The sequence below is a fragment of the Bradyrhizobium sp. SZCCHNGR1005 genome, from assembly GCF_032489995.1.
Classification (GTDB): Bacteria; Pseudomonadota; Alphaproteobacteria; order Rhizobiales; family Xanthobacteraceae; genus Bradyrhizobium.
The window spans coordinates 57672-170407 of the sequence record NZ_JAUEZC010000010.1; the positions used below are offsets into that span (position 1 = coordinate 57672).

Annotated in this window: 103 protein-coding genes and 1 riboswitch (2 of these 104 cut by a window edge); of the genes, 56 read left to right on the forward strand and 47 right to left on the reverse strand. The window is 63.5% G+C overall.

Annotated elements, in window-relative coordinates; translation table 11 throughout:
- Nucleotides 1–904, forward strand: the 3' portion of a protein-coding gene (locus tag QXZ85_RS29780; RefSeq protein ID WP_316224572.1) for an FAD-dependent monooxygenase. The gene continues 572 nt to the left of window position 1, outside the view; the window shows 904 of its 1476 coding nt (coding positions 573–1476); its start codon lies off the left edge, out of view; the stop codon is at nt 902–904.
- Nucleotides 905–1246: 342 nt separating this feature from the next.
- On the forward strand, nt 1247–1885 hold the full coding sequence (locus QXZ85_RS29785) for a VOC family protein (protein WP_315706169.1): 639 nt from the start codon (nt 1247–1249) through the stop codon (nt 1883–1885).
- Between the two features lie 72 nt (nt 1886–1957).
- Here QXZ85_RS29785 and QXZ85_RS29790 read toward each other — a convergent pair whose 3' ends face one another.
- The 4 genes from QXZ85_RS29790 to QXZ85_RS29805 are packed head-to-tail and all read right to left on the reverse strand — an operon-like array spanning nt 1958 to nt 8696.
- Complete coding sequence (locus QXZ85_RS29790) at nt 1958–4078, reverse strand: tetratricopeptide repeat protein (protein ID WP_315706168.1); 2121 nt, start codon at nt 4076–4078, stop codon at nt 1958–1960.
- On the reverse strand, nt 4071–5312 hold the full coding sequence (locus QXZ85_RS29795) for a hypothetical protein (RefSeq protein ID WP_315706167.1): 1242 nt from the start codon (nt 5310–5312) through the stop codon (nt 4071–4073). The genes QXZ85_RS29790 and QXZ85_RS29795 overlap by 8 nt, the downstream gene beginning before the upstream one ends.
- Before the next feature lie 28 nt (nt 5313–5340).
- Nucleotides 5341–6459, reverse strand: coding sequence for a serine protease (locus QXZ85_RS29800; protein WP_315807328.1), 1119 nt, complete (start codon nt 6457–6459; stop codon nt 5341–5343).
- 47 nt (nt 6460–6506) lie between these two features.
- Entirely contained in the window at nt 6507–8696 is a 2190-nt protein-coding gene (locus tag QXZ85_RS29805; protein WP_315768727.1) for a DNA/RNA non-specific endonuclease, read from the reverse strand.
- A gap of 525 nt (nt 8697–9221) precedes the next feature.
- On the opposite strand from QXZ85_RS29805, the gene QXZ85_RS29810 reads away from it, so the two are divergent.
- The 4 genes from QXZ85_RS29810 (at nt 9222) to QXZ85_RS29825 (ending at nt 16144) form a co-directional block, all read left to right on the forward strand.
- A complete protein-coding gene (locus QXZ85_RS29810) occupies nt 9222–10439 on the forward strand; it encodes an efflux RND transporter periplasmic adaptor subunit (RefSeq protein WP_315768725.1) in 1218 nt (405 codons plus the stop codon).
- Between the two features lie 45 nt (nt 10440–10484).
- Nucleotides 10485–13607 (forward strand): CusA/CzcA family heavy metal efflux RND transporter, encoded by a 3123-nt coding sequence (locus tag QXZ85_RS29815; RefSeq protein WP_316175407.1) that lies wholly within the window; start codon nt 10485–10487, stop codon nt 13605–13607.
- Nucleotides 13608–13790: 183 nt separating this feature from the next.
- Entirely contained in the window at nt 13791–15230 is a 1440-nt protein-coding gene (locus QXZ85_RS29820) for a hypothetical protein (protein ID WP_315706349.1), read from the forward strand.
- An 11-nt stretch (nt 15231–15241) separates the two neighbouring features.
- Nucleotides 15242–16144, forward strand: a complete 903-nt coding sequence (locus QXZ85_RS29825) for a hypothetical protein (RefSeq protein WP_315706162.1) — start codon at nt 15242–15244, stop codon at nt 16142–16144.
- 382 nt (nt 16145–16526) lie between these two features.
- On the opposite strand, the gene QXZ85_RS29830 is transcribed toward QXZ85_RS29825, so the two are convergent.
- Nucleotides 16527–17627 (reverse strand): IS4 family transposase, encoded by a 1101-nt coding sequence (locus tag QXZ85_RS29830; RefSeq protein ID WP_315701243.1) that lies wholly within the window; start codon nt 17625–17627, stop codon nt 16527–16529.
- A gap of 572 nt (nt 17628–18199) precedes the next feature.
- Nucleotides 18200–19165 carry an amidohydrolase family protein gene (locus QXZ85_RS29835; RefSeq protein WP_315706161.1) on the reverse strand — a complete coding sequence of 322 codons (966 nt, stop codon included), beginning with the start codon at nt 19163–19165 and terminating at the stop codon, nt 18200–18202.
- A gap of 378 nt (nt 19166–19543) precedes the next feature.
- On the opposite strand from QXZ85_RS29835, the gene QXZ85_RS29840 reads away from it, so the two are divergent.
- The 3 genes from QXZ85_RS29840 (at nt 19544) to QXZ85_RS29850 (ending at nt 22649) form a co-directional block, all read left to right on the forward strand.
- Entirely contained in the window at nt 19544–19996 is a 453-nt protein-coding gene (locus QXZ85_RS29840) for a (2Fe-2S)-binding protein (protein WP_315706160.1), read from the forward strand.
- 1 nt (nt 19997) lies between these two features.
- On the forward strand, nt 19998–22313 hold the full coding sequence (locus QXZ85_RS29845) for a xanthine dehydrogenase family protein molybdopterin-binding subunit (protein WP_315706159.1): 2316 nt from the start codon (nt 19998–20000) through the stop codon (nt 22311–22313).
- 72 nt (nt 22314–22385) lie between these two features.
- A complete protein-coding gene (locus tag QXZ85_RS29850) occupies nt 22386–22649 on the forward strand; it encodes a hypothetical protein (RefSeq protein ID WP_315706158.1) in 264 nt (87 codons plus the stop codon).
- 52 nt (nt 22650–22701) lie between these two features.
- On the opposite strand, the gene QXZ85_RS29855 is transcribed toward QXZ85_RS29850, so the two are convergent.
- From QXZ85_RS29855 to QXZ85_RS29865, 3 genes are all read right to left on the reverse strand, one after another.
- Nucleotides 22702–24120 carry a TolC family outer membrane protein gene (locus QXZ85_RS29855; protein ID WP_315706157.1) on the reverse strand — a complete coding sequence of 473 codons (1419 nt, stop codon included), beginning with the start codon at nt 24118–24120 and terminating at the stop codon, nt 22702–22704.
- 289 nt (nt 24121–24409) lie between these two features.
- On the reverse strand, nt 24410–25189 hold the full coding sequence (locus QXZ85_RS29860; RefSeq protein WP_315768722.1) for an enoyl-CoA hydratase: 780 nt from the start codon (nt 25187–25189) through the stop codon (nt 24410–24412).
- Nucleotides 25190–25301: 112 nt separating this feature from the next.
- Nucleotides 25302–25706: a hypothetical protein gene (locus QXZ85_RS29865; protein ID WP_315706155.1), complete on the reverse strand. Its 405-nt coding sequence runs from the start codon at nt 25704–25706 to the stop codon at nt 25302–25304.
- Nucleotides 25707–25989: 283 nt separating this feature from the next.
- Between QXZ85_RS29865 and QXZ85_RS29870 the strand changes: the two genes are divergently transcribed.
- On the forward strand, nt 25990–26535 hold the full coding sequence (locus tag QXZ85_RS29870; RefSeq protein WP_316168143.1) for a sigma-70 family RNA polymerase sigma factor: 546 nt from the start codon (nt 25990–25992) through the stop codon (nt 26533–26535).
- A gap of 2 nt (nt 26536–26537) precedes the next feature.
- Entirely contained in the window at nt 26538–27176 is a 639-nt protein-coding gene (locus tag QXZ85_RS29875; protein WP_315741478.1) for a DUF1109 domain-containing protein, read from the forward strand.
- Between the two features lie 8 nt (nt 27177–27184).
- Here QXZ85_RS29875 and QXZ85_RS29880 read toward each other — a convergent pair whose 3' ends face one another.
- The gene (locus QXZ85_RS29880) at nt 27185–28300 is read right to left on the reverse strand and encodes a DUF2336 domain-containing protein (protein ID WP_315706152.1); all 1116 of its coding nucleotides are present in this window, start codon (nt 28298–28300) and stop codon (nt 27185–27187) included.
- A 485-nt stretch (nt 28301–28785) separates the two neighbouring features.
- Between QXZ85_RS29880 and QXZ85_RS29885 the strand changes: the two genes are divergently transcribed.
- The 3 genes from QXZ85_RS29885 (at nt 28786) to QXZ85_RS29895 (ending at nt 31174) form a co-directional block, all read left to right on the forward strand.
- On the forward strand, nt 28786–29355 hold the full coding sequence (locus QXZ85_RS29885; protein WP_315706151.1) for a sigma-70 family RNA polymerase sigma factor: 570 nt from the start codon (nt 28786–28788) through the stop codon (nt 29353–29355).
- Nucleotides 29352–30098 (forward strand): hypothetical protein, encoded by a 747-nt coding sequence (locus QXZ85_RS29890; RefSeq protein ID WP_315706150.1) that lies wholly within the window; start codon nt 29352–29354, stop codon nt 30096–30098. The genes QXZ85_RS29885 and QXZ85_RS29890 overlap by 4 nt, the downstream gene beginning before the upstream one ends.
- A gap of 548 nt (nt 30099–30646) precedes the next feature.
- The gene (locus tag QXZ85_RS29895; protein ID WP_316175410.1) at nt 30647–31174 is read left to right on the forward strand and encodes a TIGR03809 family protein; all 528 of its coding nucleotides are present in this window, start codon (nt 30647–30649) and stop codon (nt 31172–31174) included.
- Between the two features lie 5 nt (nt 31175–31179).
- On the opposite strand, the gene QXZ85_RS29900 is transcribed toward QXZ85_RS29895, so the two are convergent.
- The gene (locus QXZ85_RS29900) at nt 31180–32553 is read right to left on the reverse strand and encodes a TIGR03808 family TAT-translocated repetitive protein (RefSeq protein WP_316168142.1); all 1374 of its coding nucleotides are present in this window, start codon (nt 32551–32553) and stop codon (nt 31180–31182) included.
- Between the two features lie 254 nt (nt 32554–32807).
- Here QXZ85_RS29900 and QXZ85_RS29905 point away from each other — a divergent pair, with 254 nt between their 5' ends.
- Nucleotides 32808–33095: a GlsB/YeaQ/YmgE family stress response membrane protein gene (locus tag QXZ85_RS29905; protein ID WP_315706348.1), complete on the forward strand. Its 288-nt coding sequence runs from the start codon at nt 32808–32810 to the stop codon at nt 33093–33095.
- Between the two features lie 18 nt (nt 33096–33113).
- Here QXZ85_RS29905 and QXZ85_RS29910 read toward each other — a convergent pair whose 3' ends face one another.
- From QXZ85_RS29910 to QXZ85_RS29960, 11 genes are all read right to left on the reverse strand, one after another.
- Nucleotides 33114–33812 carry a pyroglutamyl-peptidase I gene (locus tag QXZ85_RS29910; protein WP_315762149.1) on the reverse strand — a complete coding sequence of 233 codons (699 nt, stop codon included), beginning with the start codon at nt 33810–33812 and terminating at the stop codon, nt 33114–33116.
- On the reverse strand, nt 33809–34804 hold the full coding sequence (gene meaB / locus QXZ85_RS29915) for a methylmalonyl Co-A mutase-associated GTPase MeaB (protein ID WP_315706146.1): 996 nt from the start codon (nt 34802–34804) through the stop codon (nt 33809–33811). The genes QXZ85_RS29910 and meaB overlap by 4 nt, the downstream gene beginning before the upstream one ends.
- Before the next feature lie 31 nt (nt 34805–34835).
- Nucleotides 34836–35612, reverse strand: coding sequence for a DUF3298 and DUF4163 domain-containing protein (locus tag QXZ85_RS29920; RefSeq protein WP_315762147.1), 777 nt, complete (start codon nt 35610–35612; stop codon nt 34836–34838).
- 114 nt (nt 35613–35726) lie between these two features.
- A complete protein-coding gene (gene scpA, locus QXZ85_RS29925) occupies nt 35727–37883 on the reverse strand; it encodes a methylmalonyl-CoA mutase (protein WP_315706144.1) in 2157 nt (718 codons plus the stop codon).
- 18 nt (nt 37884–37901) lie between these two features.
- Nucleotides 37902–38366: a GFA family protein gene (locus QXZ85_RS29930; RefSeq protein ID WP_315762142.1), complete on the reverse strand. Its 465-nt coding sequence runs from the start codon at nt 38364–38366 to the stop codon at nt 37902–37904.
- Between the two features lie 2 nt (nt 38367–38368).
- A complete protein-coding gene (locus QXZ85_RS29935) occupies nt 38369–40237 on the reverse strand; it encodes a methylmalonyl-CoA mutase family protein (RefSeq protein ID WP_315768710.1) in 1869 nt (622 codons plus the stop codon).
- 95 nt (nt 40238–40332) lie between these two features.
- Nucleotides 40333–40827, reverse strand: coding sequence for a 2-amino-4-hydroxy-6-hydroxymethyldihydropteridine diphosphokinase (gene folK / locus QXZ85_RS29940; RefSeq protein WP_315706141.1), 495 nt, complete (start codon nt 40825–40827; stop codon nt 40333–40335).
- The gene (folB, locus tag QXZ85_RS29945) at nt 40827–41192 is read right to left on the reverse strand and encodes a dihydroneopterin aldolase (RefSeq protein ID WP_315706140.1); all 366 of its coding nucleotides are present in this window, start codon (nt 41190–41192) and stop codon (nt 40827–40829) included. The genes folK and folB overlap by 1 nt, the downstream gene beginning before the upstream one ends.
- Nucleotides 41189–42052 carry a dihydropteroate synthase gene (folP, locus tag QXZ85_RS29950; RefSeq protein WP_315706347.1) on the reverse strand — a complete coding sequence of 288 codons (864 nt, stop codon included), beginning with the start codon at nt 42050–42052 and terminating at the stop codon, nt 41189–41191. The genes folB and folP overlap by 4 nt, the downstream gene beginning before the upstream one ends.
- Before the next feature lie 72 nt (nt 42053–42124).
- Nucleotides 42125–42532, reverse strand: coding sequence for a DUF4332 domain-containing protein (locus tag QXZ85_RS29955; protein ID WP_315706139.1), 408 nt, complete (start codon nt 42530–42532; stop codon nt 42125–42127).
- A gap of 39 nt (nt 42533–42571) precedes the next feature.
- Nucleotides 42572–42808 (reverse strand): hypothetical protein, encoded by a 237-nt coding sequence (locus QXZ85_RS29960; protein ID WP_315706138.1) that lies wholly within the window; start codon nt 42806–42808, stop codon nt 42572–42574.
- A 340-nt stretch (nt 42809–43148) separates the two neighbouring features.
- Here QXZ85_RS29960 and QXZ85_RS29965 point away from each other — a divergent pair, with 340 nt between their 5' ends.
- From QXZ85_RS29965 to QXZ85_RS29980, 4 genes are all read left to right on the forward strand, one after another.
- A complete protein-coding gene (locus tag QXZ85_RS29965; protein WP_315768706.1) occupies nt 43149–44759 on the forward strand; it encodes a helicase HerA-like domain-containing protein in 1611 nt (536 codons plus the stop codon).
- A gap of 46 nt (nt 44760–44805) precedes the next feature.
- Nucleotides 44806–46119, forward strand: a complete 1314-nt coding sequence (locus QXZ85_RS29970) for a glycosyltransferase family 87 protein (RefSeq protein ID WP_315764737.1) — start codon at nt 44806–44808, stop codon at nt 46117–46119.
- Between the two features lie 14 nt (nt 46120–46133).
- On the forward strand, nt 46134–47537 hold the full coding sequence (locus QXZ85_RS29975) for a M20/M25/M40 family metallo-hydrolase (protein WP_315706135.1): 1404 nt from the start codon (nt 46134–46136) through the stop codon (nt 47535–47537).
- A 149-nt stretch (nt 47538–47686) separates the two neighbouring features.
- Nucleotides 47687–48433, forward strand: coding sequence for an SDR family oxidoreductase (locus tag QXZ85_RS29980; RefSeq protein ID WP_315764733.1), 747 nt, complete (start codon nt 47687–47689; stop codon nt 48431–48433).
- A gap of 85 nt (nt 48434–48518) precedes the next feature.
- Here the strand turns inward: QXZ85_RS29980 and QXZ85_RS29985 are convergent, their stop codons facing one another.
- Complete coding sequence (locus tag QXZ85_RS29985; protein ID WP_315706133.1) at nt 48519–49736, reverse strand: GGDEF domain-containing protein; 1218 nt, start codon at nt 49734–49736, stop codon at nt 48519–48521.
- 154 nt (nt 49737–49890) lie between these two features.
- Nucleotides 49891–50988: a trypsin-like peptidase domain-containing protein gene (locus QXZ85_RS29990; protein WP_315706132.1), complete on the reverse strand. Its 1098-nt coding sequence runs from the start codon at nt 50986–50988 to the stop codon at nt 49891–49893.
- Nucleotides 50989–51323: 335 nt separating this feature from the next.
- On the opposite strand from QXZ85_RS29990, the gene QXZ85_RS29995 reads away from it, so the two are divergent.
- The 3 genes from QXZ85_RS29995 to QXZ85_RS30005 all read left to right on the forward strand — a co-directional run bounded on the left by QXZ85_RS29995 (nt 51324) and on the right by QXZ85_RS30005 (nt 52972).
- Nucleotides 51324–51773, forward strand: a complete 450-nt coding sequence (locus QXZ85_RS29995) for an Hsp20 family protein (RefSeq protein WP_315741466.1) — start codon at nt 51324–51326, stop codon at nt 51771–51773.
- Nucleotides 51774–51846: 73 nt separating this feature from the next.
- Nucleotides 51847–52341, forward strand: a complete 495-nt coding sequence (locus QXZ85_RS30000; RefSeq protein ID WP_315706130.1) for an Hsp20/alpha crystallin family protein — start codon at nt 51847–51849, stop codon at nt 52339–52341.
- Between the two features lie 85 nt (nt 52342–52426).
- The gene (locus QXZ85_RS30005; RefSeq protein WP_315762126.1) at nt 52427–52972 is read left to right on the forward strand and encodes a hypothetical protein; all 546 of its coding nucleotides are present in this window, start codon (nt 52427–52429) and stop codon (nt 52970–52972) included.
- A 123-nt stretch (nt 52973–53095) separates the two neighbouring features.
- On the opposite strand, the gene QXZ85_RS30010 is transcribed toward QXZ85_RS30005, so the two are convergent.
- On the reverse strand, nt 53096–54091 hold the full coding sequence (locus QXZ85_RS30010) for an NAD(P)-dependent oxidoreductase (RefSeq protein ID WP_315706128.1): 996 nt from the start codon (nt 54089–54091) through the stop codon (nt 53096–53098).
- A 211-nt stretch (nt 54092–54302) separates the two neighbouring features.
- Here QXZ85_RS30010 and QXZ85_RS30015 point away from each other — a divergent pair, with 211 nt between their 5' ends.
- On the forward strand, nt 54303–55694 hold the full coding sequence (locus tag QXZ85_RS30015; protein WP_315768704.1) for an NAD-dependent succinate-semialdehyde dehydrogenase: 1392 nt from the start codon (nt 54303–54305) through the stop codon (nt 55692–55694).
- Nucleotides 55695–55776: 82 nt separating this feature from the next.
- Here the strand turns inward: QXZ85_RS30015 and QXZ85_RS30020 are convergent, their stop codons facing one another.
- Nucleotides 55777–57429 carry a glycosyltransferase family 39 protein gene (locus QXZ85_RS30020; RefSeq protein ID WP_315741462.1) on the reverse strand — a complete coding sequence of 551 codons (1653 nt, stop codon included), beginning with the start codon at nt 57427–57429 and terminating at the stop codon, nt 55777–55779.
- 447 nt (nt 57430–57876) lie between these two features.
- On the opposite strand from QXZ85_RS30020, the gene QXZ85_RS30025 reads away from it, so the two are divergent.
- Nucleotides 57877–58743: a hypothetical protein gene (locus QXZ85_RS30025; RefSeq protein ID WP_315706125.1), complete on the forward strand. Its 867-nt coding sequence runs from the start codon at nt 57877–57879 to the stop codon at nt 58741–58743.
- A gap of 229 nt (nt 58744–58972) precedes the next feature.
- Nucleotides 58973–59389 carry a MucR family transcriptional regulator gene (locus QXZ85_RS30030; RefSeq protein ID WP_315706124.1) on the forward strand — a complete coding sequence of 139 codons (417 nt, stop codon included), beginning with the start codon at nt 58973–58975 and terminating at the stop codon, nt 59387–59389.
- A 4-nt stretch (nt 59390–59393) separates the two neighbouring features.
- Here QXZ85_RS30030 and QXZ85_RS30035 read toward each other — a convergent pair whose 3' ends face one another.
- Both QXZ85_RS30035 and QXZ85_RS30040 read right to left on the reverse strand, forming a co-directional pair.
- The gene (locus QXZ85_RS30035; protein ID WP_315706346.1) at nt 59394–59819 is read right to left on the reverse strand and encodes a SufE family protein; all 426 of its coding nucleotides are present in this window, start codon (nt 59817–59819) and stop codon (nt 59394–59396) included.
- 72 nt (nt 59820–59891) lie between these two features.
- Complete coding sequence (locus tag QXZ85_RS30040; RefSeq protein WP_315706123.1) at nt 59892–60344, reverse strand: DUF5330 domain-containing protein; 453 nt, start codon at nt 60342–60344, stop codon at nt 59892–59894.
- 384 nt (nt 60345–60728) lie between these two features.
- On the opposite strand from QXZ85_RS30040, the gene QXZ85_RS30045 reads away from it, so the two are divergent.
- Genes QXZ85_RS30045 through QXZ85_RS30055 form a run of 3 tightly spaced genes read left to right on the forward strand, consistent with a single transcriptional unit; the run spans nt 60729 to nt 63637 of the window.
- Nucleotides 60729–62558: a PAS domain-containing sensor histidine kinase gene (locus QXZ85_RS30045; RefSeq protein ID WP_315741461.1), complete on the forward strand. Its 1830-nt coding sequence runs from the start codon at nt 60729–60731 to the stop codon at nt 62556–62558.
- A complete protein-coding gene (locus QXZ85_RS30050) occupies nt 62551–63243 on the forward strand; it encodes a peptidoglycan-binding domain-containing protein (protein WP_316168376.1) in 693 nt (230 codons plus the stop codon). Before QXZ85_RS30045 ends, QXZ85_RS30050 begins: the two co-directional genes overlap by 8 nt.
- 52 nt (nt 63244–63295) lie before the next feature.
- Nucleotides 63296–63637 carry a DUF1491 family protein gene (locus QXZ85_RS30055; protein ID WP_316168375.1) on the forward strand — a complete coding sequence of 114 codons (342 nt, stop codon included), beginning with the start codon at nt 63296–63298 and terminating at the stop codon, nt 63635–63637.
- 75 nt (nt 63638–63712) lie between these two features.
- On the opposite strand, the gene QXZ85_RS30060 is transcribed toward QXZ85_RS30055, so the two are convergent.
- From QXZ85_RS30060 to QXZ85_RS30070, 3 genes are all read right to left on the reverse strand, one after another.
- Nucleotides 63713–64009 carry a hypothetical protein gene (locus QXZ85_RS30060; protein ID WP_315706119.1) on the reverse strand — a complete coding sequence of 99 codons (297 nt, stop codon included), beginning with the start codon at nt 64007–64009 and terminating at the stop codon, nt 63713–63715.
- Between the two features lie 129 nt (nt 64010–64138).
- Nucleotides 64139–64690 carry an inner membrane-spanning protein YciB gene (locus tag QXZ85_RS30065; protein ID WP_315706118.1) on the reverse strand — a complete coding sequence of 184 codons (552 nt, stop codon included), beginning with the start codon at nt 64688–64690 and terminating at the stop codon, nt 64139–64141.
- 26 nt (nt 64691–64716) lie between these two features.
- A complete protein-coding gene (locus tag QXZ85_RS30070) occupies nt 64717–65292 on the reverse strand; it encodes a hypothetical protein (RefSeq protein ID WP_315706117.1) in 576 nt (191 codons plus the stop codon).
- 266 nt (nt 65293–65558) lie between these two features.
- On the opposite strand from QXZ85_RS30070, the gene QXZ85_RS30075 reads away from it, so the two are divergent.
- The gene (locus QXZ85_RS30075) at nt 65559–66290 is read left to right on the forward strand and encodes a TetR/AcrR family transcriptional regulator (RefSeq protein ID WP_316175414.1); all 732 of its coding nucleotides are present in this window, start codon (nt 65559–65561) and stop codon (nt 66288–66290) included.
- Nucleotides 66291–66333: 43 nt separating this feature from the next.
- Here QXZ85_RS30075 and QXZ85_RS30080 read toward each other — a convergent pair whose 3' ends face one another.
- The gene (locus QXZ85_RS30080) at nt 66334–66969 is read right to left on the reverse strand and encodes a hypothetical protein (protein ID WP_315741458.1); all 636 of its coding nucleotides are present in this window, start codon (nt 66967–66969) and stop codon (nt 66334–66336) included.
- A 148-nt stretch (nt 66970–67117) separates the two neighbouring features.
- On the opposite strand from QXZ85_RS30080, the gene QXZ85_RS30085 reads away from it, so the two are divergent.
- Complete coding sequence (locus QXZ85_RS30085) at nt 67118–67747, forward strand: SET domain-containing protein (RefSeq protein WP_315706114.1); 630 nt, start codon at nt 67118–67120, stop codon at nt 67745–67747.
- 94 nt (nt 67748–67841) lie between these two features.
- On the opposite strand, the gene QXZ85_RS30090 is transcribed toward QXZ85_RS30085, so the two are convergent.
- Together QXZ85_RS30090 and QXZ85_RS30095 are read right to left on the reverse strand one after the other, a co-directional pair.
- Nucleotides 67842–68459, reverse strand: coding sequence for a class I SAM-dependent methyltransferase (locus QXZ85_RS30090; RefSeq protein WP_316175416.1), 618 nt, complete (start codon nt 68457–68459; stop codon nt 67842–67844).
- A gap of 96 nt (nt 68460–68555) precedes the next feature.
- Nucleotides 68556–68780 carry a hypothetical protein gene (locus QXZ85_RS30095; protein ID WP_315762115.1) on the reverse strand — a complete coding sequence of 75 codons (225 nt, stop codon included), beginning with the start codon at nt 68778–68780 and terminating at the stop codon, nt 68556–68558.
- 100 nt (nt 68781–68880) lie between these two features.
- Here QXZ85_RS30095 and QXZ85_RS30100 point away from each other — a divergent pair, with 100 nt between their 5' ends.
- The gene (locus tag QXZ85_RS30100) at nt 68881–69699 is read left to right on the forward strand and encodes a helix-turn-helix transcriptional regulator (protein WP_315706111.1); all 819 of its coding nucleotides are present in this window, start codon (nt 68881–68883) and stop codon (nt 69697–69699) included.
- A 66-nt stretch (nt 69700–69765) separates the two neighbouring features.
- Entirely contained in the window at nt 69766–70443 is a 678-nt protein-coding gene (locus QXZ85_RS30105) for a DsbA family oxidoreductase (RefSeq protein WP_315741455.1), read from the forward strand.
- A 9-nt stretch (nt 70444–70452) separates the two neighbouring features.
- Here QXZ85_RS30105 and QXZ85_RS30110 read toward each other — a convergent pair whose 3' ends face one another.
- From QXZ85_RS30110 to QXZ85_RS30120, 3 genes are all read right to left on the reverse strand, one after another.
- Nucleotides 70453–71637 (reverse strand): GNAT family N-acetyltransferase, encoded by a 1185-nt coding sequence (locus QXZ85_RS30110; protein ID WP_315741796.1) that lies wholly within the window; start codon nt 71635–71637, stop codon nt 70453–70455.
- A gap of 145 nt (nt 71638–71782) precedes the next feature.
- Entirely contained in the window at nt 71783–72832 is a 1050-nt protein-coding gene (locus QXZ85_RS30115) for an HD-GYP domain-containing protein (RefSeq protein ID WP_315706109.1), read from the reverse strand.
- A gap of 163 nt (nt 72833–72995) precedes the next feature.
- The gene (locus QXZ85_RS30120; protein ID WP_409977698.1) at nt 72996–73430 is read right to left on the reverse strand and encodes a hypothetical protein; all 435 of its coding nucleotides are present in this window, start codon (nt 73428–73430) and stop codon (nt 72996–72998) included.
- 372 nt (nt 73431–73802) lie between these two features.
- On the opposite strand from QXZ85_RS30120, the gene QXZ85_RS30125 reads away from it, so the two are divergent.
- A complete protein-coding gene (locus QXZ85_RS30125) occupies nt 73803–75272 on the forward strand; it encodes a caspase family protein (protein ID WP_315741454.1) in 1470 nt (489 codons plus the stop codon).
- A 122-nt stretch (nt 75273–75394) separates the two neighbouring features.
- The gene (locus QXZ85_RS30130) at nt 75395–75628 is read left to right on the forward strand and encodes a hypothetical protein (RefSeq protein ID WP_315706107.1); all 234 of its coding nucleotides are present in this window, start codon (nt 75395–75397) and stop codon (nt 75626–75628) included.
- 52 nt (nt 75629–75680) lie between these two features.
- Here QXZ85_RS30130 and QXZ85_RS30135 read toward each other — a convergent pair whose 3' ends face one another.
- The 3 genes from QXZ85_RS30135 to QXZ85_RS30145 all read right to left on the reverse strand — a co-directional run bounded on the left by QXZ85_RS30135 (nt 75681) and on the right by QXZ85_RS30145 (nt 77867).
- On the reverse strand, nt 75681–76856 hold the full coding sequence (locus QXZ85_RS30135) for an aminotransferase class V-fold PLP-dependent enzyme (protein ID WP_315706106.1): 1176 nt from the start codon (nt 76854–76856) through the stop codon (nt 75681–75683).
- Nucleotides 76857–76952: 96 nt separating this feature from the next.
- Nucleotides 76953–77207, reverse strand: coding sequence for a PilZ domain-containing protein (locus tag QXZ85_RS30140; protein WP_315706105.1), 255 nt, complete (start codon nt 77205–77207; stop codon nt 76953–76955).
- 219 nt (nt 77208–77426) lie between these two features.
- Nucleotides 77427–77867, reverse strand: coding sequence for a PaaI family thioesterase (locus QXZ85_RS30145; protein WP_315706104.1), 441 nt, complete (start codon nt 77865–77867; stop codon nt 77427–77429).
- Nucleotides 77868–78186: 319 nt separating this feature from the next.
- Between QXZ85_RS30145 and QXZ85_RS30150 the strand changes: the two genes are divergently transcribed.
- Together QXZ85_RS30150 and QXZ85_RS30155 are read left to right on the forward strand one after the other, a co-directional pair.
- Nucleotides 78187–78480, forward strand: a complete 294-nt coding sequence (locus tag QXZ85_RS30150) for a hypothetical protein (RefSeq protein WP_315706103.1) — start codon at nt 78187–78189, stop codon at nt 78478–78480.
- Nucleotides 78481–78615: 135 nt separating this feature from the next.
- The gene (locus QXZ85_RS30155) at nt 78616–78813 is read left to right on the forward strand and encodes a hypothetical protein (RefSeq protein WP_409977536.1); all 198 of its coding nucleotides are present in this window, start codon (nt 78616–78618) and stop codon (nt 78811–78813) included.
- Nucleotides 78814–79223: 410 nt separating this feature from the next.
- Here the strand turns inward: QXZ85_RS30155 and QXZ85_RS30160 are convergent, their stop codons facing one another.
- From QXZ85_RS30160 to QXZ85_RS30170, 3 genes are all read right to left on the reverse strand, one after another.
- Nucleotides 79224–79463: a DUF6894 family protein gene (locus tag QXZ85_RS30160; RefSeq protein ID WP_315706101.1), complete on the reverse strand. Its 240-nt coding sequence runs from the start codon at nt 79461–79463 to the stop codon at nt 79224–79226.
- Between the two features lie 189 nt (nt 79464–79652).
- Nucleotides 79653–79847, reverse strand: coding sequence for a hypothetical protein (locus tag QXZ85_RS30165; RefSeq protein WP_315706100.1), 195 nt, complete (start codon nt 79845–79847; stop codon nt 79653–79655).
- Nucleotides 79848–80703: 856 nt separating this feature from the next.
- A complete protein-coding gene (locus QXZ85_RS30170) occupies nt 80704–81486 on the reverse strand; it encodes an IclR family transcriptional regulator (RefSeq protein WP_315706099.1) in 783 nt (260 codons plus the stop codon).
- Nucleotides 81487–81667: 181 nt separating this feature from the next.
- Between QXZ85_RS30170 and QXZ85_RS30175 the strand changes: the two genes are divergently transcribed.
- The 10 genes from QXZ85_RS30175 (at nt 81668) to QXZ85_RS30220 (ending at nt 93566) form a co-directional block, all read left to right on the forward strand.
- Nucleotides 81668–82495: a transporter substrate-binding domain-containing protein gene (locus QXZ85_RS30175; protein ID WP_315764696.1), complete on the forward strand. Its 828-nt coding sequence runs from the start codon at nt 81668–81670 to the stop codon at nt 82493–82495.
- 17 nt (nt 82496–82512) lie between these two features.
- A complete protein-coding gene (locus tag QXZ85_RS30180; RefSeq protein WP_315706097.1) occupies nt 82513–83229 on the forward strand; it encodes an amino acid ABC transporter permease in 717 nt (238 codons plus the stop codon).
- A 2-nt stretch (nt 83230–83231) separates the two neighbouring features.
- Nucleotides 83232–84044 carry an amino acid ABC transporter permease gene (locus tag QXZ85_RS30185; protein ID WP_316175418.1) on the forward strand — a complete coding sequence of 271 codons (813 nt, stop codon included), beginning with the start codon at nt 83232–83234 and terminating at the stop codon, nt 84042–84044.
- Entirely contained in the window at nt 84041–84787 is a 747-nt protein-coding gene (locus tag QXZ85_RS30190; RefSeq protein ID WP_315706095.1) for an amino acid ABC transporter ATP-binding protein, read from the forward strand. Before QXZ85_RS30185 ends, QXZ85_RS30190 begins: the two co-directional genes overlap by 4 nt.
- A gap of 114 nt (nt 84788–84901) precedes the next feature.
- Nucleotides 84902–86218 (forward strand): FAD-binding oxidoreductase, encoded by a 1317-nt coding sequence (locus tag QXZ85_RS30195; protein WP_316175420.1) that lies wholly within the window; start codon nt 84902–84904, stop codon nt 86216–86218.
- 1 nt (nt 86219) lies between these two features.
- A complete protein-coding gene (locus QXZ85_RS30200; protein WP_316175422.1) occupies nt 86220–87668 on the forward strand; it encodes an aspartate ammonia-lyase in 1449 nt (482 codons plus the stop codon).
- A gap of 34 nt (nt 87669–87702) precedes the next feature.
- Entirely contained in the window at nt 87703–89019 is a 1317-nt protein-coding gene (locus QXZ85_RS30205; protein WP_315706092.1) for an FAD-binding oxidoreductase, read from the forward strand.
- A gap of 1090 nt (nt 89020–90109) precedes the next feature.
- A complete protein-coding gene (recA, locus tag QXZ85_RS30210) occupies nt 90110–91201 on the forward strand; it encodes a recombinase RecA (RefSeq protein ID WP_315706091.1) in 1092 nt (363 codons plus the stop codon).
- A gap of 250 nt (nt 91202–91451) precedes the next feature.
- Nucleotides 91452–92483, forward strand: coding sequence for a hypothetical protein (locus tag QXZ85_RS30215; protein WP_315706090.1), 1032 nt, complete (start codon nt 91452–91454; stop codon nt 92481–92483).
- A gap of 27 nt (nt 92484–92510) precedes the next feature.
- Nucleotides 92511–93566, forward strand: coding sequence for a DUF1835 domain-containing protein (locus tag QXZ85_RS30220; RefSeq protein WP_315729736.1), 1056 nt, complete (start codon nt 92511–92513; stop codon nt 93564–93566).
- Between the two features lie 5 nt (nt 93567–93571).
- On the opposite strand, the gene gcvP is transcribed toward QXZ85_RS30220, so the two are convergent.
- The 3 genes from gcvP to gcvT all read right to left on the reverse strand — a co-directional run bounded on the left by gcvP (nt 93572) and on the right by gcvT (nt 98121).
- Nucleotides 93572–96445, reverse strand: a complete 2874-nt coding sequence (gene gcvP / locus QXZ85_RS30225) for an aminomethyl-transferring glycine dehydrogenase (RefSeq protein WP_316175425.1) — start codon at nt 96443–96445, stop codon at nt 93572–93574.
- A 149-nt stretch (nt 96446–96594) separates the two neighbouring features.
- Complete coding sequence (gcvH, locus tag QXZ85_RS30230; protein WP_315706087.1) at nt 96595–96960, reverse strand: glycine cleavage system protein GcvH; 366 nt, start codon at nt 96958–96960, stop codon at nt 96595–96597.
- A 9-nt stretch (nt 96961–96969) separates the two neighbouring features.
- Nucleotides 96970–98121, reverse strand: coding sequence for a glycine cleavage system aminomethyltransferase GcvT (gene gcvT, locus QXZ85_RS30235; protein WP_315706086.1), 1152 nt, complete (start codon nt 98119–98121; stop codon nt 96970–96972).
- 140 nt (nt 98122–98261) lie between these two features.
- Nucleotides 98262–98373, reverse strand: a riboswitch (glycine riboswitch).
- Nucleotides 98374–98551: 178 nt separating this feature from the next.
- On the opposite strand from gcvT, the gene alaS reads away from it, so the two are divergent.
- The 9 genes from alaS to QXZ85_RS30280 all read left to right on the forward strand — a co-directional run bounded on the left by alaS (nt 98552) and on the right by QXZ85_RS30280 (nt 110324).
- Complete coding sequence (gene alaS / locus QXZ85_RS30240) at nt 98552–101236, forward strand: alanine--tRNA ligase (RefSeq protein WP_316175427.1); 2685 nt, start codon at nt 98552–98554, stop codon at nt 101234–101236.
- 23 nt (nt 101237–101259) lie between these two features.
- Entirely contained in the window at nt 101260–102486 is a 1227-nt protein-coding gene (locus QXZ85_RS30245) for a cyclic nucleotide-gated ion channel (RefSeq protein WP_315768697.1), read from the forward strand.
- 964 nt (nt 102487–103450) lie between these two features.
- Complete coding sequence (locus tag QXZ85_RS30250) at nt 103451–103885, forward strand: hypothetical protein (RefSeq protein ID WP_315741447.1); 435 nt, start codon at nt 103451–103453, stop codon at nt 103883–103885.
- A 210-nt stretch (nt 103886–104095) separates the two neighbouring features.
- Nucleotides 104096–104578, forward strand: a complete 483-nt coding sequence (locus QXZ85_RS30255; RefSeq protein ID WP_315741446.1) for a flavodoxin family protein — start codon at nt 104096–104098, stop codon at nt 104576–104578.
- A gap of 263 nt (nt 104579–104841) precedes the next feature.
- Complete coding sequence (locus QXZ85_RS30260; protein ID WP_315747729.1) at nt 104842–105414, forward strand: DeoR/GlpR family DNA-binding transcription regulator; 573 nt, start codon at nt 104842–104844, stop codon at nt 105412–105414.
- Between the two features lie 419 nt (nt 105415–105833).
- Nucleotides 105834–107177 carry a carbohydrate porin gene (locus QXZ85_RS30265; RefSeq protein WP_315706079.1) on the forward strand — a complete coding sequence of 448 codons (1344 nt, stop codon included), beginning with the start codon at nt 105834–105836 and terminating at the stop codon, nt 107175–107177.
- 142 nt (nt 107178–107319) lie between these two features.
- Nucleotides 107320–108519: an adenylate/guanylate cyclase domain-containing protein gene (locus tag QXZ85_RS30270; RefSeq protein WP_316175429.1), complete on the forward strand. Its 1200-nt coding sequence runs from the start codon at nt 107320–107322 to the stop codon at nt 108517–108519.
- 280 nt (nt 108520–108799) lie between these two features.
- Entirely contained in the window at nt 108800–109009 is a 210-nt protein-coding gene (locus QXZ85_RS30275; protein WP_315706077.1) for a cold-shock protein, read from the forward strand.
- A gap of 211 nt (nt 109010–109220) precedes the next feature.
- Entirely contained in the window at nt 109221–110324 is a 1104-nt protein-coding gene (locus tag QXZ85_RS30280) for a fatty acid desaturase (protein ID WP_315706076.1), read from the forward strand.
- Nucleotides 110325–110407: 83 nt separating this feature from the next.
- Here QXZ85_RS30280 and ilvD read toward each other — a convergent pair whose 3' ends face one another.
- Complete coding sequence (ilvD, locus tag QXZ85_RS30285) at nt 110408–112249, reverse strand: dihydroxy-acid dehydratase (protein WP_315747726.1); 1842 nt, start codon at nt 112247–112249, stop codon at nt 110408–110410.
- A gap of 354 nt (nt 112250–112603) precedes the next feature.
- Between ilvD and QXZ85_RS30290 the strand changes: the two genes are divergently transcribed.
- Nucleotides 112604–112736, forward strand: partial view of a copper resistance protein CopC gene (locus tag QXZ85_RS30290; protein WP_315741442.1) — the 5' portion only. It continues 230 nt past the right edge of the window; the window shows 133 of its 363 coding nt (coding positions 1–133); its start codon is at nt 112604–112606; its stop codon lies beyond the right edge, outside the window.

The following is a 112736-nucleotide window of genomic DNA, read 5'->3' on the forward strand; positions in this document are numbered from 1 at the left end:
CCGCGACGACAAGGGCATTCATTCCTTCTCGCGCCTGGAAGACGGCAAGCGCGTGCGCCTTCTCGTGACCGAGCCGCACGTCGGACAGCGTGGATACGTCAGCGAGCCCGGCTTGCGCGATCTCAGCGAGGCACTCATCGCTGTCTATGGGACAGATTACGGAATCCGCACCCCGACCTGGATCTCCAGGTTCACCGATATGACGAGGCAAGCGGCATCGTACCGGAATCGACGGGTCCTGCTGGCCGGCGACGCCGCCCATGTGCATTTTCCGGTGGGCGGGCAGGGGCTCAACGCCGGTGTGCAGGATGCGGTGAATCTCGGATGGAAGCTGGCCCAGGTGGTCAAGGGCACATCGCCGGACAGCCTGCTCGACAGCTACCACGCCGAGCGTCATCCGGTCGCGGCGCGCGTCCTGCGCAACACGATGGCGCAGACCCCGCTGCTAGGCCACGGCGACCGCATCGATGCATTGCGCGATACCGTGTCCGAATTGTTGACGATGGACGAACCGCGCAAGCGGATCGCCGGCATGATCTCCGGTCTCGACATCCGTTACGATCTCGGCGAGGGACATCCGCTCCTCGGCTGCCGCATGCCCGATCTCGATCTCGTTACCGCCAATGGATCGCTGCGGCTCTACGCTCTGTTGCACGACGCCCGGCCGGTGCTGCTCAATCTCGGTGAGCCCGCGGGTCTCGACATCACAGCCTGGGCTGACCGGGTGCGACAGATCGATGCCGCATATGCCGGTGCGTGGGAGCTTCCGGTCCTCGGCGCCGTCACTGCACCCATGGCTGTTTTGATCCGGCCCGACGGATATATCGCGTGGGTGGGAGATCGGGCCGGGCACGGGCTTGCCGATGCGCTGACCACCTGGTTCGGACCGCCGATCGCTGCATAGCGCAGCTCGCCTCTTACTCGCCAAGCTCTTGCAAGATGCGATATCTCGGCGCGCGCGAGTCCATCCGTAGCAAGCGGGGGAAAGTTTCGAATCGAATTGGGATTGTGGCGAAAATACAATTGGCTCCCGCAGGATATGCCTCATACTCATGAAAATGATTCGGGGGTGAGGCGTCAAATGATGATCCAGTGGGACAAGGTCTCGACGACCGAAATTCTATTCATCGCAGTCATGCTCGTCAGTGTCGTCGCGATCGTCGGTACCGGCCTTGAATGGGCCATGCTGCGTTAGTCGCTCCGCGACAGGCTACTGTCCGTCACCGCTGCTGGCGGTCCGGCAGACATGCTCAAGCTCGACCATCTCACCGTTATTGCTCCGAATTTGGCCGAAGGTGTCCTGCACGTTCGAAACTGCCTCAATCTCGATGTCCCGTTTGGGCAACGCCACGCCTATATGGGCACTCACAATCACCTGCTTCAGCTGGGTGACACGGTCTACCTCGAGATCGTTGCTCTCGACCCGGAGGCGGGGACGCTGAGTCGCCGACGCTGGTTCGGTCTGGATGACCTGGCCAAGGTCGAGTTGGATTGGGACGAGGGCCGGCGTTTGCGAGCCTGGGTCGCGCGAACCGATGCGATCGACGCGATCTTGGCAACCCACGGGCACATCTTTGGAGAGAAGGTCCCGCTTCCGACCGTCGACTCGTCCTTTGATTTCGCCATTCCGGACGACGGCTCTCTTCCCTTGGACGGAGCGGCGCCTTCCATTATCGATAGGCGTGGCAGGCCACGTGCGATGGCGACAATTGCCGATCTCGGTGCGCGCCTGCGATCCTTCGCTCTCGAACATCCGAACCCCGCCGCCATAGAGACGCTGTATCGTGCGCTGAAGGTGGACCGCGCGCCCGACATCGTGAGAGGTTCCAAGCTGCGGTATCGTGCGCAGATCGAAACACCGGCCGGGGTGAGGGAACTCACGTGAGCATAAGGCCGCTCAGGTCAAGAGGTTCAACGGGGCTCGGGTGAGGCCAAAGCCCGCGCACGTCTTGCAGCTTCACTGCGCGATTGATGTCAGAGCATCCATCTTCTTCCGCAGCCGGTCGCGCGCCGGTTCCAGGCGGCTGCCCGGGTCCTTGCGCAGGAATGCTTCAATGACGGTCAGTCCGGCTTGATAGGCATCGCCAGCATCCCGGAGGTCAGATTGACTCTTCTGCGCCTTTCCTCGTGTCGCCAGCGCGTCCCCTTTATGCTCATATGCGGTGGCGAACTGAGATTGGCGACTGCGATCGTCGGGAAACTTCGCCGCGAGGTCTTTCCGCTGCTCAAGAGCCGCGTCGTATTCCTTCAACGCGCTATCAAATTGCTGATCCTGCATAAGAGCGCTGGCCAATCCATCATGGGTGCTGGCAAGATTCGCTTTCCACGCGGCGTTATTGGGATCTTTGACGACCAGTGCCTGCCGAATATCGAGCGCCGTTCGGTACTTTTCCATGGCTCCCGCCAGGTCCTGCTTCCGTAAGAGCGCGTCCGCAATCGCGAGTTCCTCTTGCTGGAGCGAATCCTGCCAGGAGGCATTGCCGGGATCCACGTTCGCACGCGCCTGCCTGATCTTGAGCGCTGCACCATATTGTTGCAGCGCCTTGTCCAGCAGGTCATCATTCTTGGTCGCGCTGTAATAGTTCCGATATACGCCGCCCATGAAATGATAGGCCGCTGCAAGATTGCCTTGATATACGCCTTCCTCCGGATGCTCGTCGGCCAAGGACTTCCGTATGTTGAATGCTTCCTGATATTGCTTGAGGGCCTCGTCATAACGTCCCTGGGCGGCGGAAAGTCCTCCGAGTCTCGCCCACGCGTCGCCTACGATCTTTCGCGCGGCAGGATTTTGCTGCGGCTCCCCTCCCTTCAACGCCTTGCCGATATCGAGTGACTTTTGGTACCGGGACAGCGCAGAATCCCAGTTGCCCTTCATAAGGTCAAGGTCGCCTTCCTTGTTCATCACCAAGGCGACGTCCGCCTGTCGGTCGACGTTGCTGGGATCCTTGTCTGCAAACGTTTCCGCGACCTTGAGCGCAAGGTCATATTTTACTTTCGCTGCTCCAATATCGTAGTTCACGACGATGTCCCCGATACGAAATGCGGTCTTGTAAACCAGGCTCTGCCAGGCGTCGTTGCCGGGATCTTGCCCGGTAAGTTGGCCCGCCAGTTTCTCCGCTTGTTCGGCGAGCGCAAGCGCCGTCCGGGAATCGCCTGCATCCAGGTATACATCCGAAAACTGTATGAGCAGCTTGGCGTGCGCTTCGATCACTTCAGGCCGCTTTCCGTCGGGCTCCTGGTCGCCGGACGAAAGAATACTCTCTGCGCCCTTGAACAATTCCGCTGCGGCCGCAATCGGGATGGCTCGGTCACTGGTTTGCTTGGACAGCACCTTCAGGATGCGTTCGACGGCGTTGATGGACGTGGCCGCGCTCAGTTCTGCTTCACGCGTACGTAACTCCTGAGCGGCTGCTTTCCTATCCGCCTCACGCAGGCGGGACTCTTGAAAGAGCGTGACCCCAAGCATCCCAATGATCATCAGGCCCAGAATTCCGACGATGGCGAGGAAGCGCTGGGTCGTTCGTTTCTTGCTGAGGGCGATCTTGCTCTCCGCGACCAGTTCGAAGACATCCGGGTCCTGGTGTTTGAAGCGCGACGCCTGAGCAATGGATTCCTCGTCGTTCAGCAGATAGCCGGGCTGCCTGTCAGAGTCTCGCCACAGCCGCGCGGTGGCCACAAAGCGGATCAGCTCGCGCGCTTCTTCCTCCGGCAATTTCTCTGAGCGGGTCGGCTCGCCGGCGGCGGGAGGAGTCTGCGAGCTATCGAAGGGCTCCAGCAGCGCCGGAGTGAAGTCCTCTGCCGCCGCAGCCGGAAGGCTGAGCAGTTCGGTCGACCAGTAGTCCAGGATGCCTTGAGCGGTCTGACGTTCGTTCTTGTCCGTAAGAATGGTTCCGGTCGCGCGCGCGTGCACGATGAACGCGCGAATGTCGGATGCCGTCCGAGGTGCCTCCGCAGCACCCCTTTCGGCATTCGAGAGGGTGTATCGCAAGTCGAGATGCGCGCGCCAGAGTTCGGCCATCGATGAAAAGGGTTTGTTCAACGCTGCCGCGCGCGCTGCATCGCCGGGTAGTTCAGACATCGCCGATCTCCTCGACTATCGATTTCAGCGGCTCGTGGAATTTGCCGAGCGAACCGCAATCTTCCTTCAGCTTGGCATCGACCTCGAAGAAATGGAATTTGAGGACACGACAGAAGGCGTCGAACGATGGCTTCATCGTATCGCTGAGTGTCTCCCGGGTCAGCTCCGTGTCGACGCGGTCCGAATAGGTCATCGCCTCCTTCGCCCACGCGGCCCCGGGATCGAGCGAGGCGAGCAACTGGACGTGCGAGTGCAGCCGGTACCAATTCTGCGCGATGAGTTTCTGGGCGCTCGTTGCGGGCGTGCTGAGCACATCCTCGACCAGCGAGAGCTCGTTTTCGGCATCCTGCCAGATTTTGTGCACCAGTGCGCGTGCCATGACCGTGGCCTTCAGGTCACGGATCGCATGCGACAGTTGCTCAAAGGACTCTTCGAGCATGATCACGCTCGGCAAGACGAGAATCAACTCGTCGAGCGACAGCTTGTCAGCGGCATCGAAGATCCGTGCGTTCAGGCGTGAGAGCTGAAGGCGGACGAGGCGTTGCACGCCGCCGAATCCTTCTTGCGTGGCGGACGAATTCGCCGTCTTGATCGCCGGGCCGAGCCCATCCGCCAAGCGGTCGAGCTCGGCAATCCAGACGAGTTCGGCGCTTGCGGCGGCGCCGAGCGGCACTGCTGCGGCGCGCGCGGCCGTACAAGTGTTCCCGATGTTCTTCAGGCCCTCGAGATCGTCGACGGCGACGGACCTGAATGCGAGCTTGAGATGAAGCGCATGCAGGCATTCGTGCAGGTTCTTGAAAGCCGCTAGCGTGCGTATCTGCTCGGATATGGCGGCTATCTTGTCGCGCGACGGCTGGAGTTCGGGCAGGAATTCGGGTTTCAACACCATCGCCGTCACGAGAGTGAGGCTTTGCAGGGCGCGATCGACCCCGTTATCCACCTTCGGCAGCGCCGCGAGCGTCTCCGGCGAGGCCTTGATGATCAGTCGACGCAGTTGCTCGTTGGCGACCGCGGATACGAGCACTTGGATAAGCAGCCAGCGTTCCGTTCCATCCTCGATCAAGCGGTCCAGCGTCCGGCGGACCGCGCGATGGAGAGGATCGGTGGGGCTGGCATATTCCTTGTAAAGTTCGTGGCCGGTCGCGGCCAGCACGATCTCTGCGAATTGCTCCGTGGAAAAGGCCTTGGCAATCTCGTCAGACACGAGATCGAGATATTTTGCCGGTATGGCCATCGCTTGCTCTCCCCGCGATTGCACGTCCTCACTTGCCGAGCGCGTTCCCGAAGCCCTGCGCCTCGATGCGCTGGCGGATCAGGTTGATCGGCACCCCTTGATTGAACAGCGGCCTCTGCCAGTTCGGGTCGCCATAATGATGCATGGCGACGATCTCCCACTCCATCGTGAAGCAGGGGGAACCCGACGAGCCCGGATCGGTGTTCGCTAGGTATTTGATCCGCGTTCCATTGGCGTTCGGACCGATCACGGCCTGTGTATCCATCGCCATCTTCATCGGCCCGCCTTCAGGATGCTGCACGATCAGGAGTGGCGCGTCCCGCGGTAGTGGAGCTGCATCACGCGGCAGCGCGATCCATCCGCGACACGCACCATCGACCTGCTGCTGCCCGGCAGTGGCTTCCAACTGCAGCAGCGCAAAGTCGAGCTCTTCGGGGGTCGGCGAGGGTACCTCGGGATTGGCCGTCGTTTCAGCATTGCTGTAAGGCGAGAACGTGAGGCAGCCGTCCGGGCGTAGCGCCACGAGCTGACCGGGATTCAGCGTGCCGTTCGCAAGCCTGACGTAGTCGAACCGGCAGCCGATCTCCGCCAGCTTGCCCTCGGCCTTGACATCCTTGACGACGTGCCAGTTGGTCAGCACGGTATCCGGGCCGACCAAAAACCCGGTGCCGAGGCCATTTCCGCCGCGCTCGATCCGGCAGACGCGGTGGTAGATTTCAATTGCCCGCTCGAGCCACACGCGCACGTCGGGCTTGGCGAGGTAGGGCCGTATGTTGCGCTGCAGGCCCGGAGCGAGGGCGTTTGCCGGTGCATCGGCCTGCACCTGACCTGCCTTCTGCAATGACAGCGTAATGCTTTGGTCCGGTACTGCGCCGATCGCTTCCGGACAGAGCTGTTCGATCAGGTGCTGCAGATCGGGTTTCCCGGGGCGGCGCGCATGAACGTAGTGAAGGAAAAGCGGGGTCGTGCCGTGCTCTTCGAGCGCGTTGAGCAGATCGCTGATCGTTGGCCTTAGTGGCTTTCCCTTACCGACATATTCCACGTAGAGGCGGTCGCCCGTGCTGGCTTGGACGAAGTCCTCGAGATCGTCGAAATTCAAGGAGCTTGCGAGCGACTTGCTGAGCTTCGTGATGTCCTCGCCGCGCAACTCGGGCATCTGGCTTCCTCCATCGCCTCGGCACGGATCGCCGGCTTTCAACGTCGCTCGAGCCGCCGGCGCTTGGCGCCTGAGCGCATCGACACCTCGGCGCCGCGCAGCGTGTCGTACTGGTCGGCAGCGCGCACGTTGGCTGGAAACCGCACACCCGTCATCGCCTCGATCTCGGAGAGCGGATACATGTGCGGCGCGAACTCGGTGGGCACGACGAATTCGAACTCCACGGAGGACAGGTCCTGCTCGAGCACGAAACCGAACGCCGCCAGCCCGTCGGCCGTCGAGGCCACGATGACTTTCCAGAAGCGCGCCGGAATCTTGGCTCTGATCTTGTTGCGGCCGCCGCCCGCTCCGAGAAACACCTCGTCCGCTGCATCGAGAACCGGCCCGGCAAATTGCGCGAGCTTCTCGCTGGCGGCGGATGCCAGAACATGGTTTTCGAGATCACCCCAATTGTCCACGCCGCTGCCCGACCGGTTGTATTCGGCGGTCTGCGGCGAACAGTTGGTCACGTGATAGCTATCCCCATTGCCGCGCCGCAGATCATCATAGGTCTCGCCCCAGGCGACATCCTCACGGCGGACGATATGCCCCTTGTCGAAGGCGCCGCGATCGCGCGTGAAGAATACGTCCGGAAGTTGGAACTTCTCTTCGAGTCTCGGATCGACGAACCAGCGCTCCTGGTCGCGGTCGCCGAGCCCGGACAATGCCTTGCGGGTGTACTTCTTGCTGGGATCCGGGCGCTTCAGCCGTGGGTCGGCGGTGACGTTGGAGGCCGTGAACAGCGCAAGGCGGCGCGCGGCATGCATTGCTATCGAAAAGTTCTGATAGGGCAGGATGTTTCCGCCGAGACGCGTTGTGGCCAGCACGCTCGGATCGGCCGCTTCCGGCATCGGGATTTCGGCGCCGAGAAAGTCTTTGTCATATCCGGTGCGGGATGCGTAGTTCGTATCCCGGAACGGTTCCACCATGGCCTCGGTGAGGGCCCCGCCGCCGGCCGGGGCAGCCTCAGTGCCGCTCGGCTTGCCGACGATGGATGGCGCGCCGAGCCGTATCGTGATCTGCAGCGGTACTTCCAGCGTGATCCCGTCAGCCGTCGCCCGTACCACGCTCTGACTCACGTCGGCGGATGGGCGCGGTGCGGGCGCCTGAGCAGTCTGATCCGCCGTCACATCTTCATCGGAAAACCCGGCGAGATCGGCCTTGCTCCACCAGTCGGACCAGGCCGGCGTCCCGCCCGGCGCGCCGCTCGCAAAATTGACTCCCAGATCAACCACGCGTCCGTCGCGCGCCAACTCGAACATCGGCACCGCGTAGTTCTTGTCCTGGTAGCGGCCGCCGAAATGCAGCGCGACAATCTCACCACTCGCGAGGTCGATGACGCATGAACCCGAATTGCCGCCGAGGGTGGAACAATCGTGCGTTCCCGCAGAAATAATCTTGCCGAAACTCTCGGTCGGCGACACCCCGTGGAGTTGTCCCGGCTGGAGACGTTTGACCCCATACTCCTTGTCGAACAGTTGGTCCTGCTCCGCCGCATCGTTGCGCGGGTCGAAGGCCGGGTAGCCGATGACGGCGATCTCGTGTCCGTCCATATCGGAAATATCTGCAAGCGACATCTTCAGCGGCTTGCGGCCGGCCGGCAAGTTCTCGACTTCCAGGATTGCCATGTCCCAATAGGGATGGATCATCACTACGCGCCGCACCACCAACGTCGGTCCGGTCGGCCGGCCGCGTTCGTGCAGGAAATCGACCCCAGCCTTGCAGCCCGTCCGGAAGGCGATCGCCCGATTGCCCAAGCCGCGAGCAAAGATCGCGGCAACGTGGCGATTGGTCATGATGAGGTTGGTGCCGACCACGAAACCGGTCCCGCCATAGGGATAATCCGGGTTGTCCGGCAGTTCGATGCGGCCGACCGACGGGATCACATCCTCGATGCGGGTGCGGATCGCCGCGTCGGTCGTGAGCTTCTGCCACAGATGGTGGGAGACCTCGAACTTGCCGTCGATGATATCGATCGCGGGTCGAAGCTTGGGAATGATAATGGCCTCCATGCCGACCAGTTGATCGGGGGAGGGCTCGCGCTTGTTCAGCAGCATCTCGAAGCCGGCTCGCGCATTCCTCGCTTCGGGGGCTTCGGCCATTTCGAGGCCACTCACCGCCGGTTCCGCCGCTTTCAAGAGGCTGTCCGGATCCTTCTTGCGCGAAATCAGCTCCAGATATGACTTCACTCGCTCTGCATTCGAACGCTGCATAGTTCACCTTCGGTGCGAATCCTAAGGTTGAGCCTCCATACTAATGCAATCTTCAATTTGACGTGGATCAATAGTTAGTCGTGAGACAATGCGAGTTGGAAGCAAACGACTTGGTCGTTGCGCCTTTGAGTTCGAGGCAACGGACTTTCGGATGCAAACTCGCTCCGCGCGGCACCTGCGGGTCGACGCTGATGCTGATGGAGGGAGAGACGTTCGAATCCGCCGCCTATACCGCCGGCGACGTGGCCGCCCCGAGGCGTTCGCGTGATGCGTCGCAACGGCGGCCCAGGGGGCAAGCCAAATGAGCTGAACGGTGGATGAACGCCTGTCATTGAAGTTTCAAATTTTTAACCCAGAACGGAGGTGATTTTGGCGATTTTTAGGTTGTTTAGAACAACGGTTCCGCACTATTAGCGCAGAAAGAACGGTCATCGCCGGCGTCCCCGTAAGGCGAATGTAAGGTGGATGGGCCATAGTGCCGACATGAACCAATCTCCGCAGATGCTGAGTAAAAAAGGGCTGATCATCGGCTTGGCGGCCTTTGCGCTCGCCGCTGCGGGCGCCTATGGCTTCACGCAATTCGGTCAAACACCGAAAAAAGACAGCCTCGAGCTGTCCAGCCAGTCGCGCAAGGGAGGCCAGACGTTCACGCCGTCGCCCTCCGAATGGGCCACGCTGACCGTCGAGCCGGTGTGTGACAAGATCTTTCGGGCGGAACACGTGACCGAGGGCAAGGTCGCGGTCGATGAGGATCGCTCGACCCCCGTATTTTCCCCGTATGCGGGCCGCGTGACCAAGCTGCTGGTCAAGCCGGGCGACACCGTCAAGCAGGGCCAGCCGCTGTTCGTGATCGAAGCCGCCGATACCGTGCAGGCGCAGAACGATTTCATCACTGCGATCACGGCGATGAACAAGGCCAAGTCGGCGCAGGACCTGGCGGAGATTCAGTACAAGCGCGCCAAGGACCTGTTCGAGGGCAGGGCAGTTCCGCTCAAGGATTTCCAGCAGGCGGAAGCGACCTTCGTCCAGGCGCAGAACGACATGCGCTCGGCCCAGACCGCGCTCGATGCCGCCCGCAACAAGCTCCGCATCCTCGGCTACTCCGATGCGGCGGTCGCCAATTTCCAAGCCAAAGGCACAATCGACCGCGAGATCACGGTCAACTCGCCGATCACGGGCACCGTCGTGCAGCGCAAGGTCGGCCCCGGCCAATATGTCCAGGCCGGCGCAAGCGATCCGGTCTTTGTGATCGGCGATCTTTCGACGGTCTGGCTGATCGCCTTTGTCCGCGAAAGCGATGCGGCAGTCGTCAATGTGGGGGAGGAGATTTCGGTCAGCGTGCTGGCGCTGCCGGGCCATCCGCTCAAGGCCAATATCGACTATGTGGCGGCAGCGATCGATCCGACCACCCGCCGGCTCCTGGTTCGCGCCACCATCGACAACAAGGACGGCCTGCTCAAGCCGGAAATGTTCGCCAATGTGACGATCTATTCGCCGGGCGATCGACCCGCCGCGGCGGTGCCTCGGCAGGCCTTGATTTACGAAGGTAACCAGGTGCGTGTCTGGGTCGCGCGTCCGGATAAGTCGCTTGAGCTGCGCAAGATCAAGACCGGCCTCGTCAATGGCGATCTCGTCGCCGTCGAAGGCAATCTGAAGGCCGGCGAGCAGATCGTCACCAAGGGCAGCCTGTTCATCGACCGTGCCGCGTCCGGTAGCTGACGTGCGGGTCCAACTCTTCCCAACGCGGTGAAAGCCTGAACCTGAATGGATCGCCTGGTCGCCATCGCCGTGCAGCGGCGCTTCCTCATGGTGGGGATGTTCATCGCGATCCTGGCCGGCGGCCTGATCGCGTTCAAGCAGCTCAACATCGAGGCCTATCCCGATCCGACGCCGCCGATGGTCGACGTCGTGACGCAAAGCCCGGGCCTGTCGGCCGAGGAAATCGAGCGCTACATCACGATCCCGATCGAGACCCAGGTCGCCGGCATCAAGAACCTGCGCACCATCCGCACGATTTCGCTGTACGGCCTGTCCGACGTCAAGCTGCAGTTCTCGTTCGATTATACCTATGACGAGGCGTTGCAGCAGGTCCTGAACCGGCTCTCGCAGCTGTCGCCGTTGCCGGGCAACGTGACGCCGCAGATTTCGCCGTTGAGCGCGATCGGCGAGATCTATCGCTATCGGCTGAAAGGCCCGCCTGGTTACAGCGTGCTGGATCTGAAGACCCTGCAGGACTGGGTGCTGCAGCGGCGTTTTCGCGCCGTGCCCGGCGTGATCGACGTCACCGGATGGGGCGGCAAGACCAAGACCTATGAGATCCAGGTCGACAACAACAAGCTGGTCGCCAACGGGCTGACCCTGCCGCAGCTGTTGCAGGCGGTGAGCAATTCCAACATCAATGTCGGCGGCAACACGGTCGAGATCGGCACGCAATCGGCTGTGGTGCGCGGCGTCGGCCTGATCCGCTCGATGGACGATCTCGCCAACACGATGGTGTCGCAGACGAGCGGCAATCCGGTGCTGGTCAAGGATGTCGCGACCGTCACCGTTGGCGAGAAGCCGCGGCTTGGCATTGCCGGCCTCAATGACAATGACGACATCGTCCAGGGTATCGTGCTGATGCGGCGCGGCGAGCAGAGCTCGCCGACGATTGCCCGGGTCGAGGCACTGGTCGACCAGATCAACCACTCCACCATTCTGCCGCCGGGTGTCCGGATCGAACGGATCTACGACCGCAAGGACCTGATCGACACCACGACCCACACCGTGCTGCACAACATGGTGGTCGGCATTCTCCTGATCGTGCTGTTGCAGTGGATATTCCTGGGCGATCTCAGGAGCGCACTGATCGTCGGCGCCACCATTCCGTTTGCGCTGTTCTTTGCCGTGATCATCCTGGTGCTGCGCGGGGAGTCCGCGAACCTGTTGTCGGTCGGCGCAATCGATTTCGGCCTGATCGTGGACGCCACCGTGATCATGGTGGAGGCGATCTTCCGAAGACTGACGCAGACCACGCCGCTGTCGGAGGTCGAGGAAAGTCACATCTCGCCCGAGACGATGATGGGCATGAAGAGCCACGCGATCCTCTCCGCGGCGGCCGACGTCTCGCGCTCGATCTTCTTTGCCGCCGCCATCATCATTGCCGCCTTCCTGCCGCTGTTCACCTTGAGCGGCGTCGAAGGCAACATCTTCGGCCCGATGGCGCGCACCTATGCCTATGCGCTGGCCGGAGGCCTGCTGGCGACCTTCACGGTGACGCCGGCCTTGAGCGCCATCATCCTGCCTGCTCATGTCCAGGAGACCGAGACGCGCCTGATGCATCTGTTGCATCGGCTCTACGGGCCGGTGCTGCGTTGGGCGGTCGGCAACCGCAAGCTGGTGATGATGGGCGCCGTCGGGCTCGTGGTCATGACGGGTGTGTTCGGCCGGCTGCTCGGCCTCGAATTCCTGCCCAAGCTGGAAGAGGGCAATCTCTGGATCCGCGCCACTCTGCCGCCGACCATCTCGCTGCAGGAAGGCAATCAGTACGTCAACGAGATGCGCAAGCTGATCCGCGCGCGGCCCGAGGTCGAGGCCGTGGTCTCGCAGCACGGCCGTCCCGACGACGGCACCGACGCGGCCGGCTTCTTCAACGCCGAGTTCTTCGCGCCGCTCAAGCCGGTCAGCCAGTGGCCGGGCACCAAGGACAAGGACCAGCTCACCGCCGAACTGCTGAAGCAGCTTGATGACCGCTTTCCGGGCGTCGAGTTCAACTTCTCGCAATATCTGCAGGACAACGTCTCCGAGGCAGTGTCGGGCGTGAAGGGCGAGAACTCGATCAAGCTCTATGGCAACGACCTGCAGGCGCTCACCGACACCGCCAACAAGATCAAGCAGGTCTTGTCGACCGTGCAGGGCGTGACCGATCTCGCGGTGTTCACCTCGCTCGGCCAGCCGACCGTACAGATCGACATCGATCGCGCCAAGGCGGCGCGTTATGGGCTCGCCCCCGGCGACATCAACGCCACGATCAAGGTCGCGGTCGGCGGCGACACTGCGGGCGACCTCTACGAGCCCGGCAGCGACCGGCATTTTCCGATCATCGTGCGGCTGGCGCCGGCATATCGCAAGAGCGCCGAGGCGATCGAGAATTTGCGTATCGGCGCGCAGGGGCCGAACGGCGTCACCCAAATTCCGCTCAGCGAAGTCGCCACCACCAAGCTGGTCTCCGGTGCGGCGTATATCTATCGCGAGCAGCAGGAGCGCTATCTGCCAATTAAATTCTCGGTGCGCGAGCGCGACCTCGGCAGCGCCATCCAGGAAGCGCAGCAGAAGGTCGCCGAGCAGGTGCAGCTGCCGCCGGGATCGCATCTCGAATGGGTCGGCGAATTCGGCAATCTGCAGGACGCGATCAAGCGGCTGTCGATCGTGGTGCCGATCAGCCTGGCGCTGATCGCGATCCTGCTGTGGTTCAATTTCGGCTCGATGGTCGACACGCTGCTCGCGATGAGCGTGATCCCGATGGCGATCTTCGGCGGCGTCGTCGGTCTCGTCCTGTCCGGCATCCCGTTCAGCGTCTCGGCGGCGATCGGCTTCATCGCGCTGTTCGGGATCGCCGTGATGGACGGCATCATCATTCTGTCCCAGTTCAACCAGCTGATCGACGAAGGCTACGACCGCGTCGCCGCGGTGATCCGCACCGGCGAGTTGCAGCTCCGCCCGGTGTTGATGACCTGCGTGGTGGCCGGCGTCGGCTTGTTGCCCGCGGCACTGTCGAGCGGCATCGGCTCGCAGGTGCAGAAGCCGCTCGCGATTGTGGTGGTCACCGGCATGATGCTGGCGCCGATAGTGATCCTGATCACCTTGCCGGTGTTGATCTCGTTCTTCTCGCGCCGCGGTGCGCGCTAATTGCCTTGGGCATGTGGGCACATGCCCATAAATCTTGCCCACTCCCTTTGTGGTTGACGACCCCTGGCCGGTGCGCCTTGATTGATGCCAATCAAGAAAACGGCCAAGGAGGTCGCCATGCGCGCCGAACAGCGCCAGCACAGGGTGGATGAGCCGGCGGTCGCGCGCGCCAAGGCGGATCACATGTCGGGCCACAAGCCGGGTCCCAGCGCCGATCATGCACGGCTCGAGATCGGCACCTCGGAGCAGGTGCTTGCCGAGATCAGGGAATTCTGCCGCGCCACCAAGACCTCGGAATCCACCTTCGGCCGGCTGGCGGTGAATGACGGCAAGCTGGTGTCGCGGCTGCGCGATGGGGCCCGGATCACCACCGGCACCCTGGACAAGGTGCGCGGCTATCTCGCGACGCATGGACGGAATGGTCATGACAGCCCGGCCGATCAGGCCCTCGTTCCGATCGCGCCGCGCAGCGAGGTTTCTGCGGATACCGGCGCAGCGCCGTCCGGCTTCCGCTTCTTCGACAACCGGCAGAAATATCTGCTGTTCGTCTCCACCTGCAGCGAGAAGACCGAGGTCGCCAACCGGATTTCGCTCGAGCTTTCCAATCTGCAGCCGGCGCCGCCGGCGCTGCGGCTGTTCGATGCCGGCGTCGGCGATGGCACCGTTCTGTCTCGGGTGATGCGGGCGCTGCATGCGCGCCTGCCCACCATGCCGCTCTATGTCGTCGCCAAGGAGATCTCCTACGAAGACGTGCGGATGATGCTGGAGAAGATGGCCGATCGGCTGTTCGAACATCCGGCGACCGTCGTCGTCGTGACCAACCTCTATTATGGCGAAGCGCCGTGGCTGACGCCGCGTTCGGCCACCGCAGCCCAAAGCCTGTTGTGGAAGGACGTCGCGCTCGCCGGCAACACCGCCCACGGCTTTGCCGAGCAGATCGGCGCGCTGGAGCCGTTCCTGGCCGAGAACTGGCGGGCCGGCATCAGCCCGACCACCGGCAATCCCGTCTACAAGCGGCCGGTGATCCTGACGCTGTCGCGCGAGGATCACTCGTTCCTGCTCGATCCGATCATGCCGCGGCCGGGGCGGGTGAGGGCCGACTATGATCTCGTCATTGCATCGCAGCCCTATCGCGCCCGCGCCAGCGTCGCGTTCAAGGCCTCGAAGGTCGTGACGCCGCTGGTGCGCGCGCTGCGTCCGGGCGGGCGGCTGATCGGCATCCATTCCCACGGCCACGATCCCGGCATGGAGATCATCGATCAGGTCTGGCCGGGCGACAATCCCTTCACCACCGACCGTTACGCCATCCTGCGGCAGGTCAAGCACGAGCTCGGCGCTGCCGCGCGCCATTACAATTTCAACGCATCCTCGGACGCGCGGTCGATCTTCCGCTACCGCATGCACACGCTGCCCGACGAGGTGTCGGGGCCGATCGGCACCTCCACGCTGTTTGCAGCCTGGAACGCGGCGATCTATGTCGCCCAGATCGAGGACAACAGGCTGTCCGAGGTGGTTCGCGACGGCCGCTATCTCGAAGCCACCGACCGCGTGCTCAAGAAGCATGGCGGCCTCTGGTTCAATGACGAGACCTATGTGATCTCGCGCCGCCGCGCGCCAGCCTGAGGGAGCCTCCGATGCTTGCGCAGGACCAGCTCTCATCCCAGCGCCTGATGCGATTGCTCGCTGCGGCGTCCGTCGAGATCTCCTCGCGCGGTCACCAGCTTGCAGAGCTGCGAGACAATTTTGCGCCGGGCACCAGCGTCTCGATCACGTTTCTGCCCGGCGACGACTATCATCATAATGTCGAGACGGCCGCCGCCTTGCGCCGCGCCGGCTTCAATCCGATCCCGCACCTTGCTGCGCGCGAGATCAGTTCCAAAGATGCGCTCGCGGACTTTCTCGCCCGCTTGCGCGGCGAAGCCGACGTGACATCGCTGCTGCTGATTGCGGGCGACGTGCTGGCTGCAAAGGGCCCGTTCAAGGCGAGCCGCGACATCGCCGAGTCCGGCCTGATCGAACAGCACGGTTTTGCGCGCGTCAGCGTGGCCGGCCACCCGGAAGGCCATCCTTACCTCGATCCAACCGGCGTCTTGAAGCTGCTTTTGGATTGGCAGGACTGGAGCGACCGGCGCGGCGTTCCCATCAACATCATCACCCAGTTCTGCTTCGAGAGCGCGCCGATCCTGGACTGGTTGTGGCAGCTCCGCGCCCACGGCGTGCTGCTGCCGGTCACGATCGGGCTGGCCGGTCCTGCCACCCCTGCGACGTTGGTGAAGTTCGCCTTGCGTTGCGGCGTCGGCAATTCCTTGCGCGCGGCGCGCAACCGGATTGGACGCTACGGCCGACTGATGACCGAAACGGGACCAGACGAGGTGGCGTGCGGGCTTGCCGACGCGCCGCCTGCGGATACGCAAGCCATCACAGGCTTCCACCTGTTTCCCTTCGGCGGTCTCCGCAAGGCGGCCCGCTGGCTGCGCGACGACAAGGCCGATGGGACGAGGGCACCTCCTGCCGGGCCAGGGGCTGGAAAGTCGTAGCTCGAAAAGAGAAAGGAGACGACAGCGAGCAGGGCACCGGTTTCGTAGCGCGATGGCCGCAGGCATGCGATTGGGATTCATCAGCATGGTCGTTGTCTCCGACGACTGCGGACGCGTATCGGCAATCCCGCGGCGCTGGTTGCGTCCGGGTGATCCGTGAAGTTCATGCCCTCTTCGAAAGTGATGAGGGCGCAGGGAATGCCGCATAGGCGTTAAGGTAGCGCGAGCATCGATTGATACTTGCGTTTTCGAGGAGGCTCGCGAAGGTGGCGCCCCAACGCGCGTTTTCTGCGGCGCAAGCAACGGATGGTTGGTTGTGGAATGATTGCTTGCAGCAAGGATGCAACGAGCTGCTGCAGGACCCGCCAAGCGCCAGGCGTCGTTAAGCGGCCTGCGTCCAGTGGGGAGAGTCCTCGAAGTCGCTGGCAAGCGGCTCGAGCAACAGGATGATCAGGAGGTGGGCCAGCAGGTAGGGCTTGGCAGAGCGCGGATCGGTTCCTGGCGGCGTCTTGAGGCCAATCAGACTCTTCAGTCGCTTGAACCCAAGCTCGATCCGCCATCGCAATCGATAGAGCGCAAGCACATCTTTGGTGGAGAACTCGTCCCGCGCGAGCGACGTGATCAGAATGACCCAATCCGCAGCCTCCAAAGTTTCTTTGGAGATGATGCGGTTTTCATCTTTTGCGTCTTGCCGGGCTTTACGCCGAGAAGCAGCAGCCGCACCGGTGGGCTTCTTGATTGCGACCAGACGCATAGCCAGAGGCGCGCCGCCCTTGCGCTTGATCCAAATCTCCCGATCGACCAGTCCGCGCGCCTTCGCGGCACGCAATTGGGCCATCAGATCGAACGGAAGGCCTTTGGCGTCAAGCCAACGTGCGTTCTTCCAGCCCGCTCGGATCAAAACGTCGGCCCCGGCTTCGCGGACGGCCGCAATGCGGTCAGGTTGCAGATAAGCGCGGTCAGCAATGCGGATCTCGTTCTTGACCACTGGTATCCGGTCAAACGTTTCGCCCTCTTGCTGATCTGTCAGCTCGAAGTGACCAAAGCGCTCATAGGGCAGATCAAATGCGCTATGAACGCGCCAAAGCTCACTGTTCTTGCGCGCAGCCGGTCCCGCCTGAGGCACTGTCGTCGCATCGATGATGCGGATCAGGCGGCCTTGGCTCGCCTTCGGAGCTGCCGCAGCGAGCAAGCCCTCCACCAGCACCGCAAACCAATCACCACATTGACGCAGCCGATAGAACAACGCCACGCTGGTGAGGTCGGCAAGGCCAACAGAAGCCGCCCATGCGGCTGTCGATCTCAGCCCTCTTTCACCCAAACAATAGGCCAGCATCAGCCGAAGTAACGTCACCGCATCTGGAATCTGCCGCCGACGCGCGAAGGCCTTCGTCTGGCGCGCAGTTTTCTCGAGCTGCGCAGCCCCGCCCAGCTGCGCAACCACTCTCGTCCAGTCCTCGTTCAGGAGCGATTCGTCTGCCATCCCCTGTTCGAATCACGGCGGATTCCAACACTCAAGCATAAACTTAACGCCTATGGGGAATGCCGGGTGTTGGCCTCACCCATGGCCCGCCTGCAGAAGAAAAAGCAGGCGGCAGTCACCACAGGTTCAGCCGGGACATCCGGCATTCCCTGCGCGATGGCTTACGGCTTATACGCGCTCTCCTCGGGGACCGGCTTGATTGCCCCCGTGTCGCGACGACGCTATGCGCGTCGCGCTGGGCGCCAGCACCGGGGCGCCAGGACCACGCGATTTCGCCGTCCATGAAAGCATTGCTCGTCCGCGCAAGATGCGCGCGATGCTCTCACGTCCACCGCATTGCCGGTCCAACGTATCGTGACGACGCGTACGTCCCTCATCCGGACCGGAACGGTGCGTAGCATACGACTGATTTGCTGATTTTCAGAAGCGATTTATTTTTCCTGCGGCCTCTTGAAGCAGGTCTTGTCATTGAAGTCGTTCATGAAATGAGCGCTTCAGCGCCGATGGCCGTCATTGCGAGGAGCGCAGCAACGAAGCAACGACAAAGCAAATCTTGCTGGCTGCATCAAATCTCAAAACCCATAGAGCCGGGCCGGATTGTCGACCAGGATCTTCTTGCGGATCGTAGCATCCGGCGCCCACACCGGCAGCTGGTTCATCAGCCGGCCGTCGTCGATCTGATAGAGCGGGGCGATGTCGGTCGGCTTGCGGTCGGGACGAATGGTGGAGTCCGGATGCGGCCAGTCGGTGCCCCAGACGATGCGATCCGGATTGGCTTCGATCAGTGCCTTGGCGAAGGGAATGACATCCCGATAATCGGGGGCGAGCTTGGAGGCGCGATAGGCGCCGGAGATCTTCACATAGGCCTTGCCGCTCTTCACGAGTTCGATGAGGTCCGGAAAGCCGGGCTGCTCCAGTCCGAGCTCGGCCTGTGCGCCGCCGAAATGATCGAACACGGCCGGCACCGGCGAGGCCGTCACCAGATCCTTGATCGCCGCGATCATCGGCGTGTTGGTGTAGAGCTGGATGTGCCAGCCCCGTGCCTTCATGCGTTCGACCGCGGCGGAGAACCGCGCGCGTCCGACCGAGGGATCGTTGATGCCGCCGGTCGCGAGATTGATGCGGATGCCGCGGAAGCCTTCTTGTTGCATCCGGTCGAGATCGGCTTCTGGCGTCTTGTCATCGATCACAGCGACGCCGCGCGCATTCGCCCCCCGTGCCTTCATGCCGAACAGCGTCGCTGAATTGTCGGTGCCGTAGACGCTCGGTGTCACGATCACCACGCGCTCGATATGCAACGCCTTGTGCAGCGCAGCCATTTCCTCGGGCGAGGCCTGTTCGGGCGTATAGACGCGCCCCGCGAAGAACGGAAATTTCGCGGGATCGCCATGAATATGGGTGTGGCAATCGCAGGCATGCGCCGGCACGTCGAAGTCGACCGGCGTCGACGGCTGCGCCGCCTTCGCCTGCGCGCGTTGTTGAGGCATGGTCATTCCGGCCGCGATGCTTGCGAGCAATAGGGTGCGTCGATTCAGCACGATCAGGTCCTCCCCGCAGGATGCGGCGCATTCGTTGTTGCGGATGATGCGTCATTCTGCGGATAAGCGTGACCGCTTCCACGACAGGAAACAAGGGACAAAGAAGACGATCAGGATTGCAATCAGGTCGGCGCGAAGTTCCATCAGGTCACGGGATGCAAGCATATGCGGTATGGATGATGACCATCACGTGAACATTGTCGTGAGGTCTATGCAACGTCCATGTCTCTGATAGCCTCAGCAGGTGCAGAGACGTCGAGCAGCAATTTTCGACACGACCGACCGTCTGCTGTCGGGCAGGTGTGCCTTACAGGAGCGCAGGCGGGAGGGGACTTTGGATCCTTTTTCCGAGATGCTTAAGAAGAGCGAGGAACGATCATGATCAAGCTGAAAATCAACGGTCAGGAACAGAGCTGGGATGGCGACCCCGATCTTCCGCTGCTTTGGTTCCTTCGCGACGAGGTCGGCCTGACCGGCACCAAATTCGGTTGTGGCCAGGCGCTGTGCGGGGCCTGCACCGTGATGGTCGATAACAACGCAGTGCGCGCCTGCATCACCTCCGTGTCCGACGTGGCCGATCGCCAGGTCACGACGATCGAAGGCTTGCACCCGACCGGGGACCATCCGGTGCAGAAGGCCTGGCGTCAGGTCAACGTTCCGCAATGCGGATTTTGCCAGGCTGGCCAGATCATGCAGGCCGCCGCGCTGCTCGCCAGTAATCCCAAGCCATCGCACGACCAGATCCGCGAGGCGATGTCGGGCAACATCTGTCGCTGCGGTTGCTATCAGCGCATCGAGAACGCCGTCCATCTCGCATCCACGGGAGTGTGACATGAATTTCATCGCCAGTTCGAACAAGCCTCGCGGCTTTGAAAAAGCGATCAGGGTCGAGAACGTATCGCGCCGCAACATTCTGAAGGGCCTCGGCTTGGCCGGCAGCTTCGTGCTCGCCGCTCCGATCCTGTCGCGTCCCGCCTTTGCCTATGAGACCGGCGCCGCGAAGATGCCGCACGGCGTGGTGGTCGATCCGAAAGTGTTCGTCGCCATCGCGCCTGACGGCGCTGTCACCATCCTTGCGCACCGGGCGGAGATGGGCACAGGCGTTCGCACCAGCCTGCCGCTGATCGTCGCCGAGGAAATGGAGGCGGAGTGGACCCGCGTCCATGTTCAGCAGGCCCATGGTGACGAAACCAAGTTCGGCAACCAGGATACCGACGGCTCGCGCAGCACCCGGCACTATCTGCTGCCGATGCGGCAGATCGGCGCAGCGGCCCGCACCATGCTGGAGCAGGCCGCGGCCAAGCGCTGGGGCGTCCCGGCGACTGAGGTGAAGGCGGTCAAGCACGAGGTCGTCCACGACGCGACCGGTCGGCGCCTCGGCTTCGGCGATCTCGCCGCCGACGCAGCCAAGGAGTCCGTGCCCGGCATCGAAGGGCTGAAGCTGAAAGACCCGAAGGACTTCCGCTATCTGGGCAAGGGCGAGATCAGCATCGTCGACCTGCACGACATCACCACGGGCGCGGCGCATTATGGTGGCGACATCCGCCTGCCGGGCATGAAATACGCTGTCATCGCGCGGCCGCCGGTGACCGGGGGCAAGCTCGTCTCGTTCGATGCTGCGGCGGCGCAGAAGATCTCCGGGGTGGAAAAGGTGATGGAGGTCAAGGGCTGGCCCTGGCCCTCCAAATTCCAGCCGCTCGGCGGCGTGGCAGTGATCGCACGCAACACCGGCGCGGCGATCAAGGGACGCGATGCGCTCAAGATCGTCTGGGACGATGGCCCCAATGCGAAATACGACTCCGTCGCCTATCGCGCCGAGCTCGAGCAGGCGGCACGCAAGCCGGGCCTTATCGTCCGCAAGGAGGGCGATGTGGACGGCGCGCTGAAGACGGCCGACAAGGTGGTCGTCGGCGAGTATTACATTCCGCATCTCGCGCATGTCAGCATGGAGCCTCCGGTTGCGGTGGCGAACGTGACGGGCAACAAGGCCGAGATCTGGGCACCGGTGCAAAGTCCCGGCGGCACGCGCGAAGACGTCGCGAAAACGCTCGGCATCCCGCTGGAGAACGTTACCATCAACGTGACGCTGCTCGGCGGCGGCTTCGGCCGCAAGTCCAAGTGCGACTTCGCGCTCGAAGCGGCCCTGCTGTCGAAGGAGCTGGGCACGCCGGTGAAGGTGCAGTGGACGCGCGAGGACGACGTCCAGCATGACTTCCTGCACACCGTCTCGGTGGAGCGCATCGAGGCAGGCCTCGACAAGAACGGCAAGGTGATCGCCTGGCGCCACCGCAGCGTCGCGCCCAGCATCGCCTCGACCTTCGCCGCCGGCGCGGTGCACCAGGCGCCGTTCGAGCTCGGCATGGGGCTGATCGACGTGCCGTTCGAGATCGCCAACATCCAATGCGAGAATCCGGAAGCCGCCGCGCACACGCGGATCGGCTGGTTCCGCTCGGTCTCGAACATCCCGCACGCCTTTGCCGTGCAGTCGATGGTCGGCGAGATCGCGCAGGCGGCGGGCCGCGACCAGAAAGACATGCTGTTGGAGATGATCGGCTCGCCGCGGCACGTCGATCTCTCCTCGGTCAAGGATCCCTGGAATTACGGCGAGCCTTACTCCAGCTATCCGATCGACACCGCGCGGCTGCGCAAGGTGGTCGAGCTGGTCGCGGAGAAGGGCGAGTGGGGCCGCTCGCTGCCGAAAGGACACGGGCTCGGCATTGCCGTGCATCGCAGCTTCGTCAGCTACATCGCGACCGTCGTCGAGGTCGCCATCGACGACAAGGGCAAGCTGACCGTGCCGCGGGTCGATACGGCGATCGATTGCGGCACCTATGTCAATCCCGAGCGCATCCGTTCGCAGATCGAGGGCGCCGCGATCATGGGTCTCAGCCTCGCCAAGTACGGCGAGATCACCTTCAAGAACGGCCGTGTGCAGCAGAAGAACTTCGACGACTTCCCGGTGCTCCGCATCGACGAGGCGCCGCTGGTCACGAACGTGTACATCGTGCCGCCGGCGGCGGACACACCGCCAAGCGGGGTCGGCGAACCCGGCGTGCCGCCGTTCGCGCCGGCGCTCGTCAATGCCATCTTCGCCGCGACCGGCAAGCGCATTCGCGCGCTGCCGATCGGCAAGCAGCTGGAGGCGTAAGAGGGAACGGACCTTCGCAATCCCTGTTCATTGATCTGACCACTGCACTCAGTGCACTTGGAGGGACAGACGATGAGCAGCGCCTTCAAGGCGCTCGCGGCGATATTCATCCTCGCGGGCGCCGTTTGTTTCGTCACGCAGCCGGCCGCGGCAGAGGACAAGACGCCGCCCGCGACGGCCAGCCGGCCTTCGGCCAGCGGCCCGGATCAAAGCTCCGTGCCGAACGCGGCGCCGCCGGCCTCGCGCACCCAGACCACCGGGCAGTCCGGTCAGGATCAGACGGTCAAGGAGATGAACGAGCGCGAGCGCAGCAAGGTCGAGCGCGAGGGCAAGTGAAGCGCCAATCAAGTGAAGCGCCAATGACGGGACGGCGCTCGACGCGCCCTCGTCACTGCCCCGACGGCGTGCGCAAGCCGTGCCAGGCGTCGCGCACCTGGTGGTAGTGCACCTCGGGCAGATAGTCCGGCGTATTGAGGTTGAGGTTCTTGACGTCGAGCCGGCCGACCGCGCTGAGCAGCGTGTAGGAGGCGATCACGCGATCGCGCTGGGCGCCGATCAGCCGCGCCTTGGCCTGGATCAGGTCGGCCTGCGAGTTCAGGACATCGACCGTGGTGCGTTGCCCGCCTTGTGCCTCGCGGGAGACGCCTTGCAGCGCTACAGTGGCGGCACGCACTTCGGCTTCCGAGGCACTGACCGCGATCTTGGCGCCCTCATTGGCAACCCAGGCGCTGACCGCGGCGGTGCGCGCCTGGTTGCGGACCTGATCCAGCACGAGCCGGCTTTGCGCCGCGACCTCCTTGGCCTGCCGGGTCTGCGATGCGGCCATGCCGCCGTCATAGATCGGCGCGTTGATGTTGGCGACGATCGAGGCCTGGTCGGTGCCGCGGGTGCCGAGCGTCGGATCGTTATCGCGGCTCTTGCTCGCGCTGCCCTGCAAGGTGACGGTCGGCAGCAGGCTGCTCTCGGCGACCCGGATCGAGGTGGAGGCCACATCGACATCGAATCCCGCCGCGGTGACGGCCGGGTTTTCCTTGATCGCGAGTGCGATCGAATCTTCGCGGCTGCGCGGCAGCAAGCGGTCGATCGGATCGGCGGTCTTCAATGCCCCGGGCGGCATGCCGATCACCTGCGCATAGGTGGCTTGGCTGACCGCAAGATTGACCTCGGCGCTGTTGAGATCGGCCAGCCCACGCTGCAGCCGCGCTTCAGCCTGCGAGGCGTCGGTCGGCGTGACATCGCCGGCATTGAGTCGCCGCTGCGTGACCGCCAGCGTCTCGCGCAGGAAGGCGACGTTGGAGCGCTGCGCTTCGACCAGCGACTGATTCGCGAGCACGTTGGTGTAGGCGGTCACGGCATCGAGCAGCACGCCCTGGCCGGCATTGCGCAGCGACTCCCGCCCGGATTGCACCTGCAGCTCTGCGACGCGGACGCTGTTGGCCGTCTTGAAGCCGTTGAAGAGTGTCTGCGTCACGGTGACGCCGATCACCCACGGCTTCAAGTTCTCGGATTGGATGGTGTTGGTCGGCAGAAGGTCGCGCACGGCCTGAAGGCCGGCGCTCAGCGTCCCGACGATCTGGGGTCGATAGCCGGACAGCGCTTGCGGTACATTCTCGTCGGTGGCGCGCTGACGCGCCCGCTCAGCATTGAGCTGCGGACTGGTCTGATAGGCCTTGGTCAGCGCCGTGGCGAGATCTTCCGCGCGCGCCGGCACGGTCAGACCGGCAAGGCACACGATCAGCGCGAGAGACAAGCCTGTGCAAGGTACATGTCTCCGGCCGCCGCCAAGTTCTTTGGCTCGCCTCACCATCCCGACTCCGCCGCATCCCGTTTATTGTTCCAATCCTGTTTACATGTTTATGCCGCAGCATCGCCACAGGCAAAGCGTCGCTGTGAAAAACCCCAGATATTTCCGGGATTTGTTGTTGCTGCGACGCCACAGACTCATTGTCGCAGCGCTGCGGCATAGCGGCGCGATTTACGAGGTGTGCGAGTAGGGTGCGATCAACCTGGGGGCGACAGCCTCGCCAGCAAGCTCGCAAAGAAGCTCGCCAAGAAAACCGATTGCGACACAGATCGCGGATTCGCGGCGGGCAGGGCTATTTGTTCTTGTTCACCGGCTTGCGCTTCTCGATGAAGGCGGCCATGCCCTCGGCGCGGTCTTCCAGGGCAAAGGTCGCGTGGAAGAGGTTGCGCTCCACGCTCAATCCTTCCGCCAGCGTGGTCTCGAGCGCGCGGTTGACGGCTTCCTTGGCCATTGCGGCGGTCGGGCGGGACATCGATGCGACCTTTTCCGCTGCCGCCATGACCTCATCCATGAGCTTGTCGGCCGGGACCACGCGACTCACCAGGCCGCTCCGTTCCGCCTCCTGGGCATCCATCATGCGCCCGGTCAGGCACAGATCCATGGCCTTGGCTTTGCCGATCGTGCGGGTCAGGCGCTGGGTGCCGCCAATGCCCGGGATCGTGCCCAAGGTGATTTCCGGCTGGCCGAACTTGGCCGTGTCGGCGGCGATGATGATGTCGCACATCATCGCGAGTTCGCAGCCGCCGCCCAGCGCGTAGCCCGCCACGGCCGCGATCGTCGGCTTGCGGCACTTCGCGACCCGATCGCCGCCGATCGCGGTGAAGTCGCTGGAGAACATGTCAATGAAGCTTTTCGGCTGCATCTCCTTGATGTCGGCGCCGGCCGCGAACGCCTTGTCGCTGCCGGTGATGACGATGCATCCGATCGCGTCGTCGGCCTCGAGGTCGTCGACGGCCGCGGCAATTTCCCGAAACACGCCGAACGACAGCGCATTGAGCATTTTCGGACGGTTGAGGGTGATGATCCCGACCGCACCCTTGCTCTCGACGATGATGTGCTCGAACACGCTCATGCTCCCACCCCCGCAAATCGTTCAGCGGACAATTTGCCCGCTGCCGGCATGCGCATCAAGTGGAAGGTCGCTGAAAGAGCTGCGCGTCCGCCAGACAGGCGGGCGCAGGGTCTCAGAGCATGAACATGCGAGCGGCGGAGCCCAAGGTGAGCAGGGTGCCGCAGGCGATGAAGATCTTGCCGACAATGGACGCCTTGTCCCAGCCGGAGCTGTCGTCGCTACTGACCGTCGCAACGCTGGCCGGTGCATCCTCGGCCGGGGTGGACGCTGCCACGGCGGCGTTGTCAGTCGCTCCGCTGGCGTCGGCGGGCTGAGCCATGGGAGCGGCCTGCATCTCGGTCGCGGGGGTGGCAGGCGCGCTGCCGTCGGAGCTTGCCGCAGCGTTGTCCGATGTCATGGCCGGGGCGGGAATTGTGCCCCAGTCGGTGGCAAATGCAGGGGCAGAGCCGATGACGCCCAGGACGAGCGCGGCTGTAAGAATCAATGCCGAACGTGCACTACTGGCTTGGATTGTCATTTGGTCATCTCCCCATCCCGCCAGTCCCGCCGCAAGTGAGACCCCGACGCGTGTCGGGAACGGGGCGGAAAAAGGGAATTTTTCCGTCCGCGAAGGCCAAAACGGGGCACCGCACGCCGAGGCTGCCCGCGCGCCAATTCGATGCTAAGACCCGACAGGGCCATGCTGACAGGACTCTTGCCGGGATTTGCCATGAAGATATTGCCGTCACGGCTTCGTGATTTTTCCGGCAACCGGCGTAACAACCTGAAACTTGGGGCGAATAGCTCTTGTAGGTGCGCGTGTGCGCGAACGTGACGACGAATGGACCGGCTTGATGCGGCAGGCGATCGCCGGCAACGACGAGGCCTACCATCGTCTGCTGAAAGCGGTCACACCGGTGTTGCGGGCCGCGGCGCGCCGTGGCTTGGCGCGTGCCGGCCAGCCGGCCGACCAGTCCGAGGACATCGTGCAAGAGATTTTGCTGGCAGTGCATTTGAAGCGACATACCTGGGACGCCAGCGCCCCGTTCGGGCCTTGGCTGTTTGCCATCGCCCGCAACAAGCTGATCGACACGCTGCGTCGTCGCGGGCGGCGCATCTTCGTCAATGTCGATGATTTCGCCGAGATCCTGGCGGAGGAGCCGCCGGCGCCCACCGTTTCGGCCGCCGAGCTCGAGGCGCAGCTGAAGACCCTGCCGCAGCGTCAGCGCGAGGTGCTGCAGTCGATCGCGGTCGAGGCCAGCTCGATCAGGCAGACGGCTGCGAAGTTTTCGATGAGCGAGGGCGCCGTCCGGGTGGCGCTGCATCGCGCCCTGACGGGCCTCAGTGCCAAGCTACGGGAACAGTGACCATGGAGACCGATCAACTGATCCGGACCCTGGCCGCCGACAATGCGCAACGCGCGCTGCCGGTCGGCATCGTGCTTGCGCTGGCCTTGCTTGCCGCGACGCCGCTCTCCACCGCGATGTTCCTGCTTGGGCTCGGGATCCGGCCCGACATCATGGTTGCGGTGCGCAACCCGTTTTTCGACCTGAAATTCGCCGTGACCTTGGCGCTTGCGATTCCCGCAACGATCATCAGCCTGCATCTGTCCCGACCAGAGGCCTCGCTGCACGGCTGGGGCTGGCTGTTGCTGGCGCCGGTTCTCGTGCTTGCCGGCGCCATCGTGAGCGAGATGATGCTGCCGCAGCGGCTGCCGATGCTGACGCGTCTCGTCGGGCATAACTGGCTGCTCTGCATGAGCGCGGTCCCCGTGTTGTCGCTGCCGTTGTTGGCCGCCGCCTTGTTCGGCCTGCGTCGTGGCGCGCCGAGCCGCCCTGCAGTGGCAGGGGCGGTTGCGGGACTTTTGTCGGCGGGATTCGCGGCCACGCTCTACGCCGCTCACTGCACCGACGATTCCCCGCTGTTCGTGGCCACCTGGTATACGATCGCGGTCGCCTTCGTTGCCGGCCTCGGGGCGCTGATCGGCAGGAAAGTCTTGCGCTATTGAGGAGAGCCTCAGGCCGTCGGGGCCGAGGCGGAGAACTCCTGCATGCGATGAAAGCGCAGCACCTGCTGCGCGGTCGAGGGGCGCAGCCTCTCATAGGCGGCCTTGGAGACCGACAGATCGACGGGGTTGCTGCCGTTCAGCGCGTCGCGCATGTCGATGAGCAGCGCGACCGTTGACCATGGCAGTCCCGCGACCTTGCCCAGGATCATCACCCCTTCGGCACGACCCTCGACCATAATCGTTTCGGCCACATCCACCGACACATGGGCCAGCGCCGCAATCGCTGCATTGGCCTCGTCGAATTTCTTCTCCTCCGCAAACTGCTCGATGAGCGGACCATCCAGCCGGCCGTCCGCATGGAGCGAACGGACCAGGGCATGGGCGATTTCGGTCTGTTTCGTCTGGGCGACGGATGCTGAGCGGGCCCGCCTTGCGCCCGCGCGCACCGCAACGCAAATCTGGCTGACCTGATCGGGCTGCGCCGCCTCGAGCCGCTGTCGTACCGTCTCGGAGGCCTTGGTCACCAGCTTGAGATAGACGTGCCGCGGCAGGTTCGGCCGGAGCGCAAGGCAGTCCGCAAGCTCCTCGTCCTGCTCGGCCCGGTCGACAAGTTGTTCGAAGCCACCCTCGGAGAACTCTGCGCCTGGATTGGCTGCGGTGCTTCGGACGACCTCATCATTGCCGCGCAGGAGCAGCACGTCGGTCACGGCCCGGCTCAATACGCGGCGGATCGAGATCGCCAACAGATGCGCTTGGCTCTTGGTTCGGGCGGTCTCGATCAGCACGTCGTCGTCGAGCCGTTCGGATTTGGACAGCACGGGTCCTGCGACTTCAATGGCGTCGTCTTTCGCCAGCCTGTGCATGGTCTGGAATGGGGCGGTGTCGACCGCCGCCAGACGTCGCGCGAGGAGAGCCTTGGCCGAGACCTCGATATGTTCGATCAGGCATTGGAAGACGTCGTCGAACAGCACGATCTGTTCGGCGGAGAAATCCAGCGCATTGCGGACGAAGAGGTCCGTCACGCGCTGCAACGTTTCGACCCGCCGTGCGACCGTCCCATGGGTGAGCGTGCTCTCGAGTTCGTCGAGCAGGCTCCGGGTGCGGTGGACGGGCTTCAAATTCATTACTAAGAGACCTGACGCATTCTACGAGCCTCAGAGGCTCGAACTGAAATCGAAATACAAAGTCGCCTTTCAGCGGCCGGCGGCGCCATGCCGCCTCCGGGAGCGAGTGCCCTTGCGCTGGCGAGCCCATGTTCTTGTCAATCGTGGAACTCGGGCCGAAAAGCTAGGTCGTAAGCCTTTCGTTTTAGTATCCAAGGAAACCGCCGGGTATTCGTGCCCGACATGGGTCCATACCCGATACCGCAAGGCGCCCACCGATAGGATGCGCCGTCAGGCGCCGTCGTTTGGGCTGAGTTTTGGGGAGATTTCACCCGAGTGCGGTATGGCCAGCGGCCCGATGCCATCCTGCGGACGAGGGCTGCGGAAAATGCTGTAATGTGCGCTAATTCACAGAGCGGATCGGCGCTTTCCAATACCTTGAAGATTTTTGCACGGCCCATCGAACCGCGTACGGCTTACCCCCGACCAAACATGCGAGACGGCCATTGAGCGTGACCCAGGCGGAATCGGACGAAACCCTGATCGCCCGGATCGCTCGAGGCGACCGGCTCGCCATGCAGGTGCTGTATGGGCGGCACCACGTCAGGGTGTACCGTTTCGGGTTGCGACTCGTGCGGCACGAACAGATCGCTGAGGACCTGATCAGCGAGGTGTTCCTCGACGTGTGGCGTCAGGCTGGCAAGTTCGAAGGCCGATCCGCCGTCTCGACTTGGCTCCTGGCGATTACGAGATTCAAGGCCCTCTCGGCACTGCGGCGCCGCAAGGACGTCGAATTGGAAGACGAGGCTGCCAATGCGATCGAGGATACCTCCGATGATCCGGAAGTGGCGGCGCAGAAGAAGAATACCGGGGAAGCCTTGCGGAAGTGCCTGACGGCACTTTCGCCCGACCACCGGGACATCATCGATCTCGTCTACTACCACGAGAAATCCGTGGAAGAGGTGGCTGAGATCGTCGGAATCCCGGAAAACACCGTCAAGACGCGCCTGTTCTATGCGCGCAAGAAATTGGCCGAACTCTTGAAGGCGGCCGGCGTTGAGCGAGGCTGGCCATGATCGCTTTGAGCAAGAAGATGCTGGACCATGAGCCCAGTGAGATCGAACTCCTGTTGCCCTGGTATGCAGCCGGCACCCTGAATCTGCGCGACAAGCAGCGGGTGGAGGAGGCGCTGGCCCGCGATCCCGAACTCGCCGGGCAATATGCCGTCATCCAGCAGGAATATGCCGAGACCATCGGCCTCAACGAAAGCCTCGGCGCGCCTTCGGTGCGGGCCATGCAGAAATTGTTCGCTGCGATCGATGCCGACCCCACGCAAAGTGCCGTGGTATCGCGCGGCATGTTCGCGCGCGTGCTTGGCTTTTTCGACGGCCTGTCGTCGCGGACGCTGGCCTGGTCGGCGAGTCTCGGCGCGTTGCTTGTGCTGTTGCAGGCCGGCCTGATCGGCGCGCTTCTGGTGAGTGGTCAGACCGCGACCTACCAGACGGCCTCTCTGAGCACGAACGAGAGGGCGGCGGACAACCGCGCCGTAGCGCCCAGCGCGAGCCAGCCCTTGACGCGTTCCCTTGGGACGCAGCCGGCGGCTCCCGTGCATGTATTGGTGCGCTTTGCGCCGGATGCGCGCATCTCCGACATCACGGCGTTGCTCGACCGCTACCAGGCATCGATCATCGGTGGCGCCAAGGGTGGCATGTTCCAGCTGCAATTCGGTGATGGCCCGATGTCGAAGGCCGACGCTGACAATCTGATCGGTCGCCTGCGGCGAGAGAAGATCGTCGGCCTCGCGACGGCCGTGCCGTAACCGTCTGGAATAAGGCGAGGTTCGAGCGCCCGTGATCGGTACCGAACCGACCGCGCGGCGGGGAAAGCCGCTTCGCATCCTTCGGATCATGCTTTTGGCGTAGCGACCAGATTTTTCGCGAATGCTCGAATAATTCGCCGGGTCGCTTGAACGTGGGCCGGACCGGTCGCGACAAAAGAATGTGGGAGCGGTTAACCCTCCCCATAGCTGTATCTGGGCGCGAGCGCCCATCCACCCCAAGCGCCCATATAGCTAGACCCGTCCGGTTGTCCCCCCGGACGGGTCTTTCGTATCGGCTTCAGAAAGCCAGTCAGTCAGTAATATACAATTTATAGTTGTCTTGCTGCGCGCAAATGTGCGCAAAGATTGTAGTTCTGACGGCATTCTCGCCGTCGCATCGGCCAGGGAGCCGGCGCAGCTACGGTCCGGCCGACATAAATTTGGGCGTTAGCTAGACTTTATTAACCTTCTCCACAAAATATTGCCGTCACGTCGTGTTGATTCGTGCCGAGTAAGTTGCGTCCGTCCTCTCTCCTTGCGGGCTCCTTATGACACATCGACTGAACGTGGCGTGCAGCCGCGAGCTGTCTGAGCGCTGGTGTGCGCTCGCCCAGCGGCGTCTGGATCATCTCACCGAGCTGTTCGAGAGCGGCCGCTGGCGCCGCTATCACACCGAGCGATCCCTTCTCGAAAACATCCGGGAAGCGAAAGCGGCGGTGAAGACGTGGCGGGCGCTGGCGCTGGGCGAGAGCGTGGGCCGGGAGACCGGCTCTGCCCAAATGGATGTCGAGACCGTACCGGCGCCACGGCCGCGCTTTCGGCCTCCTGTCGATCGCCGCAAGCCGGTTCTCCAGCCCATCGAAGTCCCGCCGACGATCGAGACCGTTTTGGCGGAATCCGATATCGTGGTCCCGGAGAAGATGGTCGCGCCTGAGCCGGTGCCGAGCACGCCGCGGATCGATATGGCCGCGCTTGAGGAAGCTTTGAGCGTTGGGATGAAGGCCGATGTCGGGCCGCCGCTGCTCGATCTCGACGAGATCGAGCGCCGCTATCCGGCGCTGCGCCACGCGCTCTGAGACGACTATCGCACGACGGCGTTGCCGGTGACGACAAGCTGTGCATGGGCCTTTGTGCCATCCTGACAGAGGTCGTCCGTGACCGGCTTGAGGTGATCGAGCCCGAGCACCGCGCCGCGCGGCGCACCTGAGATCATGTTGTTGCTGATGAGAGCACTGCCGGCGCCGGAAACCACCGACACACCGACGCCAGCCAGCGCATTGCGGATGACGTTGCCGGAGATCACGACGTCGCGCAGATATTGGCCCCAGCCGGCGACGATGCCGAACGACGGCGCGTTCTCGATCACATTGCCGGTGACGGACGTATCAGCCTCGACATAGATGCCGATGCCCGCATCGTCATCGGGGGCGGTCCCGATCGGCCGCTTCGGAAGCAGGTTGCGGATGATGTTGCCCTGGACCACCGCGAGGCGGCCGCCTTCGTTGAAATTGCAGACGGAGACGCCGAACGCGGCGCCGTCCACCGTATTGCCGCTGATGACGGCGCCCTCGAACGCGAATTCGGAATAGAGCGCGACTTCGCGCACGTCGGAGACACTGTTGCCTGTGATCTGAATGTTCGACGCCGAATTGCCGCGCACGGCGGAGTAATCGCAGTTCCTGATGCGGTTGCCGCGCACGATCACATTGCCGGCGCGGAACGCGTTGATGGCATTGCCGTATTGGCCGGAGCCGCCGGGGCCAGCCTTGATGTTCTCGATGCGGTTGTCGAGCACCAGCGAGCCGTCGTCGCCAATGGCGGTCCGCAGGATTTCGATGCCGTTGTCGCTCGTATCTGTAATCGTGTTGCGCGAGACGATCAGTCCATTCGCATCGAAGGAGACGATCGCCGTAGCCGCGATATGGGTGATGATGTTGCCGATGACGTCGCCGGAAACCTGCTCGAACCAGATGCCGCTGCCGCCTGCGTTGGCGATCTCGCAATCGATGATGCGGACATCGCGTCCACCGAGGCCATGCACCAGGCCGCGCCGCGCGGGAAGCGGGATGTTGCCGCCATCGAGCGTGAGCCCGGTCAGGCCGATGCCGTCGGCGCCTTCGCCCGATAGCAGGGAGGGGCCGCCGCCGGCGAAGAGCAGTTTCGTCGCGCCCCTGACGCCGATGAGCTGGCTGCCGCTCGGAAGGTGCAACAGGGAGGTGCGGTAGTTGCCCGGCGGCAGCGCCAGCGGCACTTGCGCACGCGCAGCCTCGTCGATCGCGCGCTGCAGCACACGGGTCTGGTCGTCAGGACTATTGGGCCGCACGCCAAATTGCGTGGCATCGCGGCCGAGCGTCGACGTCAGCGGGGCGGAACGTGCGGCATCGGCCGGCAGGGTTAGAGCACCGGCGGTACCGGCAACGGAGGCGCCCAGAATAGCACGGCGATTGACGTCCATGACCAGCATCTCGCGCGAAAGTGGCGTGCTGCCACCACTTAAGCCGAAACGCTGAACCTGGGCGGTAATGGCTGAGGAAGGTGGAGGTGTTTGTTGCCCGTAGGGTTAAATCTTTACTGGAGGCCACAGCTGCAAGGTCGTCACCTCGACAAGCAACAGGCGGGCGACAATTTGCCGATATGCCGCCATCGTGCGGGAACCAATAACAGGCGCCGAACTTGGTCCAGAAGAATCGCTCGGCGAGGAGAAGGGTTATGCATCTGTCCAGTCAAAGTCTGCTGGTTATTCTTTTTGTCGGCATCATCGCGGGGTGGCTCGCGGGTCGTGTCATGGAAGGCGGCGGTTTCGGCCTGATCGGCGACTTGCTCGTTGGACTCGTCGGCGCATTCATCGGCGACTGGCTGCTGCCGAAACTCGGAATTCATCTCGGTGTCGGCCTTGTCGCCGCGATCCTCAACGCCTTCATCGGCGCGGTGGTGCTGCTGCTGATCCTCCGTTTGATCAATGGTGGATTTGGTTATCGCCGCCGCGGCGCGTGGTAACCGGTCACGGCCATCGTCTCAGCTTGAACCACGGCCATCGATTGCAAAAGAAGCCAGCCCGCGAATGCGCGTGCTGGCGTCCTGCCTCGTCAGCTTCACCAGCTCCATCAGCATGGCTTCGCCGGCGTCGACCAGGTGTTCCACGCTGATGGCGCGATAGCCTTTGCGCAGCATGGCGCCGTCACGGGGTGGCAGCGGGATATGGACGAAGGCGGCAAGCGCCGGCCCATCCGCGGTCCTCGTCGCCTCGATCGCCCGCCAGCTCAAGTAGTTGCAGAGATAGCTGCCGGCGTCGCGCGATGGCCTTGCATCGATGCCGGCCATGCGCGCGGCGCGCAGCAGTTTGGCCGTATGCGGGCCGAACAGCATGGGCGCTGCGCCAGGCACGATCGAGCCTTGGCGCGCGACGTCGCGGTCGGCGTCGGGAAAGGTCGTCGTGATTGCGTTGCGGGCGCGGGTCTCGATCCGGACGTGCGCCGTGCGGCTGGCAAGCCCGAACATCAGCATCGCGTCGGGGCGCCGCTGCGCGATCAGCTCGGGCAGCTTGCGATCGACGGTGCGGTAGGTCACATGGAAGATGTGGCTGGTCAGCTCGACATCGTCCAACGCGGGGCGGCGCAGGGCCGCGAGCCGCTTGACCAGCGGCATGGTCGGATTGAAGGGGGCGCCCGGGAACGGGCCGAAGCCGGTGATGAGGATGCGAAGCCGCTTGCTCATTGGAGCATCTCCGCGAGCTTTTCGGCGGCGACCGCGGGTGCAATGTGGCCTTCCGCCACCTCGGTCTCCAGCTTCCTCACCTTGGCGCGAACAGCGGCATCGCTGCGCAGCCGCGCCATGATGCGGCTTTCCAGCATCGACCACATCCACTTCACCTGCTGCTCGCGGCGGCGTTGCGCGAATTCGCCTGACGCGGTCATCGCCTTGCGGTGATCCAGGACCTTTTGCCAGAGCTCGGCGATCCCAGCGCCGGTCAGCGCCGAATAGGTCGTCACCGGCGGGTGCCAGTGTTCGGAGCGCGGGCTGAGCAGATGCAGCGCGCCGCGATAATCGGCTGCGGTGATATTGGCGCGCTTGAGATTGTCGCCGTCGGCCTTGTTGATCGCGATCATGTCGGCGAGTTCCACCAGGCCCTTTTTGATGCCCTGCAGTTCGTCGCCGCCCCCCGGCAGCATCAGGGCCAGGAAAAAATCGGTCATGTCGCAGACCGCGGTTTCGGATTGCCCGATGCCGACGGTCTCGACCAGGATCACGTCGAAACCGGCGGCCTCGCAGAGCAGCATGGCCTCGCGCGTTTTGGCGGCGACGCCCCCGAGCGTGCCGGAGGAGGGCGAAGGGCGGATGAAGGCGTGCTCGGCGTGCGACAGCCGTGCCATCCGCGTCTTGTCGCCGAGGATGGAGCCGCCGGTGCGCGCTGAAGACGGATCGACCGCGAGCACCGCAACCTTGTGGCCCTGTTCGATCAGATACATGCCGAGCGCGTCGATGGTGGTGGACTTGCCGACCCCTGGCGAGCCGGTGATGCCGACCCGGATCGCGCGCCCCGTCTGCGGCAGCACCGCCTGGACCAGCTCGCGCGCCGCGGCCTGGTGGTCGGCACGGCGGCTCTCGACCAGGGTGATGGCGCGGGCGAGCGCGGCGCGATGGCCGGCGCGAAGGTCGCGGGCGAGGCCAGCAATGTCGGGAGGCTGGACAGTCGAACGTGGGGACATGCCTTCGTTATAGCCGATCGAGGCTCGCCCGCTAGTTCTCTTCCGCATCCCCCTTCGGCCGGCTGCCGCCGAAGATCGCCTGGCCCTCCGCACTGAGATAAGGCTTCAACGTCTCCCACGGAACGAAGGCGACATAGTCCCCCTCGGCATAGGGGCCGACCGCGTAAGGCGGATAGTGGAAGGTGAGTCCTGAACTCTTGCCCGCTTCGGTCGACGGCGCCAGCGTCACGGCGCCGATCTTGAGCAATTTCGGTTCGAGCCCCTTGAACCATTCGTCGGTCGCGGTCTCGGCGGCATCGCGCTTCTTCTTCTCGGCCGTCAACGAGACGATGATCGCTTTCAGCATCGCCTTCATGGTCGGGCCGTTATCGGCGGTCTCCGTGAAGAAGGGGCGGATCGAGATGCGCTTGTTCTCCGCCCTGTCCCACAGGATGGTATCGATCGTCCTGTTGGGATGCGCGCCGTGGGTGTCCATGTAGTCGCCTCGGACCACGCTGACATAGCGATCGGCCACGATCGAGCGCACCGAATAATCGCGCCCAAAGGAGTAGGGGCCGTCGCGGAACAGCTCCTTGTCCTCTTTGAACTCCTTGGCGGCATCCGCAGCCTGTTTGTCGATCCACTTCCGCCCCTCGGCGAGGCAGTTCGCGGCAAGCGCCGGATCGGCCTTGATCTGTGCGTCGAGCGTGACGGTGGCCTCGACGGCCTTGGTCTTGATCGACGCGTCCGGCTTGGGCTCCGCGGCAAAGCCCGGCGCGAGCGCGAGCAGCCCAAGCAGGAGGGCGAAAGAGAATCTGGAACAATGCATGGAAATACGATCCGGTTTCCTGGACATATGTGCGCCCAGTTACCTGAAAGGTTCGACCCTGCCCAGATCGAACGCGCGGCCAGGGGGAGCCGCGCGTGCAGTTGAGCCGAGCGGCTATTCCGCCGCCTCGCTGTGCCCAAGGCGGGCGTTGAGCTTGTGGATCAGCTCTTCCGCGGCTTCAGCGATCACCGTGCCCGGCGGGAAGATCGCCTCGGCGCCAGCCTTGTAGAGCGCATCGTAGTCCTGCGGCGGCACCACGCCACCGACGATGATCATGATGTCCTCGCGTCCCTGTTTCTTCAGCGCGGCCTTCAATTCCGGCACCGCGGTGAGATGGGCTGCGGCGAGCGACGACACGCCGAGAATATGCACGTCGTTCTCGACCGCCTGGCGCGCCGCTTCGTCGGCGGTGGCGAACAGGGGCCCGATATCGACGTCGAAGCCGAGATCGGCGAACGCCGAGGCGATCACCTTCTGGCCGCGGTCGTGGCCATCCTGACCGATCTTGGCGACCAGGATGCGCGGCCGGCGCCCCTCCGCCTCTTCGAAGGCCTCGATCAGCGCCTGCAGCTTCTCGACCTGCTTCGACATGCCTGCAGTCTCCCGCTTGTAGACGCCGGTGATGGACTTGATCTCGGCACGGTGACGGCCGAACACTTTTTCCAGCGCGCCGGAGATCTCGCCGACGGTCGCCTTGGCGCGTGCGGCATCGATTGCGAGCGCCAGGAGGTTGCCATTGCCTTCGCCGGCCGAGCGGGTCAGCGCGGCCAAGGCGGCATCGACCTCGGCCTGCTTGCGCTCGGATCGCAGCCGCGCGAGCTTGTCGATCTGCAGCCGCCGCACGGTCGAATTGTCGACCTTGAGCACATCGAGCGGCGGCTCGTCGGTCGGCTTGTACTTGTTGACGCCGATCACCGACTGGCGCCCGGTGTCGATGCGCGCCTGGGTCTTGGCGGAAGCTTCCTCGATGCGCAGCTTGGGAACGCCAGCTTCGATCGCCTTGGCCATGCCGCCGAGCTCCTCGACCTCCTGGATGTGGCTCCAGGCCTTGGCGGCGAGATCATGAGTCAGCCGCTCGACATAGAACGAGCCGCCCCAGGGATCGATGATCCGCGTGGTCCCGCTCTCCTGCTGCAGGAACAGCTGCGTGTTGCGGGCGATGCGGGCGGAGAAGTCGGTCGGCAGCGCCAACGCCTCGTCCAGCGCATTGGTGTGCAGCGACTGGGTGTGGCCTTGCGTCGCCGCCATCGCCTCGATCGCGGTGCGTGCGACGTTGTTGTAGACGTCCTGCGCAGTCAGCGACCAGCCCGAGGTCTGGCTGTGCGTGCGCAGCGACAGCGAGCGCGGGTCCCTGGGGTTGAACGGCTTCAAGAGCTTCGCCCACAACAGGCGGGCGGCGCGGAGCTTGGCGACCTCCATGAAGAAGTTCATGCCGATCGCCCAGAAGAACGACAGCCGCGGTGCGAAGCGGTCGACGTCGAGGCCGGCGGCGATGCCGGCGCGCAAGTATTCGACGCCGTCGGCCAGCGTATAGGCGAGCTCGAGATCCTGCGTCGCGCCGGCCTCCTGCATGTGATAGCCGGAGATCGAGATGGAGTTGAACTTCGGCATCCGCTGCGAGGTGAAGGCGAAGATGTCGGAGATGATCCGCATCGAAGGCGACGGCGGATAGATGTAGGTGTTGCGCACCATGAACTCTTTCAGAATGTCGTTCTGAATGGTGCCCGCGAGTTTTTCCGGCGGCACGCCCTGTTCCTCGGCGGCGACGACGTAGAGCGCAAGGATCGGCAGCACCGCGCCGTTCATGGTCATCGACACGCTCATCTGGTCGAGCGGGATGCCGGAGAACAGCGTCCGCATGTCGTAGATGGAATCGATCGCAACGCCGGCCATGCCGACGTCGCCGGCGACGCGCGGGTGATCGGAATCATAGCCGCGATGGGTGGCGAGGTCGAAAGCGACAGACAGGCCCTTTTGGCCGGCCGCGAGATTGCGCCGGTAGAAGGCGTTGGAATCCTCGGCCGTCGAGAAGCCGGCATATTGCCTGACAGTCCAGGGCTGGTTGACATACATTGTCGGGTAGGGACCGCGCAGGTAGGGCGCGATGCCCGGCCAAGTCTCCAGGAAATCGATGCCGGTGAGATCCGTCTCGCCATAGGCCGGCTTCACCGGGATGCCTTCCGGTGTCAGCCAAGGCTCGGCGGAGCCTGCGGATGCGGGCACGGCCGTCGGCTCGAAGGCGATGTCGGCGAAGTTCGGAATGCGGGTCATTCCTGGCGTCCTCATCTGTCAGTCATGGTCCGGATGCTGATGGCTGACGATGGTCGCCATCTTCTCCGGTCCGTAATTCTGCATCGTGGTCTGGCTCGGCAGGTTGGCGATCGCGACCACCCAGCCGAGGCGGGATTCGGTGCCATATTGACGCGTCGGGACCACCCGGTCAGGCCGGTCGAAGCTGCCGGTCATGATCTCGATCCGCGGCCCATCAATGCGTCCGAAGCCGAGCGGCGTGCCGCAGGCGGGGCAGAAGAAGCGCTCGGCGATCGTGGATGAGCGGAACGCGGCGGGCCGACCGCGCGTCCAGGCGAAGTGCTCGCGGTCGATCTCGGCAAAAGAGGCGAACGGCGCGCCGGCGGCCTTCTGGCACATCCGGCAATGGCAGATACTGACCTTGCCTGGCGTGGTCTTGAACGCGAAGCGGACCGCGCCGCATTGGCAGCCGCCGGTCAGGAGAGGCTTGGTGTCGTCGGTCATGCTCACTCCAGAAACGTATAGGCGTCCTCGAGCGTCTTGGGCGCGTCACAGCCGGCAAAGATGAACCCATCGACACCGGCCCCGCGGAGCGCCGCTTCTTGTTCGCCGCCGCGCCCCGCCAGATAGATATGCCGGACGCCGGCGCCTTTCAGGGCCTTGGCGGCCGGAACTGCCATTTCCGCATAGACCTTGTCCGAGGAGCACAGGCAGGCCAGCGTTGCGCCGGATGCCTTGCAGGCCGCTGCCAATGCGGACGCATCGGATGCTCCTTCGCCGACGATCGCAGCGATGCCGCCCGCCTCGAAAAAGCTCTTGGTGAAGGTCGCGCGTGCGGTGAAATCGGCAGGCGTGCCGAGATTGGCAAGAAAGATGGACGGACGCTTGCCCTTGCTCTTCAGCAGGCCGTCAGAGCGATCGCGCAGGCGCTCGAACGGTTCGGCCAGCCGGATCGGGGCGAGGGGCTCGAACGTGACCTTCGCCAGATCGTTTGTCGCGGCCGCGATTGGCGTCACCGCCTCGACCGCGACATCGGCTTCGGCGAGATTGGGAAACTCGCTGGCGCCGGTCAGCACGTCGCGTCGCTTGGCAATATTGGCCCCGCGCGCCTGTCGCGTCGCAGCCACCTTGCCCTGGATCAGCCCGGCCTGCAGCGCCGCGAACACGCCGCCGGCCTTCTCGATCTCCTGGAACTGCGCCCAGGCCGTTTCGCACAGCTCCTTCGTCAGCGCCTCGATGCCGCCCGAACCGGCCGCGGGGTCGGCGACCTTGGCGAGGTTGCTTTCCTCCAGCAGGATCAGCTGCGTGTTGCGCGCCACGCGGCGGGCGAACGCATCCGGCAGGCCGAGGGCGAGCGTGTGCGGCAGCACGGTGATCGCGTTGGCGCCGCCGATTCCCGCCGCGAATGTCGCGATGGTGGCACGTAGCATGTTCACGTAAGGATCGCGCTGCGTCAGCATCCGCCAAGCGGTTTCTGCGGCGATGAAGACCGGCTTTGGCGCGAGGCCGCAAGCCGCTTCGATCCGCGCCCATAGCAGCCGAAGCGCGCGGAACTTGGCCGAGGTCAGGAACTGATCGGCATCGGCGCAGAGCCGGAACGAGAGCGCCGCGCGGGCGTCGTCCAGCGCGATGCCGCCGGCTTCGAGCGTGCGCAGATAGGCGAGGCCAGACGCGATCGCAAACGCCAATTCCTGCGCTTCCGATCCGCCGGCGTCATGAATCGGCCGGCCGTCGGCCAGGACCAGATGCCGACTGAAGCCGCGGTCCTTTAGGCCGCGCACCACCTTGGCGAACCCGCCCTCCATCTCGGACCAGGGCGCGGCGGCACTGCCGCGGACGGCCAGGGTGGAAAGGGCCTGATAGTTGATACGAAGATCGACCTTAGCGGGATCGACGTGCTGGGCTTCGATCAACGATGCGACCGCTTCGCCCGCATTGCCGCGGCCGAGCACCGGATTGAGCGCAATCGAGATCCCGGCATCGAACACGACACCGGCGAACAACCGCTGCAGCGTTGCCGGCTCGGCGTCCGGAATGCCGAAGCCGCGCGCGCCGGGGCCGTTCTGGAAGTCGAGTTCGATCCCGGTCGCGCCATTCTCGAGGTCGGTCAGGATCTGGGCATTGGCCTTGGTAACATCGGGATGGTCGACCCGCTGCATGATGAACCAGGGCGCGGCGGCGGCTCGTCCGGTAACCGGGGATGCACCCTTGGCGCGGGTGTAGATCGGCTGGATAGAGAGGCCGTCATAGGTCTTGCCGACCAGCTTCTCGAATGGCGCTCCCTTCAGTACGCCATCGACCAGCTTGCGCCAATCGTCACGACTGGCCGGCGCGAACTCGGCGGCCAACCGCAGGTCCTCGGTCACGGATGTCATTCGGCCTAAGTCTCCCGGGCGCCTGTTTTCACCATTGTTGGCCGCAAAATGCCACGTCGGAACGGCCAAGCCAAACGGTTGTTTCGGCTTTAGACCTATCGTTCGAGAGGGGGCAGACGCTCGATTCCGTCGCACGGGACATGCGCCAACGCCTCCTTGATGCGCCGGCCTGCGATCAGCCGCTCCGGTGCGATCTCGGCCAGCGGCACCAGAACGAAACCGCGCTCGAACAGGCGAGGGTGCGGCAGGGTCAGCTGGGGCGTGTCGATCGCGAGATCGTCATAGGCGATCAGGTCGAGGTCGAGCGTCCGCGGTCCCCAGCGGCTCTCGCGCGCGCGGTCTCGGCCAAACATCCGCTCGACCTCGTGCAAGGCGGCGAGCAGAGCGTGCGGATCGAGCTGCGTCTCGATCGCGATACAGGCATTGATGAAGGGCGGCTGCTGCGTCTCACCCCAGGGCGGCGTCAAGTAATCGGCGGATCGCGCTGCGAGCGTTGACTGAGCAGGGCGGCAGATTTCCGCGATGGCGCGTTCAAACGTGGTGCGGACATCGCCGACATTGCCGCCGAGGGCGATCAGCGCGCTCGCCATCAGTCGCGCGAGCGCGTCAGGACAACGCCCACATCCTCGAAGATCGCGGCGATCGGCGCGTGCGGCTTGTGCACCGTGACCTTCACGGCGCGGATCCGCGGGAAAGCCGCCAGGATCGCATCGGCGACCGCGCCGGCCGCGCGCTCCAGCAGCTTGTAGCTAGTGTCCTTGAAGGCTGATGTCGCGGTGGCCACCACGTTGGAATAGTTCACCGTGTCGGCGAGACGGTCGGAGCGCGAGGATTCGGACAGGTCGGTATCGAGTTCGAGATCGATCACGAAGCGCTGGCCGACCTCGCTTTCGTGCTCCAACATGCCATGGCGGGCATGAATCAGAATTCCCTTGATGAAGATGGTGCCGCTCATCCTTTTTGCGCCTCGATCGCTGCGGCCACGCGCAAGGCTTGCACGGTTTCGGCCACGTCATGGGCCCTGATGATCTTGGCGCCGCGCTCGGCGGCAATCAGATGCGCCGCAATCGAACCGCCCAGCCGTTCGCTCGGCTCCGAGGGCACGACGGAGCCGATGAAGCGCTTGCGCGACGCGCCGACCAGGAGCGGCAGGCCGAAGCACGAAAGCTCGCCGAGTCGCGCCAGCATCGTCATGCTCTGCTCCGTCGTCTTTCCGAAGCCGATGCCGGGATCGAGCACGATGTTGCCGTCGGGAATGCCGGCCTTCGCGGCGATGTCCAGCGAGCGGGCAAAGAAATCCAGCACGTCCTGCACGATGTCAATTGCGGGATCGATCGAGAGGCGGTTGTGCATGACGACCACCGGCGCGTTGTGTGCAGCCACGACCTTGGCCATCTCCGCATCGCGCTGCAGCCCCCAGACATCATTGGCGATCGCTGCGCCTTGCTCCAACGCAAACGCGACGACCTCGGCCTTCATGCTGTCGATCGAGACGGGTACACCGAGCGCCACGACATCAGCAAGAACAGGCCTCAGCCGCGCCAGTTCCTCATCAGCCGACACGGGCGTCGCCCCGGTATAGGGACGGGTGGATTCGGCGCCGATATCGATGATGTCGGCACCCTCGGCGATCATACGCCTGGCCTGTTCGATCGCGCGTTCCGGTGCATTGAAGCGGCCGCCGTCCGAGAACGAGTCGGGTGTGACATTGAGAATGCCCATCACGGCCGGGTAGGGTCTTGCGACCCATTCGCGCAGCAGCGGATGCACAGCCGAAGCTAGGCTCAGGCGGGATTTTGGCGCGGGCGCATTCATGGCGACGCTTTGCGCGGTCGCGGCGACGGAGTCAAGATGATGCACTGCACGCGCGCAAGGGCGCCGATGCCGTCAATAGCTGATCTTCGGTTCCAGCTTGCGTGCCTGCTCGATCATGTGCCCGACCGATTTCTCCGAAGGCAGGATGCGCACCAGCTTGCGCCTGGTGTTCACCTCCTTGATATTTTGGGCGAGGCGAGCCGGGTTGCGGTGAGCGAGTTCGCGCACCGTGGTGACGCCGGCGGCACGCACGAGGCCGACCTTCGCTTTGCCCATGCCCGGAATTCGCATGTAGTCGGCCACATTTGCCCAATCGAGCAACTGCTGCTCGGTGATGCCGGTCTGGGCGGCGAGCGTCTTGCGGCCTTTTGAGGTGCGAGCGGCTTCAAGCAGCGCGTCGGTGGTCCGGATGCCAAGCGCCTTCAGGTTGGACGCGGCAAAGGCCGTCATGCCTTCGATTTCGGAAATTGGGTATGTCATGATCTTCAATGGGTGCGAAAGTGCTTCAGGCGAGATGGGTCAGGCCCGGTGTCTTGCGACGATCGCGCCCATTCGATCGACTTCGATTGTGTCGCTGCAGAGCTTGAAAAGTTCACCTGTGTGGATGCAGATCCCAGCGCGGCAGAGATCTTGGATGTAGAAATCTTGCGCCATCAACCCGGTGCGAAGAAAGTCAAGTATGATGCCGATGGCATTTTCAGCCAAAGCTCTACCGATGCCAGCCTTTGCGGCCAGCAGCTCACTTAATTCGTCCATCTTGCCCCGTCCTCGATCCGGCCCCCCAAGACCGGACTGTCCTTGAGGATTTATCTTGATCGGCCGACCGGTGAAAGACAAGTCATGAGCACACGCCGACGCGCGCAGATTCGCGATCGCGGCAAAAGTGTTGCAGCGATGCAAGACGGCGTGTGAAATTTGCGGATAGGCAGCGTAATATCTGCTCCTATCGCATTTCTGTTGACTGCAACGGGCTGATAGAGCGGATACGAGGCGGCTGCGGTTCCGGCAGAGCCAAGATAGAGCCAAGGTCAAGTATGACGCCGGGCCGATTGCAGACCGCAAACTTAAGACGAAAACGAGCGAAAGACCTGTCGTAATGGCATTCTCCGGAACATCCTCGGCCGATACCGAGGACAAAATTCTCGTCGGCAAAGGGGAACAGCCGGCCTGGTTGACGCTTGCGCTTTCCAATCGCCACGGTCTTGTGACCGGTGCGACCGGCACCGGCAAGACGGTGACGCTGCAGGTGATGGCCGAGGGCTTTGCGCGCGCCGGCGTTCCGGTATTTGCTGCCGACATCAAGGGGGATCTGTCGGGCATTGCCGAGGTCGGTGAGGGCAAGGATTTCATCCTCAAGCGCGCGAGCGAACTGGGCCTGACATATCAGCCCGACCAGTTCGCGACGGTATTTTGGGACGTGTTCGGCGAGCAGGGGCATCCGGTGCGCGCCACCGTCACCGAGATGGGACCGTTACTGCTGGCGCGCATGCTCGACTTGAACGATGTGCAGGAGGGCGTGCTCAACGTCGCCTTCCGCGTCGCCGACGACAATGGGCTGACGCTGATCGATATGAAGGACCTGCGTGCGCTGCTCGATGCCATCATTCCCGAGGTGGCCAAGAAGAGCGCCGATGCCGAGGAGGATCCGTTGGCGCCGATCCGCAAGGCCGCACAGTCGTTCGGCAATGTGACGCGCGCAACCGTCGGAACGATCCAGCGCCAATTGCTCGTGCTGGAAAACCAGGGCGGCACCAAATTTTTTGGCGAACCAGCTCTGTCCCTGCAGGACTTCATGCGCACCGACCGGGACGGGCGCGGCATGATCAACATCCTGGTCGCGGACAAGCTGTTGCAGAACCCGAGGCTCTACGCGACCTTCCTGCTGTGGACGCTCTCGGAATTGTTCGAGGAACTGCCGGAAGTCGGCGATCTCGCCAAGCCGAAACTCGTGTTCTTTTTCGATGAAGCGCATCTGTTGTTCAACGACGCGCCGAAGGCGCTCATGGACAAGATCGAGCAGGTGGTGCGGCTGATCCGCTCCAAAGGCGTCGGCGTCTATTTCGTGACGCAGAACCCGCTCGACGTCCCCGATCGCGTGCTCGGCCAATTGGGCAATCGCGTGCAGCACGCCTTGCGCGCGTTCACGCCGCGCGATCAGAAGGCCGTCGCTGCGGCTGCCGAGACGTTCCGGCCCAATCCGAAGCTCGACACCGCCAAGGTGATCATGGAACTCGGTAAGGGCGAAGCGCTGGTTTCGTTTCTCGAAGGCAACGGCACGCCGGCGATGGTCGAGCGGGTGTTGATCAGGCCGCCGTCGGCGCGGATCGGACCGGTCACGCCGGAGGAGCGCAAAGCGATCATGGATGCGAGCCCGGTGAAGGGCAAATATGACACCGCGATCGATGCGGAGTCGGCCTATGAGATGCTGCAGAAGCGGATTGCGGGCACCGCGGCCACCGCAGAAGGCTCATCCGGCAGTGTGCTCGGCAGGATCGGCGACATCGCCGCTGCGATCTTCGGCACCAACGTCAAGCGCGGCCGGCTTTCGACGGGCCAGTTGATGGCGCGGAATATCACGCGCTCGGTCACCGACAAGGTGGTCGGCGGCGTGGCGGCTGATCTCGGCAAGCAGGTCGGCGGCTCCCTTGGCGGCTCGATCGGCCGCTCCCTGGTACGTGGCGCGCTCGGTGGGTTGTTGCGACGATGATGATGAACATGTTTGCTGATCGCGTGACCTGCTGATGTCCGAACCAATGCCTAGGTTGCGATGGCCGTCGTTGCGCGCGCCGGTCGATATCCTCTTCTTGATCTGCTGTGTGCTGCTGATCGGTGACGTGCTGGTCCCGGAGCTGTGGGGCAACGGCAAAACCAAGGACTATCCGCTCTGGTATTGGGCCGGACAGCAGGTACTCCTGGGCCAGGACCTGTATCCGCATAACCTCGCCGACTATTTCGCCTTCCTCTATCCGCCGTTCCCGGCCGTGCTGCTGGCGATCCCTGCCTGGCTCGGCAAGGTGGTGCTCTACACCTGTCTGGGGCTGCTCAATGTGGTGGCGTGGTGGATCACGGCGCAGCTCTCTCACGCCATGACCGGTTCGGGCAGGGAGCCCAATCAATGGCTCTATTTCCTGCCCGGCTTCGTGACGATCAGCTTCGTGTTCGACATGTTCGATCTCGGGCAGCCCAACCTCATGCTGCTGGCGTTGATGCTCTACGGCTTCTGGCTCCTGCAGCATGCGCGGCCGTGGCTCGGCGGCAGCATGTTTGCGCTTGCAACCGCCATCAAGGTGTTCCCGGTCGCCGTCTTGCCGTACCTCGTCTGGCGCCGGCAATGGTGGGCCGCGGTCAGCATGATCGTGTTCACATTGGTGTTCCTGTTCGTGGTGCCGGCGCCGGTGCGCGGCTTCCAGCACAACGTGGCGGAGCTGAAGACCTGGTATCGAGGCATGGTCGGCACCAGTTCCGAGAAGGGGTTTGGCCAGCGTGACGAGCAGAACTGGTCCTGGGTCAATCAGTCGATCATCGCGGTCACGCATCGTCTGACGCGTCCGGTGAACTACAACCAGGACGATCCGTCCAAGCCGGTGCGCACGATGAACGTCGTCGACATCTCGTTCCAGGAAGCAAACCTCGTGGTGCTCGCGGTCTCGCTCGCGCTGGGATTGGGCTTCCTGGCGGTGATGCCTGCGCAGAAACGGCGGACGCCGCGCTCCGACGCCGAGGAGCTTGGAATCCTGTTCTGCCTGATGACGGTGGCCTCGCCGCTTGCGCGGCAATATTATTTCATATGGCTGTTCTTTCCGATGACGATCCTGATGCATCGTGCAGCCTATGACTCCCGGCCGCGGGTGCGTCTGTGGACATGGCTTGCGCTGGCGCTCTCGGGCATCCTGCTGCTGCTGTCGTTGCCGCCATTCCCGAAAGATATCCAGGCATGGGGCAACAATCTTGCCGCAACCGCCGTCATGGCCGGCGCGCTGGTCTGGCATATCCTGCATCCGCCCCTGCAGGAGGCGGCTAGCTCGCCGGGGACAACGGGGTTAAAACCGGCGCAGCAATCAGCTTGAAGGAATTGGCGATCATGGCCAGCGCGCAGCTTCAGTCCGTCCTCGATCGTATCGACGCCGATTTCGACAACAGTCTGGAGCGGCTGTTTGCGCTGATCCGGATCAAGTCGATCTCCGCCGATCCGGCCTTTGCCGCGGACTGCAAGGCGGCGGCCGATCATCTCGCCAAGGATTTGGCCACGCTCGGCTTTGCCAGCGAAGTGCGGCCGACCGCGGGACATCCTGCCGTCGTCGGCAAGAGCAACGGGCACGGTGCTTCAAGGCCGCACGTGCTGTTCTATGGCCACTATGACGTGCAGCCGGTCGATCCGCTCGATCTGTGGCACCGTCCGCCGTTCGAGCCGGTCGTGACCGATCATGCCGATGGTCGCAAGATCATCGTCGCGCGCGGCGCCGAGGACGACAAAGGTCAATTGATGACCTTCATCGAAGCGTGCCGAGCCTGGAAAACCGTCACCGGCTCGCTGCCGCTCGACATCACCGTCCTGATCGAGGGCGAGGAGGAGGTCGGTTCGAAGAACTTCGTGCCGTGGCTCGAGGCCAACAAGGATGAATTCAAGGCCGACTGCGTGCTGGTCTGTGACACTGGCATGTGGGACCCGAACACGCCCGCGATCACCGTTGCGCTGCGCGGTCTGCTCTACGAGGAGGTCAAGATCAAGGCCGCCAATCGCGACCTGCATTCCGGCGTGTTCGGCGGCGGTGCGCGCAATCCGATCCGGGTGCTGACCGAGGTGCTGGGACGGCTGTTCGATGAGAATGGCCGCATCACCATTCCAGGCTTCTATGATGGCGTGAAGGATCTGCCGCCTGCGGTGCTGGAGCAGTGGAAGAGCCTCAACTTGACGCCGGAGACGTTTCTGAAGCCGATCGGCTTGTCGATTCCGGCCGGCGAAAAAGATCGGCTCCTGATCGAGCAGATCTCCTCGCGTCCGACCTGCGACATCAACGGCATCTGGGGTGGCTATATCGGCGAGGGCTCCAAAACCGTCATCCCGGCGCATGCGTCTGCGAAGGTCTCCTTCCGCCTTGTCGAAGGGCAGGACCCGGCCAAGATCCGCAAGGCGTTTCGCGATTTCGTCTTGGCGCGCATTCCCGGCGATTGCTCGGTCGAGTTCGGCGACCATTCGGCAGGGCCTGCGATCGCGCTCGACTGGAACATGAGGCCGCTTGCTGCTGCCAAGCAGGCCCTCACCGACGAATGGGGCAAGGAGGCGCTGTTGATCGGCTCCGGCGCGTCGATCCCGATCGTGGCCGACTTTAAGAAGACGCTCGGCCTCGACTCGCTACTGGTCGGCTTCGGTCTCGATGACGACAACATTCATTCGCCCAACGAGAAATATGATCTGAAGAGCTACCACAAGGGCATCCGCTCCTGGGCGCGCATCCTCGCTGCGCTGGCGGAATTGCCGCGTTAGGATCAGAAGCTGCGCACGCTCGATCGCGACACGTCAGAGCGGCGCTTCGCGGTCTCCGCGCTGTGGTTCGTCAAGCTACTCGCATGGCATTCTTGGAGGTTTACGAGAGGTTCCCGCTCAAGATCGTTGGCTGAACAGGAGAGTATGTCATGAAGATCGTCATGATTGGCGGCTCGGGCCTGATCGGATCGAAGTTGGTCGCCGTACTCAAGCAGCGAGGGCATGACGCTCTCGCCGCTTCTCCGCGGACAGGTGTCAACAGCGTGACAGGGGAGGGCCTTGCCGAGGCGCTCGCCGGCGCCGAGGTCGTCGTCGATGTTTCCAACGCTCCGAGCTGGGAGCCCGCCGCGGTGCTCGACTTCTTTCAGACATCGAGCCGCAATCTGGTCGCCGCAGAGGCCGTCGCTGGGGTCAAGCATCATGTTGCATTGTCGATCGTCGGGACCGACCGTGCACCCGGCAACAGCTATTTCCATGCCAAGCTCGCCCAGGAGCAGGTGATCAAGTCGTCCGGCGTGCCATACACGATCGTCCGCGCCACGCAGTTCTTCGAATTCCTGAGCGCGATCGCCGATGCGGGCGTCGTCGACGGCAAGGTCGTGGTTCCGACGGCCTCTTTTCAGCCGATTGCTGCTGATGACGTCGTGAGCGCGCTTGCCAGCGTTGCAACAGGCGCTCCACTCAACGCTACGATCGATATCGCTGGTCCGGAAAAAGCCCCCTTCAACACGTTCATCGCGCGCCGCTTGAAAGCGGCGGGGGACGTCCGGCCGGTCGTTGCTGACCCCAATGCGCAGTATTATGGAGCTGCGATCGATGATCGTTCGCTGGTCCCGCTTGGGTCGGCCCGCCTCGGTCCAACTGGTTTTGACGAATGGCTCGCGACAGCAACGTGAGCGCCGCTCCATTCCCCCCGAGTTCGCGTGCGCGTCCGAAAGCCGGTTTCCACTTTTCCGGATCGTGCTGCTCCATGCCGATATGTCAGGCTGCGGACAGAGCCGTGGCAGTAGCCTGATTGCTGCCGGCGAACTTGCGCAGGGCTGCGAGATTGGCCTCGGCGGAGGCCAATCTCCAGCATGACTTTCCGCTCGATTTCGCTTCGTAGAGCGCGGCGTCTGCTGCAGACAGCAGGGCCTCCGGGTCGGTGCCATGATCGGGCGAAGCGGCAATGCCGATGCTCATTCCGATGTGGACGTGCGCGCCGTCCGGCAGTTCCACGGGCGCGGTCATCACGGAGATGATGCGCTCGCCGAGCGCCAATGCGTGATCGATCGCCGGGTCGCCGGCGAGCACGACGAACTCGTCGCCCCCGATCCGCGCGATGACGTCGGTCGGAGAGACGGTGTCCCGCAGCGTTGCGGCGACGATCTTCAGCAATTCATCACCCGCGGCATGACCAAAGGTGTCGTTGACCGGCTTGAAGCCATCGAGATCGAGATAGAGGACGGCGAAGCTCTGATGTCCAGAGGCTTTGCCATTGAGCCTGCTTTGCAGCGCGTCGATCAATCCGGCGCGGTTGCGCAGGCCCGTCAGCGCGTCGAGCCGCGCCAGCTCGTCGCTCTCGCGTTTGGAATGCATGACGGCCACCAGCATCTTGTTCAGCCGGAAGGCCGCGCCGGTCATGGCGAGGAAGTACACCGGCATCTGCAGATACATCACGAACAGCAGCGGCTCATGGGAGATGGCGACGCCCGGGATCACCGGGCCGATGCTGCACAGGATCATCGTTCCCGCGAGGTGGGGCGCGCTGAAATTGCGGAAGCAGATCCCGCCGACCATGGCCGCCGATGAAATGCAGGCGAGTGACGCTGCGATCCAGTCGCCGGACGCCAGGCTGATGCCGACACCGAAACCGACGCTGGCGCTCCATGCAACCGACAGCAGGATGTGGATATCGGTCGGAGTCGCGCGCTGCTCGCGCGCCCTGCGATAGGCGATCATCATCACGATCAGCCGCGAGAGGCAGATCACGACTTCCATCAGTAACCAGGTGATGAAGAGAACCGTGGGCGTGCGAAGTGCAAGCGCAGCAGCGACCGCGACGGTGTTGATGACGCCACCGGCGAAAACAGACCAGCAGCCATAGAGCTCGCCGATCAATGCGAGGCGAATGTCGGATGACACCGGATATCCCGGATCTGCCAGCCAGCGCGTCGCGCGCCAGCGTGGCAAACTGAAAGCCAGACCGTCACCCCGCATTTCAATACCTCCGCACGGGCGCACTAAGCAGCGGGGCACTTAACAGGTCTTTATGGACGTATCGGCGTCTCGTTGCATGCTTGATGTGCGGTAAAAATCTACCCCACGTCGTGAGCGTTGCCGGTAGCGGGACTGAAGGTTGAATCCGCAGCTCTCAGCCTGACGTTCGCACGCGCGCCCGCTCCTCCGGAACGGGAGCCACCTCGACCACCGCATTGCCCAGGGTGCGATCGCGCTCGAATGTGAGGCGGACGCGCTGGCCGACCGGCGTCAGCCCGATCAGGTTGCGCACCTGAGTGGCGCTGCGCACCGGCACGTCGTTGGCCTTGACGATGATATCGCCCTTGCGCAGGCCGGCGCGTTCCGCCGGAGAGCCGGCGCTGACGTCGGCGATCTGCGCGCCGTGAACACGGCCGTTGCCGGGCGTATCGAGGTCCAGCAGCGTCACGCCGATACGGCCGCGCTCGACCCGACCGCTCTGCACCAGTTGCTCCATCACCCGTCGCGCCATGTTGATCGGCACGGCAAAGCCGATCCCGACATTGCCGCCGCCCGGCGAGATGATCGCGGTGTTGATACCGACCAGCTCGCCGCGCAGGTTGATCAGCGCGCCGCCGGAATTGCCGGGATTGATCGCAGCATCTGTCTGGATGAAATCCTCATAGCCCTGCTTGCCGAGACCGGTGCGCCCTAGCGCGCTGACCAGGCCCGAGGTGACAGTCTGGCCAAGGCCGAAGGGATTGCCGACCGCGATCACGAAATCCCCGACCTCCAGCGCATCGCTGTCGCCAAGCGCAATCGCTTTCAGATCGACGGGATCGCGGATCTGGAGCAGGGCGATGTCGGTGGCAGGATCGCGGCCGACCAGGCGCGCGGCAAATTTTCGGCCGTCCTTGGTCCGGATCTGGACTGTCGTGACATGCTCGACGACGTGGTTGGCGGTCATCACATAGCCGCGCTGGGCATCGACGATGACGCCGGAGCCGGTTGCGCTGAACTGCTTCTCGACCTGCTTCGGCACGTCGAAGAATTCGCGAAAGAGGGGGTCGTGATAGAGCGGATTGTCTTCGCGAAGGCGGCCCTCGACCGAGATGTTGACCACCGCGGGCGTGACCTCCTTGACGAGCGGGGCCAGGGTCGGCACCCGCCCGAGCTTGAGGTCGGGGATCTGGGCTCCGGCCGGAGCCGCCAGTAGGCACAACACGATAGCCGGCGCGATTGCCAACGGCCGGACCCAACGCAGCAGCTGCATCGTTAATCCCCTCGAACAGGTTCAATCGGATTCTGGCGGCGATTTAGCTGGGAAAATGTCCAGGCTCGGTCAAGAGGGGGTCCGCAATCGATCGAGCCTGTGCCGTGAAATTTTCGGTCCCGCCAGCGGGCGCCTTGAGGGTCCCGAAAATTTTCTGATGCCCCCTTGAATTCGTCTTCCGTTTTTCTAACTCGCTTGTTGCCGCCGCAAGCGGCGCCGGGTGCCCTGTCGGGCCCGGCGGACTGCCTGGGCGCAGGACCGGTTTCTGTACCGAGCGGGTCCAGCACCGGCCTTGCGCTCCTTCGTATCCATCTTGCTCTTAGGAGGACTTGGCTATGAGGACTTACGATTTCACGCCGCTCTGGCGCTCGAGCATTGGCTTTGATCGTCTCCTTGGCCTGCTCGACGAGACGCAGCGCGCGGTCGACGACAACTATCCACCTTACAACATCGAGCGGCTCGGCGAAGACCGCTACCAGATCTCGCTGGCGCTCGCGGGCTTCGGCCCGGACGAACTCGCGATCACTGCAGAACAGAATGTGCTGACGGTGGAAGGCCGCAAGGCCGACAAGGAGGGGCGTGAATATCTCTATCAGGGTATCTCCGCGCGGCCATTCAAGCGGCAGTTCAACCTCGCCGACTATGTGCAGGTGACGAACGCCTCCTTTGACAACGGCCGGCTGCGGATCGAGCTGGTGCGAGAAATCCCCGAAGCCATGAAGCCGCGGCGGATCGCGATCGGTACCGGCCCGGTCGAGAAGATCGAGCAGAAGAAAGCTGCCTGAAACTGGGCGTGGCCGGCGCGCGGGGCGTTGAGCCCCCGCGCGCGCTGATCCCATGCAAGGAGGAGATATCCCTATGGCTATTCGCGACCTGATTCCGTGGTCCCGGCCGCAGCAACTGGCGTCGCGGGACACCTTTGATCCGTTTCTCGCATTGCATCGCGAGGTGAACCGTCTGTTCGACGACGCCTTCCGCGGCATCGGCTCTTTCGGCGGGCTCGGCCCGTCCCTGATGGAAGGCCAGTTCGGCTGGCCCAAGGTCGAGCTGCGCGAGACCACCGACACCGTGACGATCTCGGCCGAGTTGCCGGGCCTGTCGGAGAAGGACGTCAATGTCGAGATCGCCAACGGCGTGCTCTCGATCCGCGGCGAGAAGAAGACCGAGCGCAATGGGGAAGGGCGCTTCTTCACCGAGCGCTATTATGGCGCGTTCGAACGGCGGATTCCGCTCGAGGATGTGCAGGAAGACAAGGCCAAGGCCGAATTCAAGAACGGCGTCCTCACCGTGACCATGCCGAAAGCCGAGCAAGCCGCCCGCGCGGTCAGGCAGATTCCGATCCAGACGGCTTGATCCGTCGTTCAGGGGAGGCGGCCGGGCGGCCGCCTTCCCTATCCAACAATTGTTCCTACGAAGGAGTGGTACCAGGAGAAACGACATGAGCGAACGCAGTGTTTCGATCAACGTCGGCGATGCCGCGTTTCATCCCGTGTCGCATTATGATTCCCCCGCGGCGGTGCTCGGCGACGGCAGGCTTTCGACCGCCGAGAAACGGCTGATCCTGTCATCGTGGGCGTCCGACATGTATGCGGTCGAAGATCAACCGTCCCTGCGCAAGATACCCGGGAGCGAGCGGTCGCTGCGGCTGCCCGACATTCTCGGCGCCTTGCGGCAGCTCGATCAGGAGGACGACCCGCCGCGGCCGCGCGGCGGCGCTGCGATGCGGATCATACGTCGTGGCGATGTCTGCGCGCACGGCGCGTCGATCGGAGTCGGCGGCCTTGCCGCGGGCGAGAGCCGCGTCGGCCCCTTGAGGCTATCGCAACGTGCGCGCTTTTCCCGCGAGGCCAATGTGCGGCGTTACCGCAAGCTGCTCACCACCAAGCTCGCCGATCATGAGCGGTGTTACATCGAGCGGCGGCTTGCCGAGGAACTGAGCACGCTTTCGGAGCGGCGCGGTCTGGCCGGCGCCGAGACGTGCTGAACTCGCAAAACAAAAACGCCGCCCGGAATTGGGCGGCGTTTCATTCCAAAACGTGTAGAGGGTGTGTGCTCATTCGTTAGCACATCGCCTCCGATGGGTCCAGTCCGGCACGCCTCGTGCAGCCTAGGCCGGTCCGTGTCCGACCGGGAAAGGACCGTCGGCAAAACTGCGGTCATGATAGCCCTTGCTGCCGATCGCCTGCGTCAGCGGACTGCGGAAATCCTCATCGGCCGCAAGACGCGTTACGATCGATCGGAAGTCATGGCGCGGTCGCCAGCCAAGCTCCGCCCGCGCTCTGTCGTTGACATAGACCCGGTCGATCTCGTCGAACATGGTCCAGCCGCGGCGTTGATATTCCCGCTCATAGTCCGGCACATGACGTCTCACGACCACCGGCGCATGCCGGCGTAGCCCCGCCAGGTCCTCAGGCGTGAATGGCGAGGTCGCGCTGACGACGTATTTTGCAAATCGCGCCGAAGGCGCGTGGATTGCTGCTTTCAGATGCGCGTCCACCACATCCTCGATGTCGATGCGGCGGTAGAGGAATTCGTTCACCTTGGCATTGGCATCGGCGTAGGCCGCGCGCACCTCGGCATTGTCGTCCGCTTCGGGAAAGAAGCGCGAGACCCGCAATATGATTGCGGGCAGGGAATGGTTGCGCGCGAACAGTTGGCAAAGATCTTCGGCCGCAGCCTTGGTCGCACCATAGATGTTCTTCGGCACCGGCGCGACGCTTTCGGTCACCCAGGCCGCGGGTTCGCCGGCCGGCGGGATCAACGCGTCGCCGAACACGCTCGTGGTGCTGGTGTAGATGAAGGCTCCGACGCCGGCGGCGGCTGCCTCTTCCAGCAGGTTCAGCGTGCCGGTGATGTTGACGTCGACGAAGGCCTGGCGGCCGTGGGTCGCCACATGCGGCTTGTGCAAGGTCGCCGCGTGCAACACGGTTGCGATGTCCCGCATCGATCGGCGCACGAAGTCGCGATCGGCGATCGAGCCGACCCGATGCGTGAAGGCGCCGGGCAGGATGTCGATGCCGAGGACGTTGCGCCCGCCCGCCTGCAGCGTGCGGACCAGCGCTTCGCCGAGATGGCCGGAACTGCCGGTCACCAGAAACGTCATGGTCTACTCCCTCACGTCCGCCGTCGGTTTCGTCGCGAAGATCGCGCGACATCCGAGCCATTGATTTTGGTCAACGTGCAGCTCCGTGCCGTCAATAGCATGCGGCGCGACATCGTGCGGACACGCACATCGTTCGGCCTGAACAATTTCGCCGCCTGATCTGCAGCACAGGCAAGAGAAGTTGTAACGGAAAGCTGCAAGGGAATGACAGATGACCTATCAGACGATCAACCCTTACACCGGTGAGACGCTTGCCTCTTTTCCAGATGCGACCGATGAAGAGGTCCGGGCAGCGATCAGCAACGCACATCATGCCTTTCTCGGTTGGCGGCGGACCTCGTTCGGCGAGCGCGGTCGCATTCTGCAGAACGCGGCCGATCTTCTGCGGCGTGACAGCGACGCCTATGCGAGACTGCTGACGCTGGAAATGGGCAAGTTGTTCGGCGAAGCCAAGGCCGAGGTCGAGCTGTCCGCCAAGATTTTCGAATATTACGTTCGCCACGCCGAGGCGCTGCTCGCGCCGGAAAAGCTGCCCGTGCTCGATGCGGCCGAAGGCGAGGCCATCCTGGTCCACGAGCCGCTCGGCGTCCTGCTGGCGATCGAGCCGTGGAATTTTCCCTACTACCAGATCGCGCGCATCCTGGCGCCGCAGCTTTCGGCCGGCAACACGCTGCTCCTGAAACATGCCTCCAACGTGCCGCAATCGGCTGCGGCTTTCGAGCGGCTGATGGCGGAGGCGGGCTTGCCGCGGGGCGCATTCAAGAATCTCTATGCCACCCGATCCCAGATCGAGCTGATCCTCAACGATGACCGGGTTCACGGGGTTGCGCTCACAGGCTCGGAGGCCGCGGGCTCACTCGTCGCAGCCCAAGCCGGCAAGGCGCTCAAGAAGTCGACCATGGAACTTGGCGGGGCCGATGCTTTCATCGTGCTGGCGGATGCCGATCTCGAAAAGACCAGCAAATGGGCGGTGTTCGGCCGCCATTGGAACGGCGGTCAGGTCTGCGTCTCCTCGAAGCGCATGATCGTCGTTGATCCGGTCTATGACGAATTCCTCACGCGGTACCGCAAGGGCGTGGCGGGCTTGATTGCGGGCGACCCGTTTGATTCCAAGACGACCTTGGCGCCGCTTTCGTCGCAGGGGGCCGCCGACGAGGTGAGGGAGAAAATCCGCGAGGCCGTGAAGCTGGGGGCGACGGCCGAGGAGGTTGGGCCGCCGGTCCCGAACCGCGGCGCATTCGTGCAGCCGACGATCCTGACGGAGGTCCGCGAGGACAATCCGGCCCGCTACTGGGAGTTTTTCGGACCGGTGTCGATGATTTTCCGGGCCAAGGATGAGGATGACGCCGTGCGCATCGCCAACGATTCGCCGTTCGGCCTCGGTGGATCGGTGTTCACGTCCAACCCCGCCCATGGCGCCGAGGTCGCTCACCGTATCTCGACCGGCATGGTGTTCGTGAACCATCCGACCAAGGTCGAGGCGGATCTGCCGTTCGGCGGCATCCGGCGGTCCGGCTATGGTCGAGAGCTGCTCGGGCTGGGGTTGAAGGAGTTCGTCAATCACAAGCTCATCGACGTCGTCGACATCGACGCGCATTTCTGAGGCGCGGCAGCAAAGGCCGAGGCCGGGACATCGGGGCATGATCCGATCGGATGGAATCGGATCATGATCCTTCAGCTACGGCTTATGGCGCCGGGATCGACAGCAGGCTGGAGATGCTCTTGCCCCGGATGTCATAGACCCGCGCAAACACGACGTCGTCGCGTTTGACCTCGAACATCACGGGCGCGGAGAGGCCCTTACAATAGAATTCGCCGAGCGTCATCGCGAAATCGGCACCTTGGCTGTCCCAGCCGATCGTAAAGTCGGGCCCGAGCGCGACCTGCGCCGGCCGCTGCGGCCCGCAGACGGCGACCTTCCATTTGCGCCCAAGCGGCGGCACTTCCTCGCGCTCATCGAGCTGCTGCTTCAGGCCGTCGGAGGCCTGCTTGAGCGCGAGGCCCCAATAGTCCAGCATGAAGCGGTCATCCGCCTCGCGCACCGTTCCCGCGATATAGTTGAAATGCGCGTATTGATAGGGATGAAGCCGGATCATCTCGGCGAGCGGCAAGAGCAAACCGAAGCTGAACACGGTCACCGCGACCGGCTGCCAGGCCCGCCGATGTTCGGCAGCGAGCCAATTCAAGAGTCTCGCGAAGGCGATGCCGCCCAGCAGCGCCATCGGCGGAATCACGAACACGAAATGTCGGATACCGTTGTAGAGCGCCGGGCGCTTTACGATCGCGATCAGGATCGGCAGGGTGGCGGCCACGGTCAGCATCAGCAGGATGCTTTTCTTGCGGGCCGTCATATCATCGCGGGATAGCCCCACGATCGAAGCCGCCGCGCCTGCAATGAACAGGCCGAGCATCAATTCGGGGAGCTGGAGAGCAAACAAGGTCGGCAGATAGGACCAGGGCATGTCCGGCACCGAGACCAGCGCGCCGTCGAACATCTCCTTCCAGGGCTTTTCGAAGAAGTGCGAGAAATAGGTCAGGGCGCGAAACGGATTCGCCGGCTCGATGATCGACCACGGCCAGATCAGGCCCATGATCAGATAGCCGAGGATCAGGCCGGGGATCAGCAGATAGAGCGACCGAACCAGACGGCGCACGGCTTCCCGTGCGCCCTGGGTCCGGAATTCCTCCAGGAACAGCGGCATGAACCCGACCACCGCATAGACCAGCGCGAGGCCGCCGAGGATCCGCGAACCGATCGACAGGCCGGCACCGATGCCGACGATCAGGATCGTGCGCGGCGAAGGGTAGGGATACTCCTCCGCGAGCCGAACCAGGCCCATCAGGAGGATCACCATGGCGACCGCGAAGGGGGCATCCTTCGGGTTCATGAACATGTGACCGTAATAGATCGGGCAGAGCGCGAGCAGCAGCAACGCGGCAAGGCCGGCCACGGCGCCGCCGATCCGGCGCGCCAACCGCCAAGTCACCGCAAGGCCGATCAGGCCGACGATCGCACCCACCAGCCGCCGGGTCTCGAACAGTTCGAGCGGAATGACCTTGTGCAGCAACGCCGCGACCATGTCGAAGCCGCCGCCATACATGTAGAGATTGGCAAACGAGAGTGCCGCGGTGTCCTTGAAGCCGGAGCCGTACATGCGCAGCAGCAGGTCGGCATATTCTGCGTGGGTGTAATCATCCCAGCCGAGACCGTAGTCGCGGAACGTTAGGCTGGCGACCACCGCCACCGCTGCGAGCACGAAGATGGCAAGATCGTCGCAAGTCCGCTCGACCGTGCGCCGTATCGGCGTGTCGAGGGCCGAAGTTGTAATCGATGTCATGGCTAGTGGTGATCCGGCGTCCCTAACGATCCCCGCTGATGTGCCGAAGGCCTATTCCGTGGCCGCTCCGAACAGCGCGATTGTGTTTCCAAGCAATTGGCAGATCAGGCATAGTTTTCTGCTGCATCGCAGCAAGGATTGGATAATGGTGCGTAATTGTGCACTATGGACATACGACATGAATGCGCGCTGAACCATAGTGCCTGGAGATCAGGCGAGGGGCCGCGGCAGAAGCGGGACTGGCCCCATGTACATTATGACGGTATTGTGGCAATCTTGCCCTGGAGACATGCGGAGCTTGGGACCGCAACTTGATTCTCCACTGCAAGATATATCGTGCCCCATCGCCAAGAACCCGGGTCAAAAACGACACGCAACTGTTGGATTCTAATGTAGTTTTGGCTTAGGACTGCGCTCCTGAGGCCGCCACATTAGGGGGTGGGTTTGATGATGAGTGCCCTGTTGATCGCCGGGACTGTCGCCGTGCTGGCGGGTCTCGGAGCGATCGCATACGGAATTCCGGTCAAGGAATTCAGCTTCGGCAACACCATGGTCCTGGCCGGGACCATCACGGTGTGCACTGGGCTGCTCCTCTTCGGGCTCTCCGCCGTTCTGGGCGAACTGAAGATGATGTCGCATCGGCTCCGTCTGCGGTTGTCCCCCGACGGCAGTCCGAAGGCGCTACAGTTACCGGGCAGCGACCGCGACACCGACGAGCAGGTCGATCTTGCCGCCGCCCCGCCGATGGAAGATCTATGGCGGGAGGGCGGAACGCCGCGAGGCCGTGGCGGCCGTACGGTGGAGAGGCCGATGCTGCCCGAGCCGGAGCCCGAACCGGAACCCATCGCGCCGGAATCCAACAAGCCGCGGCGTAACCTGTTCTTTGAAGCGGCTGCGCGCAGGCAGCGCGAGCGCGCCGAAAAGCGCCCGGCTGAGTCGGGTCTGCCGGACTTCCGCGCGCCGCCCTTGAGCGAGCCAGCAGAATCCGCCGACGAACCCGCCCCGCCAGCATCGCCCCCCAGCTTCGAGGAGGCTTGGCCGAAGCCGGAGCGGGCGCGTGCGCCGGAGCCGGCTCTGCCACCTTTGCCGCCCTTGCCGCGCCGTCCGGCGCGAGCGGCGCCTGCCTTCAGCGAATCCCTGGTGCCATCGCGGCCGCCCGAACCTGCGGCTGTAACGGTCATCAAGTCCGGTGTTGTAGATGGGATGGCCTACTCGCTCTATTCCGACGGTTCGATCGAGGCGCAGATGCCCGAAGGCATGATGCGGTTTGCCTCCATCGACGAACTGCGGACGCACTTGGATCAGCGCAGCTGACTCCGGGATCGGCGCAGCCGACCCGGGGATCAGCGCAGTTGCCCCGGAATCTCCGTAGCAGAGCGCATCGCCTGCGCTCTACTTCGGTACCTCACGTTATTCGCAAGAATAGTGACTTGCTCTAGTTGTCACGCCCTCGCTTCCCGGCCCATAATATTGCTCGCGGCAAGATCAGGGGTGGTATTGGCCTGTCGCGATACTAGGGCGGCGGCGCCGCAGCGAGGGTCCGATGACAGACAGCGGAGGCAAGAGCTTTATTGACCTGACGGCCAGTATCGTCTCGGCCTATCTGAGCAATAACCCTACGCCGGCGGCGGAAATTCCGAACCTGATCAGCCAGGTCCACGCCGCCTTGCAGCGCGTGGCCAGCGGCCGCCCCGAAGGAACCCCGGAACCGGCAAAGCCGGCGGTGGCGGTGAAAAAATCGATTCACCCCGACTATCTGGTCTGCCTTGAAGACGGCAAGCGCTTCAAGTCGCTGCGGCGGCATCTGCGCACGCAGTACAATATGACCCCGGAACAGTATCGCGAGAAATGGAACCTGCCGCCGGATTATCCGATGGTCGCGCCGAACTACGCGGTGACGCGCTCGCAGCTCGCTAAGAAAATGGGACTGGGTCAGCAGCGCCCCGAACGGGGAAAATAGCTGTTTACGACACCCCGGCGAGCGCTTCGCGCGCGTCGGAGCGGATCCGCTCGACCATGGAACGCAAGCCGTTCGAGCGCTGCGGCGTCAGATGCTCGCGAAAACCCAATTCGTCGAACACGGCGAGCGCATCCGTCGCAAGAATCTCACGCGGGGTGTGGCCGGAGTAGAGTGTCAGCAGGATCGCGATCAGGCCGCGCACGATATGGGCGTCGCTGTCGCCGACATAGTTCAAGACGGGTTCCGAGTCGCCCTGATCGATGTGCTTGGAGAGCCAGACCTGGCTCGCGCAGCCCTGCACCTTGTTCTGGGCCGAGTGATCCGCCTCGGGCATCGGCGTCAGAGTCCGGCCGAGTTCGATCACGTAGCGATAGCGGTCGTCCCAATCGTCGAGCAGGGCGAAGTTGTCGCGGATTTCGTCGATCGTCATGATGCTCTTTGGTCCCATCCAGGCCTCTATATAGGGACTTGGGAGAGCGAAAGCGATACGAGTTCCAGCCGCTTATTCGGTCGGCGGCAGATGCCATTCCGTCGCGAGATCGTCGGCCGAGAGCGTGTCGGCCGGCGCTTCTCCATCCGGCAACTCCTCGGTCACCGGCGCGTCGATCGAGCCGGTCCGATCGGCGTAGCGCTTGTCGGAGCCGGCCGGCTTTTCCGGACCGATCGCTTTCTCAGGCGCGGCCTGCTTCTCGTTCTTATCGGTGATGATCTGATAGAGCTTGCGCGCACCTTCCTGGGCACGGTGGCCGATCACCGTGGCCGCCTGACCACCGACCTCGCAGGCCTGCGGCTGGCGCTTACAGAACTGGCTCATGTCCGACACCGCTGCGGTCGCGGCCTGAACCGCTTCCTGAGGATTGATCTGCGGCAGCTTGTCGGACTCGGGCGTCTTTTCCCGTGGCAGCAGCACAAGCACCAGCCCGAGCCAGAACGCCATGCGAAGCAGAAAAAACATCACGCAACCCCGATCGTCTGGCCTGGTCCTGTGGTGCTTCCATTCCGCGCAAGGTCGGTGGCCACCCTTCTGTCTAAGCCGCAACTGCTTGCATTGAGCTTAATTGGTTGAGAAATCGCGAAACCGTGCGCTGATTTTGTATGTGTAAATAATTGCTTGCGAGTGCGCTCGCTCCGGAGCTCAGCGCGCCGGGCTTCTGCACGTCACTGCGCCTATGCCTGCGTGCAGCAACTTTGCGTTCACCATCCTGGCCGAATGCCGCAGTCCGCAGGGCATGGGCCTTAGCGTTCGCTTAATGCGAGTCTGAGACGTTGACGCACGACGACAGAGGGCGTCCCGGCGCGTCCTTCGATAGGACGACCGATAGGCCGAGGCGCGAGAGCCGTGAGTGTGTTGAGTATCATCCGCGATTGTCTTGATGCGTTATTGCATCCATCGGCTCGAAACGACGCGCTGACGTGCGCGCGCCACCGCGCCTTCATCGCACCGCGCCTGCTCGGCAGCTTGGGCGCCTTCGCGATCTTCCCCGCTTATCTCGCCATGCGCGGCGCGCCCAGCGCGCTCGAGGTCGGAGCATTGGCCTGGCTGATCGCGCCGATTCTGCTGTCCTGGTTTCTGTCGCGTACCGGCCGTTACGAAGGCGCCTATGCGCTGTCGTCGCTCGCGCTCTCGGCACTGATCATGGTGGTCGCGATCGAGACCGGGGGCATCGAATCCTTCGCCGCCGTCTGGCTGATCGTCATTCCGCTCGAAGCTGCGCTGTCCGCCTCGCGCAGGGTTGTCGTGTTCGCTGCCATGCTTGCTCTGGCCTGCGTGGCCACGCTGATCCTGATCGACCATTTCGAGTCGCTGCCGCGGGCGGAAAGCAATCCCGCGCTACGTGCGAGCTTGATCGGCTTTGGCGTCGCCTCGGCCACCCTCTATGCGGCAGTTCTCGCCTTTGCCGCGGACGCATTGGCACGCACCAGCGTTGTCCTGCTTTCAAAAGAGGAGGAGCGCTATCGCCTTCTCGCGCGCAACATGAGCGACGTGATCTCGCGGCATCGGCGCAACGGCGCCGTGATGTTCATCTCGCCGGCCGCGGAGACCTTGCTTGGCGTGCCGGCGATGCAGCTTCACGAGCATGGCCTGTTCGAGCGTGTCCATGTCGCTGATCGCCCGGCCTACCTGACGGCATTATCGGATGCCGCGCGTGGGAGCGAAGCCTCCAGTGTCGAGTTCAGGCTGCGCCGGAACGTTCCGGTCGATTCGTGCGGTTCAAACCATCTCGTCGAATTCATCTGGGTCGAGATGCGCTGCCGTCCGCTCGATCGGGCCGGCCCGACGGGCGTGGGCTCCGAGGCCGAGGTCGTTGCGGTGATGCGCGACGTCACCGACCGCAAGCTCCAGGAGCAGGCGTTGGATGTTGCGCGCGGTGCGGCCGAGCGGGCCGACGCCGCGAAGACGCGCTTCCTGGCGACGATGAGCCATGAACTCCGCACTCCCTTGAACGCGATCATCGGTTTTTCCGATATGCTCGTTCAGGAGCAGAACCTGATGCTGAACGCCGCGCGCCGCCGCGAATATGCCCAGTTGATCAATGATTCCGGTCAGCATCTGCTTTCCGTCGTGAACGGCATCCTCGACATGTCCAAGATGGAATCGGGCAATTTCGAAATCACGCCCGAACCATTCGCAGCCCGTACGGCGTTGATTAGTTGCTGCAACCTCTTGGCCCTGCGCGCCCGCGAGAACGGCGTCGATCTGTCGGCTGATGTGCCCCAAAATCTGCCTGACATCACCGGCGATCCACGCGCCTTCAAACAGATTGTGCTCAATCTCGTCTCCAACGCGATCAAGTTCACCGAACGTGGCGGCAAGGTGACGGTCGCTGCCGCAGCGGACGAGGCGCAACTGGTTCTGCGCGTCAGCGATACCGGGGTGGGGATCGCTCCCGACGACCTGAAGCGGATCGGGGATCCATTCTTCCAGGCCGGCAAGACCTATGAGCGTCGTCATGAGGGAACCGGGCTTGGGCTCTCGATCGTGAAGAGCCTTGTGAGCTTGCACGCCGGCGAAATGTCGATACAAAGCAAGCTCGATGAAGGAACGACGGTGACCGTGGTGTTGCCCTTGGCTTTCGCGCCGCCGGACGAAGGCAAGATCATGACCCTGGCTCCGGCTGGACGCACGCTGCCGCAGGGGCAGGCGTTTCAGGTGAAGAAGAGTGCCTAGACGAGCCGCAGATGAGGACGAGGCGCCGCGCCGTCGCAAGCGGACCGCGGCCGCCGCCGTGGAGGCTGCCGATGAGCGCGGCCTCTTGATGCGTGCGCTGCTCTATAGTCCGAAGGATCTGTTTGCGGGCCTGCTCGCCTGTGCTGCAGCGAGCGCCATCATTGTCAATGCGGTGTTCCTGCAATCGGGGCCGCATCCGGCACCGATGTTCGGCTCGTTCGTTGCTGTCCCGCCAGTCCTGCCCACTTCAAACCCATTGCCGCGTCCGCGTCCGATCGACGCCGAAGTCTCGCCATTCGACCCGAAAGTGATCGAGACGCGCCCGTCGGAAGCAAAGACCGCCGAGACCAAGGCTGTCGATGCGAAAGTGGGGGAAGCCAAGGGAGATCAGAAATATTCCGATCCCCTGGCGGACCTCGTCAGATCGGTCAGCGGCGGGCAGGGATCGGCATCGCGGGCGCAGCAGCCCGTGGCTCAGAGCGGCAATCCGCGTCGTATCGCGGCCGTCCAGCGTGCGTTGACCGAATATGGCTACGGACAGCTGAAGCCGACCGGAATGATCGGGCCGGATACTCAGGCCGCAATCCAGAGATTCGAGCGGGAACGCAAGCTGCCGGTGACCGGACAGGTGTCCGATCGCATGGTGCGCGAACTCGCGATTGTCATCGGCCACCCGATCGAATAGAGCAGGCGCGCGCTGCGATTTGCGCGCCGATGTGGCGGTCTGAAGTTCTCCGATGCGATTGAAATCCAGCATATGGGTGGCGGCCTATTTGCGCCGCTGCCAGGCTGCGGGCATGTTCGGCGCCGTCCGTCGGCGGGGCGCCGAGGAAGCCGGTGCTGTTTTCGTCAAGATCGCCCTGATGGACGGCACCGCGGTGTTGTACGTGCCGGCGCCGCAGACGATGTATGACGACAGCCGCCCGATCGATCGTTATTTCGTCGCGGCTTCGGCGCAGCCCTTGCCGGAAGCACAGATCGAGGAGCGGCTCGCCAAAGAGCTTCGCTTCGATCCGGACGCCTGGATCATCGAGATCGAAGACAAGGAAGGCCGCCACTTCCTCGAAGTCTCTCGATGATCGGCAGAAGGGGGCAAGGAAAAGGCCCGCTGTCGGGTGAAGCGGGCCCACAATCCGTCAAACGGAAATCGGTCTTCAGGCCCGCGCGCCGGTAAAGGGAAAGCTGCCCATAAAGCCGATGCCCATCTCGCCGGCGATTGCGTCGCCGGTGACCTTGCCCTTGAAGTCGAGCGTCAACGGCATCGGGCTTGTGATCGAGACCTTCCAGGCGACATCGTCTCCGTTCACGGTACCATCGAAAATCTCGGCTGAATCGCCCTCCGCGGCCTGCGTGCCGGTCAGCGTGCTGCCGGAGCTTGTCAGGCTCAAGGTCGCGGTCCGTTCGCCCATCGGCGTGTTCAGGGTAAGATTCCAGTTGCCGTCCACAGCCATCCGCTTGTTCTCCTGATGTTACCGCTCCGACGCGGCCGAGCCCGGAAAGCAAGTCTGATAGGCTGGTCCGGCCCAGGCGTCGCTCGGCGGCTCTATACCGCATCTTGAGAGATAAGCCCATTGCGGCGATCAGGCGCGCGCGGCCCGAATGCGGCTCGTTGTGACCAGCCGAAAGGTAATGAACTGGATCGCGAAGGCGGCGACCTTCGCTCCTGCTGCCACGACTGAGATATAGATCGCCCACAGCTTGAGATCGCCAGTCATCGCCACCGCGATGGTACCGATGCCGAGGACGAACATCAGGGCCGCCCAAGCATAGCCTGCTGCCATGACATATTCGGGGATGGTCTCGGCGACGACCGGCGGTACGTAGCGCGACATCCAGCCACGTTTGAGCATGATGACGCCGACCGCAAAATGCGCGATCGCGGGCTTCGCGAACATGAAACGGGGATCGTTGGTCAGCAGGGTCACGGTGCCGAGGACGACGACGAGCCCGAGACTGGCATAGGTCATGAAGCCGAGCGGCCGGCCCTTGGCGCGGGCATAAGCCACCTGTGCGATCGCTGTCGCGATCGCGACGCTCGTGCCCAGCACGGCGCTGCCGCTGACCAGATAGAGTACGAAAAAGACGATGGCCGAGAGAAAGTCGGTGCCCAGCTCGAGCAAGGCATCTTTCATGGTTCATCCTCGGTTGTCGGCTGCTATTATTTCGCCAGCGTGGCGGTAGCCAGCGCGGCCTCGTCCTTCAAACGTCGATAGGTCGGATACCAGCGCGTAAAGTAGAGCGCACTGTTTCGCGCGGCAAAGGCGACCGCAAGTCCGGTCCAGTAGGGCAGGCCGGGCACATAGAGCGTCATCAGATTGCCGACGATCATCAGCAGCGCCGCCAAGGTCCAGGCCCCCGTGATCACGTAATTGGCTTGCAGGAAGCCCGGCATGGCCGCGGTTTCCGCCGGCACCGCTTCGATCGCATATTGCAGCGTGAAGGGCATGCGCAGCAGAATCGAGCCGAGCGAAAGCGCGAAGATGCCGCCGTCGACGGCGAGCCGCACTGTGGCCGGGCTGATCGCCGGATCGATCAGGGCGCAGTAGCACGCGAGGATCGCGAATATGACCCCGGAACCCGCACCCAGGATCTTGACCGAGCGGCCGCGGCGCATATCGCTCGCGATCACCACGAAGCATAGGATGGCGCCGACCGACAGGCTCAGCGTGGCCGAGACGACCGTCAGCAGCGCGGCGTAGATTCCGTATGGGGCGAGGATCAGGAAGACCGTCATGAATGGCTGCTCCTGAGCCAATCTTTACATCGGAAAGATAACTATCGCCTGGGACCGGGCTCGGCAAGCAGAATCTTGACAGTGTCAAGCTTACGTGAACGCAGCAGGAGGGACGAGAGCGGTGGATGGTCGGCACCAAGCCGGCAGGCCAGCGCTGACCGAGGCTCGGCTGCTCCTTTATCCTCTCGGATGGCTCCCGCGCCTTTACGGATCGACCCAGCCCAAATAATCTTTCCACTGTCAAAATTATATAGTATCTTGTTCAGATGACAAGAAAAGCCGAGCCCGCAAAAACGCGCCGTCGCCGCAGCCTGACGGAGCCTGGGCGCGTTGTGCGGCCGAGGCGTCCGCGCCGTCCCGCGCGCGCCGGGGACGACGGGGAGGCCGCCCCGTATCATCATGGCGCCTTGCGCGACGCCCTCTTGAAAGCGGCTGAAACCGTGCTGGAACGGGATGGCCTCGCCGGGCTCACTTTGCGCGCTGTCGCGCGCGAGGCGGGTGTTTCGCACGCGGCACCGGCACATCATTTCGGCGATTTGACCGGGCTTGTGAGCGAGCTCGCCGCCATCGGCTTTCGTCGCTTCAATGCGACAATGAAGGCCGCCGGAAACAGCGCGGCCACGCCGATCGACAAGGCGCTGGCGCGCGCCCGCGCCTATGTCGCCTACGCGCAGGCCAATCCTGGCATGTATGGCCTGATGTTCCGGACCGAGCGCCTTGACTATACGCGGCCCTCGCTGCGCGAGGCGGCGGAGGCCTCTTTTGCCGGACTTGCCGGCGCGGTTGGAGCCGATCGTCAGGAGCAAATCAGCGACCGGACATTGTCGCTCGACCATGCTGCCGTTATCGCGCGTGCGTGGTCGCTCGTGCATGGCTACACGATGCTGCTGCTCGATGGGCGATTGGCCGATATTTTGCGGCGGTTGCCGGCCGGCACGAACGCCGAGATCTTGCTCGAGGCGATGCTGAAGACCACTGTCACCCGCCCGGAGCCGTGAGCGTAGATCGCGAAACCCGAATGAGAGTCGTGGGTTGGGGCGGCTAATGCTGGGTGGCCAGCTCGACGGCACGCCCGCGATTGCCGACGATCTTGACCTGGTCCTTGCCGCAGTCGAAGTCGCGCGCGATCTCGTCGGCCGCCTGACGGGCAAGCTCATTGGCGTCCGGATTCGCTGCGGCGTCGATATAGGCCACATGGCAGACTTGGCCGGGCGGTAGCCGCGTGACGATCAGCAACGGCTTGTCCTGGGGACGCCCGGCCGGGTCCGGATCGGATTGGTCGGCGATCTGCCAACGCTGGATCGTCGCGAAGGGCTCGCTGCCCGCCATGCGCCATTCGACCCTGGTCGAGGCGGAACTGAACGGACCGAACCAAGCCTGCGCAGCCGGCTGCTGGGCCGCTTCGGTTCGATTGCGACCGACCGAGAGCGTCTGTCGCAAATCATCGACGGTGACCGACACGACCAGGCCGGCTTTGCCGCGACAAATGCGTGATGCATGCTCGTCGGCGTCCTTGCTGCCGTTCGCGCTCCAGCAATTGGCGGCGGCCGTCGTGGAATAGGTGCTGCCGAACACCGGCTGGGCAAGGGCGCCGTCCAGGTGGGCTGCCAGGAAGATGAGCACAACGGACGTGTTCAAGGCCGCGTAAACGGCCGATCGTTTCCGATAATTCCTCATGGCTCTTTTCAGCCCTCCAACGGTGTCTTTTGTTCGACGTTCTCAAGTTGGGGACGGGGCGATAAAGCGCCCGGAAGGACCTGACATCGCCAAGAAATTGTCCTAGAACGGCGGCCCTGCGACGTCGTCACCTCCTGCCACCTCGATCATGCCTGTCATTCCATCGAACAAACCCTACCGTATCGGCCGCTCGAAGACTGGTCTTGGCTTGTTCGCCACCAAGCCGATCAAGAAGGGTGAGAAGATCATCCGCTATTTCGGGCCGCTGTTGGACTCCAGGAAGGAGAAGGACGACGCGATCGAGAACAAATATCTGTTCGAGCTCGACAAGCGTTGGACAATCGACGGTTCGATCCGAGAGAACATCGCCCGCTATATCAACCATTCCTGCAAGCCGAACGCCGAGTCCGACGTCAAGCCGCGCAAGAAGAAGATCTTCATCCGCGCCATCCGGAACATCGAGCCCGGCGAGGAGATCAACTACGATTACGGTACCGACTACTTCAAGTCCTATCTGAAGCCGATCGGCTGCAAGTGCGACGCCTGCGAAAAGAAGCGCAAGAAGAAGCGCGCCGAGGCCCGGGTGGAACGCCTCCGGCTGAAGGAGAAGGAAGAGCGCAAGGCCAAACGCAAGGCCGAGAAGCTGGGCAAGGCCAGCACGCGGCGCAAGACGAAGACGGACAAGGTCAGGGCAACCGCCAAGGTCAAGCGCGGCCTGAACGGCAGCGCCAAGCGGGCCAAGGGGCGCTCACTGAGCGGGCAGGCCCGGGCCGCCTGAACGGAGTTGGCAGCGGCGCCTATAGTCGGTGCGTTGTCGCCGTACGTTTGCGTCAGCAGCGCCACTTTGCTCGATGCGCTTTCACTCAATCCGCTCAATACGCCTTCATAAGGCCGAGCGTCGTCCAGGTCACGCCGGCGGCCTGGTTTCGCGCATCTTGCGAACCGGCATGCTCGTCGAAAACCAGCGTCATCTTTTGAGCGCCGGCCAGTGCGATGATCTCCTCGCTTGCGACCTCGAACATGCGTCGGCCGGGCGGGACCGGGCCGTGACGCAAGCGGATGATCAGCCGGCCACCAGGCGCAATCTGGCTCGCGATATTCGGCATCGCCCGCGCTCGCTGTTCAGCATCGAGATGCATGAACACGGCGGTCAGCATCACTAGGTCGAAGGCCTGTGCGCGCGATCGTAGCGCGGCAAGTTCCGGCAGGCTGTCGTCGATCCAGGTGATGGCCGGCGAAGGATGTAGCGCTATCGCCCGCAGCCGCAAGGTGTCGGTGGGCTCGACGGCGACCACCTGATGGCCCAGTCCAGCCAACCATGCGGCATCGCGGCCGGTGCCCGCGCCGATGTCGACCACGCGCGCCGGTGGCTTCGGGATGAGGTGGAGCACGGCACGATGCAGATCTTCCGCACGATGGGTCTCATAGCGGACAAAGAGATCGTCTGCCTCCTCGGCATAGCCCTCCGTCCCGCTCACGTGATCTGCCATGACTACTCCTCGCATTTCCCCGGCAGATTTTATGCCGGAAAAACGCGCGCGCATCACCGGAATCCATGAACAGGCCCGCGGCTCGCGATCGCGTGTTCAGCGAAGCCATGATTGCAGACGGCGCGACAAACGTCGTGGCCGCAGCGTCTTGACCGCTCTGGCCTCGATCGCCTGCACATGCGCAAACACGAGGCTGCCGGTCGCCGTCACCAGCGGCTCCGGCATGTGGAATGAGCGCGCCAGCAGCCTGGTGGCAAGTCCGGTCAACCAGTCCAGGATCCCGGCAGAGGGACGAGCGTTGGGGGCGGTCGGCGTGCTCATGGTCATCTCCTTGGGCTACGAAGATGATCCGGCGGGTGAGGTAAATCGATTACCTTCCGCGTAATGGAAGCGCTGCAAGGCGCGTGATAGGTTTTGCAGCATGAACGCACACGCATCTCTGGCGCGCGCCGACCGCGCCAAGCCTGTTCATGTCGGCGAGCATTTGCGGCAGTGGCGGCAGCGGCGTCATTTGAGCCAGCTCGACCTCGCGCTCGACGCGGAAATCTCGGCGCGGCACCTGAGCTTCGTGGAAACCGGTCGCGCCGCGCCGTCGCGGGAGATGGTCCTCAAACTGGCGGAGCGACTGGACGTGCCCCTGCGAGACCGCAACGTGCTTCTGGTCGCAGCCGGCTATGCGCCGGCCTTTCCGCAGCGTTCGCTGGCGGACCCTGCGCTGACCGCGGCGCGCGAGGCCGTCGAGCTGGTGCTCAAAGCGCACGAGCCCAATCCGGCGCTTGCGGTCGACCGGCACTGGAATCTCGTCTCTGCCAATCGCATGGTCGCACCGCTGCTCGGCGGCGTCTCGCCACAGCTGCTCGGTCCTCCGGTCAACGTCTTGCGTCTTGCCTTTCATCCTGAAGGGCTGGCACCGCGCACGGTCAATCTCGCCGAATGGTGCGGTCACCTGCTGGAACGGCTGCATCGTCAATGCGAGGCGACCGCCGATCCCGAGCTGCTCAAGCGGTACGAGGAACTGAGGACCTATCCGATTCCTGCACGATCGGGGCCGCTCGCGACTGACAATGTCGCGATCCCCTTGAGGCTACGGCATGGCGCGGACGTGCTGAGCTTCTTTTCGACCACCATGGTGTTCGGCACGCCGGTCGACATCACGCTGTCGGAACTGGCGCTCGAGACTTTCTTTCCGGCGGACGAATTGACCAGAGCGCAGCTGCGGGAGCTGGCGGCGAGCCTATAGCTCTGCTTGCGCTCGGCTGCAGCCGGCCTATCTTGGGCGGAGCACCCGAGCGCCGAGGATCCGCACATGGGCACGTCAACGAGTAGTCTGAAGCCGCTGGTGATCGACATCGTTTCCGATGTCGTCTGCCCCTGGTGCTATATCGGCAAGCGCCGGATCGAACAGGCGTTGCAACTGGTGCCGGACGTTCCGGTCGAGGTGCATTGGCGGCCGTTCTTCCTCAATCCCTGGGTGCCGCGCGAGGGGATCAGCCGCGAGCAGTATCTCACCACCAAATTCGGCTCGGTCGAGGCCTACAAGGGAATCGCCGGCCGGGTCGTCGCCGCTGCCGAGCAGGAGGGGCTGAGCTATCGGCCCGATCTCGTCGCGCGCCAGCCCAACACGATCGACTGCCATCGGCTCATTCACTGGGCCGGTGGAATCGGCAAGGCGGCCGAGATGAAGCAGCGCTTGATGGAGCTGTATTTCCGCGACGGCGGTGACCTCACCGACATCAATGTTCTCGTGCAGGCCGCGGCCGATTGTGGGCTCGACGCAGGGGACGTTCGTCGTCGTCTTGCAAGTGAGGAGGACGTCGCGCTGGTTTCCGGACAGGCACAGGAAGCGGCGGAGAAAGGCATTTCCGGCGTGCCGACCTACGTGTTTGCGCAGAAATATGCCGTCTCAGGTGCGCAGGATCCGCAGCTCCTGGCCCGCGCCATCCGCCAGGTCTCGGCCGAGGTGAATGCGCAGGCGGCGGAGTAGGATCTGGCGTTAGCGCCGTCGTAAGCTGCGCAGTGCATGAACGCCGCGTCGGGCGAGATCAAGCCCGGAGCGCCGCGCGAGCAGAGTGGCATGGATCAGGTCCACCACGGGATCGCGGGCGCGGAGCGGCAGCAGGATGTCGCCGATCGCAAGGCGCCCGCGCCAGATCGGATTGATCATCGGGTGATCGGGCCCGGCGGTGGAATCGGCCGAGGTGATGGCGGGATCGGCGCAAAGATGCCGCGTGATCGCGATGGTGAGCTGCACGCCCGGAGAATATTTCGCATAGCGCTCATCGACGCCGAGCTTGAAGAAGAAGGCGCGATTCTGATGCCGTAGCACCACGCCTGCAGCTATGGCCGTGTCGCCGCTGCGCAAGGTCAGGATCTCGCACTGGCTGTTGGCGGCAAGGGCAGGTGCCGCACGGCGGATGAAGGCCGCGTCGCCTTCGTGCTGGATCAGCGCGGTGCCGCGCCGGCCTTTCCAGCCGCTGGCTTCCAGCCTCAGGAAGTTCTCGAGTGCGGGCGCCACCTGCTGCGGCGTGCGGGCAACCTCGAAGCTGACGGGGCCATGCTCCGCCAGCCGATGATGCTGCCGCCGCAACTCCTTGAGCTTCTTGGGCCCCAGCGCCTCGCGCAAGACGGCTTCGCCATCACCGCCGGCATCGAGGCACGCGCGCAAATGCGATTGCAGGGGCCGTGGTGCCAGGCTCTCGCGAGCCGATGCCGCCGTGATCGCTTGCATGACTGGGCCTTCAAGAGCCACATCGCGCAGCAGCAATGCCCGCGCGCCGGCCTGCCGCGCCGCCTGCAGCAGACCGGTGATTGCAGTGTCGATCACGTCGCGATCGATGAGCGGGGTACATAGCGTGCCGTAGGGATGGCCGCTCACCAGCACGGGCAGGGGCAGCTTGTACGCGCGCCACATGGAGGTGACCGGCATGAGCCCGATCAGGCGCGTGGTCGAGCCACCGCTCCAGGCGCATAGTGCCGACGTGCCGGTCCGGCCACGCGCGGAGCCGTTCACGGCGATGTGCCAGTCCGGAAGATAATAGCCGTTAGGCTCTACCATCCGACTGCAGAGCGCGCGCCACTCGTCGAGCGGAACGGTGCTGAGCGGCAGCAAGGTGTTCCCGAGGGTGGATGCTCGTTGTGAACCGCTAGCCTCGGTGCGCGGTCGCTCACAGACCGGCATTCGATCGATTACCTCGGCCACGTCCAAATCCCCTGCCAACCACATCCCTTGTGAGCGATGCTATCCCAGAGCTGGCAACAGAGACTTGCAGTTTGCCTGCAATTTGAGCGGTCGTGTTAACCGTCGGTGCTACGCCGGCCGAATTTCACCGCGCCAGCGCGACCTCGCGAAACGCGCCGACCAGCGGCATCTCCAGCTTTCCCTCCATGCTCTGGAGAATCTCGTAGGCTTTCTCGCGTGGCATGGCCGGCTTGTAGATGCGATACTCGATCAGCGCCGCGAAGATGTCCGAGATAGTCAGAATGCGGGTCAGATCCGAAATGCTCGCATCGCACAGCCCGTCCGGGTAGCCGCTGCCATCGAGAAATTCATGATGGTGCCTGACGACATCAAGCATCTCCGGCGTGATGGCAGCGTTGCCCTTGAGTGCGTCGTAGCCGGCAGCGGGGTGGGTTTCGACCAGCGCTCGTTCGTTGCTGTCGAGGCGACCGGGCTTGTCGAGGATCGCGAGCGGAATCCTAGCCTTGCCGATGTCATGGAACATCGCGGCCATGTAGAGGCGTTCGAGGTCGTAGTTTCGGACGCCGAGGCTCAAACCGAAATCGACCGCGATGCCGGTGACCAAGAGGCAGTGCTGATAGGTGCCTTCGTGATGGCGACGGACGTTGGCGAGCCACTCGGCCAATCCGTTCTCTGCAACGCAATCGGCGATGCGTTTGCCGGCGCGCCGCGTCTCCTCGACGTCGATCTCGCCGCCGCTCAGGACGGCCGCGAACATCGAGGCAATGCAGGTGGCACCGGCGAACGCCGCTTGCCGTCCGCCGTCCTGTGTGATGCTTGGCGCAAGCGACGATGGCCGGAGATCCAGCAGCTTGCTCAACAGCTGGTTACGGGTCGGCGTGCTGGACATCACGCTCGTCGCACCGAGCGCATAGGCCTGAACGGTAGATAGCCGCGACTTGTGGTCGGTGAGGAATATCCGTTTCGGAATGCGCGACAGCTGATCGGAGATTTCCTTCAGCGCCGTGATGTTGTCGACGCTTCGCAGATCTGCGGCGACAACGAGGGAGTCGATATTGCGGCCGCTTACATGCGCGCCATCAAGCAATTCGGATGTCAGCGAACAACGATCTTCCAGCATGCCACGAAGCACGGCGAGCTTGGCTACGTCGTCGCTCACGAGATGAATGTTCATGAAGAATCTGACCAGCCCGTCATATACATTTTGATATACGGAGGGGATGGTGCCGAAGATTCGTTAAATTTGCGCGGAGGGGTAAATCGCCGAGCGACGGCACGCGTTAATAGGAAGGTAAGGTTTTTGGGCCGGAGCGGTAATTCCGGCCGCGCGCCTGATCCTATTTGGTTGGCAGAAGCGGCGTGAAGGATTCGGACACGCAATTATCTTCGTTACCGACGCGACGCCGGTCCTTGATCCCGTCCTCTGTGATGAGGAGCCGGTAGGTCTGCGAGCCGAGCGGGGTCCCCGTCGCCGATGTCAGGTCGGCTCGAACGCACGCTGTCCAGCCGTCACCGCGGACGGCGCGATGCGGCTCGGAGACCCGCATGTTGCGCGGATAGGAACTGGCGAGAAAGATGCTGTCGAGGTTGGTGTTGACCAGGCGTTTGACATCAGGCGCCGGCTCGGGTCGCGGCGGGTCCGGCTCCCGGGCTCGCATGAACGCCGGAACGGACGCCCGGCTGTCGGCGGTGCCGCATCCGGAGAGCGTCAATGCCAACGCTGTCCATGCGATGGCCGTCATCAACGCCGAATGAGGGACCGCCGGCTGCACTGGCAAGCTAATGCTCCGCTTTCGAAGCTCGCATCGGCTCGCGGTAGGCTCGTTTGCGAGCTTCGGAATCGGAAAACCCATTGATTGCAGTATGGTTTTGATTGAACTCCGAGGGAGAGGGCATCGAGAACCGACCGGACATTCAACTGCGCTGCGCTGGTCCACGCATCTGCGCAGAGCCTATCCATGATCGCGGCGAAGACCCGGCCGGAGCGATCAACATTTGCTGATCGTGCGAACCCTGCCGCTCACCGTTTCGTGCCGACGAGCCGACTGTGCACCACCTCACATAGCCACCGACCGCCATGAACCAGGATCGGAATTGTTCCGACCAAAGCGCAACGAGGGTCATCGACGAGCAAGGAGATCGCCATGTTTCGCCAGCTGCTGTGTGCCGCCCTCGCTGTCGGCGGATTGTTGGTCGGTGCGAAGCCGGCCGCGGCCGAAAATCGATTGGCGCTGGTGATCGGGCAGTCCGCCTATCGTGCAGTGACGGCATTACCCAATCCGGCCAACGATGCCAAAGCCATGGCGCAATTGCTGACCGATGCCGGATTCGATGTGACGGCTGCTGCCGACCTGTCGCAGCGGGATATCAACAGGCAGGTCGGCGACTTTGCCGCGAGGGTCGCAGCGAAGGGGCCGGATACGGTGGCGCTCGTGTTCTATGCCGGGCATGGCCTGCAGATCGACGGAGAGAACTATCTGATCCCGGTGGATGTCGATCCGCAGCGTGAGGCGGACATTCCGCTGCAGGCGGTACGGCTCAACGACGTGCTGAATACCTTGAACTCGGTGCCGAGCCGGATGCGCATCCTGCTGCTCGACGCCTGCCGCAACAATCCGTTCCCGGCGCTCAATCAGACCGCGGGCCATGGCCTCGCGCTGGTGGACGCCAAGACCGGCGCACCCGGCACCTTCCTGTCCTATTCGACCTCGCCCGGCGCGGAGGCGGAGGACGGCAGCGGCAGCAACAGCCCCTATACAGCGGCGCTGCTCAAGGCCGCGCGGGAGCCGGGCCTTCCGATCGAGGAGGCGTTCAAGCGGGTGCGTGTCGCCGTCAACAAGGAGACCGAGGGACGACAGACGCCATGGGAGTCCTCGTCTCTGACCGAGGATTTCCGCTTCATCGCCGCCACCGATGCGTCCGCGGCGAATGCCGCACCAAAGCTCGTGACAGCCAAGCTGAGTGTGGAGGAATGGCGGCGGACATTGCAGGGCAGGCCGGTCGAGCTCGCCCATGAGATGATCGTCGGCGACGGCAGCGTGGAGGCCTATGAGGCCTTTGTCACCTTGTATACCCAGCCACCGTTTGGACCGCAGGCCCGCGCCTGGCTCGATCTTCACAACCGGATGGCCGCGTGGAATGAGGCCGTGCTGATCAATACGGTGGCATCCTATCAGGCCTTTCTTGGCCGCTATCCCGAGAGCGATCTCACACCGACTGCGCGGAAATTGATCGAACGCTTACGCAACCGTCCTGTCGTGACGCCCGTAGCGGCGGTTGCCAGCACGTCGGTCGGGAGCACGGCACCTCAGGGGAGTCCCTCGATTGCACCGACCAATGCAGCGATCGGTCCCTGTTCAATGCCGCCCAGAAACAACGGGACAAATAAGGTCGAAGAAAAGCCTTCAAAGAAGCACGAGGCGAATCCGCCCCGGCGCGCAAGCCGTACGCCACATGTCCGCGACTTTGAGGATGTCGTGGTCTATGAGCCTCCGGTTCGCCAATATTACGCTCCGCCCGTTCGCGTGCCGCCGGTTGGCATCGGGATTGGTGGCGTATATGGCGGCGGCTACGGGCGCATCCCGCCACATTTTCCTAGCCGGCGTGACTACTAGCATATGTGGTCGTTGGCCGTTTTTTGACGGCGGCCGCCTCGGGAATCCCCGCCATGCAATATGCCGTTGCCCTGGAGGCGATAACGGGTAAGTTCGTCCGCATACGAGGGACGGAGCGTGCGATGAGAATCGTGCTGATTGCGGTGCTGGTCTGGCTCGTGGCCTGGCCGGCGCAGGCGCAGATGGGCGGCGGCAGACGGTCTCGCGGCGGCGATCAGCGCAGCAGCGAGCTGAAGAAACCGCAAATCGATGAGGGCGCCTACAAGGCGGCACTCGAGCGCATCCCGGAACCGAAGGAAAAATACGATCCCTGGAGTGGGGCGCGGCCGTCACAGCCGGACAAGAAGCAGAAGTAGCTACAGAAGCGGCCTGAGGAGTAGCAGTCCACTTGGTGCCACCGACACGGGCCTAATCCGTGCGCGCTTGGGTTTGCACAATCCTGGCGATCTCATCGGCACATCGGGCGAGGTCGTCGTTCGTTGTATAGATGTGAGGCGCGATCCGCGCGATCTTGTCGAGGCCGCGGGATTCGAGCTCCCAGCGCGCATAGTCGGGGCCGATCGATGCAATGGCGATATCTCGTGTCGCGAGTGCATGAACGAGCGCGTCGGCGGGAATTCTTGCATGATGGAGCGTCAGAAAGGCGCGATCACCGTGTTCACTTTCGAAGATCTGAAATCCTGGCACGGCGTGCAAGGCTGTCTCCAGGCGGCTGAGCTTATCGGCGAGATCGGCGCGAACACCGGCCACGCCGATCCCGTTCAGCTCCTGTAGCGCGGCACGCAGGCCGAGGCGTCCGGCCGCCGAGAATTCCCAGGTTTCGAACCGCCGTGCATCCTCCCGCAGCCGGAAGGTGTCGTTGGGTTGCCAGCTTCCTGCAATCTGGTCCAAGACAGGGGGCGCTCCGAGACGCCGCATTGCGCGGCCCGACAGTGCCATCATGGCTTGACCGCGTCCGCCTCTCAGCCATTTCCTGGCCGGCGCGACCATGACATCCGCCGATACACCGGGCAGCGTGACATCGAATTGTCCAACGGCCTGTGCGCCATCGACGAAATAGAGGCAATGCTCCGGGCGCGGCAGGGCGCCGAGCGCCGCCACCGGTTGCAGCGCTCCGAAACTGCTGGCGACTGCGGACACGCAAATAGCGGCCGTGCTGTCGTCGATCAGCGATGCAGTGCGCTCGACATCGATGAGTCCGGATGTGGACATCGGCAGACGGATGATCTCGGCGCCGCTCGCTTGCGCACGCTGCAGCACGTTCAGGATGTTGCCGCCCCAATCGTTGCGTGCGAGCAGAATGCGGTCGCCGCGCTCGAGGGGCATCGATGCGAAGGCGAGCGCCCAGAGCCGACTGGTCTGCTCGCCGAATGCGAGATGATGCGGCTCAACGCCAAGCAAACGCGCCGCGAGCAGGCGCGTCTCATCGAGCGCCGTTCCCGCTTCCTGCATAGCCCAATGTGCGCCGCGCCGGCGCTCGAGGTGGAGATGCGATGTGATCGCCGCGGTCACACTCTCCGGCATCAAGCCGGCTCCGGCGGCGTTCAGATGGACGATGTCGGTGCTGGCCGATCGGATCGTCATCGGGGCATCGCTCCGTGATCGCGTCCCGCGCTTATGGGCCCGATGACATCAGCCCTGGTCTGACCTGTCGATCGTCTGCAAACGTCCGCCGCGAACTCAGTCGAACGCTATCCCGATCCGCTTGTCGTGACTCCACACCGCGTGGCAGCGGCGGGTGAACTTGTCGGCCGGGATCACCAGGGTGAAGATTTCAGGCAGACCGACCGGGGTGACGACTTCGACGCGAGCGCCCGTGTCGGAAAGGTTGCGCACCATGCAATCGACGGCGCCGCCGCCGTCGAAGGCAAGCCGACCTTGTTTGAGCACCCGGTGGCGAGGCGCAATGCGTTTGTCCGTCGTGATGTCGCTCATGGCCGTAACCGATCTGATATCACCGCCTTCACTTCAAAATGTACCTAAAAGTACTGCGAAACTGTTTCGTGCAGATGAACGCAATACCATTCACCGCTGGCGCCACGGTTTACGCACCGTTAACGATGATGCTCGTGATCCGGCGCCAACATTCGCATCCCCCTTCAGGAAACACGTTTTCGGATGTCGGGCCATGGATCCGAAAGTGCACCAGGAGCCTCACAGCATCGCGAATGCGCTCGAGACCATCGCGACCGGCTTGGCATCGGCAGCGCTTGTGAGCGTCACCCGGCCGAAACTCATGGTACGGCCAAGGCGCACCACACGTGCGTCGGCCAGTACGTCGGAGGAGGCGACCGCACGCATGAAATGCGTGGTCTGATCGACCGTCGTCATCGGGCGGTAGCCGCGATTAGCCGCGACCATGGCAATCACCATCGCAGTGTCGGCAAACGCCATGAGCGCCTGGCCGCAGACCACACCATTGTCGCGGCAGAGCCGTTCGGAGAAGGGTAGGCGCAGGATTGCGCCGGGCTCCTGCCCATCTGCAAGCACGATGCTTTCGACCGACAGCGCCAGCTCTTTGATCCAGGGGGCGAATACGTCGTCGAGGACACGTCGTGCATCCTCGATGCGGAAAGCTGAACTCTCGTGCGGCATGGTGGGCGATCCTCCGATATTCGCTGGGTGGCGTCGAGAACGTGTGATCGAGCAGTATGCCGCAGACGCTCGGCTTGAAAACGCCGGAGTTGTCACTCTATGATCGCAAGCCGGGACGGGTACGCGTAAGGGTTTGCACGCCGTATCGGGTTATCGCCGTGTCGCCCGTAGTCTTGGTTTCAATGGCCCGGGTGCAGAAGCGGGGATCGACGAGCGCCGGGCCGAATGCAGGCGGGCGGGTCGTCTTCAGCCATAGGTCCGCGCTTGGCGGCAGAGCAGGCGGTGCTATAAAACGGCCGAGGCTTTAAGGGAGCATGCGATGAAAAAGCTTGGTTTGGCGGTCACCGTTGCAGTGTTGACGGCATGGATCCTGCCCGCTGCCGCGCAGATGCCGAACATCAATCTGCTCGCGGATAGCCCTTCGAAGACCGATGAGGAAAAGGAAGCCGATGCGGCCCGGGAGAAGGCCTACAAGGAGACCTTGAAGAAGATTCCAAACGCCCAGACGAGCTCAGATCCATGGGGTGGGGTGCGCGCGGCTGATGCGCCGAAAAGCCCGGCGGTGAAGACCACCACCGCCGCCAAGAAGAAGATGGGCGCCAGCGCCAACTGAACCAGTTCCGGGCTTCTGCAGGCAGCGAACGATCTTACTTCCGACTCGGATTCGACCAGCTCTTGTCTATATTAACAGGGGAGGCGTGTACGGAGGTCGTGAGTGAGATTGCGTCCACGAGATCTCGCCAGTCGGATGGCCGCCCGGCGCAAGGGCGGCGATGGCTACGTGCGTGATACATTCATGCTGCCGCGCGAGGCAGCCCGCGCCAAGGCTCGCGAATACCTCAGCCGATATCCCAAGGCAGGCTATATGAGTGCTGTCGAAAGCTGGCGGGAATTGCCGGACGGCACCATCGAATTCACCATGCGGCGGCTGCCCAATGCGGATTAGATCCGATCGGCGTCAGGAAACATCCGGACGCGGTTCGTTTTCTCCGAGGAGCTTCCGGGTGTGACGGTTGATGAAATGAAGCCGGGTGCAGGCCTTGCAGACCACGGTTTCATACGAGGTCGGATCGCCGGCCTTAGACTCTTCCAGCCAATGCTGCACGTTCATCCCGGTCCGGGGACATTTAAAGATCAGATTACCCATCTTTTAGGATAAGTCGGCCAGGATCGGACCGAATGTGTTGATCTAGATCAAGGTTCTGCGGTCCGCGCATCCGCCCTCGGACATGCACATTCAAATCGGTCGTGGAATCAACGGTTTGTCAGTACCCCTCGGTTCCGAAATTTGCAGGCACGCTTGCCCGGCCCGGATCCGATGCGAATGGCGGAATCGGAAGGCGCTGGGCGGTCGGATCAGGCTCGGTCGAGAGATTCGGCCACGATCCGGATACGGAACACCGGCTGTTTGGCTTCGTCGAGCAGCTCCATCTGCCATTCGGAATTTTCGGCAAGCTTGCGCGAGATGCTGCTCGCCATGTCGGCGCAGACGGTGGTCATCTCTTTCCAGGCAGCATTGCGATCGGGACATTCGGTCCCATATTCCGAGACCCCCGAATAGCAGCCGTTTCGAATACGAAAAAAATAGAGCGGCATTCCAAAACCGGTGAGCCGTGACCGCCCCAGGCCGCTGGGTTAATCCACGAATGCCGGACAATGGAGGCGCAAACAGCGCTCAGATCAATTCCGGGAAAATACGGTTGATCCGTTCAGCTTTTGGTTGCGGAGTGCGAGCCGTTCTGCCGAATTTAGCTGCCGTCGATATGGCGCCGGTTGGCGCCGAATTCATTCGCTTTCCGTGATCCGCAGCAATCCATCGCCTGTGACGACGGGAGCATTGTCGGCAATGGCGACATAGCCCAACGTCACCAGCCTGGTCACATGAGCCTGCGGTACGCTGGATTTGGATTCGCCGACTGCGATCTCGAGCAGTGATGCAAATTCTTCAGGCGTGAGCAGAGGAGGGGTATGGACAGTCATCGTTCAACTGAAGGCGTTCACGAGGTCGCGGAGCGGCAACCGATATGGCCATTGCAGCCGCTTCAGCGGAGCAATGTCAATCCATATGGCGCGCCGATCTGCGGCTGACCGACGCTGCAGTGACATGCGAAGGTGACTCGTGTCGTCCGGTTGCCACAGGCCGCGATACCCTCGCGCAAAAGTGACCGAGCCTCGGACCGCCGCGGGCCGAGGCTCGGCGTCAACGTCGTAGCTCCCTTTTCAAGGGCAGTTCGGCAATGACAACATAATTCTAGTGCGGGCTGTTCAACCACACCTTGAGTCAGGTCAAAGCAGTTCGCGTCCCCGGAAACACACGGAGATGCACGGCGTCAGCCGTTCTCGTCGGAGATTCGTTCCGGAGCGACCGTCAGCCGATATGCAACCTCGGTTGCGCCGTCGACCACTTCGAGAAGCTCGCCGCAAAGCGGGCACCTGATCTCGCCGGCGCTTCCGGTCTGCGACTGAAGCTCGATCCGGCGGAAGCCTGCCTTGCAACTGGGGCAGATCACATCGTCTGTTCGCATACGTCAATTAAGCGCAGTCCCGCTTGGCTGTTCCGGGGTGCCGGCCGTGTGACCGCCTTTTTTTGCTCGTCGTGTCGGACCTCAATGATCGAGCATCCTGTTGTGGTGGTTCGAAGCTGTACCTTCGTCAAAAGCCCGGCGTTGCAGCCAGGGCTTCCTTCGCGCGGAGGGAGTTCAGGGCCTTGCATTTAGAACATTGCGCGTCGCGCGGCTTTGAAGTCGAAGTTCCGATGGTGAGCGTGCGATCGAATTGATCGGAGCTTCAGGCTCGCCACCGCAGAGGTCGTCGTAAGTTTCCCGCTCCACACTTCCTATTGACCGACGATCGCGTCGATCTCCTCCTTCAGGAGCGAAGCGTAGTGTTCGACGACGCCTGGCGCCAGCTTCGCGCAGAGAAACGTGAAACTGAGGGCGGCGCCCGGCTTTTCGCCCGGCGTCATGATCGGCATCCCTATCCCCGCAATGCCAGGAATAAGTTCACCGATGTCGACCGCGTATCCGCGCCGGCGTGTATCGCTGATCAATTGTCGAACCTTGTCCTCTGTGAGATCGCGATAGGACGCGTAGCGCTGGAGGTTGGCGCGGATGATGTAGTCCTGCTCGTCCCCGTCGAGGAAGGCGAGCATCGCGATCGAGCCCGGACCGACGCCGAGGGGCACGGCACCGCCGATCGATCCCGTCAGTGTCGGTACGATGCACTCGCCGTCACGCCGGTCGAGACAGACCGAATCGTGGTTGAATCGGGTCATCAGATGGGTCGTGTCGCCGGTGCGGCGCCTCAGGCGGGTCAGCGCGACCTCGCAACGGCTGATGAGGCCGGGGCCGCGGGCTGCGCGCAGACCGTAAATGGCCATGCGCGCGCCAAGCCGGTAGCGCCGCTTCTTGTCATCGCGGGCCAGCAGTTTGTGGCCGACCAGCGTGTTGAGGATGCGATGGCAGGTGGCCGTGTTGAGCCCGGAGCGGGCTGTCAGCTCTTTGAGTGAGAGGCCCTCGACCCCGCCGTCGGCGACAAGGTCCAGCAAGATGATTGCGCGGTCAAGGAGTTGCGCTCCTCCGGACGGCGAATGGTCGGCTCTCGGCACAGAAGTTCTCATATTATGAAAAATTTTCTTCTGGTAACTTGTATAATGAGAAATTTATGCCTTCAATGATGAAAAATAGGTCGCCACAAAGAATTGCATAAATTCTGGGCGATCCGCGCATCCGCAAAGCTGATGGCTGAAGCGGCGCTGTCGCAACAGCGCCGGCAGGTCATCATTGACCCACGGGGACCAAATGACGAACCTCAAAACGATAGGTGTTTCGGCTCTTGCGCTCGTCGCCCTTCTTGTCGATGGCGCCGCCATGGCCGGCACGCTCGATGACATCAAGGCGCGCGGCAAGCTCGTCGTCGGCGTCAAGAATGACTACGCGCCGTACGGCTATCTGAACGACAAGGGCGAAGTGGTCGGCTTCGAGGTCTCGCTCGCGAAATACGTCGCCAAGGAGTTGCTCGGCTCGGAGGACAAGATCGAACTCGTGCCGGTCGTCGCCGCCAACCGCATCGAATTCCTGACCGCCGGCCGCATCGATGCGATCTTCGCGACGCTCGGCGTCACCGCCGAGCGCGGCAAGGTGATCGACTTCACGACGGAATATGTCTCCGCCGCGGGCCCCTCGGTTCTGATGGCCAAGGAGGCCACGATCTCCAAGTGGGAGGATCTGAAGGGCAAGCAGGTCTGCGGCATCCAGGGCTCCTACTACAACAAGAAGATGACCGAGGAGTTCGGCATCAATCTCGTCGCCTTCAAGACCCAGCCGGAAGCCTATCGTGCGCTGAAGGACAATCGCTGCATCGGCTTCGTTTTCGACGACATGACGCTCCAACAGAAGCTCAAGGAGGCCGACTGGACGAACTACAAGATCGCGGTTGCGCCCTATGAATTCCAGCCGATGGCCGGCGGTCTCCGCAAGGGAGATGCGGCATTTCGCGAAGCTGTCGACAAGGCCATCGGGAAGGCCGAGGCCGAAGGCAAGCTGATCGCGTGGGAAACCGAATTCGGCATGCCGCACTCCGCCTACATCGCCGAGCGGGCCAAGGCTGCGGCCGCGAAGAAGAACTGACCGACGCGGAGCGACCCTTGTTCGGTCTCGACTATTCCTGGCTTGCCGACTCGACATACCAGCATTGGCTGCTGACCGGGGTCGTCAACACTCTGAAGCTGGCGGCGCTCTCATCGAGCGTCGCCATGCTCATCGGCATCCTCGGAGCCTTTGGCCTCACGCTGCGGATATTCTGGCTCGACGCTTTGATCGAGCTGTTCGTGGAAGTGTTTCGAAATACGCCGCCGCTGTTGCAGATGCTGTTCGCCTATTTCACCCTGTCTACGCTTGGCCTGCGGGTGATCGACCCTTCGACGGGATTATCGGTTCCGCTTCTCAGCGCGTTCGCTTGTGCCGCGATGTCGCTCAGCCTGTTCGGTGGAGCGCTGGCCATAGAGACGTTTCGCTCAGGCATCGAAACTATGCCCCGGTCGATTGTCGAGGCCGCGCGGTCGTTGGGGTACGGCCGATGGGCCAGGTTCTGGCGCATCGAGGCACCGATCGCGACCCGCATTTGCCTGCCGGGGCTGACCAACATCCTGACGAATCTGTTCAAGACGACATCGCAGGCATCCGTCATCACGGTGCCGGAGCTGATGTACTACGCCGGACAGATCTATAACGACACGTTCCGCACGCTGGAGGTCATGATTCTCGTGCTCCTCATCTATGTCACGCTCGTGTCCATCTTGACATTCGCAATGGCGAGGCTCGAAGCCTTCATGGCCTTTCCCGGTTACGGAAAGGGGCATTGATCGTGGGCTACACGCTTTCCTACGAGCAAAAGAAGCGCGCCGTTCTGTTGCTGATCGCCTTCGCTGTGGTGGTCTGGGTCGGAATCGATGCCGCGGCGGGCGGCTCGGCGTATTGGGCGCGGGTGCTGTTGCGGCTTCCTCTGCTTCTGACAGGCTCCGGCAGCGGCTGGCCGGTGACGGGCGGCTTTGCGCTCAACATTCTCGTCTCCATTGCCGCGATGGCGCTGGCGACGGTCCTCGGTACGATCATCGGCATTGCCACGCTGTCCAAATTCGGATTGGTCCGCATCCCTTCCTTGTTGGCGATGAATTTCCTGCGCAATGCGCCCTGGCTCGTTCTGCTCTTTGCGATGCTCTACATCCTGCCGTTCGAGATCCACGTCTTCGGCTGGATCGTTCCTTTCCCGCCTTTTGTGAAAGCTGTGATCGGGCTTGCGCTGCCGACCGCGGCGAATTTCTCCGAAGTGATCCGAGGCGCCGTCCAGTCCATCCACAGCGGACAGTGGGAGGCAGCGCGCTCGCTCGGCTATACCACCGGCCAGATCTATCGCCACGTGATCATGCCGCAGGCGCTGCGGCGCATGATCCCAGGTTGGATGAACCTCTACGCGTTGGTGATGATCGCAACCGCGCTTGCGACGGTGACCGGCATCCAGGATGTCCTGACCATCCTCAACACCTCGCTCGCGATCGAGAGCGAGCGTGTGATCGTATACTTCTATCTGACCATTCTCTTCCTGTTCTTCGCCTATTGTTATCCCATCGCGGTCGTCGCGCGCCGGCTGGAACGTGCCGTGAAAGGAGACAATCTATGAGTCGTTGCGGTGCTTTGATCGAAGTCGACGACATCAAGAAGTCGTTCGGCGACGTTCCCGTCCTCAAGGGCATCTCGATGTTCGTGCAAAAAGGCGAGGCGGTCTGCATCATCGGCCCTTCCGGGTCGGGGAAGTCCACCATCTTACGCTGCATCAACGGCCTGATCCCGGTGGACCAGGGCTTTGTCCGCGTCGGCGCGCACCGCGTGCACGAAATGAAGTCGGAGAGGGCGATGCGGGCGCTACGGCGTCAGGTCGCGATGGTGTTCCAGCAATACAATCTCTTCCCGCACCGTACGGCATTGGAAAACATCATGATGGCGCCGATCCAGGTGCTCGGCCACGATCGGGCCGAAGTCGAGGATCGGGCCCGCAAACTCCTGAAGAAAGTGCGGCTCTTGGAGAAGGCGGACAGCTATCCCGGGCAGCTTTCCGGAGGCCAGCAGCAGCGGGTGGCGATCGCCCGTGCGCTCGCGATGCAGCCGGAGGTGATCCTGTTCGACGAGGTGACGGCCGCACTCGATCCCGAAACGGTGAAGGACGTGCTCTGGACCATCCGCGAACTCGTGGACGACGGCCTGACCTGCATCCTCGTGACTCACGAAATGAAATTCGCGCGGGAAGTCTCGCACCGCGTTTGCTTCACCGATCATGGATTGATCGTGGAAAGCGCGCCTCCGGCAGAACTCTTCGACAATCCGCAGGACCTCCGCACGCGTGAATTTCTCGGTCAGGTTCTCTGATCGCACCGCCGGGCCGGACGAACGCCGTCCGGCCCGTCGCAGTCGACGTTCCGGGAGTGGCTCCGTGCTCCTTCCCACGTTCAATGAAAGGCGAGCCGCACGGCTCGATGCATCATGGCCCGTTTCGAAGATATCTACGCCAAGGACTTCAAGGAGGCGCCATATTGGTGGGAGGCCGCTGAGCCAGAGACTGATCTCGATCCGCTGCCAGCGCGCGCCGACGTCGTGGTCATAGGTTCGGGCTATGCCGGCCTGAACGCGGCGACGCATCTGGCACGCGCCGGCCGCTCGGTCGTCGTCATCGACGGTGACCGGATCGGCGAGGGGGCCTCGACGCGGTCGGGCGGCATGGTGTCGAGTGGCCAGAAGCTGGTTGTCGGCGGCGCGATCCGGGGCATCGATCCCGCGCTGTTCTCGCGCCTGATCGGCGAGAGCAACGAGAGCTTCGACTATCTGAAAATGTTGGTCGAGACGGAAAAGCTGGATGCGGGCCTTGCGCTCACCGGCCGCTTTTTCGGCGCCCATGCCGCTGGCGACTACGACATCCTGAAGCGGCATGGCGCGCTGCTGGCGGAGAAGACCGGCGTCACGGTCCATTTCCTCGATCGCGCGCATCAGCGAGCCGCCATCGGCTCGGACTATTATCATGGCGGCATGGTGATCGACCAATATGGCGGTCTCCATCCGGGCAAATATCACAAGGCAATGCGGGACCGCGCGCGTGCGGCCGGCGTCATGCTGCGATCGCATGCGCGAGCTGGCATCGTGCAGGACGGGCGGCCGGGAGAAAAGATCGTGCCGACGGCAAGGGGCAGCATCCGCGCTGCCCACGTCGTCGCCGCGACGAACGGCTACACCGCAGCCGATGCCACGCCCGGTCTCGCCAGGCGCATCGTGCCGGTCAAGAGCTATCAGATCGCCACCGAGCCGCTCCCCGCAGATCTGTTGGCCGAGCTCATACCGCAGGCTCGCATGGTGTCCGACACGCGCCGCGATCTCATCTATGCACGGCCGTCGCCCGATGGAACGCGGCTTCTCTTCGGCTCGCGCCCGGGCATCTTCGATATGCCGGACAGGCTTGCTGCGAAGCGGCTTTATGCGCGCATGCTGGCGATCTGGCCGCAGCTTGCGGGCGTCAAGATCACCCATGCCTGGAGCGGACGTGTCGCCATGACTGTCGACAAGATCGCCCATCTCGGCACGCGGGACGGGACGGATTTTGCGGCCGGCTGCAACGGCAACGGTGTCGCGCTGATGACCTATCTCGGTTACCAGACGGCGCGGAAAATTCTCGGCCAGCAGAACATGCCATCGGCATTCGACCGGGAGACGTTTACGGCCGTGCCCCTCTACTCGGGCAGGCCATGGTTCGTACCGTTTTTCGCGGGCTGGTATCGGTTGCGCGATTTGTTCGATCGGCCGGGGCGCTGAGATGGACGAGCCCGCCACTTCAGTCCGCCTGGAAGAGGACGCGCTTGGTACGCGTCTCATTCCCGATGATCTCGCCTATGGAATCCAAACGGTGCGGGCGGTCGAGAACTTCTCGATTTCCGGACGATCCATCGCCGATATCGAGGGGTTCGTTGCCGCGATCATCACGATCAAGCAGGCCGCGGCACGCGCCAACCGGCGCGCCGGCAATCTGGATGGGCGAATTGCCGAGGCGATCGACCGGGCCGCATCGGAGTATGCCGGTGCCATCAGGCGTGCGGATTTCCCCGTCGACATCTATCACGGCGGCGGCGGTACGGCCGCCAACATGAACGTCAACGAAGTCCTGGCGAACCGGGCGAGTGAAATCCTGACCGGGCGCAGGGGGCCGGATCCCGTTCACCCGAACACCCATGTGAACATGGGGCAATCCACGAACGATGTCATTCCCTCGGCCATGAAGATGGCGTTGGGTGGAGAGCTCGCCGCGTTGCGCGCCACACTGACCGGTCTTGTCGAAGCGCTTTCTGCAAAGGAGGAGGCATTCGCCGGCGTCGTCAAGCTGGCGCGCACCTGCCTGCAGGATGCTCTGCCGGTCATGCTCGGGCAGCAGATCTCGGGATATCGCGCGGCGCTCGAGCGCCAGATCGTGGATCTTGCCGGGCTCGAGGCCTCCTGCCTTCGGCTGCCACTCGGTGCGACGGCGGTTGGAACTGGCTTCGGTGCCTCGACGGGCTATCGTGCGGCGATTTTCGACGAGCTCGCTGTCCTGACCGGCAAGCGCTACGACGCGGAACAGGATCTGTTCGATGCACTTCAGAACGCGGATCACTGGGTGCACGTCTCTGCCGCTCTGAAGGCGACCGCGCTGGTCCTGTCGAAACTGTCGGCCGACTTGCGGCTGATGTCCTCCGGACCGAGGGCTGGTCTTGGGGAGATCGTGCTCCCTGCCGTGCAGCCCGGCTCTTCCATCATGCCCGGTAAGGTGAACCCCGTGATGCCGGAAATGATGATGCAGGTCGCGTTTCGCGTGATCGGTAACGATGCGACGGTGACACGCGCCGCGGAGGGCGAACTGGATCTGAACGTCTGGGAATCTATCATTCTCGAAGCGCTCAGCGAGTCCATCCGCCTGATGCGCCGCGCCGTGCCGCTGTTCGTCTCCAACTGCGTGGTGGGAATCGCGGCGAATGTCGAGCGCTGTCTCGCCGATGCGTCCGGCTCGCTTGCGCTTTCGACCGCACTTGCGGCGATCTACGACTATCCGACGGCCTCCGCGATCGCAAAGCATGCGGCCACACACGGCCTGTCGATTCGGGATGCCGCGATCGCCCAAGGTCTCATGAGTGAGGCGGAGGCAGCTCTCCTTTTCGGAGACGTCTCTGCCTACACAGACCCTGAGCGGACCGAGCGCCTGATTGCCCATTTCAGGGCTGGACGGCGCACCTGATCCATACCGCCTTGTTCGTTTCCAGGAGGACGACGTGTCTAGAATTATTCCCGAGCTTGTCGTGACGCCGCAGGAACTGCCGGCGAAGGTGGATGTCGTCGTCATCGGCGGCGGCATCATCGGCGTATCCACCGCGCTGTCGTTGGTCGAGCGCGGCGTGAGCGTCGCCTTGTGCGAAAAGGGATTGATCGCTGCGGAGCAGTCGGCGCGAAACTGGGGCTGGGTACGTCAGATGGGGCGCGATCCGGCCGAGCTGCCGCTCGCCATCGAAAGTCTCCGGATCTGGCGCGGCATGAATGCGCGCATCGGCGGCGAGACGGGTTTCCGGCAGGCTGGAATTGCATATCTCTGCGACACGGACGCCGATGTTGCGATGTATGAGGATTGGCTGAAACATGCCAAGCAGCTCGGCCTCGACTCCCGTCTTGTCAGAGGTGAGTCTTTGAAGGCGCTCATGCCCGGAATGGCGAAATCCTTCCGCGCTGCCTTGCATACGCCGAGCGACGGCAAGGCTGAGCCGTTCATCGCGGCCCCGGCCATTGCCCGCGGCGCGGCCGCCAAGGGAGCGCACATCCTCACCAATTGCGCGGTCCGTACCATCGAACGATCGGCGGGCAGGGTGAGCGGCTGCGTCACCGAGCGCGGCGAGATCCGCTGTTCGTCGGTCGTTCTTGCGGGAGGCGCATGGTCGCGTCTCTTCGCCGGCAACATGGGTATCGATCTTCCTGTCCTGAAGATTCTCGGCAGTGTCGCCCGTGTGTCAGCGGTCGAAGGTGTTCCTGATTTCGCCGTCGGTGCCGGCAACTTCGCCTTCCGCCGTCGCCTCGACGGCGGCTTCACCGTTGCCCAGCGGAACGCGAACATCGCGCCGATCACGCCGGACAGCTTCCGTCTGTTCCGCGACTACACGCCGACTCTCATCAAGAGCTGGAGGGAGCTGACGCTTCGCATCGGCGGACAATTCTTTCGCGAACTGTCGATGGCCCGAAGCTGGAAAAGCGACGAGGTGACGCCTTTCGAACAGGTCCGCATTCTCGATCCCGATCCGTCGTGGCGACTGGTCCATGGCGGCCTCAGCCATCTGAGCGAAGCCTTCCCAGCGTTCCGCGGCGCCAAGGTTACGCAGATGTGGGCAGGCCTCATGGACGTCACGCCCGATGCCGTTCCGGTCATAGCGCCGGTCGGTTCAGTTCCTGGCCTTCATATCGCGACCGGCTTTTCCGGTCATGGCTTCGGCATCGGTCCCGGAGCTGGTGCGTTGATGGCTGATCTGGTGACGGGATCGACGCCTTGCGTCGACCCCGCACCCTTCCGTTTGGAACGCTTTAGGCGCTTGCAGAAGGCGGCCTGATTTCCGCAAGACCGCCCAAATCATCGGAACGTCACATTCGCTGCATGAGCCGCTCGCGCAGAAGTTGCCTAGACGGTAGCCAAGCGATGTTTGCGGTGTGGACGTCCGACACCGTGGTCGTGTTGCGGGCTGTTGCGAGCGCCGGGTCCGTGCGGCCTGCGAGTAGCGGCGTCCGGCTTCGGCGCCGCCCCCGCACCGAGCGAAAGCAGGTTGTTGGTTCGCGTGGCAGGCTTCGCCGCCGAACTCCATTCGCGCGGGAGAATTGTGGACATGGTTTGCGGCTGCCTAAACGGGTAGCGTTTGCATGCGAACAAAAGCGGAAGCTCGGCCGGAACTTCGTTCTTCTCAGGAGAACCACGGGCGATCTAAACGGGAAACTCTTGATCGCTTGTTCGTGCGGGTTGTGGCAGGGACGAGATCTGTTGAGAAGACCAATGCTCGCCATGAGTGACTTAGTTGGAGATCACACGCTCTAATGCGCGCAGCGGCTGCGCTTCATGTCACATCGTGTCATAATTCACAGCGCTTATGGCGATGATCAATTATTAGTTGTGTCTTCGTGGCGTGAGCTTTGCGCCGGTGCGGCGAAATGAAGTTCCGATCAAGTCGTTGCCGCACTCTCGTCATCGGAATTTCAAACTGAAGGCCGCATTCGGAGCGGAGCGAGGGAAGGCGGCTGCTTCGATCCCGCTCGCGAGCGAGATCGCGCGCGAGCGTCGGCGGCGGGCAAGCCTGGTTCTGGACGGGTTCCATCGGCGCAGTTGGCGCTCTTGCGCGCCGCGCGACATGCAACCTTCACAGGTGCGGAATGAGAGAGAGTCGCCGATCCGCCTTGCTGGCTATCGACGTCGAGCGCGAGACGCGTCGCGGTTGCTGCCGCAATCGACGGCGGGCCGCCTGCTCGCTCTCGGGTTAGGACGCGGAGGGGGGCCCATCGGGCGGACGCCTAAAAGTCGCGGGTCTGGCAACGGAACATATTGCGAACAGAGAACAGATCGGGTACATTGCGCGGCAGATGCACCAAAGATTACCGGCCCCAGTCTCGTTAACCGTTTGTCCATCCCGCGAATCCCCGCCATAAGGAGCGCCAATGTCCGCCACCGCCCTGCGTATCGTCGAAGGTTCCTCCATGGATAAAAGTAAGGCGCTGTCCGCAGCCCTGTCCCAGATCGAGCGCCAGTTCGGCAAGGGCTCGGTCATGAAGCTCGGCAAGAACGACCGCTCGATGGATATCGAGACGGTGTCGACCGGCTCGCTTGGGCTCGACATCGCGCTCGGGGTCGGTGGCTTGCCGAAGGGGCGTATCGTCGAGATTTACGGGCCGGAATCCTCGGGCAAGACGACTTTGGCGCTGCATTGCGTGGCGGAAGCACAGAAGAAGGGTGGCATCTGCGCCTTCATCGATGCCGAGCACGCGCTCGACCCAATCTACGCGCGCAAGCTCGGTGTCAATATCGACGAGCTCCTGATCTCTCAGCCCGACACCGGCGAGCAGGCTCTGGAGATCTGCGACACCTTGGTGCGCTCCGGCGCGGTCGATGTGCTGGTGGTCGATTCCGTGGCGGCGCTGGTGCCGAAGGCTGAGCTCGAAGGCGAGATGGGCGAGTCGCTGCCGGGCCTGCAGGCGCGGCTGATGAGTCAGGCGTTGCGCAAGCTGACCGCCTCGATCAACAAGTCCAACACCATGGTAATCTTCATCAACCAGATCCGGATGAAGATCGGCGTCATGTACGGCTCGCCGGAAACCACCACCGGCGGCAATGCGCTGAAATTCTACGCCTCGGTTCGTCTCGACATCCGCCGCATCGGTGCGATCAAGGAGCGCGACGAGGTGATCGGCAATTCCACCCGCGTCAAGGTCGTGAAGAACAAGCTGGCGCCGCCGTTCAAGCAGGTCGAATTCGACATCATGTACGGCGAGGGCGTCTCCAAGATGGGCGAGATCCTCGATCTCGGCGTCAAGGCCGGCATCGTCGAAAAGTCAGGTGCCTGGTTCTCCTATGACAGTCAGCGGCTCGGGCAGGGACGCGAGAACTCCAAAGCTTTCCTGCGCGCCAACCCGGACCTCACTGCCAAGATCGAAGCTGCAATCCGCCAGAACTCAGGCCTGATTGCCGAGCAGATCCTGGCTGGCGCAGAGCGCGATGCCGACAGCGACGGCGAAGAGCCGGCCGAAGAGTAAGTCTACGACGACAGCGGGCGCTAAGGATGTCGACTTGCCGTCCTGCGCCCGTTTGCGCGTGGGGCTCCGCCGAAACGTATCTTCAGGCTGATCCACCTCGATTCGGAAGGCGAGAACACCCGTTTTTCCGATGTTCAATACAAACAGATCTCGACTTGAAGAATTGACGACGAGCGCGCGGGCGAACTGACTGGATCCGCGCAACTATTTCGCACTTGTCTCTGTCATATGCGCTGCATGGTGGCGAGCGATGACGCGCCTTATCCTGACGCCGAACTATCTTTACTCGAAATCGGATACGACCGAGCAGACTGATCTGTTCCTGCATTTCGGTCACTGCTTCGGACGTCATCTGCAACGGCTGGTGTTTGGTCGTCCGCCCACCACGGATGAACTGGAGGACCGCTTCGATGTGCGATCCGAACAACGACACCAAAAGCGGGGTTCGCACTGGCTGGACTTCATTCCCTCGGAACGTCTCGACCAGTTCGAGGTGCGTGGCATTGGTCTGGCCCAGCTTTGCGCATGTTTTGAAACCGTTGAGGTTTGGGTCGAGTCGACCGCCAACGACCAGCTCGAGCTGATTTGGCTGCTGGACTATCTCAGACGTCGCAAAGCCGTTCCGCCGCATTTTTTCGTTCGTCCGGTCGAGTGGCTGGTCGGCCGTTCCACCGAGCAGTCGGCCGAAATGGAAGTTCCCCGGATTCCAATTACGTCCGCGCATGTCGATCTCGCCTCCAGAGCCTGGCAAGCCTATCGTTCGCCGACACCGCAAGCATGGTGCGATCTGCTACGAGAGGATTTGAGCGCGTTTCCGCTTATGCGCGACACCGTGCTGAGGTTGCTTATTGAATTACCAGCCCCAGGCACCGGCCTTGGGTCGACCGAGATGGGATTGCTGGAGTTGATCTATCCCGATCCTCCGCACCGGTTCAGCGTCATCCTCAACACGCTCGTCTATTTCAACGGCTATTACCGCCACACGATCTTCAACGACTGGGAGACCGCTGTTCTGGCTGAGCCGCTGGCTTTTGGCCCGGTACCTGCGATCATGGAGCTCAATCCCGAACTCCAGATCGTTGAGCTCGGAAATTTTCGGCGGCGCCTCGATATCTATCGGGAAAGTTGGCCTCGGTTGACCGATTTCGGTGAGGCAGTCCTGACCGGCCGTACGGATTTCAGCCGGCACAATCCGATCCATCGCTGGTGGGGCAGTACTGAACTGACCAACGGAAATTTGTGGCGGTGGGACCCGATCGCGAACGTCTTGATCGCGCCTTGAGCCGACCAGCTCTGCGGAGGCAGGAGCATGACGCGTTTGATTCTAACGGCCGATGATTCCAGCGCCGGGGCGCTTCGCAGGGGCGGCTTTGCCGACCTTGTGGTGCCAATTCTCCACCGGTTCGTGTGGGGACCGCTGCCGCCCGATGCCGACCTGTCGGCTTATCTCGGCACCCACACCACGCGGCGCGAGATCGGTCACTGGTTGGATTTCGCCTCGCGCCGCGACTTCATGGCGGTCGGAGGGCGGACGCACAGCTTCCTCGATCTCGTCGAGCGTTGCGACAGCGTCGAGCTATGGATGGATACCCGTCCGAATGACCAGTTGGTCTTGGTCTGGTTGCTGGATTATCTGCGCAATCATGCGCAGGTCGCAACGAAGATCGTGTTGCGGCACGTCGATGCGGCACTATTCGAAGCATCGACGAAGCAACTCGCCAGTCGAACGATTGCCGGGGTTGAACTCGCACGCGAGCATCTCGACTTGGCTCATTTGGCCTGGCAGTCGTTTCGGGCGCCGACTCCGCAACCCTGGTTCGATTTGTTGAACTACGATCTCAGCGCATTGCCGCAGCTGCGCCGCTGCGTGCAGGAGATGCTCGATGAGCTTCCGGGGGCAGCGACAGGGCTCGGAGCCTCGGAACTGCGCATCCTCGAATTGCTGTCGGCCGGTTATCAGCATCCGTTCGACCTGTTTCCGCATTATCGCGAGCGCTTTCAGCGGCGCGTCTTCGACTATTGGGAAGCAGGCGCACTCCTGGAAAATCTGGCGCTGGCGACGACGCCTGTAATTTCGGGCCTTGCCGAATGGCCGTTCTCGGTCGAGATGCACGACAGTCGCGAGCGCCTCGATCGCTACAAGGCCAGCACGCTGTCGCTGACGCCGCTCGGCAAGGCGATCCTGGCCGGGCAGGAGGATTTCAGCCGGCACAATCCGATCCGGCGCTGGTGGGGCGGCACCGAATTGACCAACGCCAATCTCTGGCGTTGGCATGCGGTGCTCATCGCTCCGGACCCCGACCCGCTGCATATCTTCGAATGCCGCGAGCCGTGGCGCTCAATCGATTCCCCGGAGTATGCGTGACCGGCTTACTCCGCCGCTTCCGCGTAGTCCGCCACCGGCGGGCACGAGCAGACCAGATTGCGGTCGCCATAGACGTTGTCGACGCGACCGACAGGGCACCAATATTTATCGGTGCGCGCGGAGCCGGCCGGGAAGCAGCCTTCGCTGCGGCGATAGGCGCGGTTCCAATCATCGTCGGCGACGTCGTGCACCGTATGGGGCGCGTGCCGCAGCGGCGAGGCTTCGATCTTGAACCGGCCTTGCTCGACTTCGGCGATCTCCTTGCGGATCGCAATCATCGCGTCGCAGAAGCGATCGAGCTCCGCCTTCGATTCCGATTCGGTCGGCTCGATCATCAGCGTTCCCGGCACCGGGAAGCTCATCGTCGGCGCGTGGAAGCCGTAGTCGATCAGCCGCTTGGCGATATCGTCGACGGTGACGCCGCTGGTTTGCTTCAGCGGCCTCGGATCGATGATGCATTCATGTGCGACGCGGCCGCGCTCGTTGCGATACAGCACCGGAAAGTGCGAATCGAGCCGCGCGGCGATGTAGTTGGCATTGAGGATCGCGATCTCTGTCGCCTGCTTCAAACCCTCGCCGCCCATCAGCAGCATGTAGATGTAGGAGATGGTCAGGATCGACGCCGAGCCGTAGGGCGCGCCGGAGACCGGCCCCTGCGCGCGTGAGCTCTCGCCATCGGCAGCAGGATGTCCCGGCAGGAATGCTGCGAGGTGCGCCTTGACACCGATCGGGCCCATACCGGGACCGCCGCCGCCGTGCGGAATGCAGAAGGTCTTGTGCAGGTTGAAGTGACTGACATCGGCGCCGTAGTCGCCGGGACGCGCCAGCCCGACCTGCGCGTTCAGATTGGCGCCGTCGAGATACACTTGGCCGCGATGAGCATGAACGATGTCGCAGATCTCGCGGATGTGCTCCTCGAACACGCCGTGGGTCGACGGATAGGTGATCATGATGGCGGCGAGATCGGCCGCGTGTTTCTCGGCCTTGGCCCTGAGATCGGCGACATCGACGTTTCCGCCCGGATCGCAGGCGACGACCACCACCTCCATGCCCGCCATATGCGCAGAGGCCGGATTGGTGCCGTGAGCGGAGGAGGGGATCAGGCAGATCTTGCGATGGCTCTCGCCGCGCGAGGCATGGTAGCCGCGGATCGCGAGCAGCCCGGCATATTCGCCTTGCGCGCCCGAGTTCGGCTGCAGCGACACCGCATCGTAACCGGAGATCCTGCACAGCCAGTCTTCAAGCTTGGCAAACAGTGCATGATAGCCGGCTGCCTGCGCGCGCGGGGCGAACGGATGCAGGCTGGCGAATTCCGGCCAGGTCAGCGGGATCATTTCGGTGGTCGCGTTCAGCTTCATGGTGCAGGAGCCGAGCGGGATCATGGCGCGGTCGAGCGCGAGATCGCGGTCTGCGAGCTTGCGCAGGTAGCGCAGCATCTCGGTCTCCGAGCGATGTGCATGGAACACCGGATGGGCCAGGAACCGGCGCTGACGCTTCAAACCGGCCGGCAGCGCCTCGCGCGCTTCGGCCTCGATGGCCGCATAAGACAGTTTTCCGCCGAAGGCACGCCATACCGCTTCGACGGTCTCGGCCGTCGTGGTCTCGTCCAGCGCAATACGCAAGCTGCGTGCGCCGAGGCCAAGATTGATGCGCTCGCCGAGCGCGCGCGCAACGATCTCGTCGCGCCGGTCGCCGACCTCGACTGTCACCGTGTCGAAGAAGACCTCGTTCGACGGCTCAAAGCCGAGCTTGCGCAGGCCGGCCGCCAGCACCGCTGTGCGGCGATGGACGGTGCGCGCGATCGCGGTCAGTCCCTCCGGGCCGTGATAGATGGCGTACATTGCGGCGATCACCGCCAGCAGCACCTGCGCGGTGCAGATGTTGGAGGTCGCTTTCTCGCGGCGGATGTGTTGCTCGCGGGTCTGCAGCGCCAGCCGATAGGCCGGGGCGCCGCGGGAGTCTACCGACAGCCCGACGATGCGGCCGGGCAGCGAGCGCTTCAGCGCATCGCGCGCCGCCATGTAAGCCGCATGCGGTCCGCCGTAGCCCATCGGCACGCCGAAGCGCTGCGCCGAGCCGATCGCGATGTCGGCACCCAGTTCGCCAGGCGAGGCGATCAAGATCAGCGCGAGCAGGTCAGCAGCGAGGATCGCCAGCGCGCCTTTCTCATGCAGTTTCGCGATCGCCGTGCGCGGATCGCACAAGGCGCCGGTCGTGTCCGGATATTGCAGGATGCCGCCGAACACGTCCGCCTTGTCGAGATCGGTTGCGGGATCGCCGACGATCAGCTGCCAGCCGAGCGGCTCGGCGCGGGTGCGCAGCACCGCGAGCGTCTGCGGATGCACGTTCTTGTCGACGAAGAAGGCCTTCGCCTTGGCGCTGGCGGAGCGTTCGGCAAGCGCCATCGCCTCTGCCGCTGCGGTCGCCTCGTCGAGCAGCGAGGCATTGGCGACATCCAGGCCGGTCAGGTCGCAGATCATGGTCTGGAAGTTGAACAGCGCCTCCAGCCGGCCCTGGCTGATCTCGGGCTGGTACGGCGTATAGGCCGTGTACCAGGCCGGGTTCTCCAGGATGTTGCGTTGGATCACCGCCGGCATGATCGTGCCGGAATAGCCTTGGCCGATCAGCGAGGTGAACAGCTGGTTCTGGCCTGCAAGCACGCGCATGTGGTCGAGCGCCTCGGGTTCGTTGAGCGCGGGCCCGAGATCGAGCGGTGCCGTCTGCCGGATCGAGCCGGGCAGGGTCTGCGCCATCAGCTCAGACAGGCTCTTTGCGCCGACCGTCTCCAGCATCGCGACGACGTCGCGCGGCGAGGGGCCGATGTGGCGGCGGACAAAGGTGGTAGCGGCGTCATCGAGCGGTTTGAGCGGCGCGTTCATGAGAGGATCCTTGCTATGCCTCGTCATGCCCCGCGACGGCGGGGCATCCAGTCAACACTGACGTCGAAATCAAACGGAGGGAGCGCGGCGTGCTGGATCGCCCGGTCGAGCCGGGCGATCCAGCGGAGAATGATGCCGCGATCTGCCCATCACGCCGTATGCGCCTTGTAGGCGGCCTCATCCATCAGCCCGCCGAGCTCGCCTTTGTCGGCGATCTTCACCTTGAAAAACCAGGCCTTGCCGACGGCATCGGTATTGACCAGCGCAGGCTCGTCCACGATCGCCTGATTGACCTCGACGACGTCGCCAGAGATCGGTGCGTAGACGTCGGATGCGGCTTTGACGGATTCGACCACCGCGGCGGCTTCTGCCTTCTTCAAGGTGCGGCCGACCTTGGGCAACTCCACGAATACGACGTCGCCGAGCTGCGCCTGCGCGTAATCGGTGATGCCGACGGTGGCGACATCGCCGTCGATGCTGAGCCATTCGTGGTCGGAGGTGTAGAGCGTGGTCATGGGCATCCTTCAGCGCTTGTAGGTGTTGGGGACGAAGGGCATGGCGGCGACGCGCAAGGGCAGGCGCTGGCCGCGCACATCGGCAAAAAGCCGTGTATCGATCGCGGAGAGAGACGTCGGCACATAGCCCATCGCCACTGGGCCGTTGAGCGTCGGACCGAACCCGCCGGAGGTGATCTTGCCGACCGGCTCCGTCGTATCGGGCGCCGCAAACAGCAATGCACCCTCGCGAACCGGCGCGCGGCCCTCGGCCTTCAGCCCGACTCGCCGGCGCGTGGTACCGTGCTCAAATTCGCCCAGGATCTTTTCGGCGCCGGGAAAGCCGCCGACCCGGGCGCCGCCGGTGCGGCGAATCTTCTGCACCGACCATTCCAGGGCCGCTTCGACCGGCGTGGTCGTGGTGTCGATGTCGTGACCATAGAGGCAGAGGCCGGCTTCCAGCCGCAGGCTGTCGCGGGCCCCTAACCCGATCGGCAGCACGTCCTTGTCCGATAACAGCGCGTCAGCGAGCTTCTCGGTCTGGTCGGCCGGAACCGAAATCTCGAACCCATCCTCCCCGGTGTAGCCGGAGCGCGACACGTAACAATCGAGCCCGTCGACGCTGCGCGGTCCCGCATCCATGAACCGCATCGACTCGACGTCTGCGCTCAGCTTCGCCAGCACGGATGCCGCTTTGGGTCCTTGCAGGGCCAACAGCGCGCGGTCAGTCAGCGGCCGCACCTCGCAGATGTCGGACAGCCCGGCGCGCAAAAGTGCCTCGTCGGCCTCCTTGCAGGCCGCGTTGACCACCAGCACCAGATGCTCGCCGAAATTCGCGACCATCAGGTCGTCCAGAATGCCGCCGGCCTCGTTGGTGAACTGTGCGTAGCGCTGGCGGCCCGGTGCGATGCCGACGATATCCTGCGGTACCAACCGCTCCAGCGCGAGCGCGGCGTCGGCGACCTGGCCGGATTTCGGAACCAGGGCAATCTGGCCCATATGGGAAACGTCGAACAAACCCGCGGCCGCGCGGGTATGGAGGTGCTCTTTCAGCACGCCCGCCGGATATTGCACCGGCATCTCGTAGCCGGCGAACGGCACCATCTTGCCGCCGAGGCTGACATGCAGGCCGTAAAGCGGGGTACGTTTCAGAGGAGCGGAATTAGCATCTGGAGCAGCCATCACAGGGACCCTCGAAGGTTCCCGGGACCATTCCCGGGCCAACCGATCGAAGCCCCATCTGTCGCTGTGCCTGAGAGTATTATCCCGTCGGCGGACGCGGTCCGGGCTGATGCCCGTCGGCGCCTCTTTCCAGATGCAGTTTAAGCCGCGCGGTCCTTTTGCCTGAGAGTTTCCGGGGCGGTTGCTCCTTCGGCGCCGATCCCTCAAGCTCAAGAAGAAGCTTGAAGACCGGTCTCTCCCGACGCGGCTGTCGTCAGTATGTGGGAAGAAACACGAGAGCATGCAAACTGTCAACGCGGCCCGCAAGCTTTCAACGGGCTTTCAAGCGCGCAGGCCAAGTGCATGATTTCCTGCACAGTTCCTGGACAGGGCAGGGGGGCTTGTCTAAAAGCGTTGCGCCGAATTCCCGGACTTTTTCGATTGGATTGCTATGAGCGGCGTCAACGAGATCAGGTCGACCTTCCTTAACTTCTTCGCCGAGAACGGCCACGAGATCGTGCCGTCCTCGCCGCTCGTGCCGCGCAACGACCCGACATTGATGTTCACCAATGCCGGCATGGTGCAGTTCAAGAACGTCTTCACCGGGGTCGAGAAGCGCCCCTACAGCCGCGCCACCACCTCGCAGAAATGCGTCCGCGCCGGCGGCAAGCACAACGACCTCGACAATGTCGGCTACACCGCCCGCCACCACACCTTCTTCGAGATGCTCGGCAACTTCTCCTTCGGCGACTATTTCAAGGAGAACGCGATCGAGCTCGCCTGGAAGCTCGTCACGAAAGAATTCGGCCTGCCGAAGGAGAAGCTGTGGGCGACCGTCTATATCGATGACGACGAAGCCTTCGGACTCTGGAAGAAGATTTCCGGCCTGCCGGAATCGCGCATCATCCGCATCGCCGGCTCGGACAATTTCTGGCAGATGGGCGACACCGGCCCCTGCGGCCCCTGTTCGGAAATCTTCTACGACCATGGCGACAAGGTCTGGGGCGGCCCGCCCGGCTCCCCGGAGGCGGATGGCGACCGCTATATCGAGATCTGGAACCTCGTGTTCATGCAATACGAGCAGTTCGAGGGCGGGGCGCGCACGCCGCTGCCGAAACCGTCGATCGACACCGGCGCGGGGCTCGAACGCGTCGCTGCCGTGCTGCAGGGCAAGCACGACAATTACGACATCGACCTGTTCGTCGCGCTGATCCGGGCCATCGCCGACCTCACCAATGCCGATCCGCAAGGGCCGCAGAAGGCTTCGCTCCGCGTCATCGCCGACCACCTGCGCGCCTCCTCCTTCCTGATCTCGGACGGTGTGCTGCCCTCCAACGAAGGCCGCGGCTACGTGCTGCGCCGGATCATGCGCCGCGCCATGCGCCATGCGCAGCTGCTCGGCGCCCGGGAGCCGCTGATGCACCGCCTGGTCGGCGCGCTCACGCGCGAGATGGGCCAAGCCTATCCCGAGCTGATCCGCGCCGAGAGCCTGATCAAGGAGACGCTGCGGCTGGAAGAGACCCGCTTCCGCAAGACCTTGGAGCGCGGCCTTGCCATTCTCGATGAGAAGGCGGCGGGCCTGACCAAGGGCGACATGTTCGACGGCGATGTCGCCTTCACGCTCTACGACACCTACGGCTTCCCGCTCGACCTCACCCAGGACGCGCTGAAGTCGCGCGGCATCAGCGTCGACCAGGCTTCCTTCACCGACGCGATGGAGCGGCAGCGGGCGAAAGCGCGCGCTGCCTGGGCAGGTTCGGGCGACGCGGCGACCGAGAGCGTCTGGTTCCCGCTGCGCGAGAAGCTCGGCGCCGCCGAGTTCCTGGGCTACGAGACCGAGACCGCGGAAGGCGCGGTGACCGCGCTGGTCAAGGATGGCGCGGAGGTCGAGAGCCTCAAGGCCGGCGAGACCGGCGCCGTCGTGCTCAACCAGACCCCGTTCTATGCCGAATCCGGCGGCCAGGTCGGCGACCTCGGCGTGATGCGCGGCGACGGCGTGACGTTCCGCGTCACCGACACCCAGAAGAAGGCCGGCGATCTGTTCGTCCACCTCGGCACGGTAGAGCAGGGCACCCTCAAGCTCGGTACCGCGCTGCAGCTCGATGTTGATCATGGCCGCCGCTCCGCGATCCGCGCCAACCATTCGGCCACCCACATCCTGCATGAGGCGCTGCGCCAGGTGCTCGGTAACCATGTCGCCCAGCGCGGCTCGCTGGTCTCGCCGGACCGCCTGCGCTTCGACTTCGTGCATCCGAAGCCGATCACCTCGGACGAACTCGCCCGCGTCGAGGACATCGCCAACGAGGTCGTGCTGGAGAATTCCGAGGTGACGACGCGGCTGATGGCGCTCGACGACGCCCGCGAGGCCGGCGCCCGCGCGCTGTTCGGCGAGAAATATGGCGACGAGGTCCGCGTGGTGGCGATGGGCAATGCTGCGCGCGACCACGGCAGCAACGCCCAGGCCGCAAATACCATGGGCTGGTCGGTCGAGCTCTGCGGCGGCACCCATGTCAAGCGCACCGGCGACATTGGCTTGATCTCGGTGACCTCCGAGAGCGCGGTCTCCTCCGGCGTGCGCCGCATCGAGGCGCTGACCGCGCGCGGCGCGCGCAAGCACGCCAACGACACCATCGCGCTCGCCAAGCACGCCGCCGCCGAGCTGCGTTCCACGCTCGACGACGTTCCGGCGCGAATCACGGCGCTGATGGAGGAACGCAAGAAGCTCGAGCGCGAGCTGTCGGACGCGCGCAAGAAGCTCGCGATGGGCGGTGGTGCTTCCGCGGGGGGCGGCGCTTCCGCTGTCCGCGAGGTGGCCGGCGTCAAGCTGATGGCGCGCGCTGTCGAAGGCGTCGAGGTGAAGGACCTCAAGAGCCTCGTCGACGAGGCCAAGAAGCAGCTCGGCTCCGGGGTGGTCGCGATCGTCGGCCGTAGCGAGGATGGCAAGGCCGGGGTCGTGGTCGGCGTGACCACGGATCTCACCGCGCGCTTCAACGCGGTCGAGCTGGTGCGCGCGGCCTCGGAGGCGCTGGGCGGCAAGGGCGGCGGCGGCCGCCCCGACATGGCCCAGGCCGGCGGGCCCGATGGAGCCAAGGCCGATGCCGCGCTGGCCGCGATCGAGAAGGCCATGGCCGGGTAAACAATGAGCGCGAGTCTGTCGCGATGATCGGGCGTCATAGGACCATCAAGGATCCCGATCTGCGCGACCGGCTCTACGAGCTGCTCGAACACGATCATCTGCCGCTGTCGGTCGGCTCCCGCTTCGTGCGGATGATCGTGATCGTGATCGCCGTCGATGTGCTGGTGACGACCCTGGCCTCGGTGCCACAGCTCGACGCGCGCTTCGGCCCGACCTTCACCGCGGCGAAGGTGATGGCCCTGCTGGTTTTCGCCTTCGAATATTTCGCCCGTCTCTGGAGCATCGCCGGCCACACGCCGCGCAGGGGCTCGGCCGTCCGCGACCGGCTCGGCTACGTCTTCTCCGCGCTCGGCATCATCGATCTCGGCGCCTTCCTGCCGGCGGTGATCGTGCTCGCGATCGGCGATCACGCCATGCTGGCGATGCTCTGTGTGCTGCCGTTCCTCAAGCTGGTGCGCTATTCGCCGGCGATGCGCTCGCTGCTCGCCGCGATCCAGGCCGAGCGGCGCACTTTGGTCGGCTGCATCGTCATCCTGATTGGCGCGGTGCTGTTGTTCGCGTCCTTGCTCTATGCGGCCGAACGCGACGTACAGCCCGACAAGTTCGGCACGCTTCCGGATGCGATGTGGTGGGCGATCGTCACGCTCGGCACCGTCGGCTATGGCGACGTGGTGCCGGTGACCACGCTCGGCAAGCTCATTACTGTGTTCGCGATCGTCGCGGGCTTCGCGATGATCGCGCTGCCGGTCGCGATCATCTCCAGCGCCTTTGCCGAAGAGGTGAAGCGGCGCGACTTCGTCGTCACCTGGGGCATGCTGGCGCGGGTGCCGCTGTTCGCGCGTCTGTCCGCCGGCGAGATCGCCGACATCATGCGGCTGTTGCGCGCGCGCACCATCGAGGCCGGCGAGGTGCTGGCGCGCCGCGGCGACACCGCGACGTCGATGTACTTCATCACCGCGGGCGAGGTCGAGATCGAGCTGCCGACCCAGCGCGTGCGGCTGGTCGACGGCGCCTTTTTCGGCGAGATCGCGCTGCTGCACCGGACCAAGCGGAGCGGCACGGTCAAGGCGCTGCGCAAGACGCGGCTGCTGGTGCTCGATGCGCAGGACTTTCATGCGCTGATCGAGCGCATGCCAGCGCTCGCTGCCCATGTGAAGACCGTCGCCAAGGCGCGGATGGCCGACAGCGGCGATCTCGCCGTCGTCGAGATCTCCGAAGGCGCCGCACATGACGACCAGCCGGAGACATAGGGACGGACAGCGCATCTCGCTGCGACCCTCCCCTGGAGGGGGAGGGTCGGCGCACATGAGCAACGCGAATGTGGGCCGGGGTGGGGGGATCTCTCCATGCGCACTGCCGTCTGTGGCTTCACCCCACCCCGCTCGCCCGCTTCGCGTGCGATCGACCCTCCCCCTCAAGGGGAGGGTAAGACTGTGATCGCAGCGTTAGCCATCGTACTCAACAGCTTCGCCTGTTGAGCGAGCGAGAGTCTGGTAGCTGCGAAGCTCTTTCATCTTCCGGGCGTGCCCCATCGCTCCCGCGACACGACGCGCCCGGGATGCGTGAAGCTCGAGCCCTCGAAATTTGTGAGGGCGCAGGGAATGCCGGGTATCCGCTGATACCCATGGCCCGCGTGCGAAAAAGAATGCACGCGGCGGAAACCACAGGTCCAGCCGGATAATCCCGGCATTCCCTGCACGATGGTTTACGCCTTATACGCGCTCTCCCCGGGGACCGGCGTTCTTGCCCCCGTCACTTCACGAGATGCGCCGAGCGCGTCCCGTGAAGCTTGGCCTCAGCACCGGGAGGCCAGGACCACGCGATTTCGCCGTCCGCCGCATTGCCAGTCGTCTGCGTTTTGAAACGCGCCTGGCCTTGCGAGCGTCCATCGCATTGCCGGTCCAACGTATCGTGACGACGCGTACGCCCCTCATCCGGACCGGAACGCGCGAAGCATACGACTGATTTGCTGATTTTCGGAAGTTGTTTATTTTGGCCAGGCATCTTGAAATGAGCGATGGCTTTGGAATGGCAAGTGAAATTGGCTCTTTGGCGTAGGCGTGTTTCGGGCATGTCTGCTGTCGCTTCCATCCGCCAGGAGGACTCATTTTTGCCTGCCGGGCAAATCGGCCTAGGCGCATCAATCGCGATCCCTTAGTTGCTTTCGATTTCAAGCTTCCGCATGATCGCGTTCAGTGCGAGCAGAGACTTGAAATGCAAAAAGCATCCCTCAAAGGAATTGTAATAGGAAGCATCACGGATGTAGTATTCAGCTACGTTATTCTGATCCTTTTAGCTGTCTATTTCACAGTGGCATCAGGATCAGGAGTGCGTCCAGATCATGGTGCCGCCTCCGCAAGAATCCTGATGGGAAATGCCTGGTTTGTAGTCTGGGGCAGGATATTTGGCTCATTCGGCTCTGTGTTAGGTGGTTACGTCGCGGCGCGTATCTCCAAACATGACGAAGTGCTGAACGGCATACTTTCTTTCATCTATTCTGTGCGTCGGCAGCGCTCCATATGCCTTGATCAGCGGAACAGCCGCGGGCCATCAATGGTCTTATCTCGCCTGTTTGCTAATGAGCCCGGCGCTGGGTGCTCTAGGTGGCCTTTTGCGATCCCATCAGATGGCGTCGCAGGGTTGATTTGAACGCCGTAAGGCGGATCGGCCGCAGTGTAGTCGGCTACAAAATCTGTCGGAGGAGGCGTCGCGGGCTACGGCTTCGGTGAGCCCGCCGTACGATCGGTCAGTCATGTGTCTGCCTACGACCGTCGTACTCTTGACTCTTGATCTGACTCAAGGTCGACGACCGGTGCCACCCTATTGTGACTGGCGAGCATGCCGAGGAGCGTGAGAGCGATGCGAACGCTTGTCGTGTTCTATTCCTTGTCAGGGACGACGCGCGCGGTTGCGCAGGTGATCGCAAAGGCGCTCTCGGCCGATGTCGAGGACATCAGCTGCGCGCGATACCAGCGGAGCTTCGGCAGCTACCTCAGGGCTTCCTATGACAGCTGGTCGAACAGCCTGCCGCAGATCGGACGCTTGCAGCATGCGCCGTCGGATTACGACCTGGTCGTCGTCGGTTCTCCGATCTGGGCGTGGCGGCCCGCCACGCCCATCCGTGCCTATCTCCAGGCGCAGGCGGGCAAGTTGAACAACGTCGCCTTCTTCCTCACCCATGGCGGCTCGCCACCGGGCAGGTCGTTTCGCGAGATGAAAGACCTGGCCGGTGCCGCGCCGAAGGCCACCGTCGCCATACGCCAAATCGACGTGGCGAATTCCAACTTCGGCCCGGCCGTGTCGCGCTTCGCGGCTTCACTACGGGATGCCATGGCGGGCTGAGCAGCTATCAGGCCTGGCACGTCGGTCGAATAGCGAAGCGTGATCCGCTGTGAAGGAAAAAAGCGGCGGGTTACGCCTTTGGCTCATCCGCCTCACGAGAGCCGAAACTGCGCAGAGAGGGGACCAGCGAGAGCCTGAGCCCGCATCGCCGGGGTAAATGGGCGCGAAGGTGAAGCGCAAAAGCGGGCGAGCAACCCGCCATTCGTCTCCGCATTATTTTCAATCGCATCGGTTCCGGGGTGGGCGTCACGGTGCGACGGCCCATGCGCTGCGAGCAGCGGCTTGCGGTGCAGGGGCGCGAGAAGCAGGCGATCGCGCGCGCCGCCATCGATCTGATCGAGGACGGCGACACGCTGATCCTCGACGCCGGCTCCACGGTCGCAGCCTTCGGCCGGCTGCTCCGCGAGCGTAGGCTGCGCATCATCACCAACAACCTCGCGCTCTTGCCCTTTCTCGCCAAGGCGCCTGCGATCGATCTCGTGGTGCTCGGCGGCACGCTGCGCCCGACCAGCATGAGCACCATGGGGCCGCTCGCGATTGAGGCGCTGCGCCGCATGACCGCCGACCGCGCCATCATGAGCGCGGATGGCGTGGTTCATGGCCGTGGCCTGTGCGAAGCCGATCTCGATCAGGTCGCGTTGAAATCGCTGATGATGCAGCAGGCGCGGGAGCTGATCGTGCTCGCCGATGCGACCAAGCTCGGCCGGGCCGAGCAGTCGGCCTGGGCGCCGCTGCCGCCGCGCTGGACTCTGGTCACCGACGACGGCGCATCCGAGAGAGAGCGCACATGCCTGGCCGATGCCGGGGCGCGCGTGGTCGTCGCGCCTGCCGGCTGAGATCAGGCGAAGCGGCGCTACAGGCTGCTGTAAAGCTTTGCGTCGAACGGTGGAGACCTCCCTCTCGCCGCACGATATCGCGCAGAATTCGTCTGCGCCGGACACCGCTTCGGCGATATCGGCGGCCCCAGCCTGACCGCGTTCGGGCCGGCGCGCAGAGAGCAGTTCCTCGGTCACCGACATATCTGTGTCCGATCTGACACAGTTACGGTTTTACCGAGGCGTCTATATTGTATGACTATTCACGCCCGCTCAAATGCCCGTTAGGGTGACTGTCCAACCTGCAATTGCGATTCAGTCGCTTCTTGGGGCGGCGGCTGCGGGTGGCCGAGGGGAAGCGCGTTCCGGGACAACGGCTTTGGCCGGGACGCGACATAAAAACATCCAGAGCCTGGGAACGCTGCGAGGAGCAGAAGAAAATGAATTGGTGTGTGACGACCGCACGTGCGTGCGGCGTGGGGATCGTTTTGTCTCTGTTAGGCAGTGGCGCATATGCGGCCGATCTGCCGACGAAGGCGCCGCCCGTTCCTTATCCGTCGGCCGATGATTTCTGGACAAGACCGTATCTGTTCGGCGATCTCGGCCGGACATGGCTGAAGGAGCAGGGCGTTACACTGGCCCTGACGCTGGGCGACGAAGCTGTCACCAACCTCTCGGGCGGCTCCAGGAACACCTCAGCCAACGCAGGCCAGCTGTGGTTCGAGGCCAAGTTCGACATGGCCAAGCTTGCCGGCATCCAGGGCGGCATGGTCGGCCTTACCCTGGTCGACCGCTTCGGCGACAATCTGAATTCCGAGGCCGGCATTCCGGCGCTGCAGCTGACCAACGAAGTGTTCGGCCGCGGCAATATCGTGCGCCTCACCGAATTCTACTATCAGCAGAAGCTGTTCGATGATCGCTTGACCCTCAAGGGCGGCCGTCTTCCGGTCGGCAACGACTTCTTCTTCGGCCTGTGCGAGTTCATCAACCTGACCTTCTGCGGCGGCCAGCCCGGCAACATCCAGGGCGGCTACATCTTCAACTGGCCGGTGAGCCAGTGGGCCGGTGTCGCCCATTTCAACATCACCAAGGAACTGTCAATTTCGGCCGGCGTCTACGACGCCAATCCGCAATATCTGACGACTTCGGACGCCGGCATCTATCTGGCGCCGGGCATTCCCACCCGAAGCCCCGGCGCGGGTGTGCTGGTGCCGGTGGAGTTGAAGTGGGAGCCGAGCGGTCCGCTGAACGGCACCTGGCGCTTCGGCGGCTGGTATGACAACGCCTCGACGATCGATGGCGGCCTTCCCGGGATCATCATGACCATCCCCGGCGTCGGTGGAGTTCCGGATCAAAATATTGGCGATCAAAGAGGCCGCTACGGCGTCTACGAATCGATCCTGCAGCGCTTGACCGTCGACGGTCCGGACGCCCAGGGCTGGTACACGTTCCTCAATACGACTGTCGCCGATCACCGGACTGCGTTCCAGGACTACCAGATCGCGTGGGGCGTCAGGCACACCGGCACGTTCTCCTTCCGCCCGAAGGACGAAGTCGGCTTCGCGGTGGGCACCACCCACGTGAACTCGGCCGCGCTGAGCCCGAACGCAGGCGGGAACGAGGTTCCGATCGAAGCCTGGTACGGCTGGCAGGCGACTGGCTGGATGAACCTCAAGTTCGACGCCCAGTATGTGATCAATCCCGGCGGACGCGGCTTCAACGCCGCCGGCATCAAGACCAGCAATGCCTGGGTTCTCGGCCTGCGCACGGTGGTTCACTTCTGACGCGACGGCCAGGTCGTCATGCGTTTCGATCAAGACATGGCATGCCCGTTTGCGGGCATGCCATGACGTCGATTGACTCCGGCGCGCGGGGACACGACCTATCCAGTATCGGTTGGTCAGGTTTCGGGCCCAGGAGCAAGACATGAAGGCGGCAGCAGACCTCGATCCCGCCACCGTACAGTCCGACGGCGACGTCGTGCACTGGCTGACGCACGGTACGCGTGACCAGCGCTTCCTCGACAACATTTTCGCCGAGATGTGCATCCGCCTGCAGCGTGCCGGGATTCCGGTCAAGCGGGCGACGCTTCATCTGTTGATCCAGCACCCGCAATGGCTCGGCGCCCGGATCCTGTGGAACGACGGGATGCATGAGGCCGAGATTGCGCGGGTCGATTACGATGTCATGGGACGGTCCGAATATATCGGCAGTCCCGCCAACGAGATCCATGACGGCGCGGCGCAGGTGCGTGAAAATCTCGAGCGCGATCCGGGGCAGGGGCGCAGACACGCCGTCTATGACGAGATGCGGGCACAGGGCTTGACCGACTATGTCGCCTGGCCACTGTATCATACGCTCGGCAAGCGCCACATCGTGACCTTCGCGACCGACCGGCCCGGCGGCTTCGAGGACGCGCATATCGCAGCTCTGTTCAAGCTGCTGCCGATGCTGGCGCTGGTCAGCGAAATCCGGATGAAGAACCGGCTGGCGCGGACCCTGCTCGAAACCTATGTCGGCTCGCACGCCGGCGAACTCATCCTGGCCGGCGCCACCAGGCGCGGCAGCGGGACCACGGTCCGCGCCGCGATCATGATCTGTGACCTCAGGGACTTCACCAGGATCTCCGACAACTGGCCGCGCGACGACGTGATCGATCTCTTGAACGGCTATTTCGACGCGATGTCGGAGCCGATCGTTCGCCATGGCGGGGAAATCCTGAAGTTCATGGGGGACGGCCTGCTTGCCATCTTTCCGCTCAGCGACCCACGGGCCTGCGCCAATCTGCTGCATGCCGTGGCCGAGGCCCGTCAGGCCATGCTTGCCCTGAACGAGAAGAACGGCGAAGCCGGCCGCGCACCGCTCAACTATGGCGTGGGCGTCCATGTCGGCGACGTCATGTACGGCAATATCGGCTCGCGCGCGCGGCTCGACTTCACCGTCATCGGTCCTGCGGTCAACATGGCCTCGCGGCTCGAAACCCTCACCAAACAGGTCGGAAAGCCGGTGCTGCTGTCGCGCGCCTTCGCCGATCTCGTGAAAGATGAGTTCGCGCTCGAGCGCGTCGGTGAATACCCGGTACGCGGCTTCGCCGAGCCGATCGAACTGTTCGCGTATCGGGGGTGAGGGCGGATCCAACCCGCTGCGGGTGCAAAGTTGCGGTTGAGATCGGGCCTGGCTACGGGGTACTACGGTCCGCAAGTGGCGAATCTTGACGCCGGCTCGATTTATGCCCATATAGCGGTCATCGACACTTGGCCGAACGACCTGGGCCGCTTCGCCTCGTCATAGACAGGCGCGCACGTTTCAGACCCCCTTCTCCAAAAATCGATCCATCGACGAAGGCCGCCGCACTCTCGGCGCCTTGAGTCTTACGTGCACGTTGTCAGGTGAAAGGACATCGACAGTGAATACAGGAACTGTGAAGTGGTTTAACGGCCAAAAGGGCTTCGGCTTCATTCAGCTCGACGGCGGCGGCAATGACGTCTTCGTTCATATCAGCGCGGTTGAGCGCGCCGGCATGAGCACCCTCAATGAGGGGCAGAAGGTCAGCTTCGACATCGTGGCCGACCGCCGAACCGGCAAATCCGCCGCTGAAAACCTGCGCGCCGCCTGAGCGGCCGCGCGAAGGACCATGGTGCTTTGACCACGGATGTACTGGCAGAGCTTTCTGGTTTTCTGAGTCCCGCGTCCGATCCGTCGGCACGCGGGATTTTTCCATCTGGCCACAATCGCCACAAAGCAGGTGAAGATCACATTGCAAGTCAACAAGCAGATCGCGGCTGCGCCGAAGACGAAGCCCGCATCGGCAAGCCTCGGATATTCTCTTGAGCACTGAACATCATTCGGGCGCATCGAGGCCCGACTCGCGGCGCTGGACGCGCATTCTGGCCAGTTATGGCAAGCCAAATCGCGCGCGCAGCGCTGCCGAATTGGTGATCACCGCTGTGCCGCTCGCGGTATTATGGACCGCGGCCTGGTTCATGTTCTCCCTTGGCCATGCCTGGGCTTCGTTGCTGATCGCTGTTCCAGCTGCCGGCTTTCTCGTGCGACTGTTCATGATCCAGCACGATTGCGGCCATGGCACCTTTTTCGCCGGTCGTCGGGCGAACGACTGGGTCGGTCGCGTCATCGGTGTGCTGACGCTGACGCCTTACGACTGGTGGCGCCGCACCCATGCGATCCATCATGCCTCCACCGGCAATCTCGATCGGCGCGGTATCGGCGACATCGATACGCTGACGGTGCGCGAATACGCCGCCCGCTCATGGTGGGGCCGTCTGACCTATCGGCTTTACCGCCACCCGCTGGTCATGTTCGGGGTCGGACCGGCCTATCTGTTTCTGCTGCAACACCGGCTTCCGGTCGGCCTGATGCGCGACGGTTGGCGACTCTGGGCCAGCACGATGGCCACCAATCTCGCCATCGCCGCGACCGTCGCCGCTCTTAGTTGGCTCGTCGGGATCAACGCATTCCTGCTGGTGCATCTTCCGATCATGCTGCTCGCGGCCACGGCCGGCGTATGGTTGTTCTACGTGCAGCATCAATTCGAGCAGACCGCGTGGGAGCGCGACGAGCGCTGGAACCTGCATGATGCCGCCCTGTACGGCAGCTCCCATTACGATCTGCCGGTTCTGCTGCGCTGGTTCACGGCCAACATTGGCATCCATCACGTGCACCATCTGTGCAGCCGGATTCCATATTACCGGCTCCCGCGCGTGCTGCGTGACCATCCGGAACTGCGCGAGGCCTGTCGCATCACGCTGCCGCAGAGCTTTCGCTGCGTCAGGCTTGTGCTGTGGGACGAGGCGCAGCGCCGACTGGTCTCGTTCCGAGAAGCCAGAGCCGGAGCCTTTGAGCTTCGGACGGCCACAGTGAAGCGGCCGCACCGCTCGGTTTCGCGGGAGGCTGCCGCTGGGCGGCTAAGCTAAGCGCGCACCGTATCGCGCATATGAAAGAAAGGTGGGCACGACGCTCCGCGTCTTTGCCCACCTGACGTCATCGAACTATCAACTCAGTCCTTCAGCACGCGCACGGCACCCTTGGCGGCGCTCGAGGCGAACGCGGCGTAGGCCTTCAGCGCGGTGGAGACCTTGCGTGCGCGCTTGGCCGGCTTCCAGGCCTCCGTGCCCTTGGCCTCCATCGCGGCGCGGCGATGCGCCAGCTCCTCGTCGTCGACGGCAAGGTGGATGGTGCGGTTGGGGATGTCGATCTCGATGCGGTCGCCATCCTTGACGAGTCCGATCAGGCCGCCTTCGGCGGCTTCCGGCGAGACGTGGCCGATCGACAAGCCCGACGAGCCGCCGGAGAAGCGGCCGTCGGTGACGAGCGCGCACACCTTGCCGAGCCCTTTCGACTTCAGATAGCTGGTCGGATACAGCATTTCCTGCATGCCGGGGCCGCCGCGCGGGCCTTCATAGATGACGACGACGACGTCGCCGGGCTTGATCTTGTTGGTCAGGATCGCCTCCACCGCGGCGTCCTGGCTCTCCATGACGCGGGCGGGGCCTGCGAAGGTGAGGATGCTGGCATCGACGCCGGCCGTCTTCACGATGCAGCCGTCGAGCGCAACGTTGCCGTAGAGCACGGCCAAGCCGCCATCCTTGGAATAGGCATGCGCGAGGTCACGGATGCAGCCCTTTTCGCGATCGAGATCGAGGTCCTCATAGCGGCGGTCCTGGCTGAACGCCACTTGTGTCGGCACGCCGCCGGGCGCGGCCATGTAGAAGTTCTTCACGCTCTCGCTTTGGGTGCGCCTGACGTCCCAGCGCTCCAGCGCAGATGCAAGCGAAGCCGAATGCACGTTCGGCAACTCCGTGTGCAACAGCCCTGCGCGGGCGAGTTCGCCCAGAATCGCCATCACGCCGCCGGCGCGATGCACGTCCTCCATGTGCACGTCGGCCACCGCGGGCGCGACCTTGCACAGCACCGGCACCTTGCGCGAGAGGCGGTCGATGTCCTTCATCGTGAACGGCACGTCGCCCTCATGCGCGGCGGCGAGCAGATGCAGCACGGTGTTGGTCGAGCCGCCCATCGCGATGTCGAGACTCATCGCGTTCTCGAACGCCTTGAAGTTGGCGATCGAGCGCGGCAGCACCGAGGCATCGTTTTGCTCGTAGTAGCGGCGGGCGAGATCGACGATCAAATGACCGGCCTCGACGAACAGGCCCTTGCGGTCGGCATGCGTCGCCAGCACCGAGCCGTTGCCGGGCAGCGACAGGCCGAGCGCCTCGGTGAGGCAGTTCATCGAATTGGCGGTGAACATGCCGGAGCAGGAACCGCAGGTCGGACAGGCCGAGCGCTCCATCACCTCGACGTCGGCGTCCGAGACCTTATCGTCGGCGGCCGTCACCATGGCGTCGATCAGGTCGACCTTGCGCAGCTTGCCGGCGAGGTTGACTTTGCCCGCTTCCATGGGCCCGCCCGAGACGAAGACTGCGGGAATGTTGAGGCGCATCGCGGCCATCAGCATGCCCGGGGTGATCTTGTCGCAGTTGGAGATGCAGACCATCGCGTCGGCGCAATGCGCGTTGACCATGTATTCGACGCTGTCGGCGATCAGCTCGCGCGAGGGCAGGCTGTAGAGCATGCCGTCATGGCCCATGGCGATGCCGTCATCGACCGCGATCGTGTTCATCTCCTTGGCGACGCCGCCGGCCTTCTCGATCTCGCGGGCGACCAGCTGGCCGAGATCCTTCAGATGCACATGTCCCGGCACGAACTGAGTGAAGGAGTTGACCACCGCGATGATCGGCTTGCCGAAATCCTCGTTCGTCATCCCGGTGGCGCGCCACAGGCCGCGAGCGCCGGCCATGTTACGGCCGTGGGTGGAGGTTCGGGAGCGGTAGGCGGGCATGACGGTTTCCTTGGCGGTTCCTCAAGACGGCGGCAATGTTGGTCCGGCGGGCAGGGAACAGGTCCGGGGCCGGACGGGCAGCAATGGATGGCGCGTGGCATACCGCGAACAAGCCGATGATGCGACATGTAATTTCGTAGTCCAGCGATGCCGGCGCGATCGATCCGGCGGCGGCATCGGGGCCGGGGGCACACAACCTGTCACTGTTGGGCCACACTTTGCCGATCGCAGCGTGGGTCACAACTTTGTGCCTATTTGCGGAATTTGCCGGCACCTAAATACAGTGCAGTGCAATGTTCAACCGGCCACGTCGCGTGTTTGAGACGTCGTCCTGAGCTGCCGGGTCTTGAAGCCATGTATTCTGCCCGAAAACGACATTACCTGCTGCCGTTATTTCTGCTGCTCACCGCGCCGCAAGGCGCCGCGGCCCATGCCATCATCATCTCGTCCCAGCCGGCGTCCGGCGCGACCGTCGCCAAGGATGCGA

Bases quoted from the DNA above. Each gene is read 5' to 3' on its own strand.
- meaB (WP_315706146.1), bottom strand. From the start codon at position 34,804: ATGTCCCCACGTTCGACTGTCCAGCCTCCCGACATTGCTGGCCTCGCC.
- alaS (WP_316175427.1), top strand. From the start codon at position 98,552: ATGAGCGGCGTCAACGAGATCAGGTCGACCTTCCTTAACTTCTTCGCC.
- QXZ85_RS29980 (WP_315764733.1), top strand. From the start codon at position 47,687: ATGAAGATCGTCATGATTGGCGGCTCGGGCCTGATCGGATCGAAGTTG.
- recA (WP_315706091.1), top strand. From the start codon at position 90,110: ATGTCCGCCACCGCCCTGCGTATCGTCGAAGGTTCCTCCATGGATAAA.
- QXZ85_RS29880 (WP_315706152.1), bottom strand. From the start codon at position 28,300: ATGAATTTGAAGCCCGTCCACCGCACCCGGAGCCTGCTCGACGAACTC.
- QXZ85_RS29785 (WP_315706169.1), top strand. From the start codon at position 1,247: ATGCTCAAGCTCGACCATCTCACCGTTATTGCTCCGAATTTGGCCGAA.
- QXZ85_RS30140 (WP_315706105.1), bottom strand. From the start codon at position 77,207: ATGAGCGACATCACGACGGACAAACGCATTGCGCCTCGCCACCGGGTG.
- QXZ85_RS29985 (WP_315706133.1), bottom strand. From the start codon at position 49,736: ATGCGGGGTGACGGTCTGGCTTTCAGTTTGCCACGCTGGCGCGCGACG.
- QXZ85_RS30245 (WP_315768697.1), top strand. From the start codon at position 101,260: ATGATCGGGCGTCATAGGACCATCAAGGATCCCGATCTGCGCGACCGG.
- QXZ85_RS30150 (WP_315706103.1), top strand. From the start codon at position 78,187: ATGAAAAAGCTTGGTTTGGCGGTCACCGTTGCAGTGTTGACGGCATGG.
- QXZ85_RS30175 (WP_315764696.1), top strand. From the start codon at position 81,668: ATGACGAACCTCAAAACGATAGGTGTTTCGGCTCTTGCGCTCGTCGCC.
- QXZ85_RS29900 (WP_316168142.1), bottom strand. From the start codon at position 32,553: ATGGACGTCAATCGCCGTGCTATTCTGGGCGCCTCCGTTGCCGGTACC.
- QXZ85_RS30060 (WP_315706119.1), bottom strand. From the start codon at position 64,009: ATGGCTGTGGACGGCAACTGGAATCTTACCCTGAACACGCCGATGGGC.
- QXZ85_RS30030 (WP_315706124.1), top strand. From the start codon at position 58,973: ATGACAGACAGCGGAGGCAAGAGCTTTATTGACCTGACGGCCAGTATC.
- QXZ85_RS29920 (WP_315762147.1), bottom strand. From the start codon at position 35,612: ATGCATTGTTCCAGATTCTCTTTCGCCCTCCTGCTTGGGCTGCTCGCG.
- QXZ85_RS29815 (WP_316175407.1), top strand. From the start codon at position 10,485: ATGGATCGCCTGGTCGCCATCGCCGTGCAGCGGCGCTTCCTCATGGTG.
- QXZ85_RS30190 (WP_315706095.1), top strand. From the start codon at position 84,041: ATGAGTCGTTGCGGTGCTTTGATCGAAGTCGACGACATCAAGAAGTCG.
- QXZ85_RS29825 (WP_315706162.1), top strand. From the start codon at position 15,242: ATGCTTGCGCAGGACCAGCTCTCATCCCAGCGCCTGATGCGATTGCTC.
- QXZ85_RS30075 (WP_316175414.1), top strand. From the start codon at position 65,559: ATGACAAGAAAAGCCGAGCCCGCAAAAACGCGCCGTCGCCGCAGCCTG.
- QXZ85_RS30265 (WP_315706079.1), top strand. From the start codon at position 105,834: ATGAATTGGTGTGTGACGACCGCACGTGCGTGCGGCGTGGGGATCGTT.
- QXZ85_RS30155 (WP_409977536.1), top strand. From the start codon at position 78,616: ATGGCCGCCCGGCGCAAGGGCGGCGATGGCTACGTGCGTGATACATTC.
- QXZ85_RS30025 (WP_315706125.1), top strand. From the start codon at position 57,877: ATGATGAGTGCCCTGTTGATCGCCGGGACTGTCGCCGTGCTGGCGGGT.
- gcvP (WP_316175425.1), bottom strand. From the start codon at position 96,445: ATGAACGCGCCGCTCAAACCGCTCGATGACGCCGCTACCACCTTTGTC.
- QXZ85_RS29890 (WP_315706150.1), top strand. From the start codon at position 29,352: ATGATCGCTTTGAGCAAGAAGATGCTGGACCATGAGCCCAGTGAGATC.
- ilvD (WP_315747726.1), bottom strand. From the start codon at position 112,249: ATGCCCGCCTACCGCTCCCGAACCTCCACCCACGGCCGTAACATGGCC.
- folB (WP_315706140.1), bottom strand. From the start codon at position 41,192: ATGAGCGGCACCATCTTCATCAAGGGAATTCTGATTCATGCCCGCCAT.
- QXZ85_RS30000 (WP_315706130.1), top strand. From the start codon at position 51,847: ATGGCTATTCGCGACCTGATTCCGTGGTCCCGGCCGCAGCAACTGGCG.
- QXZ85_RS30070 (WP_315706117.1), bottom strand. From the start codon at position 65,292: ATGACGGTCTTCCTGATCCTCGCCCCATACGGAATCTACGCCGCGCTG.
- QXZ85_RS30160 (WP_315706101.1), bottom strand. From the start codon at position 79,463: ATGCCGCTCTATTTTTTTCGTATTCGAAACGGCTGCTATTCGGGGGTC.
- folP (WP_315706347.1), bottom strand. From the start codon at position 42,052: ATGAATGCGCCCGCGCCAAAATCCCGCCTGAGCCTAGCTTCGGCTGTG.
- QXZ85_RS29995 (WP_315741466.1), top strand. From the start codon at position 51,324: ATGAGGACTTACGATTTCACGCCGCTCTGGCGCTCGAGCATTGGCTTT.
- QXZ85_RS29935 (WP_315768710.1), bottom strand. From the start codon at position 40,237: ATGACATCCGTGACCGAGGACCTGCGGTTGGCCGCCGAGTTCGCGCCG.
- QXZ85_RS29895 (WP_316175410.1), top strand. From the start codon at position 30,647: ATGACACATCGACTGAACGTGGCGTGCAGCCGCGAGCTGTCTGAGCGC.
- QXZ85_RS30195 (WP_316175420.1), top strand. From the start codon at position 84,902: ATGGCCCGTTTCGAAGATATCTACGCCAAGGACTTCAAGGAGGCGCCA.
- QXZ85_RS29905 (WP_315706348.1), top strand. From the start codon at position 32,808: ATGCATCTGTCCAGTCAAAGTCTGCTGGTTATTCTTTTTGTCGGCATC.
- QXZ85_RS30105 (WP_315741455.1), top strand. From the start codon at position 69,766: ATGGGCACGTCAACGAGTAGTCTGAAGCCGCTGGTGATCGACATCGTT.
- QXZ85_RS30020 (WP_315741462.1), bottom strand. From the start codon at position 57,429: ATGACATCGATTACAACTTCGGCCCTCGACACGCCGATACGGCGCACG.
- QXZ85_RS29850 (WP_315706158.1), top strand. From the start codon at position 22,386: ATGAGCAGCGCCTTCAAGGCGCTCGCGGCGATATTCATCCTCGCGGGC.
- QXZ85_RS30270 (WP_316175429.1), top strand. From the start codon at position 107,320: ATGAAGGCGGCAGCAGACCTCGATCCCGCCACCGTACAGTCCGACGGC.
- QXZ85_RS30085 (WP_315706114.1), top strand. From the start codon at position 67,118: ATGCCTGTCATTCCATCGAACAAACCCTACCGTATCGGCCGCTCGAAG.
- QXZ85_RS29855 (WP_315706157.1), bottom strand. From the start codon at position 24,120: ATGGTGAGGCGAGCCAAAGAACTTGGCGGCGGCCGGAGACATGTACCT.
- QXZ85_RS30040 (WP_315706123.1), bottom strand. From the start codon at position 60,344: ATGTTTTTTCTGCTTCGCATGGCGTTCTGGCTCGGGCTGGTGCTTGTG.
- QXZ85_RS30115 (WP_315706109.1), bottom strand. From the start codon at position 72,832: ATGAACATTCATCTCGTGAGCGACGACGTAGCCAAGCTCGCCGTGCTT.
- QXZ85_RS30145 (WP_315706104.1), bottom strand. From the start codon at position 77,867: ATGCCGCACGAGAGTTCAGCTTTCCGCATCGAGGATGCACGACGTGTC.
- QXZ85_RS30220 (WP_315729736.1), top strand. From the start codon at position 92,511: ATGACGCGTTTGATTCTAACGGCCGATGATTCCAGCGCCGGGGCGCTT.
- QXZ85_RS30095 (WP_315762115.1), bottom strand. From the start codon at position 68,780: ATGAGCACGCCGACCGCCCCCAACGCTCGTCCCTCTGCCGGGATCCTG.
- QXZ85_RS30090 (WP_316175416.1), bottom strand. From the start codon at position 68,459: ATGGCAGATCACGTGAGCGGGACGGAGGGCTATGCCGAGGAGGCAGAC.
- QXZ85_RS29960 (WP_315706138.1), bottom strand. From the start codon at position 42,808: ATGGACGAATTAAGTGAGCTGCTGGCCGCAAAGGCTGGCATCGGTAGA.
- QXZ85_RS29955 (WP_315706139.1), bottom strand. From the start codon at position 42,532: ATGACATACCCAATTTCCGAAATCGAAGGCATGACGGCCTTTGCCGCG.
- QXZ85_RS29875 (WP_315741478.1), top strand. From the start codon at position 26,538: ATGGAGACCGATCAACTGATCCGGACCCTGGCCGCCGACAATGCGCAA.
- QXZ85_RS30215 (WP_315706090.1), top strand. From the start codon at position 91,452: ATGACGCGCCTTATCCTGACGCCGAACTATCTTTACTCGAAATCGGAT.
- QXZ85_RS29970 (WP_315764737.1), top strand. From the start codon at position 44,806: ATGCCTAGGTTGCGATGGCCGTCGTTGCGCGCGCCGGTCGATATCCTC.
- QXZ85_RS29930 (WP_315762142.1), bottom strand. From the start codon at position 38,366: ATGACCGACGACACCAAGCCTCTCCTGACCGGCGGCTGCCAATGCGGC.
- QXZ85_RS29795 (WP_315706167.1), bottom strand. From the start codon at position 5,312: ATGGCCATACCGGCAAAATATCTCGATCTCGTGTCTGACGAGATTGCC.
- QXZ85_RS30130 (WP_315706107.1), top strand. From the start codon at position 75,395: ATGAGAATCGTGCTGATTGCGGTGCTGGTCTGGCTCGTGGCCTGGCCG.
- QXZ85_RS30015 (WP_315768704.1), top strand. From the start codon at position 54,303: ATGACCTATCAGACGATCAACCCTTACACCGGTGAGACGCTTGCCTCT.
- QXZ85_RS30260 (WP_315747729.1), top strand. From the start codon at position 104,842: ATGCGCTGCGAGCAGCGGCTTGCGGTGCAGGGGCGCGAGAAGCAGGCG.
- QXZ85_RS29840 (WP_315706160.1), top strand. From the start codon at position 19,544: ATGATCAAGCTGAAAATCAACGGTCAGGAACAGAGCTGGGATGGCGAC.
- QXZ85_RS30065 (WP_315706118.1), bottom strand. From the start codon at position 64,690: ATGAAAGATGCCTTGCTCGAGCTGGGCACCGACTTTCTCTCGGCCATC.
- folK (WP_315706141.1), bottom strand. From the start codon at position 40,827: ATGGCGAGCGCGCTGATCGCCCTCGGCGGCAATGTCGGCGATGTCCGC.
- QXZ85_RS29845 (WP_315706159.1), top strand. From the start codon at position 19,998: ATGAATTTCATCGCCAGTTCGAACAAGCCTCGCGGCTTTGAAAAAGCG.
- QXZ85_RS29820 (WP_315706349.1), top strand. From the start codon at position 13,791: ATGTCGGGCCACAAGCCGGGTCCCAGCGCCGATCATGCACGGCTCGAG.
- gcvT (WP_315706086.1), bottom strand. From the start codon at position 98,121: ATGGCTGCTCCAGATGCTAATTCCGCTCCTCTGAAACGTACCCCGCTT.
- QXZ85_RS29990 (WP_315706132.1), bottom strand. From the start codon at position 50,988: ATGCAGCTGCTGCGTTGGGTCCGGCCGTTGGCAATCGCGCCGGCTATC.
- QXZ85_RS30125 (WP_315741454.1), top strand. From the start codon at position 73,803: ATGTTTCGCCAGCTGCTGTGTGCCGCCCTCGCTGTCGGCGGATTGTTG.
- QXZ85_RS30170 (WP_315706099.1), bottom strand. From the start codon at position 81,486: ATGAGAACTTCTGTGCCGAGAGCCGACCATTCGCCGTCCGGAGGAGCG.
- QXZ85_RS30200 (WP_316175422.1), top strand. From the start codon at position 86,220: ATGGACGAGCCCGCCACTTCAGTCCGCCTGGAAGAGGACGCGCTTGGT.
- QXZ85_RS30035 (WP_315706346.1), bottom strand. From the start codon at position 59,819: ATGACGATCGACGAAATCCGCGACAACTTCGCCCTGCTCGACGATTGG.
- QXZ85_RS30255 (WP_315741446.1), top strand. From the start codon at position 104,096: ATGCGAACGCTTGTCGTGTTCTATTCCTTGTCAGGGACGACGCGCGCG.
- scpA (WP_315706144.1), bottom strand. From the start codon at position 37,883: ATGACCCGCATTCCGAACTTCGCCGACATCGCCTTCGAGCCGACGGCC.
- QXZ85_RS30100 (WP_315706111.1), top strand. From the start codon at position 68,881: ATGAACGCACACGCATCTCTGGCGCGCGCCGACCGCGCCAAGCCTGTT.
- QXZ85_RS30055 (WP_316168375.1), top strand. From the start codon at position 63,296: ATGCGATTGAAATCCAGCATATGGGTGGCGGCCTATTTGCGCCGCTGC.
- QXZ85_RS29810 (WP_315768725.1), top strand. From the start codon at position 9,222: ATGCTGAGTAAAAAAGGGCTGATCATCGGCTTGGCGGCCTTTGCGCTC.
- QXZ85_RS29865 (WP_315706155.1), bottom strand. From the start codon at position 25,706: ATGACAATCCAAGCCAGTAGTGCACGTTCGGCATTGATTCTTACAGCC.
- QXZ85_RS30005 (WP_315762126.1), top strand. From the start codon at position 52,427: ATGAGCGAACGCAGTGTTTCGATCAACGTCGGCGATGCCGCGTTTCAT.
- QXZ85_RS29965 (WP_315768706.1), top strand. From the start codon at position 43,149: ATGGCATTCTCCGGAACATCCTCGGCCGATACCGAGGACAAAATTCTC.
- QXZ85_RS30010 (WP_315706128.1), bottom strand. From the start codon at position 54,091: ATGACGTTTCTGGTGACCGGCAGTTCCGGCCATCTCGGCGAAGCGCTG.
- gcvH (WP_315706087.1), bottom strand. From the start codon at position 96,960: ATGACCACGCTCTACACCTCCGACCACGAATGGCTCAGCATCGACGGC.
- QXZ85_RS30250 (WP_315741447.1), top strand. From the start codon at position 103,451: ATGCAAAAAGCATCCCTCAAAGGAATTGTAATAGGAAGCATCACGGAT.
- QXZ85_RS30135 (WP_315706106.1), bottom strand. From the start codon at position 76,856: ATGACGATCCGATCGGCCAGCACCGACATCGTCCATCTGAACGCCGCC.
- QXZ85_RS29910 (WP_315762149.1), bottom strand. From the start codon at position 33,812: ATGAGCAAGCGGCTTCGCATCCTCATCACCGGCTTCGGCCCGTTCCCG.
- QXZ85_RS29830 (WP_315701243.1), bottom strand. From the start codon at position 17,627: ATGGCAGACGAATCGCTCCTGAACGAGGACTGGACGAGAGTGGTTGCG.
- QXZ85_RS30110 (WP_315741796.1), bottom strand. From the start codon at position 71,637: ATGCCGGTCTGTGAGCGACCGCGCACCGAGGCTAGCGGTTCACAACGA.
- QXZ85_RS30080 (WP_315741458.1), bottom strand. From the start codon at position 66,969: ATGAGGAATTATCGGAAACGATCGGCCGTTTACGCGGCCTTGAACACG.
- QXZ85_RS29790 (WP_315706168.1), bottom strand. From the start codon at position 4,078: ATGTCTGAACTACCCGGCGATGCAGCGCGCGCGGCAGCGTTGAACAAA.
- QXZ85_RS30165 (WP_315706100.1), bottom strand. From the start codon at position 79,847: ATGACTGTCCATACCCCTCCTCTGCTCACGCCTGAAGAATTTGCATCA.
- QXZ85_RS29860 (WP_315768722.1), bottom strand. From the start codon at position 25,189: ATGAGCGTGTTCGAGCACATCATCGTCGAGAGCAAGGGTGCGGTCGGG.
- QXZ85_RS29975 (WP_315706135.1), top strand. From the start codon at position 46,134: ATGGCCAGCGCGCAGCTTCAGTCCGTCCTCGATCGTATCGACGCCGAT.